The organism is Photobacterium frigidiphilum (assembly GCF_003025615.1).
GTDB lineage: Bacteria > Pseudomonadota > Gammaproteobacteria > Enterobacterales > Vibrionaceae > Photobacterium > Photobacterium frigidiphilum.
Genome location: NZ_PYMJ01000021.1, coordinates 1 through 99,972, shown reverse-complemented (window position 1 = coordinate 99,972; position 99,972 = coordinate 1). Strand labels below are relative to the sequence as shown.

The window sequence follows — 99,972 nt, the reverse complement described above, 5'->3', positions numbered from 1 at the left end:
CATCTTGCTTAACAGACCGCCTGCATGCGCTTTACGCCCAGTAATTCCGATTAACGCTCGCACCCTCCGTATTACCGCGGCTGCTGGCACGGAGTTAGCCGGTGCTTCTTCTGTCGCTAACGTCAAGGTATGCAGCTATTAACTACATACCCTTCCTCACGACTGAAAGTACTTTACAACCCGAAGGCCTTCTTCATACACGCGGCATGGCTGCATCAGGGTTTCCCCCATTGTGCAATATTCCCCACTGCTGCCTCCCGTAGGAGTCTGGACCGTGTCTCAGTTCCAGTGTGGCTGATCATCCTCTCAGACCAGCTAGGGATCGTTGCCTTGGTGAGCCTTTACCTCACCAACTAGCTAATCCCACCTGGGCTAATCTTAGCGCGAGAGGCCCGAAGGTCCCCCTCTTTGGTCCGAAGACATTATGCGGTATTAGCTATCGTTTCCAATAGTTATCCCCCACACTAAGGCATATTCCCAGGCATTACTCACCCGTCCGCCGCTCGTCAGCGAATTAGCAAGCTAATTCCTGTTACCGCTCGACTTGCATGTGTTAGGCCTGCCGCCAGCGTTCAATCTGAGCCATGATCAAACTCTTCAATTAAAGTTCTGTTGGCCGCACTTATAAAAGGCGACCGGCTCAATGATTTTTACTGATATTCTTGTTTCATTCTTCTTGCGAAGAAATGAAGCATAAATTGACTGTGTCATCTTGCGATGATTAAGGTCACTCAGTTCATTGATAAATCTTTCGACTTAAAATTTCACGAGTGCCCACACAGATTGCATGGTCAAATTGTTAAAGAACGTTGACTTTCAATGCCTTGGCGTTAAACGCTTCAGCAAGTCAGGAGGCGTATAATACACCTGCAAATCATGAAGTCAAGAAGAAATTCTAATTAGTTAAAACATCTTTTTGACTCTCTTTAATTATCCAATTAATGGAATAGTAAAGATATGAGCTAACTTTGTCTTACATAATTCGGTTTAAAACTCATTTACTTTTACTCGGCTAAAACCTATTTTTGATTCTGCTTCGTGTCAGTGAAGCGGAATTATAGAGACTTCGATCACTCTGACAAGTATTTTTTATAAAAAACACTTTATTTGATGGTTATTTCATCTAATGTGAACATATGGCTTGTAATCTCAACATTAGAGGGTCGTCACATTCACCTTCTAGTAATTACAAGTCAATAAAAGTAATATCATTGTGACTTTGTTGTTAAAATAACCAATGACGCATTCTCTCCTACTAATTATGACGATGTAATTATTATATGAAATCATCTAACCAAACTACGATAACAGTAATTGCGATTACCATTATCGGCTCTTTAATCTTTAGCTTTGTTTCAGTTCCACCAGCGATAGCTTTTGCTGTTGGTGCTGTTATTACTGGTCTAGCAATACGCTTCATGCAAGATTCTAAACCATCTCCTGAGCAACCTATTGATCCATCACAAAGCAGCAAAACGATCTATGTCGGTAACCTTCCTTACCGTGCAAATGAAAGTGATGTGAAAAACCTTTTTTCCGAACATGGTGAAGTGTTTGCTGTACGTTTAATGAAAGATAAGCGCACAGGGAAACGTCGAGGCTTTGGATTTGTTGTAATGAATAGCTCGGATGCTGATACAGCAATTCAGAACTTAAACAATAAAGAATATGGCCAGCGAACTTTAAAAATTCGTGAAGCTAATGATCCTAAAAATCTAGAAGGTGAAGAGGTTGCATAGCATTTAGCTGTATTTTCTCTAAACTACTATTCAGTGCCGCTTCATTATTTGTTGCGGCACTGTTGTATGTAAGGTTTAAATGCTTTTTATGACTTAATGGTAAATCTCCCAATAAACCTTTCACGCGATTTGCTATCGCTTTTCCTGAATCAACAATGACAATTGCTTTATCTAATGCTTGCCTTATTTCATCTTTAATTAAAGGGAAATGTGTACAACCTAGAATGATGCAATCAACGTCTTTTTGCCAAGGCTTAATAATCTCAGCAATTTCATCGATAGAAACGGGCAAACCACGAAGCTTCTCTTCTGCTATTTCAACTAAGCGTGTTGAACCTATCATTCTAACTTCGCAATCATTTGCAAATGATGAAATCAATTCGTGGGTATAAGAACGGTGGATCGTCGCTGGCGTTGCTAATAGCCCAATGACTTTTGTTTGACTAAGGGTTGCTGCAGGTTTTATCGCAGGAACAACACCAACCACTGGAATCGATAAACTTTCCCGTAATGTCGGTAGTACGATCGTGCTTGCTGTATTGCATGCAATAACGACAAGATCAACGTTATGCTGTTCAGCTAATGAACAAACAATATGCTGAGTTCTTTGAAGCAATACATCTTCTTCTAATTCACCATACGGAAATGCAGCATTATCAAAAGCATAAATGTACTGCACTTGCGGTATAAGAGCTTGTAGTTCCTGATATACCGATAAACCACCAACACCAGAATCAAAGATAAGTACCGTTTTCACTATTCACCACGCTTCTTACATATTCACAAAGCACTAATAATACTGCGATACCGTATAAATCCGAACCTTTCTTATCGTATCCACTTATTCTTTGACTAAATGATAACGTTGATAATGAAATCGCCCTTCTCGATCACATTCATCTAACTCTATTTTTAACTCACCATCGAAACATGGCGCTTTTACGACCAACGTATGAAATTCGCCATCCTCACCACAGGGATCGGTATGCATAGGTAAGCTTGAGATAAATTGATGGCTATACCACTCACCGCAAAATTTACCGTCAAGTTGGCTGGTATCGACCGTTACAACTAACGTTTCAATTCCACACTCAATAATTTCTTGGGCTAGTCGTTGACTGTCTTGCCCTAACAAAGGGAAGATACACTCCCAACCTGCAGGCTCTATATAGCTACGGCGGTAATCTGCAATACCATTGCAAAACATATCACCGAATGCGACGGCATCAATATCTAAACCACTATTACGTAACCCATTCACCACTAAAGATTGATAAATATCGTTAGGCGGAAAGACTTCTGGTAATTCTATGGTTACCAAAGGCAGCCCTGCTAATGCCGCTTGTTTTTTTACAACTTCGATTGGTGTTGCTTGAAAAGGTACTTCATCGATAAGGTATGTCGTATATAAGCCAACCACTTTGTAGTTTGGATCATTCAGTAATTTAATAAGGGTCAGTGTTGAATCTTTACCCGATGACCAGCTGACGATAACGCTGATTGGTTTCATTATACCTCCGTTAAAAAAACCACCCGAAGGTGGTTTCTTTTTATTAGCTTAAAATTTATACGTTGCTGTCGCGTAATAACTGCGCTCTTGAACGTTATAAGTCTCTTTCGCTACATAGTCTTTATCGAAGAGGTTCGCAATTCTTCCTCTAACAGATAAATTGTCAGTTACAAAATAACTAGCAGCAACATCTACTAAGGTATAAGCATCTAACTTCTTGGTATTTGCAGCATCGTCATAGCTTGTGCCTTTATAAATAGCACTCACATCCAATTGCCATTGGTCAGCAAGATACGAGACATTCCATTTAGCACTATCTCTCGAACGACGAATAAGCTGTTTATCTAAGCCTTTATCTTTCGCATCCAAGTAATCATAGCTAACATCATGGTAAAGCATACCCGTTGCAAAACCTGCGGTTAACTCAATCCCTTGTATTTCAGCTTCGTCAACATTCATAGGAATCCAATCACCTGATGGATTACTCGCATCTTTGGGAGCCCAAGCAATAAGCTGATCAATCTCTGACTGGTATCCTGTTATGCTCCAATCAAGCAACTGATGAGTGCCAGATAATGAAATTTCATAGTTTTTTGATTCTTCAGGCTTCAAGTTAGGATTACCGGAATCAGGCCAATATAAATCATTAAATGTTGGCGCTTTAAAGCCAGTGCCTGCATTGGCTGATACTTTGAGTTCAGAGGTAATATTATAAGCTGTCGCTAATTGCCAAGTATTGTTCGTACCATAACTATCATTATCATCAGTACGTACACTACCTTCAAACTGCCAATCACTAATACGATAGATAGAGGTTAAGTAGACAGCTGTATTATCACGCTCATCTTCAGCATACTGCATGCCAGTATTTGATACCGAGTCACGATACCACTCAAGGCCCCCACCCAGTTCTAGTCCATCAGTTAATTGGTAATGATTTTGCCAATTAACAACGGTTCGCTCAGTTTTTATCTTGCTACCATTGCTAACATCATTGAAATTGCGGTTCTCATCTTGGTTTTGAGCAACAGTAAATTGGCTATCTAACTTGTTATCCGAGTACCCAGCTTTTGCGGCGATATTAAAAAGAGAGCTTTCACTTTGTGCATTAGGTGCACCATATGAATCATCATAATCACTTTCACCGTCATGATAATAACCTTGTAGACTCAATTTCCAATGATCACCTACATGAGTACCCACCTCTGCCACAACATTGCTATTTTTGAAGCCGTCATCATCTTGTTCGAAAGGTTCTTTTCGGGCAGAAAAGCCATCAGCACCTTCTTTTTTTAAGGCAATTTTCCCCCAACCAGATTCACCCAGACCACCAGCCACCGAACCACCAAGCTGATAAAAACCATCACTACCACCACCAGCAGTCACTTCCGCAACAGATTCTCCCGGTTGATAAGCAGTAATAATATTTAATACACCACCGATTGCATCTGAGCCATAGAGTGCAGCACGAGAACCTCTTATTAATTCAATTCGCTCAATGCCTGTAAGTGGGATCTGGCTAAAATCAGCACTACCTAACGTTGCACTACCAATACGAACACCATTAATCATCACAAGTAAATGACGAGATGTTGTCCCTCGAACATACACTTCTGTTGCTTGGCCATAGCCACCAGAAACGACTTGCACACCCGGTAAACGACGCAATACTTCCGCGATAGACTTTGCTTGAATCGCATCAATTTCTTCTTTGGTGACAACAGAAATAGGAGCAATTACATTTTTAATGGGCTGTTCGAAACGGTTGGCGGTAACTACCATGACATCATTTGATGATTCATCGGCAGCAAAAACTTGGGATGGAAGGCACAACGGCGCCAACGCCACTGCTAAAAGCGTTTTTTTCATTATATGGATACCTTAAGTCGCGTTTAATACTAAGCAACGATTTGCTTCGTACACTGGTCGGTCTTCGGACTTAAGAGCATGATTGGGTAACCACCTAGGCAACAACTTCCCGCTTCATACCGATTGCATTGCGCAATTGTCTGAAACAGTGTTTGGAACTTACGTCCGTGTGCTTTCGTTCTCTATCACCGCTGCGCGTCAGTCACGGAATTTCACCGTATTCCCTAGCCATATTTGGCAAACCAGCGCACTGCGATGCTAGTTATCATTAGCTTTGTTGTCTAGCTTTGTTTGCTCTTTGCTATTATTAATTAGCCAAAACTGCACTTTTATCTCGGACAACACTGGACATCGGTCAGTAATGCAATAAAATCTGCGCTCTTATTTTGAGCAGTTTGAGGCACACTAATGACATCCACGGCACTTAATACCGCTGGTTACCAACAGCAATTGGATGAAAAAGCAGAGCGTATTCAAAACATCTTTGAAGATTTTGAGACACCCGAGCTTGAGGTGTTTGCCTCTCCTGCAGAGCATTACCGCATGCGTGCTGAATTTAGAATGTGGCATGAAGGCGAAGATCTTTACTATGTCATGTTCAATCAAGAGACTCGCGAAAAGTACCGCGTAGATCAATTCCCTGCGGCGAGTCGCTTAATTAACGATTTAATGCCATTGCTAGTAGAAGCGCTAAAGCCAAGCCAAACGCTTCGCCACAAATTATTTCAAGTTGATTTCTTATCAACATTGAGCGGTGAAATCTTAGTGTCACTGTTGTACCACCGTCAATTGGATGAAGAGTGGGAAGTTGAAATTAAGAAACTGAAGCAATGCTTAAATGATGAAGGGTTTAACCTGAACATCATTGGTCGCGCTCGAAAAATGAAAATTGTGGCAGATCGTGATTACGTTATCGAAAAACTCAATGTATTCGATCAAACCTTAACCTATAAGCAAGTTGAGAATAGCTTTACCCAGCCTAATGGTGAAGTCGCACAAAAGATGCTGGAGTGGGCGGTCGATTGCACGCAAGACAGTGAAGGTGACCTGTTAGAGCTATATTGTGGTAACGGTAATTTCTCATTAGCACTGGCTAAGAATTTCGAACGCGTTCTTGCAACAGAGCTAGCTAAACCTTCAGTAGAGTCAGCACAATACAATATTGCGGTTAATAATATTGATAACGTACAGATTGTACGTATGTCTGCTGAAGATTTTACTGATGCAATGGCGGGCAAGCGTGAGTTTCGCCGCCTAAAAGCCCAAAACGTCGATCTACAGAGCTACAATTGCAATACTATCTTCGTTGATCCGCCACGCTCAGGTATGGATGAAGGTACATGTCACATGGTGCAAGGCTATGAACGTATTATGTATATCTCTTGCAACCCTGACACATTAAAAGAAAATCTTGAGATGCTAAGCCAAACACACAAAATTACTCGCTTTGCATTATTTGATCAGTTCCCATATACCCACCATATGGAAGCGGGTGTCTTGTTGGAACGCAAATAAACAATATTTATAATCGACCAAAAGATAAATTATAGATAACAAAAAAGGCGCTGATTAGCGCCTTTTTTATACCTATCTTTCCAGCTTAAGCTTCAGCTGATTTTGCAGGTGTCTTCATAATACCCATCTTATAAGCTACCCAGAATAGTAGGCCTAAAGAAATCATAAGAGGTAAGAAGTTTGATCCCATCTCTGGTAATTGTGCACGTAAGAATGCGGAATACCCGAATGCACCAACAAGGAAGCATGAGAACGCGATCGCAGGGGTACCTTCCGTCATCGGCTTGCTTAAGTACTCTTGGTATAAGCAGTACAATGCCATACCGAATGCAATTACAGGGAAAATCGAAAACGTGACATAGCTTGATGTCAATACAGCCAACGTTGCATTACCGCATAAGCCCGCGAGTAGCGATAGCACCAATGTTTTACGTTCAGCTTTAACTTGCTCTTTTTCCATATCTTTCACCAACAGAAATAAGGTTATAGTTTATGCCTGAGCTCACGACGCTCACGCTCTTTACGGTACCAATAGGCACCTTTTGCAATTGTTCTTAATTGCATGATAAGTTTTTCTTCATGCTCTTCACGAGCCTGAGGATCAAGATCTAGCGCATCTGCACCAGAGCTAAATACCAAGGTGACCGATGCTTCTGCCTGAATATAGGCTTCTTCATTCGTCACACCTGTTTTTGCCTCAAGGTACTCAGTAAGTTCAGCAACAAAGTGTTGAATTTCACGAGCAACTGCGGCACGAAACGCTGCTGATGTTCCTGAGCGTTCACGTAAAAGTAGTCTAAATACGTTTGGACTACTTTCAATAAATTCCATAAATGTTTCAACGGATGTACGAATTACACTGCCTTCTTCGGCAATACGTTGTCTAGCCTGTCTCATTAGTTGACGAAGAATTAAACCACCTTCATCAACCATTGTTAAACCAAGCTCATCCATATCTTTAAAATGACGATAAAAAGACGTCGGAGCAATACCGGCTTCTCTAGCTACCTCACGTAGGCTGAGGCTGGAAAAACTACGGTCTGCACTTAACTGGCTAAACGCAGCATCGATAAGTGAGCGGCGCGTTTTTTCTTTTTGTTGAGCCCTAATCCCCATGAATCTATAGCTTCTCTATGAACTTTTTTGCAACTATACGCTGTTTTATCTATCACTTCAGCGTGAATGGTAATTACACCTGCATCTGAACATACTAAATCCTGATGGACGCTGAATCAAAGCAGTAATTATGAGTTTTAATGTTTCATCACAAATTCATCACGCGATGATTAAAACAATAATCATCATTTTAAAGTAGCGAAATACACATTTTTATCATATTTCGTTAGAACAACGTGATCACTACCCACCTATCGACTACCGCCGATTCTACCACACGCCATAAAAAGTTAAACTATCGCTATGCCAATGTTGCACAGATGATAATGAAGGCCAAATAATGACAAAAAACAAAAAGCCCACTCACTTTGATGCCATTATTATTGGCAGCGGTCCTGGTGGAGAAGGGGCTGCAATGGGGCTAACCAAAGCTGGATTAAATGTCGCGGTAATCGAGAGAGAAAATAGCGTAGGAGGAGGATGTACTCACTGGGGAACCATTCCATCTAAAGCACTCAGACATGCCGTCAGTCGTATTATTGAGTACAATCAAAACCCCCTTTATTGCAAAAACAATTCCAGCCTACACAGTACCTTTAGCCAAATTTTAGGTCACGCTCAAGATGTTGTGAATAAACAAACTCGAATGCGCCAAGGCTTTTACGATCGTAATAAATGTAGCCTCATTTTTGGCGAAGCCAGCTTTATTGATGCTCATACCGTTCGAGTAAAAAATGCCGATAACAGCACCGATTTGTATAGTGCCGATAAATTTGTAATCGCAACAGGCTCACGCCCTTATCATCCTGAAGGCGTTGATTTTGATCATTCTCGTGTCTATGACAGTGATTCAATTCTGCAGCTAGAGCACGACCCTCGCCATATCATCATTTATGGTGCTGGTGTTATTGGTAGCGAATATGCGTCTATTTTTAGAGGGTTAGGCGTAAAAGTCGATCTCATCAATACTCGTCATCGTTTATTAGAATTTTTAGATAACGAGATCTCTGACTCACTGTCTTACCACCTATGGAATAGTGGTGCAATGATACGAAACGGTGAAACATTTGAGAAAATAGAAGGCACTGATGACAGCATTATCCTGCACTTAGAATCAGGCAAGAAAATGCGTGCAGATTGCTTGTTATATGCCAATGGACGTACAGGCAACACCGACAAACTCAATTTAAGCAAGGTAGGCTTAACGCCCGATTCTCGTGGGCAACTTGTCGTTAACCAAAATTACTGTACCGATGTGGATCATGTGTACGCTGTTGGGGATGTCATCGGCTACCCAAGCCTTGCAAGCGCCGCTTATGATCAAGGTCGCTTTGTCGCACAAGCAATAACAACGGGAGAAGCACAAGGTAGCTTGATTGATCATATCCCAACAGGTATCTACACCATTCCTGAAATCAGCTCTGTGGGTAAAACAGAACAGCAACTAACTGCAGACAAAGTACCTTATGAAGTGGGTCGCTCTCAGTTTAAACACCTCGCTCGTGCTCAAATTGCAGGGACAGAAGTGGGAAGCTTGAAGATCCTCTTTCATCGAGAAACCAAAGAGATCTTAGGGATCCACTGCTTTGGTGAGCGTGCGGCTGAGATTATTCATATTGGCCAAGCGATCATGGAGCAAAAAGGAGAAGGTAATACGATCGATTATTTCGTCAATACCACCTTCAACTACCCAACAATGGCAGAGGCTTATCGCGTCGCAGCATTAAACGGCCTAAATCGTTTATTTTAAGGCGAGCTCAAAATACAGCTTAAACAATAAAAACGGAGCCATTTAGCTCCGTTTTTATTTAATTCGAATTTACGAGGGCATGTTGACGCTTACTGGACATCAATCAAGCGATTATCTGGCGTTAGAATATCTGCCCATGGCAAAGATTCATCACCAAGTGTAATGAAATTCGGATTTTCTAACGTATCACGCTCGTTATAAGACAGCGGCTTAAGATGCGTATTCAATATGCGTCCACCAGCCTCTTCAACAATACATTGCGTCGCAGCGGTATCCCACTCACCAGTCGGACCAAGACGTAAATAACAATCGACAGCTCCTTCAGCAACTAAGCAAGCTTTTAATGCCGCAGAGCCAAGTGGTACCAATTCATAGTTCAATGCTGGATCTAGGCGATTAGTAATCGCACTGATATCTTGACGACGGCTAATCGCAACGGCTATCGATTGAGTCGGCAATTCATGCTTATGCGTCGAAATACGAACGGTTTCCCCTTCAGGCGTGATCTTCCATGCCCCTTTTCCGCTATATGCATAATACACAACCCCAGAAACGGGCGCATAGACTACCCCCATAATAGGCTTATTACCTTCAACCAAAGCAATAATCGTCGCAAAATCACCACTACCAGCAATAAACTCTTGCGTACCATCCAATGGGTCAACCAACCAATAGCGATCCCATTTACTACGCTCTTTTAGCGGTACAGTGGCATCTTCTTCAGACAATACTGGAATATTAGGAGTAAGTTCTGTGAGCCGCTCAACGACTAATTTATGAGCAGCTAAGTCAGCACTCGTTACTGGCGTATTATCTTCTTTGATGTATTTTTCAAACTGACCACGTTGGTAAATATCTAAAATAACTTGCCCAGATGCGCGAGCGATATCGACCACCGAGGGAATGAGGTGAGATAATTCCATAACTCACTCCTATTGTGAGAGTTGTTTTAATGCAAGAAAAAGGGCGGTAATACTTCTCGCTTCAGCAAAATCGAGATGATTGATCAACTCTTCCCCTTGGCTAACGGGCCAACGAACAATCTCTAACGGCTCAGGCTCATCACCTTCTAATTGTTCAGGGTATAAATCTTGGGCAAGGAAAAGCGTCATACGGCTAGAAAAATACGAAGGGGCTAATATCACTTCTTTCAATGGTTGTAGCAAATTAGATCCGAAGCCTATTTCTTCTTTCAACTCACGATTCGCCGCTTGCTCGGCGCTTTCACCCGCATCGATTAATCCTTTAGGGAACCCTAGCTCGTAACTATCGGTGCCGGCAGAGTATTCGCGAATAAGTAACAAATCACCATCAGCGGTAACGGGTACGATCAAAACAGCATGACGACCACTAGGCATCATTCGTTCATAGGTTCGTTCTACGCCATTCGAAAAACGAAGATCTAGAGATTCAATTTTAAATAGTCGAGATTGTGCCACAACCTCTGTTGATAATATTTCAGGTTTATTCTTATCAGCAGCCATGCCATATTCCTGTATCACTCTTTCATTCAATTAAAGTTAACCCACCTATTGATTGAAAGTAAACTTAAAATCGTTCCGCTAAAAAAACGGTACCTAGATACGACCTTTATAGTTGATTTTGTACTGCCCTTTCGTATCTGGCGTGCCTAACCATTTTAACTGTTTACCAAGTTGAGGTGGAAATTCGGCCCCAGGCTTAAACCAGCCATCAAGACGATAGTTATAGGTTTTATCTAAAGACGCTTTCCAATTACTCGATACATCCGCTGAAGATTGATCAATTTGTGCCGCTAGTCCCCCTTGTTCACAGCTAAGATCTGCAATCACGGGACCTGGATTAATCGTTCCAAGGGGAGAACTTACATTGCCTGATATCCAAGCAAGTGAGCCATCTAAAACATCACAGTACGGCGCTTGATAACGGTAGTCTCGCAATGTCAGCTCGAGGTTTCCCGTCACTGTCGCTGGAATAGGCGCTCGGGCATATTTCAAAACATTTTGAGCTGGAACTGAAACTAATAAATTTTCAGCAAAAGGTCCGGATGCGCGATAACCAATAACGCCTCGCCCATTAAACCCTAACTCACTGCCTTTACCAAAACGAACGTTAAATGCAGCTTCACCAGACAATAACGCACCTAATTTCATGTTCCATTGTATGCGTCCAAAACGTTGGTTTTGCCACTGCACCTGAGATGCACTGCCTTGCCAAGGCGTGCCACTAACACCTGAAATAGTTAGCCCTTTAACGACAGGGGCCTGTTGCAAAAGCCAAGCTGCAGGAATGTGAGCAACAAGACTACCGATTAATACCGCCCCAAAAGAGACGCCAACTGCTAATTTAAACTTCACTGTTACCCTCGGCCAAGCTGTAAACGGTTCACTTCGACCATACCATTACTCTTCGTTCTTGAGACATCCAGAAACTGGGCTTCAATGCCATATTCTTCGTGTAAAAATGCCAACCAATTCACAAGTGTATTGAACGGTACTGGTTTAACCCATACTTGGACCGACTCATTGCGAGGCTGCATCCGAATTAGCTCAATACGAAAACGGTTTGTCGTTTCATTGATGACTTGATTAAGCCCTTTATTGCTCACCGCCGCACTTGCACCAGATGAGCCTTTTAAACTGGCAATCTGATTCGCTTTATCTTCAACCCAACTCAATAGTTGACGTTCAGATTGAATGCGATTTTGAGCCAGATCGGCACGGTTAGCCAAAGGCTGCCATATACCCCAATAGATTATCGCCAATATTAACGCGGCTGAGCCACCTAACATTAAGCGTTGCTCTCGCTGACTTAAGGCTTTCCACCATGCTTTCATGATTTTCTCCTTAGTACGACAGTACCATTAACCCGCTCACCATCTTTATTCAACTGACCTTGCTCTACGATGAACTGTTCAGCCAGAAGCGTGCGAATTTGTTCAAAATGCTGAAACTCTGTAGAGCTTGCTTGAAGACGTAATTCGCCCCGATTTTCATCGTACTTAACATTTTGAATCGTCATTTGAGGCACTTCACTCAACACGGGCTTTAATTGGACTAACCAAGGTAATAACCCTTGATCGTTCCCTGCGCCTCCTAATCGACTGATGGCATTTTTCATCTGGTTTTTCAGATAACTTTGAGAAGGTATGCGTTTAAATTCAGGTAAAACCTCACGAAATATACGTTCGCTTTCAGCACGGTAAACTTGTGCCTGCTGCTCCATTTTTTGAACTGATACTACATGCTCAATAATGACGGTGGTTAATACCAGCCCTGCTGCAATGGCCACTTTTCGCCAAGGCTTAAGATGTTTACGCCATGCCGATTGAATTTTATAAGAGCCTGATAACAAGTTGGCTTTACTGTTGGCAGCGCCTTCAGCCAGTAGCTGCATCACCAATTCAGGGGCTTCTGGTTTCCATATACCTGGCATGCCATTGGGGGCTGGGCTGTAATTATGAATTACAACGTTTGTCGACTGCTGCAACTCTGTATGAATGGGTTCAACATTCGAGGTATCTGTTTCTGTTTCTGTATCTGTATCTGTATCTGTATCTGTATCTGTAGAGAGTACTATTGGGGCTTTCTGCGCCAATAGCCAACTACCAAGCCATGATGGTTCAGCACAAATACCTTGCGCTTTTGATTGACGCACTAACCATTGTTGCCCCAATTCAACGGCGCTATAACCATCATTGAATAACGGTAAACATAAGCAATCTGGAACCAGCTTAGTGACCTCAATACCAGCATCAGATAATGCTTCTAACCACTGTTGGATGAGCTTATGCTCTACTATGGCAACACTGGCAATGTCTCCTTCGCGATTAAGCAAATGTACATGAAGAGAATCGACATCTTGTGCTAATTCCTCTTCTAATAGATAAGGTAATACCGCCGTAAGTTGACGCCCACTACCAGCAGGAATCGCAACGTCGGTGAGTAATAGTTCACTTGTTGGTGCCAAGGCGATAACTGGACGCTGTGCTGCATACTCTGCAAGTTCACTTAATTGCGTCATATCGGCTAATTGACCCGACGCAATCACTTCTTTTTGCTGTGGCGACCAAACCAGCCATTGCACCGGCTGTGCAGGCCGGCTACTTAGCCTTATTGTCAGAAATTCGCTCACTGATCCCTCCATAACGGCGACGAACAACCGTCACCTCTTTCTCATCACGTTTAAGTAATGCCACTAACCGTATTCTGGCTCGATCAACCAGTACTTCTGTATCTATTTGAAAATAGTTACTGCTTACACCAAGGTGAGTTTTCGCTTTGTCTTTAACATCACCACTAATAGACGCAATAGCCGATTCAGCAGTAAAGTCATCAACACTATCCCAGCCATCAAAACGACGACCAGAAATAATTCGTTCTGCATCTGACAGCGACAAGGCAGGGCTATATAAAGCAGCCAATAATGCAGCTTGTCTTTCCTTTAGTGTATTAACATTCAGCACCATATCGTCGCTCGGCAAGGCGCACAGTAAGTGTTTTACCTTTTCATAAATCGGTGCTGTAACACCGTTTATTGCTCGAAACTCACTGACATCTGCAATCCAATCATTAGGCGGTAAATAAGGCGGACTAAAACCTTCATATGTGCTGTCTTCCGCACCATAAGCAGATTGAACAACATCATCAGTATCAATATATTCCCAACTGGAATCAGCAATTACCTCCGCGTTATAGCTCTCAACACCCACCTCTTCTAGCAACGCTTGTAAATATGCGACTAAGAAAGGTTTTTTGTTTGACCCCGCTTCTTGCTTGACGTTCTTCAGCGCATTAAGGTTAAAGCATGCCTGACGGTCGAGAATATTACCGATGGCTTCGCCTCCTTCTAAAGGATAGCGCTGCCCTTCTGTTGCCCATGCCTGATTCAAATTAATGGTGTCACTATCATCGGTACTTTGCTGAATCGCGACTTTGGCAAGCTCTTCCATTCCTTGGGCATACCAATAGGCTTGCTGATTAAGTACTTGGTTTTCTACACGGTAAAAATTGTGATGTAGCCGCTCAGTCATTTGTGCAGCCAGTAATGTCATCAGCGCTAACAGTAATAATACAACGATTAATGCCACGCCTTGTTGCGATTTCATTCTTGTCGGTGCTGTGATTCGGCTTAAATGATTCATTAAGCTGGATCCTCATTACTTTCAGCACTCAAGGCAGATGTTGGCAGCATATACACACGTTCAATATCACCAAAGTCAGCCAGCGTCATCTTTACCATAATACCTTCTGGTAAAACGGCATCTTTCGACCATTCTTCCGTCCATTTATTGTCACTGTAAAAGCGAAACGACAAGTCGGTTACATCCGACAGTATCTCTCTCACTAAAGGCTCTACGCCAACCACAGTATCGGGATAACGGAACCATACTCGCTCTAATGTATCGTCAATAATACGGTAGCCAACGCGTACATTTTCACCACGGGGAAACATCTGTTGAGGGTTTTGCCAGCCTGCACGCGTAAACGTTATTCCATGACTCGATGAACCTAATAGATACTCACTCGCCAACAACAACTTATCACTGGGCTTTTCACCTTGCGTACGAACTCGACGCGCTACTATCTGACGAAAATCGTTATCCATCATGACAACGGCACGTTGAATCGACTGTAAGCGATCATTGTGTTCTATCGATTGTTGATTACTGAGTTGAACATTATTTAGCACTTGGTAAGCAGATAAGCTCAACATGGCAAAAACAGCAATCGCGACCAGTACTTCTAACAACGTAAAACCTTGCTGCGAAGAATGGAGCCGATGAGAAGAGCAAGGATGATTAATTCGCAACATAAGTTCTTACCGAGACAACGGATTTCTTTCGTTCTGAATCTGTGGCAACCGTGACATCAACAGCACGCAAATACCCATCAGCCGTTTTTGTACTTTTTACCGACCAATACCATTCCTGACCGGCGAGTTTCGATTTACCACGCTTTTCTGTTGTGGGAATTTTTCCCGAAAGCCGTACCGTGGCGAGCGTATTATCGGCCACCATAATGGCAAAGGTTTTTTGCTCTAAATATCCTAAGGTATTCAAATGTTGGCTGACCGCTTTCATCACACTCAGTGCTGCGATAGCAAATATCGCGAGAGCCACCAGCACCTCTAATAACGTCATTCCACGATTTTTCTTCATCGTTTCTTCTCAACATCTAGCTCTTCACCGGGATGAAGAAGGAATAGCTGTCCGAGTTCATCTGCTTGTACATGCCAAAATTGATTTTGCCCATCAATCTCAAAATCTAACGTAAAGGGGGTGTACTCACCGCTTGCCATCACAACAACCTGTGGGGGCTTAATTTTATTTTTATCAGTTTGTTCTGCAAACATGTCTTCATCAAATAATGAACCCGGCTTAAACAGGCGATCTTTGTCTTGCCATGAATAACCTCCGATTTCGACCCTTAGGTTAATGTCTTCACCAACATCGACCTCAGTAAAAAATTTCGATTCTTTTATGGGTTGCCAATCATTGCGGGTTAGCTCAAGAAACTGATAACGATGGCGTTCAATCCGAATACCGTAATCAACGCCATTAAGTAATGCATCCTCGCCCAATAATTGAACGAGCTGATAAAAACGTGCAGCTTCGTCTTTTACCTTGTCGTCTTTGCTCTCTGGCAATGAAATAATCACAGCTACAGCACTGGTTGCTAGCAGTACTAACACCAACATCATTTCAATTAAGGTAAAACCCGCCGCACGTTTATTCATATCATTAAACGCTAGACTTAAAAGTCCAACATGTTCCAGTTGCCAATATCAGTATTATTACCCTCACCGCCTTCTTGACCGTCAGCACCTAAGCTAAAGATATCAATAGGACCATGTTCACCCGGCATCACGTATTGGTACTCGTAGCCCCAAGGATCGTTAGGTAAACGGCGAATGTAGCCACCATCACGGTAATTACGAGGCTCAGGTGACGACGAAGGTTTAGAGACTAATGCTTCTAGACCTTGATCGGTTGTTGGATAAACACTGTTATCCAATTTATACATATCTAACGATTGCTCTAACGCACTGATATCGGTAACGGCTTTTTGTTGATCCGCTTTCTCTTTATTACCTAATAGGTTCGGTACCACTAAACTGGCTAATACGCCAAGAATAACGATAACGACCATAACTTCTAACAGCGTAAAGCCGCGTTGTTTGCGTTGCATGAAAAAACCTCCAAAGGAAAAACTACATACCAACCATATTATTCAATTCAATAATTGGCATTAGCGTGGCAATAACGATAAACATCACAATGCCAGCCATTGCGACAATCAATAATGGTTCAAAAACACCCAGCGCCATATTCACCAAAGATTCAAAATCACGATCTTGGTTATCTGCGGCACGAGTCAACATTTGCTCCAGTTCACCACTTCGTTCACCACTGGCTATCATGTGTAGCATCATAGGTGGGAACAGTTTGGTTTGTTCAAGCGAGATACGCAGGCTAGCACCTTCACGTACTTTTTCTGATGCCTCAATAATTTGCTTATTTACCCATGTATTGGTCATTACATCTGAAGCGACTTTCATCCCATCAAGCAGCGGAATAGCGCTCGATGTACATATTGAAAGAGTACGCGCAAAACGGGATGTATTCAGACCACGAGCAACCTTGCCGATCACCGGAATTTGTAATACCCAGCGATCCCACTTCAATCTAAATGCTGGTTTCTTTAGTGCACTTTTGATCAACGCAATAATCGACATAATCACGATAACCACAACGATGCCCCAATTTTGAACAAAGTTACTGGCTGCTAATAATACTTCGGTAATGGTTGGTAACTTTTGCCCCATCTGGACAAACTGATCAACAATTTTAGGGACAACCGTTGCCAGCAAAAATGCGACAACGGCAACCGCCACCAGCGTTAGCATGGTCGGATAAATCATTGCTTGCTGAAGTTTGCTGCGCATTTTTTGACGATTTTCAGTGTAATCAGCTAGGCGATTTAAGACGGTATCTAAGTGACCCGACTTCTCACCAGCTGCCACCATGGCACGAAAGAGCTGATCAAAAATATGAGGATATTCTGCCATACTGTCTGACAAGGTATACCCTTCAACAACCCGAGAACGTACGGCTAATAGCATATTACGTAATCGTGGCTGTTCGTTTTGTTCACCAACCGCTTTTAAACATTCTTCAAGCGGCATACCCGCTTGAACCAATGTGGCTAATTGGCGTGTGACAAGCGATAACTCATTGGTGCTGATCCCACGACGAAATTGAAATTTAGTACTACTCGCCCCCATCTTTTTGGCTGAACTACGCGTTTCTGTTTGCACAACTTCAACCGGCATCAATCCTTTTTCGCGTAGCTGCTGCCTAACCTGACGAGCATGATCGCCTTCAAGCACACCTTTTTTCTGGCGACCTTTTGCGTCTAGCGCCTTATATTCAAATGCAGCCATTAGCCCTCCTTGGTTACACGCATCACTTCTTCAAGTGTCGTGATACCGCGTTTAACTTTGGCTAGACCGTCGTCTCGAATACTTGGCGTATACTCTCGAATAACTTTCTCAATCGACTGCTCACCCGCTTCAGAGTGGATAAGCTCTTGAACATTATCATCAATCAATAACAGCTCGTGGATACCAGTACGACCACGATAGCCTTTGTTATTACAGTGCTCACAACCTACAGCATGATATAGCGTTAATGGCTCATCGGTACTGATATTAAAGAGTTTCTTCTGCTCGAGATTTGCCTCATAGGGTTCTCGGCACTGAACACATAAAGTACGCACTAAACGTTGAGCCAATACCCCTAACAATGACGATGAAACCAAGAAAGGCTCGATACCCATATCGCGTAATCGAGTAACCGCACCAATCGCGGTATTAGTGTGTAAGGTTGATAACACCATATGACCAGTTAGAGAAGCTTGAACAGCAATCGATGCCGTTTCAAAATCTCGTATTTCACCAATCATAACGACATCAGGATCCTGACGTAAGATGGCCCTCAAACCACGAGCAAACGTCATATCAACTTTAGTATTAACCTGTGTTTGCCCTATCCCATCGATATCAAATTCAATCGGGTCTTCAACGGTAAGAATATTACTTTCTTGGCTATTCAGCTCTTGTAAACCAGCGTACAAGGTAGTGGATTTACCCGAACCTGTCGGACCAGTTACAAGAATAATGCCGTGTGGACGCTGGATAATATGACGGAAAGTTTTATGGTTCTCAGCAGTCATACCCAAGCTATGCAAATCAAGTCGGGTGGCGTTTTTATCAAGCAAACGCAATACAACCCGCTCGCCATGTGATGACGGCATCGTCGATACGCGGACATCTACTGCACGGCCCCCGATTCGCAGCGAAATACGCCCATCTTGAGGAACACGTTTTTCTGCAATATCAAGACGTGCCATGACCTTAATACGCGAAACCAGCAACGGTGCCAATTTACGGCTAGGCTGCAATACTTCACGTAATACACCATCAACACGAAAACGGATTGATAAGGCTTTCTCAAAGGTTTCAATATGGATGTCTGACGCCGCCTCTTTGATAGCTTCTGCTAACATGGCATTAATCAATTTAATGATTGGTGCGTCATCCTCCGATTCCAATAAGTCTTCGGTTTCAGGCAAATCTTCGGCAAGTGAGAAAAAATCATCATCAGCGCCTAAATCTTCCATTAACTGCCGAGCTTCAGATGAACCACGTTGATATGCTTCGGTGAGTTTTAATTCAAACTCTTTACTGGTCAATTCTATTGGCGTAAAGCCACTTCCCACAACACGCCGAACTTCCGCTAAGACGACCGCAGAAAGTTGTCCGCTATAGGATAACGTCCAACCACTTTCACTGGCTTCAAGCACAACACTGTGACGCTTCGCAAATGAAAATGGCAGACGGAACAACGATATTGCCGTGTCTTCCATGCTACCTATATCCATTACTGATTCTCCAGCTGTGCAACAAAGGCACGCACTTCTGGCGGCAGCTCAATATTCTCACCAAACTTAGGCAATACTGGCATTTTAGTATTTGGCATTAAGTTTAAGCCCTGATCCGCTTTATATAATTGCTCTGCGCGAATGTAGTTATATTTACGCTGAGTAATGCCATCGGCAGTCACACCATCGCGAATAATGGTTGGCTTAATGAATACCATTAAGTTCGTTTTTGCAGTAGTCGTGTTGGTCGATTTAAACAAGAAACCCAAGAATGGAATATCACCTAGGATCGGGATTTTAGACTCACTCTCTTTGGTCTCTTCGCTAATCAAACCGCCTAAAGCAATCATCTGTCCATCTTGAACCAACACAGTAGTATTGATCTGACGCTTAGCAAAACGCACATCAACAGCGCCACTCGCGCCTAATACACTTGAGACTTCTTGCTCAATTTTAAGCTGAACAGAGTCACCTTCATTAATCTGCGGGGTGACATTTAGCTTGATACCGACTTCTTTACGTTCCACCGTTTGGAAGGGATTATCATTAGTTGAGCTTGAAGTCGAACCTGTTACCACTGGCACTTCTTCACCGACAATAAACGATGCTTCACCGTTATCCATCACCGTAATACTTGGTGATGACAGTATGTTCGAGTTACTGTCTGTTGCGACAGCATTCACCAACATCGTCCAGTCACCCAGCACGATACCCATTGCTGCACCGTTAACGCCGCCAAGCACACTTGCTAACGTAGAGAAATCACCTTGAGTTGATTCATTAACCGTCACATTACTGTTAACGTCAGTTACTGTAGATCCTGGTACATCTTGCGCTTCTTGCAAACCAATTGCGTATTGAGATATGGGTACACCCGAGTTACCAAATTGAATAACGCCACCATCTTCTGAACCATACTGCACCCCGAAATTGATGCCATCGCCTTCAGACAATTCAACAATCATGGCTTCAATCAGTACCTGCGCACGGCGAATATCTAGCTGAGCAATAATACTTTCTAATGCACGCATAATATCTGGCGGCGCGGTCACGATAAGGGAATTTGTTCCAGTATGGGAAGAAATCATAACGGCGCCCTTACTGCTTCCAACTGGGGTCTTACTTCCGCCTTGTTTTTCAGCTTGGAGGTTATCAGATACACCTTTGAGTACATCGACCATATCTTCAGCATTGGCATACTTCAGATAAATAACCCGATTATTACCAGACGTCGCCATCTCTCTATCCAGCTGATTAATCAGCTTTTTAAGGCGTTTCCTTACCTGAGGGTCACCCGATAACAGCACGGCATTGGTACGCTCATCAGCAACCACTTTAGGCTGTAAAAAACCTGGCGTTGTTTTAGCACTGGCACTTTTATTTAACGCATCAACAATGCGCACCATTTCAGCGGCAGAGGCATTACGCAACTCAACAACATCCACTTCTTTATCACCAGCACGATCAACACGTTCAATGATTTCAGCCAAACGGTTCACCACCGCAGCACGCCCCGTAATCATAATGATATTCGCCGGGTCGTAATGCACAACGTTACCTGCGCCCGCATTATCATTCAATTGACGCAGCAACGGCGAGAGTTCACGCACCGACACATTACGAACGGCAATAACACGGGTGACGACTTCATCACCAGAGACTTTATCGTTACCATCTATCACTGGTATCGCAGATGTTTTGGCATCTTTATCACGAATTACTTTTAGTACGCCGTTATCCATTTCAACAACAGCAAAGCCATACACTTCTAAAACATTTAAAAAGAATTGATAATATTGTTCGTCATTTAAAAGGTCATAGCTACGTACATTGACTTGACCGCGCACCGCAGGGTCGACAATGATCGTTTTTTGTAGATTTCGCCCTACAATATTAATGAATTCTTGAATATCAGTTCCTTTAAAACTGGCACTAAATTCACTGGCCATCACTGAGCTACATAGCAAACTACCTGCTAAAAACAGGGCGCTTTTACTCATCCATTTTTTCACAAAAAACTCCTGCGCTTAATCGCGTGTTCCGCTGTTGAAACACTATTGCAATTCAATATAAATATCGTGTAATTGACCTTCTCGCTCTACCGTTAATGTAAAGTCGGTCGCTTCAGATAACTCGGTCCATAATTTTGCCATTACCGTAGGGTCTGTTAAGTCATTACCATTTAAACTAACCGCTAAATCATTAGCCTTTAGACCAACAGCATCAAATAACACCCTATCTTTACCGGGATTAACACGATACCCCACAAGCTCATTATCCCTTTTCACCTGAGACAGGCGAATATAAGTAAAGAGGTTTTGGGGCTTCTCAAGAATATCCTTTTTAATTTGATCTAATTCTGATGAAGGCGCAGCCTTTACCGATTCAACGGGTTTCGATTTGCTTCGAGCTGGCTGCTGAGATTGTGATTGACCAAACTTAACGCCATCCAGCATCAATGTTTCATCACGACCGCTATTTCGAATAATAACGCGATCAACATACACTGCCTGTAATGTTGCACGAGTGCCATCAATCGCTTCATTTAAACCATAGGTATTTTGCTTACCACGGTTAGTGATTACCGCTAACGTCGTTTCAGCGCGATTACTCGCCACCACGCCCACTAACGTTAAATTCAAACTGGTTTGTGGCGCATCTTGTTTAACGGGTTGTTGCTTAATGACAGGGGCGTTTTGTTGATATTGACCAAATAAGTTCATTGCTAGCACATCGGAGACTTGAAATGATGATGTGTTACCCCCTGACACTGAAGCCACTTTCATTTGCCAAGGTGCTAGATTGTCTACAGGTTGAATGAATGACCATATCAATCGTCCTAATATCCATGCCAGCATCACGATTAATAACCATGTCGTTATTTGTGTTAATGTTTTCGCTGACAATGGGCGCTTTGTATAAAGCGTTTCTAACCACTTTGTTGCAACCATTCTTAAGTCCATTTTACTAAAAGCTGTACATAAGCCTGACCTGATAGGATACCTGTTCAGCTCGCATTAAGGCAGAGCTGCATTAATAAAATCATGAAATATATCCACCGAGATCACGAAAAAAAAGTAATAACGATCAATAGACTAACTGTAGCAGAGAATTAATTGTCTATTTAACATTGAAATATCCCGTCAATATCTCCATTTACTAAACTTAATATGCTATTTTTAGCGCCCTTTTTGGGGCAAGGAGCTCGTTGTGAGTCATAAATCATCAAACTCAGACCCTCTTCAAGTGCGTCTTGATAAATGGTTATGGGCTGCACGGTTTTACAAAACACGCTCAATCGCTCGTAACATGATCGATGGCGGAAAAGTGCATTACAACGGTCAACGCTCTAAACCCAGCAAAATCGTTGAAGTGGGTGCAGAGGTTCGTATAAGGCAGGGCAACGAAGAAAAAACCATTACGATTGAGAAATTATCAGCCGTTCGTCGTGGTGCCCCAGAAGCACAAACCTTATACGAAGAAACCACCGAAAGTTTAAAGCTGCGGAATCAGAATGCTGAAATGCGCAAGCTAAATGCTTTTGGTAGCCCTAGCCCTGAAAAACGTCCAGATAAAAAGCAACGACGCGATATCATTAAATTCAAGAACATCAATGAGTAATCTATTAGGTCTCTATTACAGTAAAAGTTTCATGACATGGCTGTAATAGTAAAAATAAAATCCTAAATACATTGTTCTAACTATTTTACCGGCTGGAGAATACACGCTAATGACAAACGATAATCTGTACCGTTACCTATTTGAAGGTGTATCTGTACGTGGTGAGCTCGTACAACTGGGCAACACTTATCAGCAAATCATTGCTAGTAAGGAATATCCTGCGCCGGTACAAAAATTATTAGGCGAATTACTGGTGGCGACTAGTCTGCTAACAGCCACATTAAAATTTGAAGGTTCTATTACTGTTCAACTTCAAGGTGATGGCCCTGTTCGTCTTGCTGTTATCAATGGTGATCATGAGCAGAAAATGCGCGGTGTTGCACGTTGGGAAGGCGAAGTGCCTACTGACGGAACAATTCACGATGTCATTGGTAAAGGCCACTTGGTTATTACTATTACGCCAACAAAAGGCGAACGTTACCAAGGTGTGGTTGGATTAGAAGGGGATACTCTTGCTGAATCACTTGAAGGTTACTTCGCAAATTCAGAGCAACTAAAAACCCGTATCATTTTACGTACTGGTGAATTTGAAGGTAATGCAAAAGCGGCAGGTATGTTGCTGCAAATTCTGCCTGATGGCCAAGGCCAAGAAGGTGATTTTGAACACCTTGAGCAATTAACTGAAACAGTGAAAGACGAAGAGCTGTTTGGTTTAGATGCGCAAGATGTACTTTACCGCCTTTATCACCAAGAAGAAGTGAAATTATTTGACCCTCAATCTGTCGAATTTCACTGTGGTTGTTCACGCGAACGCAGCGCATCAGCAATCTGCTCAATTGAACGTATTGAAGTAGAAAAAATCATCGCTGATGAAGGTAAAGTTTCACTGCATTGTGACTACTGTGGTACCAGTTATGACTTTGATAGCATTGATGTAGCAGCACTTCACGAGAATGCCGCGAAGAATGATAGCGATCAGGTACACTGATAATTATCATCACGCAAAAACATCGATAAATCAGAAGAATAGCCGAATGTAATTCGGCTATTTTTTTAACTGAAGCACACTTTCACTCCTCTATTACATCTTCTTACACGTTTTTTTCCCTGCTTTTTTTAACAAAAATATTAATTTCAGCCTCTAGCGCAAACGCTTCACATCATTGTAAACTTAACCGCCATTGAGACCTGTAATTTTTACTTATTATTAACATCTTAGTGGTTGTTTTTTGATGGATCTCCCTGAATTACCCCTTTAGGGTTGTTAGCATGGTCAACAGATAAACTACATCTTACCCAGGAGCACCTATGACTGTTACGAATGTCGAAAAAAAGGTTGCAAAAAACGTGGATCTGTCTGAATACGGTATCAACAATGTTACGGATGTTATACGTAACCCATCTTTCGAAGTTCTATTCGAAGAAGAGACTAAGCCAGGCCTAGAAGGATACGAAAAAGGTATCGTTACTGAGCTTGGTGCTGTATCTGTTGATACGGGTATTTTTACAGGTCGTTCGCCTAAAGATAAGTTCATCGTTAAAGATGACACTACCCGCGATACCCTATGGTGGGCAGACCAAGGCAAGAACGACAATAAAGCGATTGATCAAAAAGTCTGGAATGAGTTAAAAGTATTAGTCACTAAGCAACTATCTGGCAAGCGTCTGTTTGTTGTCGATGGTTACTGTGGCGCAAACCCTGATACCCGCCTATGTATCCGTGTTATTACGGAAGTTGCATGGCAAGCACACTTCGTGAAAAATATGTTTATTCGCCCAACAGAAGAAGAGCTCGCAAGCTTTAAACCTGATTTCGTGGTAATGAACGGCGCGAAGTGCACCAATGAGAAGTGGGAAGAGCAAGGTCTGAACTCTGAAAACTTCACAGTCTTCAACCTAACAGAAAAAATGCAGCTTATCGGTGGTACTTGGTACGGCGGTGAGATGAAGAAAGGTATGTTCGCAATGATGAACTACTTCCTTCCGCTTAAAGACATAGCGTCTATGCACTGTTCAGCGAATATGGGCGAAAACGGTGACGTAGCAGTATTCTTTGGTCTTTCTGGTACAGGTAAAACAACGTTATCAACTGACCCTAAACGTGCGCTTATCGGTGATGATGAGCACGGTTGGGATGACAACGGTGTATTCAACTTTGAAGGCGGTTGCTACGCAAAAACCATTAACCTTTCAAAAGAAGCAGAACCTGACATCTACAATGCCATCCGTCGTGATGCACTGCTAGAAAACGTAACAGTTCGTGCTGACGGCGCTATTGATTTCGACGACAACTCGAAAACAGAAAATACCCGAGTGTCTTACCCAATCTACCACATTGAAAACATTGTTAAACCAGTGTCTAAAGGTGGCCATGCAAACAAGGTTATCTTCTTGTCTGCTGATGCATTTGGTGTACTTCCTCCGGTATCAAAATTAACGCCAGAACAAACTAAATACCACTTCCTATCTGGTTTCACAGCAAAACTAGCAGGTACTGAACGCGGTATTACAGAACCAACACCAACGTTCTCAGCATGTTTTGGTAATGCATTCCTAACACTTCACCCTACACAGTATGCAGAAGTACTGGTTAAACGTATGGAAGCGGCTGGAGCAGAAGCTTACCTTGTTAACACAGGTTGGAATGGCACAGGCAAACGAATTTCAATTCAAGATACTCGCGGTATCATCGATGCAATCCTAGATGGCTCTATTGATAATGCAGAAACAAAAGAGATGCCAATCTTTAATCTTGAAGTACCGACATCGCTACCAGGTGTTAACCCTGAAATTCTAGACCCACGTGATACGTATACTGACCCGCTACAGTGGGAAAGCAAAGCACAAGATCTAGCGAATCGCTTCATCAATAACTTTGAAAAGTACACAGATACAACAGAAGGTGCTGAACTGGTTGCTGCTGGTCCACAGCTCGATTAATCATCACTTTTATAACTAATTGACTAAAAGCCCTTCCCGAAAAGAAGGGCTTTTTTTGTTTATTGCGAACTGGCGGCAATATCGACCAACATTTAGCCGCAACGCAAAATTGACTAACTGATCAATAAAATCAAAAACATCCACTTGCAGCTCTACGCTTTTTACGCCAATCTGAAGGTAGACCTTTGGAGGCTATATGCGTGTAGTGGGAAAATTATTCGGTACCCTTATCATTTTGATGCTGCTTAGCATCACGATCATCCTGACATTACTGCATACCCAATACGCCTCTAAACTCGTCATCAACACCATTGATGCTACGACAGATTATCAACTGAAAGCAGCAAACATCAGCTACCACATTAGTGACCCATGGCATATACAGCTCGAACAACCACAGATAATGTATCAACGGCAGCCCTTGCTATCTGCCAATAACATTCAATTGTGGCTAACCCCCACCAAATTACTGAATACTGGCTGGTCTTTTGATAGTATTTTAATTGATACCATCACGCTAAATCAGCCCCTCGATTTAGCCACGCTACCCGCTTTACATGTTCAACGTTTAGCCCTAAATAACCTGACACTGCATACCCCTGAAATCAGCATCGAACAAGCCCGTCTACAGATCGATAATTGGCAGAGCCGTTCGCAATCATGGGGAATATTCAGAGGTGACTTTCAACTGTCTGCACCCAATATTCAATGGCAAGGTACAACATTAAAAGACGTTTTAATTGATGGTGATTATCAAGATCAAAACTGGAAGATCTACGGGTTATCCTTTGAATGGCAGCACGCTACCTTTAGTGGTCAAGCTGAATATAAGCAATCGGCAACACAACCTGATTTACTCACATTGCACCAATTAACGGTCACTGGCTTACAATTACAAGACCAGAACCAACTCACCCTATTTCGCTCTTATATTGATCAAGTGAAAACCTCCGCTCTCACCATCGAGATTAAACGCCTTGATGTACTTGAAAGTAATATAGAGATGCCTAATTACACGCTTAATAACATTAATCTTTCGGTACAAAATTGGCAGTGGCCTGCCACTCATTGGCAGCAACATGAAGCGTTGGTTTCTCTAAATGCCAGCAGTATTCAATGGTTAAATACTGTCTTTGAAGATCCACTTGTCAACAGCACCTTTTCACCGCAACAAATAACAGTAAATGGGCTATCAACAAAAGTTCTCGAAGGGTATGTTCAACTTGATGGCACATTAACCCCTGATGTATTGGCGCTTAATCAAGTAACGGTAAATGGAATTAAATGGGTATTACCCAACAATTGGCCAACACATTTACGCACACTGAATTCACTGTATTCTGATATCAGCATTACTCAATTAGATATTGGCTACGCCCAGCTGACGGACACCAACCCAGCAAACCCTTTTCAAATCGCAGGCTTAAACATTAACGGGGAAAACCTCATCCTGAAAAGGCATGGACAAGTTGGATTATGGCAAGGCACATTAACCGCAAATTCAGGAGCGGCAAGCGTCAATAAAGTCAGTATGATAGGTCCGTATACCACAATGAATAGTCAGGCAGGTAATTGGCAATTAAAGCAGTTAATCCTGCCTTTTAAAGATGGATTATTAGAAGCGTCTGGTAATGTAGATTTAAATCGTTCAGGTCAGCCTTGGAAGCTATCACTACAAGGTGACAACATACCAGCGACAACTCTATCCCAATGGTTAGCAATACCTTTTCCCGTTACTGGTGCTATGGATGTCAGCTTTAATGGAACAGGCTTAGCCCAGCACCAAACAAGCCTTGCTTATAGCTTTACCGGTGATTTAATCGCGACATTTAGGCAGCTACAGCTCAGTAAACTAACCCCGCAACAGTTGCTTCAATACTGGGGTACTTCACAACAGCCTCAACCGACGAGCAATCAGAGCCAAAACGTTGATTCGCTTTCACTGTCTTTATCACCTTTATCTATTTCCGCAGATAGAGGGCGTATGGCAATCAACAAGATAGAGTTAAGAAGCAAAGGGCTAAAAGCAAATTTAAAAGGGAGATGGGATTTAGCAGATACAACTAAACAAACAATAGAGCTGCAAGCAAAACAAGGTTGCCAGCAGCTCACACGATCTTGGGGTACTGTTCAGCAGCTGCTATCAGCATCAACTTGTAAAGGAAATAACATATAAGTACCAGTAAACGTAGAAGCTAACGTCTCGCCACTGTAAACATTCACTTCAACAATCACTCGACCCTTGCGCCCTTTGGCAAGGCGATCAAAGTCACCACTGAGTGTTTCAATTGATACAACGGCACGTGGCCGCTCTTTCACCGGAGACACGTAACGGATATGACTATCAACTAATACAATATCAGCTTCTAGTTTACGTTCTTTTATCAGCATCCAAATAAATCCCCAGCCCGCTAACGTTGCCATAGTAAAAATACTACCTGCAAACATAAACTCACTCGGATTCAGATTCGCATTAATTAATGCGCTCACTTCAAAACGATACCCCGTGTATTGACTTATCTTGACCCCCATCTTGTCACTGATTGGAATCTGGTATTGCCATAATTCTTGCAGTTCTTGGCACCATTCAGGATGACGGACAACATCGGTTAATGGATCGAGGTGTTTTAGCATTTGCTGGTGACGTACCGGACCACGCTCATCACTCAACTCGCCTTGGCTAGTAAAGGCATTTTTCAGATAAAAAGGAATCGCATCTTCTCGGGCATTACACACTAACCGCTTTGCACCATCTTGGCGCGCCAGCGATTCCAGCGCCATGAGCACGATGGCTCCCATTCCTTTGTGACGATAATTAGGGTGCACAGCCATAAAACGAATCTGACCATCATTGTCTGGTGTCATATACAGCCGACCAATGGCAATAGTTTCGCCGTTATCTGTCACGATCATACGGTGCGCACTTAGTTCATCGTAGGCATCCCGCTCCGATCCCACAGGCATACGCCATGCTTCACGCAACATTCGCCAGCGAAAATCATAATAACGTGCTAATTCGTCGGCCGTTTTTGGTGTGATCAGTCGAAACATGCATCCCTCTCTCTGGCGTTTCCGCTAATTAATCGTCTATCCATTGCGATTCTAGTTATCTATATAACCAGTGGTTTACCACTACACCTGAAGCCAAAACGTCACAGGTCCATCGTTCAATAAAGCCACTTTCATATCTGCTGCAAAAACACCCGTTTCAGTCTGGATATCTTTATCCTTACAACATTCGACAAAATAATCATACAAGCGTTCCGCATCAGCAGGTGCTGCTCCAACAGAAAAACTTGGGCGCATACCACTTTTCGTGTCTGCCGCTAACGTAAACTGTGAAACAACTAAGACACTGCCCCCCGCTTGCTGAACATTTAAATTCATTTTCCCCGCATCGTCTTCAAATATACGATAGCCTAAAACTTTATCACGCAGACGTTTCGTTTTTGATTCATCGTCTTCTTTCTCTACCCCAAGCAGAACCAGTAAGCCTTTACCAATAGTTCCTGTTACTTGGCCATCAACCGTTACACTGGCTTCACTTACTCGTTGAATTAACGCAATCATTTACTTTGTTCCTTCATTATTTTCAGCTTCTGAGCTTTTTTCTTGCTCATTTTTTGCCATTCTTTTTACATCGCAGTCTTTAGATGCCATCGGCTCACAAGAAGACAGTTGCCACTGCTTTCGCTCACCAAGACTTGCTGTAATTTCTGCACCAAGTAACACGATACACCAGCACAAGTACACCCAAACAAATAAAATAGGGATCACAGCTAATGCGCCATATATCACCTGATAAGACGGGAAGTTTGAAATATAAAGTGCAAACCCTTTTTTACTCAACTCAAATAATGTGCTTGCCACTAAAGCACCGAATAATGCATGGCTGAACTTCACCTTTAAATTGGGTACCAGCAGATATAAACCTAAGAAAGCACAGCTCGACATGATGACAGGCAAAGCGCGTAATGTTTGCTGAAAAAGACCATTCACCGCTTCGCTATTAAGCAAGTTTAATGAACCCAAATAAGAGCTCACTGCAATACTTGAACCCACAAGAATAGGGCCTAACGTCAACACCATCCAATAAATAGAGAATGAAATCACAGGCCGGCGTTTTTCATGCACTCGCCAAATGTAATTTAATGCCTGATCGATGGAAGACATTAACATCATCGCCACCACAAATAATGCCCCAACCCCAACAGCAGTCATCTTTCCGGCATTCGCGACAAACTCATTCAAGTACGTTTTTACGACTTCACCAGCGGCTGGTACAAAATTTTCAATCACAAAATTTTGTAGTAACTCCCCCAACCCCGCGAACACAGGAAAAGCAGATAACGCAGAAAGAACAACAGTAATCATGGGGACCAATGACAGTAACGTCACATACGCCATCGAACCAGCTGCAATAGTTAAACGATCATGTTTAACTCGCCGATGAAGGTAGGTTAAATATGCAAAAGTCTGTTTTAGACATTGAAGAAAATGTACCTTGCCAGTTATCTTATTCTCAGCCATATTCATCTAATTAATTTTTATACTATTTTAATTCTAATACGAATTTATCGCTACGAAAGGAAAGCGTACGATTCAGATACCATACATCAATAAGGAATTTACGATGCCCTATCTACTCACCATTCTGTTAAGTGTCACGCTACTATCAGGGTGTCAAAGCGCTTATTATTCAGCGATGGAAAAAGTCGGCGTACATAAACGCGATATTATGGTCGACCGCGTCGAAGATACAAATAAAGCACAACAAGATGCTCAAGAGCAATTCACTAGCGCACTAGATGCACTAAAAGCCCTAAATCAATTTGATGGCGGTGATTTAGAAACAGCCTACAACGATATTAACGATCAATATGAAGCCAGTTCTGATGCGGCCGAAAAAGTCAGTGAACGCATTGCTGCTACCGAAGACGTTGCCGATGCTTTATTTGATGAGTGGGAAAACGAGCTTTCACTTTATACCAGCACAACATTGAAGCGCGATAGTGAAAAGAAACTGCGTGCTACCCAAACATCCTACAAAAAAATGTTAACCGCCATGCATAAAGCCGAAAGCAAAATGACACCAGTACTCAATACATTACGAGATAATACGCTGTACCTAAAGCACAATTTGAATGCGGCAGCCATCGGTTCGCTACAAGGTGAATTTACATCCCTACAAAAAGATATTCAACGAGCTATCAATGATATGCAAATCGCCATTGATGAATCTGAACGCTTTATCTCTCATTTGAAAAAGGCCTAAGTACTTTTAAAGCTCAGCCTACCATTATAAGCGAGCCAGAACCCAACAGGCTCGCTCTTCTACACTTCCCCATGGCACTTGCATCACTTCATAATTAAGCGCCTTATAGGTCATTATCAGTTGCTCATGAATCGCTTGAGCTTCAATAAAACTGTGAGGGCGTTCATCATCTTGTTGATAGATCGCTTCATGAGGCGCACAAAAATACACCCGAGAAGCATAGCCGACAGCAGCATCAAGGTAATGCTGGCTTACCGTTTCTCCGCCCACGGTTAGGTAGGCACAAATATCTGGAATTGCACGATCAACAAAAGCTGGCATTGCCCCTTTCTGAGCTAATTGACGCTGCTCATTCATCATCACTAAACAAAGCTCAGCAAAAGCGGGAAGATTGGTCCACGGTAATACCCCATTATCTAAATTTGCTTGTTGCTGAATTAAGGTACGAGACACTTCAGGAAATGTTAAATACCCTTTATGGCTTAATGCCTTCAATAGCGTTGTTTTACCAGCACCTGGTCCACCAGTAATAATGATTGGCTGCATGTTGTCGTACTCTGAATCGATGAGGTAGGCAGTATACTGGAAAGGACATTAGCATGGGGAAATCAGCAGTGAATCTTTATACTCATTTCTCGGTGGGATTATCTTGATTACAGATACAAAAAATCCCGCCATGGCATAACCAATGGCGGGATTTTTTTAGCTAGCTATTACAGCCGAATTACTTCGGTGCACGGCCTGCACGCTTACGATCGTTTTCAGTAAGAAGTTTCTTACGGATACGAACGCTTACTGGTGTAACTTCTACTAGTTCATCATCATCAATGAATTCTAGAGCTTGCTCAAGCGTGTGCTTGATAGCAGGAGATAGCGTTTGTGCTTCATCAGTACCAGATGCACGAACGTTAGTCAGCTGCTTACCACGAAGACAGTTGATAGTCAGATCGTTAGCACGGTTGTGAATACCGATAATCTGACCTTCATAAACTTCATCACCGTGCTCAGAGAACAGACGACCACGTTCTTGAAGGTTAAACAGTGAGTATGTTACTGCTTTACCAGTACCGTTAGAGATCAATACGCCGTTTGAACGTTGACCGATAACGCCACCTTTGTGTGGACCGTAGTGATCGTAAGAGTGGTAGATAAGGCCAGAACCAGAGGTCATTGTTAAGAACTCTGTTTGGAAACCGATAAGACCACGAGAAGGCATCATAAAGTCCATGCGAACACGGCCCTTACCATCTGGTGCCATATCTTTCAGCTCACCTTTACGGATACCAATGCTTTCCATGACACTACCTTGGTTCTCTTCAACCACATCGATAGTTACCATTTCAAACGGTTCCATTAGCACACCATCAACAGTTTTGATGATTACTTCTGGACGAGATACTGCTAGCTCGAAACCTTCACGACGCATGTTTTCGATCAGGATAGATAGGTGAAGTTCACCACGACCTGAAACACGGAAGCGATCTGGGCTGTCAGTTTCTTCAACGCGCAATGCTACGTTATGAACAAGTTCTTTCTGCAGACGCTCAAGAATGTTACGTGAAGTAACGAACTTACCTTCTTTACCAGCAAACGGAGATGTGTTCACCTGGAAAGTCATGGTTACTGTTGGTTCATCAACAGAAAGAGCAGGAAGTGCTTCAACTTCGTTTACGTCACAGATAGTGTCTGAAATTTTCAGCTCACCAAGACCAGTGATAGCGACGATATCGCCCGCTGTAGCTACTTCGACTTCGTTACGCTCAAGACCAAGGTAACCAAGAACTGTACCGATTTTACCGTTACGCTTCTTGCCTTCAGCATTAATGATAGTCACTTGCTGGTTTGGTTTAACAGAACCACGAGCGATACGAGCAACACCGATAACACCTACGTAAGAGCTGTAATCAAGTTGAGACACTTGCATCTGAAGTGGAGCGTCAACGTCAACAAATGGTGCTGCAACGTTATCAACAACCGCTTGGAACAATGGTTCCATATCGTCGCCAACAACGCCATCTTCCATTGTTGCCCAACCGTTTAGTGCAGAAGCATAAACAGTTGTGAAATCTAGTTGCTCATCAGTCGCGCCTAGGTTGTCAAACAAATCAAAGATTTGATCCATAACCCACTCAGGACGTGCGCCAGGACGGTCAATCTTGTTGATTACAACGATTGGCTTAAGACCGTATGCGAATGCTTTTTGCGTTACAAAACGCGTTTGTGGCATAGGGCCATCAACTGCATCAACGATAAGCAATACTGAGTCAACCATCGACATGATACGCTCAACTTCACCACCGAAATCGGCGTGTCCTGGGGTATCAACGATGTTGATGCGGTAGTCATTCCAGTTAATTGCTGTGTTCTTAGCAAGAATGGTAATGCCACGCTCTTTCTCGATATCGTTAGAATCCATAACTCGTTCTTCGGCTTCGCCGCGGTTTTCTAACGTGCCAGATTGCTGTAGTAGTTTATCAACCAGGGTAGTTTTACCGTGGTCAACGTGAGCAATAATTGCAATATTTCTTAATTTATCGATCAGTTGATTAGACATGGATTTCACATTCACTCAGAACATGCAGCGACCAACGGAGGGTAGCTACTTGGTTAAAAAAACGGCTCATAATCTAACAGATTTTACGCTAAAACCCACGTAATATGTGATTTATATCACCGGTTTTTTGAAAATAGTTCATGAAGCCTTATTAAACCTCACTTTTAATGCATTTTTTTCGCTTAAAAAATGGAAAAAAAGTACTTCATTTTTAATGATACTTTATCTTTTTATGTATATTTAGCATAACTTTCGACTACGATTTGCTCAAAAAAGTCAAAGATGAAAAACAGCGTAATTATGCAATAGTGAGATTGACAATATAAACACATAAGCTAATAGTAGTTGTCATATCGTGGTATCACTCAACACGAACGCACCATAATAGGGCGTCACATCACCACTATGGTGCAGAAAAGGATTCGCATAGCACCCAAAACGCCATAACAGTGCGGTTTTAGGGCTTTTAAAAGTTGGCACGGTTTTCGCTTTATTTATTTTAGATAGCTCAACAACGAGCATTGATAAGTTTTTGCGGCCAGTTGCCCAATCTTAACACCGGAGGTTACTCAAGATGTCAGTAGAAAATGTACTAGCGCTGATCCAGGAAAATGAAGTTAAGTTTATTGACCTACGTTTTACCGATACCAAAGGTAAAGAGCAGCACATCACTATTCCTTCTCATCAAATCGATAGCGATTTTTTTGAAGATGGTAAAATGTTTGACGGTTCATCCGTTGCTGGTTGGAAAGGTATCAATGAATCAGACATGGTGATGATGCCTGACGCTTCAAGCGCGGTACTTGACCCATTCACGGAAGACTCAACACTTAATATTCGTTGTGACATTCTTGAGCCTGCAACTATGCAAGGCTACGATCGCGACCCACGTTCAATCGCAAAACGCGCTGAAGAATTTATGCGTGCGACTGGTCTAGCAGACACAGTACTTGTTGGTCCTGAACCTGAATTCTTCCTATTTGACGATGTTAAGTTCAACACTGACATGTCAGGCTCTTTCTTCAAAATTGATGATGTAGAAGCAGCTTGGAACACCGGTTCTGATTTCGAAGGCGGTAACAAAGGGCACCGTCCTGGCGTTAAAGGCGGTTACTTCCCAGTAGCACCTGTTGATTCATCTCAAGACATCCGTTCTGCTATGTGTCTAATCATGGAAGAAATGGGCCTTGTTGTTGAAGCACACCACCACGAAGTAGCGACAGCGGGTCAGAATGAAATCGCGACTCGCTTCAACACGCTAACAACGAAAGCCGATGAAATCCAAATCTATAAGTACGTTGTACACAACGTTGCACATGCATTTGGTAAAACAGCAACCTTCATGCCGAAGCCACTTGTAGGTGATAACGGTTCAGGTATGCACGTTCATATGTCTTTGAATAAAGACGGACAGAACTTATTTGCTGGTGATAAGTACGGCGGCCTTTCAGAAATGGCTATCTACTACATCGGCGGTATCATTAAGCACGCACGCGCAATCAATGCTTTTGCTAACCCAGCAACGAACTCGTACAAGCGCCTTGTACCGGGTTACGAAGCACCAGTAATGCTTGCATACTCTGCACGTAACCGCTCTGCTTCTATTCGTATCCCTGTGGTACCAAGCCCGAAAGCACGTCGTATCGAAGTACGTTTCGGCGATCCAGCAGCTAACCCATATCTAGCATTCGCAGCAATGCTAATGGCTGGTCTTGACGGTATTCAAAACAAGATCCACCCAGGCGAAGCAATGGATAAAGATCTGTACGATCTTCCTGCTGAAGAAGCCGCTGAAATTCCACAAGTAGCAGAATCACTAGAAATCGCTCTTAAGAACCTAGATGAAGATCGTGAGTTCCTAACCGCTGGCGGTGTATTCTCTGATGACTTTATTGATTCTTACATCAAACTGAAGTCTGCAGATGTAGAGAAAATTAACATGACAACTCACCCACTTGAGTTTGAACTTTACTACTCTGTATAAGTAATTGATTCATTGCTAAAGAATAAGATTTAGGCCTACTTCACAAGTAGGCCTTTTTGATCTTGTTGCGCTCTTCAAAGCTGAAAAGATAATGAATCAGCTATGGAGAACACTCAATGCACTTACCTCTTTTTATACCGATTGCCGTCAGTCTTTTGTTCTTTACTCTCACAGTACAAGCGACAACAATTTACTCTTGGGTAGATAGCAATGGCACCGTCCACTTTACTGATCAGCCTAATGCCGCTCATACGAAAGTGTATGAATTAGCAACCCCACCCAGTACACCGTTAAACCCCATTATTGATGAGATAGAAGATCCTGAAGAATATACAGAGCTTACATTGCCATCAGTACCTGAAGCGCTTCCACCCGCCACAATCCGCTTTATCACCCCTTATCATAAACAGACACTGCGCAGTAATGCAGGACATATCGATATTACGGCAAGCAGTAATCGTGAAATAACCAAAAACTATAAGGTACAAGTCGTACTGAATGGGAACAGTCACCTTGCACCACAAAACAGCTTAACATTCAGCTTGTTCGATATTGATCGTGGCAGTCATCAATTGCAGCTCCAGCTATTAAAAGACGGCAAGGTAATTGCATTATCTAACAGTATTACCGTCTATCTACATCGCGCATCTACGACCCAAATCAGACCACCAGCTGCGAGGCCTAAGTTATAACGGTTTCTATGGTTTCATTCTGAAATGGAGATTGATGCATGATTTTTTAATGCACTATTGTAGACAGGCAGGTTACACTTGAATGCACCAATATGGTGCGTCATATCAATCCCTTCACTATACTGTTTTATACAGACAGTACATGTCGGTTGATATTAACAAGGATGATAATCGTGACGACTGCCTTCACCCCTATAATTCTCGATAACTTAGTCACCGCTGTGATCTTGCTTGATGAACAGCTCATCATGCGTTACGTCAACCCAGCAGCAGAACAATTACTGTCGTACAGTAAACGTCGCTTACTGGGAGTCTGTCTTCCTAATTTATTGCAACATTCTTCGCTTGATATTGGTTTAATCCAAGCAACCTTGCAAAGCGGTCAGGGCTTAGCAGACAGTGATGTCACCTTTGTTATCGATGGTAAACGCTATACCTTAGAGTTAAATGCCAGCCCTATCTCTTGGCAGAAAGAGTTATTAATTCTGCTAGAACTCAAACCTATCGATCAGCAACGTCGTATTAGTCAAGAGCTGAGCCAACATGCTCAGCAGCAAGCCGCCAAAGAATTAGTGCGCGGCTTAGCACACGAAATTAAAAATCCGCTGGGTGGATTACGCGGTGCGGCTCAATTACTCGAAAAAACCCTTCCAGACCCTTGTTACACTGAATATACCCAGATGATCATCGAGCAAGCCGATCGCCTACGAAACCTGGTCGACCGACTTTTGGGCCCGCAACGACCCGGGTTACAAAAAATCGATAATATTCATATCGTCCTTGAAAAAGTGCGCCAGCTAGTCAGCCTCGATTGCGGTGAAAAAATTAAACTGCATCGCGATTACGACCCAAGCTTGCCCGACTTCAGAATGGATTCCGAGCAACTAGAACAAGCCATCTTGAATATTGTGAGTAATGCAGCCCTTGAATTACAACAAATAAGCGGGGGAAATATCACCTTAAAAACGCGCACTGCACACCAAGCGTTGATTCAAGGTAAAAGATATCGAATAGCAGCAAAAATAGACATTATTGATGACGGCCCGGGGATCCCTAATGAGATTCAAGACACTCTTTTTTACCCAATGGTAACGGCCCGAGAAGGTGGCACAGGGTTAGGATTATCTATTGCACGTAATTTGGTCGATCAACATCACGGAAAAATAGAAGTGATTAGTTGGCCAGGACATACAAAATTCACGATTTATTTACCCATAAAGTAACGTAAAGACGATATTTATACACAATATCCCTCGTCATGAAGGCAGGGAAAATAACAATAATAGAGGACGTCAGTATGAGCAAAGGATTGATATGGGTTGTTGATGATGACAGCTCGATTCGTTGGGTATTAGAACGCACACTCAATGCGGCCGGATTACAATGTGAAACCTTTGCCAGTGCCGATAGTGTCATTGAAGCACTAGAGCGTAATATTCCTGATGTCTTGGTTTCCGATCTCCGGATGCCTGGTACTGATGGATTAACGCTGCTCCGTTCATTGCAAAAAGATTACCCAGCATTGCCCGTTATCATCATGACGGCACACTCTGACCTTGATGCAGCAGTCAACGCCTATCAAGAAGGAGCATTCGAATACTTACCGAAACCTTTTGATATTGATGAAGCCGTCAACCTTGTTGAGCGAGCGGTAACCCATAGCCAAGAGCAAAAACGCCAACAGCAGCCAGAAAGTGACACTAAAGTTGTACCTGAAATTATCGGTGAAGCCCCGGCAATGCAGGAAGTATTCCGTGCAATAGGTCGTTTATCTCGCTCATCGATTTCGGTATTAATTAACGGCGAATCAGGTACAGGTAAAGAGTTAGTCGCCCACGCCCTGCACCGTCATAGCCCACGTAGCAAGCAAGCTTTTATTGCTTTGAATATGGCCGCAATACCTAAAGATTTAATTGAATCTGAATTGTTTGGCCATGAAAAAGGGGCATTTACTGGCGCGAATAGCGTACGACAAGGGCGCTTTGAACAAGCGAATGGTGGCACACTGTTTCTCGATGAAATCGGCGATATGCCATTAGATATTCAAACCCGATTATTACGTGTATTGGCTGACGGACAATTTTATCGTGTTGGCGGGCACTCTGCGGTTAATGTCGATGTTCGCATTATCGCGGCAACGCACCAGAACCTTGAACAACTGGTTGCCAGTGGCGGATTCCGAGAAGATTTATTCCACCGTTTAAATGTTATTCGGGTGCATATCCCTTCATTAAAAGATCGCCGCCAAGACATACCACAATTGACACGACACTTTTTACAACGGGCGTCAGATGAACTCGCCGTTGAAGTGAAAACATTGCATCCAGATACTGTTGATGTGATCACGAATCTCAATTGGCCGGGTAATGTTAGGCAATTAGAAAATACCTGTCGTTGGTTAACAGTGATGGCAAGTGGTAATGAAATACTGCCTTCCGATCTCCCTCCCGAGCTACTAGAAGCCCCTACGCTCATCAATGGTGAACCAACTGATTCACACTGGCATCATTCTTTGCAATGCTGGGCAAGAACAGCACTTCAACAAGGCAACGATAATTTACTTGGCGAAGCGTTACCAGAATTTGAAAAAATCTTGCTCGAAACGGCACTGGAACACACCCATGGCCATAAACAAGAAGCCGCCAAGCTACTTGGCTGGGGCAGAAACACCTTAACCCGAAAACTCAAAGAGCTGAATATATCATCAGATTAATCGTAGGTCGTAATCTACGCCATCACGCTTAGCTTCAGTCTGCATTCCCGTTTAAAAAGCCTATTTGAGCAATCAGATAGGTTTTTTATTAGCGTTTACGCATTGCCTGCAATCATTGATGAAAATAATAATAAATCAACAGATACAGTAAACATCAACACAATTTCTACTCACATCAACGAATATTCACTCAGACTATAATGATAGTCATTTGTTCTTTGCGTATACTTACGCACCAGTTTTTATCGGGATACCAATAATTATGATTACGAAGCAGCTTCCCCTTACCGACCTTCACCGCCATTTGGACGGTAATATCCGCATTCAAACGATTTTAGACTTAGGTCAAAAATTTGGAATGGCCTTGCCTGCAACGGATCTAGAAGGGTTACGCCCTCATGTGCAGATCGTTGAAGCAGAGCCAAGCTTAGTGGCTTTCCTCTCTAAGCTCGATTGGGGTGTAGCTGTTCTTGGTGACCTTGAAGCATGTCGACGTGTTGCCTACGAAAACGTTGAAGATGCGCTGAATGCACAGATTGATTACGCCGAGCTACGTTTTTCGCCGTATTACATGGCAATGAAACATAACCTACCGATCGCTGGTGTTGTGGAAGCCGTCGTTGATGGTGTAGCGGCAGGCTGTCGAGATTTCGGTATTCAAGCTAACTTAATCGGTATCCTTAGCCGAACTTTTGGTCAAGAAGCTTGTCAGCAAGAGCTTGACGGATTGCTTACGCAAAAAGATAAGTTAGTCGCAATTGATTTGGCTGGTGATGAATTAGGTCAGCCTGGCGATCGCTTTATCAAACACTTCACTCAAGTACGTGATGCCGGTCTACGCGTTACGGTTCATGCAGGTGAAGCAGCAGGACCTGAAAGTATGTGGCAAGCTATTCAAGAGCTTGGTGCAGTGCGTATCGGTCACGGAGTTAAAGCGGTACATGATCCAAAACTGATGGATTATCTAGCAGCGAACAAGATTGGTATTGAATCTTGCCTAACATCAAATATTCAAACAAGTACCGTTGAATCATTTGCCTCTCACCCTGTTAAGCAGTTTTTAGAACATGGTATTTTGGCATGTCTAAATACCGATGATCCTGCGGTCGAAGGTATCGAGCTTCCTCACGAATATGAAGTAGCAGCACCGAAAGTGGGTCTGACTCAAGAGCAAATTCGTCAGGCGCAGATTAACGGCCTAGAACTGGCTTTCTTATCTGATGCTGAAAAACAACAGCTAAAAGATAAAGCCACTCAACGCTAATCATTAAAAAAGCCCTCATACTCAAAATTAATGCTGATCATTAACTTTGAGTATGAGGGCTTTTTTTAGCGTTAAGTTATATTAGATAACGCGAGAGAATTGCTGCTGACGTGCTCGGTCACGCAAGTACTTATCAAAGCACATACAAATATTACGGATCAGTAAACGCCCTTTAAGCTCAACATGAATAAATTGGCCATCAATGGTAACCAATTCATCATTGATAAAGGTTTTAAGCAAACCGAGATCTTCAGCAAAGTATTCATTAAAAGTTAAATTGAATCGCTGCTCAATATCTTTCATATCAAGCTGGAAGTTACAAATTAACGCTTTAATCACTTCACGACGCAACAAATCATCGGCATCAAGAGATACCCCTTTCCACAATGCTTGGCGCTTTTCTTGTACATCTGAATAGTAGGTTTTCAGCTCTTTCTGGTTTTGCGCATAACAGTCACCAATCATTGAGATTGCTGAAACACCCATACCTAATAAATCACAATCGCCTTGTGTCGCATAACCTTGGAAATTGCGGTGAAGAACACCATTACGCTGAGCAACAGCTAACTCATCATCAGGTAAAGCAAAGTGATCCATACCAATAAACTGATAACCAGCCCCGGTTAACGTGGCAATGGTATCTTGTAGAATACCTAACTTCTCATTCGCTGATGGCAGCTGGTCATCTTTAATTTTACGTTGAGCAGCAAATAAACTTGGCATGTGCGCGTAATTAAACACCGATAAACGCCCAGGCTTCATCTTCAGTACTTGCTGTAATGTCTCGGCAAATAGTTCACGGTTCTGTTTTGGCAAACCATAAATCAAATCAAGATTCGTCGAACGAAAACCTAACTCTTTAGCGCGCTGTACCATGGCAACAATGAAGTCTTCATCTTGCTCGCGGTTAACCAGCTTTTGCACTTCTTTATTAAAATCTTGAACACCAATGCTTAAACGGTTGAAACCTTCGCCACGCAAGTGATCAAGCATATCCAATTCAATTTCACGCGGGTCAACTTCAATACTAATTTCAGCATCAGTATCAAATGAAAACTGGTCGCGTAACAGTGCCATCAAACGGCTAGCTTGCTTCTTAGTTAAGAACGTTGGTGTTCCGCCGCCCCAATGTAATTGGCTTACTTGGCGATCACCTAACAAAGAGGCGCGTTGACGAATCTCTTGCTCTAAAGCATCAAGGTATTGATCTGCCTTATGTTGATGGCGGGTAATAATCTTATTACAGCCACAGTAATAACAAAGCTTATGACAGAACGGAATATGGATATAAAGCGAAAGCTTGCGATCTGGATATTGCGCACAAGCCATATCAAATTCTGCAGGAGTAAAGGCTTCATGAAATTCAAGAGCGGTTGGATAAGAAGTATAACGAGGACCTGAATAGTTATACTTTTCTATCAGTGCTTGATCCCAAATAATCTGCTCATTTGACATGACGTACTTCCACTATTTGTAAGGGGGAATAAATTCGATGTTCAGTGTGCCACACTCAAGAAAGATGTAGAACACTTACTAGTTCTTGGTCGAGGAAAATACCACCTAGATCAAATGACCTAGATGGTGAGTACTCAATAATAGGTAGACTGGCTACCCATTATGGTTTCATTAACAGGATATCGTCGAGCTCTAACTTAATTGTATCTTGTAGTCGCACTTCTGCTTTCATACGTTCTAGATCGAGCTTCATTCGCTCTTTCTTTTGAATCATATTACGGGCATCACCACGTGGCATGTCTCTTACAACATGATAAAGCTCAAACATCGCTGGGAACTTGCTAGCAAAATCAATGTGTTGTTCAGCTTGTAATACTTCCATCAGTTTATATAAACGAATGGTTACTTCTGACATGTCACATTGTTCTTGTTTTCCGGCATCAGCAATAATAAACACGCTATCCATAATATTGGTATTACGCGTTTTTATTTGCTCTGCTTGCTGAAGCGCAGCACGCTTCAAGAAAGCTTTATGGTGTTGATGTTGCTGATATACCTTAAACAACAAATAGCCAGCATATATAGCGAGTGCGACAATAATACTGCCGCCCAAGCCTAACCAAAGCGTCATATCCTGCAACGGTTACTCCTTACCGAAAGAATCTAGATCCATATTTTCAAACTGATCAAGTAAATCTTCATCGGTTTTAGCGCCTTTACGTACAGGTGCTTCTTCAATGACTTCTTCTGGCTCTTCAACTTCAAGTAAGCCTAAACGACCCATTAGATGCTCGATACGGTCTAGTTTTTGATCCACTTGCTTCTGTAAACCAGCACCTAGTTTCTCGCCCGCTTCAATACGATCTAATAACACCATTAATTGTGCATCATTTTCCAACATATCCAATTCTTGCTCGGCGCTTAAGCGACGCTCTTTCTTGGTTGTTGGTTTTTTCTCAACCACTAATGGGATCAGTTTCTTACTGCCTAAACGTGGGTCTTTCTTTTGACCGTTCGCGTAATGCTTTGGATCCAAAGCATCTGCGTTACGGTTACCAGACTTCAAACCTTTACGTTTTTTATCTTTCTGGCTTTTGCGTGCTTCAACATCAACCTGTGTTGTTGATTTCTCGCGGAACACTGCAGGGCCTTCTGATCCTACACCGCGACTTCTTTTTTTACGGGTCATTACTGGGTCTTCCTCAGCAAAATCACATCATTACCAACAAAATCAACTTCCGAGCCATTACTGTTTACTGAAGAATAAACGGTATTTTGGCTAAAAAAGCGCATCTGTGTTGGATCGTATTTGTAATGCTATTGCGCAAAGGCATCTGCATCTATTGCCAGCTTAGTCATTCATTCTAGCTTTCTGCTAGTGTGTATTATGCTAAGCAGCAGCCCCCATTCCTTTGCAGGCGTATAAAATGTTCAATCGCTGCCGTACCAATAGTAAAGCTTGATGCCTTACTAATACTTTAGGTTCATGAGCAAAATATGAGTCATATATCGCCACATTATACCCTATATCAACCAACATTATGAAGAATGTAAGATCGAGGGCATAACCGAATACCAATCTATCGGCTTCTGGCTTTATCAGTACGTCGAAAAAGAAGCACTACGCACTAATAACAATAAGAATAGCCGTCATTGTTTAGACAGTTTCATGTTGATTATAAATGATTTTTAATTTCACTGACCGAGAGGTCATTACATAGCAGAAATGTCTGCATTGCTTAGCCATCGAAAAATGAAGGCGAAACATAACAGAAAGCTAATGAAGAAAAAAGCGACAGGTATAAACCTGTCGCTCTATAAGGTTGCCATAATATGGCTAAATCCTGTCTAGTCTGCCCATAACCAGCTATAAAAATCTGGTTAGACAATAATCCGTTTGTTATTTGTGCTTTCCTTGCAAGACGTTGTTGTTCTTCATCATCCTGATGAATTTTCGTCTTCCTTGCGACAATCCATGTTAAAACAGTTCGTCCTGAACTGGCTATCCATTAAGCGCGTTATCATCCTGATAACCAATGTCACCATCCATGTGGGCACACAATCCTTTATGTACCTATTTTCTATTGTGTATCAATAGAAACCTTTTCCGTAAGTGTCAACCATGACAATCCTACGCATCTTGCGAATTACCCGGCTTCCTCGCCAGACATCCGATGTATCCTTCGAGCATCTTGCTCATGCCATCCTGGCGCTTCCCAATCCTTCGTCGTATTCCCTGTCGACAAGGCATACTTTACGCCCATTCAGGATTCATTCAACAAGGCAGCTCTTAGCATTTTTTTGTAATATTATTTCAATAGAACTAACTGCCTGATACTTTTGAAATAGTCATTCAAATCCACCTTCTTTATCATCTAGATGGGCTATCACGAATAGCGGATCTCGCACACGCCTCTCAGTGTTCTACGATTTAAGCACTAAAAATAGTGAATTTTCGTTACTAACTTGCAGTTTCTGCATATGTGGTCTACGTACTTAGCTTTAATAAAGAAGACATAAAGAAAAAGGCAGCCTAAGCTGCCTTTTCATTGACCAATACTGGAATACGAGTACTTAGTGTAAACCACCAACATATTGAGATAATGAGGTGATTTCATCATCTGATAGTTTTGCCGCTACTGATTGCATCATTGAGTTCATGTCGTTGTTACGCTGAGCAGAGCGGAACTTCTCTAACTGTAACTTAATGTACTCAGCATTTTGACCAGAGATTTTAGGGAATCCTGATAAGCTAGTACCGTTACCTCGAGGACCATGACAAGCAGTACATGAAGCAATACCGCGCTCAGCATCACCCACGTTATACAACTGCTTACCCACTTTAATTGAAGATTCTGGCGTAGCGTTTTCAGAGATAGGTAATGAAGAAAAATAAGCTGCAAGGTCAGACATATCTTCTTCAGACAATGCCATTACCATGCCTCCCATAACAGGATCATTACGTCCTTGTGTGCCACCAGTGGTCATCGCTAACTTAAATTCTTTAAGTTGTTTTTCAATATAACCAGGGTGTTGTCCTGCAATTTTAGGATATTGCGCCATAATGCTATTACCATCGGCGCCGTGGCAAGCTGCGCATGTTGCAGCTTTTGCTTTTCCAGCTTCTGCGTCTCCTTGAGCCCAGACTGAGCAACTGGCAAGAAGAGCCAATATAAGTGCTAATTTCTTCATGACATTCCGTTTATAATTATAGAGCTTCCAGTACCACAAGTAATGCTCAGTTACATGGTATACAATGCGACCACAAACCAAGCACGGTTTTGGTACATTTTACACAATTTTACATAAAAGTAATCAGTCGACTACATGAAGACTTGACGGAGTTAACAGTGAATCAACCTCTCAACTACAGAAACACCGGATTCATCACAAGTGCACCTGATATTCGCCACTTGCCACAAGACACAGGCGTTGAGATCGCATTTGCTGGCCGCTCCAATGCAGGTAAGTCAAGTGCACTTAACCGCATTACAGATCAAAAAGGTCTAGCGCGTACCTCTAAAACACCAGGTCGTACACAATTAATTAACATGTTCGAAGTGACTACGGGTTGTAACCTAATCGATTTACCAGGTTATGGTTTTGCTCAAGTACCACTAGAATTGAAGATTAAATGGCAGAAAGCGCTAGGTGAATACCTGCAAAAGCGTGAGTGCCTAAAAGGCTTGGTGGTATTGATGGATATCCGCCACCCAATGAAAGATCTCGACCAGCAAATGATTTTCTGGGCGATCGAAAGCCGCCTTCCAGTATTGGTGCTCTTAACGAAAGCCGACAAAATGAAAAGCGGCGCACGTAAAGCGCAATTACTAAAAGTACGTGAATCATCAAAGTCTTTTGGTGGTGATGTACAAATTGAGCTGTTTTCTTCATTGAAGGGAATTGGACTTGATCAAGTTCGTCGTAAACTAGATACATGGTTTGGACCAGAACTAGAGCGCCAACTAATGCTTGCCGCGGCTGAAAATGGCGAGACATACACTGGTGAAACGCTATCAGACAAAAGCGATGATTAATCGAGTAAATATTACTCGTTAATAGAGAACGACGTCTGTTTATGGCTCTAAGGAAGGGGCCATAAAAATTCCCCACCTTCTGGTGGGGCAACGGGAGAGAAATAGGAGTTTTTTTATATTTATCCAGAAAGCATCAATGATTTCCTAACTCAACGCAAGTTCTTTATCCACATTTTGTGCGTTTTTTCACCACTGATATAAACGTAATAACTGACACCAGTAACGTCCTTTCCCCGTACTCTCTCTTTTTATAGATTTCACTTAATCATTATTCTCAATGAGAATTAAGTTCTATTAATATCGCTTAAACATATTAATTTCGGAATTTAATTACAACACGAACAAACAGGCAAAAAAAAACCACCCTCAATGAAAAGGATGGTTATTTCATGAATGTGCAAGTTCATAGGCATAAAGCCCGTAAACAATAACAAATATGAACAAGAAGCTGTGCTCATTATACCTGCTCTAAATCTTTTTTAAAGTATTTACTCTAAATTGTGCGTACTACAAATTCTAAAAATAAAAGCAGCTTTTGCCCACTAATTTTAACGCTTTAATTTAAAAGATAATTTTAACAGTTAGTGTAAATAATAGCTCACTTTAGATCATTCGATTATTTTTAGTACAGCCGATGAATGTAAAAAAAGAAACAATAGTCAGAGAATAATAATATGGGGGTATTTGAAAATATGAGAAACAAGGTATGAGGGTTTATAGTAGCTTAGAAGAAAAAACGCCCTGGTCAATCGACCAGGGCGGCTGAATCAGCCAAATCCAATAACGTGAAACAAAAGGTCTGAAAGATAGAACATCTTACCTCTGTACCCTACGTCATTAACTGTATATCAATTGAGCAGATAAGAAAAGTGAAAACTGTAGTTTTTTTTCATAATTTGGTAACTAAATTTTAATAATGATTTTTAATAACGTCTAATTACTCATAAAAAAAAAAGTCAGCACTAGGCTGACTCTCATCGTTGTATCATGATTAAAAGGGATTAAAAACGCTAGTGCGCCTCATCCCAGTTGTTACCAGCTCCAGTATCTGCAATCAGAGGTACATCTAATTCAGCCGCTAGTTCCATTAAGCGACGTACATCAGCAGAGACCGCGTCCAACTCAGACTCTTGTACTTCAAAGACAAGTTCGTCATGTACTTGCATTAATAGACGAACACGCCCAGTTTCTTGCTGTTCAACCCACTCATCAACCAATACCATGGCACGTTTGATAATATCAGCCGCGGTTCCTTGCATCGGAGCATTGATTGCTGCACGTTCTGCCGCTTTACGTCGAATACCATTACGAGATTTAATATCAGGTAAATACAGACGTCGTCCAAACAAGGTTTCAACATATCCTTGCTCACTAGCATGAACTCGGGTGCTTTCCATATATTCCAACACGCCAGGGTAACGTTCAAAATACACATTCATATAGTCTTGTGCTTCATTACGGCCCATACCCAATTGCTTAGCAAGACCAAACGCACTCATGCCATAAATCAAACCAAAGTTAATCGCTTTAGCACGGCGACGTTGTTCAGTGGTGACTGATTCAATCGGTAAACCTAAGATCTCTGCTGCGGTTGCTGCGTGAATATCTTTACCTTCTTTAAAGGCTTCTAATAACGCTTTATCACCCGATAAATGCGCCATAATACGTAACTCGATTTGCGAGTAATCGACAGCAAGGATCTTATAGCCTGTAGGGGCAATAAATGCCTGACGAATACGACGCCCTTCAGCATTACGGACCGGAATATTCTGTAAGTTAGGATCGCTAGAAGATAAACGTCCCGTTACTGTTACCGCTTGATGGTATGAAGTATGTACTCGCCCAGTCGACGGGTTCACCATTTTAGGTAACTTATCAGTATAGGTGGATTTCAGCTTAGCCAAACCGCGGTATTCTAAAAGTATCTTCGGTAATGGGTAATCTAACGCCAGTTCTTGAAGTACTTCTTCATTGGTCGAAGGCGCACCAGACGGGGTCTTCTTCAAAATCGGTAGGCCCATCTTTTCAAATAGGATCGCTTGCAGCTGCTTCGGCGAACTTAAGTTAAACTCTTGTTCTGCAATCTCGTACGCTTTGGTTTCTAATTCATCAAGGCGCGCAGCGATTTCTGTCGATTGGGCACTTAATAGCATGCTATCGATTAATACACCAGTACGCTCAATACGAGATAGTACGGGCACCAGCGGCATTTCAATATCTTCAAAGACAGACTTTAGCTGCTCATCAGATTCAACTTTTTCGATCAATAAATTATGTAAGCGCAGCGTAATATCAGCATCTTCAGCGGCATAAGGCCCAGCAACATCTAAATCAATTTGATTAAACGTTAATTGCTTTTTACCTTTACCGGCAACTTCTTCAAAACTGATATTTTTATGTTCTAGGTAACGTAGTGCTAGGCTATCCATATCATGGCGGCCAACCACACTATTGAATACGTATGACTCAAGCATGGTGTCATATTTGATACCCTGCATATTAATGTCGTAACGTGCCAAGATGCTCATATCAAATTTTAGGTTTTGACCGACTTTATTTTGAGCTGGATCTTCAAGTAGCGGTTTTAGTTGAGCAAGTACCCAATCACGATCAAGCTGTTCAGGCGCATCAAGATAATCATGCGCAACGGGAACATAAGCCGCTTTCCCTTCTTCGACAGCAAATGATACACCGACTAAGTTAGCCGTCATGTAATCAAGGCCGTCAGTTTCTGTATCAAAAGCAACAACGTCTGCTGCAGTTAACGTATCGAGCCACGTTTTAAAGCTTACTTCATCGAGAATAGTTTCGTAACCGCTACGATCAATCGTCGGTGCGACCACTTTCTTTTCTACAGGCTCTGACGCTTTCTCGTCAGCCACGATTTTACCGTCGCTACCGTCTAGCATTTCAGATAACCAACGACGGAACTGTAATTTACCAAATAAACTGGTTAATTCATCAGTGTCAGGTTCAGTCTTCAACAGTTCATGCGGTGCACTGTCTAGCTCTACATCCAATTTGATGGTTGCAAGCTCATACGACATATAAGCCGCTTCTTTATTATCTGCCAGCTTTTTAGGCATCGTTTTAGAGCCACGAAAGCCAAGAGCAGGAATCGCGTCTAAATTGTCATAAATAGCATCAAGACCACCAACACCTGTTAACAATGCTTTTGCTGTTTTTTCTCCGACCCCCGGCACTCCAGGAATATTATCAACTTTATCCCCCATCAGGGCGAGATAATCGATAATCAACTCAGGGCCGATCCCAAATTTCTCTACGACCCCAGCAGGACCCATAACCACATCAGTCATGGTATTGATCAGCGTGACATTTTCATCAACCAGCTGTGCCATATCTTTATCACCAGTACTAATCAGTACTGGCATACCCGCTTTTGATGCCTGCGTTGCCAATGTTCCGATCACATCATCCGCTTCAACGCCTGAGATCGCGATCAGCGGTAAGCCCATTGCTTTGATCACAGCATGTAATGGCTCAATCTGACCTCGAAGATCATCAGGCATAGGCGGACGATTTGCCTTATATTCCGGATAAATATCATCTCGGAATGTCTTGCCTTTAGCATCGAAGATCACTGCAATATGTTCAGTCGAAAATTGACGTAATAAACTGCGTAGCATATTCACCACACCATATACTGCGCCTGTTGGTTCACCATCTGAATTAGTGAAATTAGGCGCGGCATGATAAGCGCGATAAAGATAAGACGATCCATCAATCAGGATGAGTGGATTTTCTGGGATAGTTGCCATAGAGATATTCTTATATCCGGGAGATGAAAGATTAAAAAGTGCCACATCGCACAGATTTTGGCATGCTCAACACTGAAAAATCAAAAACTGTGGTGTAAGACACTAGAATGCCATGAGAGACGACAAGTGTTAACTGATGTTTTCCACTTACACACCACAATCTGTGGATAACTTTGTTAGTATCTAATTTTACAAATCTGATCAATCTTTTTCAACAATCAAAACAACGCCACAAAGCCACGTAAAATCAACAAGTTAATCTCAACTGCAAAAAACGATCCCAGATCTTAAAATGATCATTAATTGTGGAAAAAGTTAACAGATCGCTCGAAAATAACCATATGCTAAAGTAAAAACAGTCTATTTTGTCTAGGAAGGAAGCCAAAATGAAGAAAATTGCAGTTATTTTAAGCGGCTCTGGCGTATTTGATGGCGCTGAAATACATGAAACCGTTTTAGCCTTGTTGGCAATTGAGCAAGAAGGGGCGAGTTGGCATTGTTTTGCCCCCAATATTGATCAATACCATGTGATTAACCACCTAACAGGTGAAGAAACAACAGAAACACGTAATGTGTTGATCGAAGCTGCCCGTATTGCTCGCGGTAACATTGAAGACCTCGTGAACCTAAAGCCTATTGAGTATGATGCGCTATTGATCCCTGGTGGCTTTGGAGCGGCAAAAAACTTGTCCAATTTTGCTATCAAAGGGGCTAAGTGCGAGATCAACCCTGATGTTAAAAAAGCTTGCCAAGCTTTTGCCCAAGAAGAAAAACCTGCGGCGTATTTATGTATCGCACCAACCATGATCCCTGCGATCTATGGGCCAGGAGCAAAAGGAACAATTGGAACCGATCCTGAAACCGCCAAAGCATTTAATGCGATGGGTGGTGAGCATATTGATTGCCCTGTGGATGATTTTGTATTAGATCAAAAGCGCCGTCTACTGACAACACCAGCTTACATGTTAGCGGGAAGTATTTCTGAGGCTGCAAGTGGGATCAATAAGCTGGTTAAGCATTTAGTACAGCTGGCTTAACGCCAGAAAAGAAAAAGCGACGCTACCTTTTCTCTTAAAGTTAAGAAAACCTGATAATCAGGAGGTAGTCGCCGCTCAGCAGAAGTGTTGCATGTTTTTAGCCCTACACTAAAAACACTCAACCGTCGCCGAAGTACACTGGAAGCAATGTGAGCAATGTCGTGCCTTCAACTAAGAGGTTATTTGTTTCCCCTCTCACCTGAGAGCCTGCTAATAATAACCATTCTCACTTGAGTTGCAAGCACTTATTGAGAATTATTTTCATTTAGACTATTTTTTATTAGTTAGCAACTTTGAAAAATAGATTCGGTAATCAGCAACCCTGCCTTTTTTTTCAATATTTTCAATTGTGTAGGCATTTTTCAGAAGTAACATCAGCATAGACGGAAAGCAATTTCGCGATTTAACTTTAATTTCCTGATAACCCTGCTCAATCGCCCATGTTTCTTGTGCATCTAACAAGGCTTGAGCAATCCCCATTCGACGACCAGCAGGGGCAACCCCACCCAACCAGCTATAGAAGGTAGAATCAGAGAAGCGGTAACCAATTTTCACTCCAACCAAACGACCTTCATGCTCTGCAACGAGTATTAAGCTTGCATGCCCAGCAAGACGCTGCATCAAACTGTCTTTTGTTTCAGGGTGGTCAAACTCACTGATCTGATTCAACACTATTATGGCTTCTGCCAATGAGGCTTGTCGTACTTGCATTGAATTCATTTCCTTGCTCAGAAAAATGGTATAAAAAAAGCCGACTCAAAGTCGGCTTTTATATTCTATATTATCGGTTAGTGTGTTTTAAGCTTTGGATTCGCTAATCTACTATCCGTTACATTAACCGTTGTTAGACGTTTAATTAAATAGTTCAGCAATACGCCATAAACAGGTACAAATAACCCAAGGCTAATAATCAGCTTAAAGGTGTAATCCACCAGCGCAATTTCAGTCCAGTTAGCAGCCATAAATGCATCTGGGCTGTTATAAAATGCAATAGCAAAAAACGCCAATGTATCTAATGCATTACCAAAAATAGTGGAACACGTTGGTGCTATCCACCATTGCTTCATTTGACGTAAGCGATTAAAAACAGAAACATCCAAAATCTGCCCAAGCAAATACGCCATAAAACTCGCAATCGCGATACGTGCAACAAATAGATTAAATTCACCTAGATGTGCCACCCCTTGATATTCGCCTTGATAAAACAACACCGATAGCACATAAGAAACCGCCAAAGAGGGTGCCATTACCCGAAAGATAATTTTCCGTGCCATAGGGGCACCAAAAACACGAACAGTCAGATCCGTCGCAAGAAAAATAAAGGGAAAAGTAAACGCTCCCCAAGTGGTATGAAAGCCAAAAATAGTAAACGGTAACTGCACCAGATAATTGCTCGACGCAATGATCACAAGGTGAAATAGCACCAGAAAAGAAAGGGCTTTACGTTGTTGTGGCAGGGTAAACGATGGTACTGAAGATAATTGAGATATAGTCATAGTAGACCTTTTTGTCATTGGGGGAGAGGGAACCCAAAATTTCACTGTCAGCAGGTTCTCATACCATGCAGCAGTGACCGAAGGCGGCGATTATACATTAACCAATATTCTTGCCTACCCTCGAAGTATTGAATTACACCAAGCAATCGTTTGCCTGTGTTATTCGTATTACTTTACCGATTTTAGTGGATAAATTAGCACAGCTGCCCTGATTGACGCGGTAAGAGTGTTGCTATAAATGCTAAGGCCTCATTGTCTGCCGATGACAATGCTTCGATCCACAGTGCGCTGGCGTAATGCTCTCCTTTTAACAATAGACGACTACCTTCAAAATCAATGATCCACACGTGTAAATCCGCATTCAGCTCTTTCTCTATCACTCGTGCATCAATACACACCAGTAATTGCTCTGCGATGTCAGAGAAAGAATCAAAATCGAAATCAGGACCAGAAAGTAAAAGGTGACCATGGGCTAAATCTAGCTCACGTACCGCAAAGAGGTGTTCTGATAAGGGCGTTGAATCCGTCATAATTATTCCTTTAACTTCATTTTGAGGTAACTTGGGTATATATATACGCAGAGAGTAAGTTTCCTGTAACCAACTGTGTCTTTGCGTATCAAACCATAATCAGGCTATAGCTACCGATGTAGATTCATGGTTTTATAGGTGTGTTGCCTAACACTGCTGAAGAACGCGTCCCGTCGATTTTCAGTGATCTGGCAACAGGTGAAAATATATATTCTCACCAAATACGCAAGCTGTTTTGTAGCGAACAATACATAAACCATTTATGTTTTTTGAACGCATTTTTACCGGACTCGGATAGTCCGGTATTTTTTTATCTGTTATTAGGACGTGTTTATCGCTCACTGATCCCAGCCATCAAATGCTCTTCAATCACCCCTAAAAAAACACTGCCGTATTTTTCTAACTTGCGATGCCCAACGCCATTAATCGCTAACATTTCACCTTGAGATGTTGGTAAAATTTCAGCCATTTCCATTAAGCTTGCATCATTGAACACGACATAAGGTGGTAAATCTTCTTCATCGGCAATGGCTTTACGTAACTTACGTAATTTAGCAAACAGCTTCTTATCATAGTGACGATTTGCCATCTTATCGCTTTTCGCACTACGAGCTGCCACATCAAGCCGAGGAACCGCAAGCTCTAGCTCAATTTCAGCACGTAATACTGAGCGCGCTTTTTCGGTTAATTGTAGGGTTGAACTGCGCAAAATATTCTGGGTTAAAAATCCACGGTGGATCAGCTGACGTAAAATACTTACCCAATATTCATGGCTATGTTCACGTCCAATCCCATACGTTGTGAGCTTGTCGTGCCCATGTTCGCGTATCCGTTGGTTTTGCATACCACGCAGCACCTCCACTACGTAACCCACACCAAAGCTTTGATTAACACGGTATACGCACGACAAAGCTTTCTGTGCCACTTCAATCGCATTAAAACGCTTAGGCGGGTCTAAACAAATGTCACAGTTACCGCATGGTTCTTCACGGTATTCGCCAAAGTAATTCAGCAAAACCTGACGGCGGCATGTTTGCGCTTCGGCAAATGCCCCCATTGCATTTAACTTATGACTCTCAACTTGCTTTTGTGCTCCGTCTTCTTTTTCATCAAGGCAGCGACGTAACCAAGCTAAGTCTGATGGGTCATAAAACATAACTGCTTCTGCAGGTAAACCATCACGACCCGCCCGCCCAGTTTCTTGATAATACGACTCGATATTGCGCGGAATATCGTAGTGCACAACAAAGCGAACGTTAGGTTTATTGATCCCCATGCCAAAGGCCACGGTGGCAACCACAATATGAATATCATCACGCTGAAAACTTTCTTGTACTCGCCCTCGTTCATCATGATCGAGCCCTGCGTGATATGCCGCTGCTCGTACTCCACTATCACGCAATTTTTCCGCTATTTGCTCTACTCGTTTGCGACTATTGCAATACACGATCCCGCATTGACCACGTACCCCGGTTAAATAACGGGTGAGCTGAGTCATCGGTTTATGCTTTTCAAGTAAGGTATAACGGATATTAGGACGATCAAAACTACCGAGATAGTCATGAGGATTGGTAAGACCAAGACGACTGGTAATATCGTTACGGGTGGTATCATCGGCAGTTGCCGTCAATGCCATGATCGGCAAGTTTTCAAAGTGTTGTTTCAAAGTGCCTAATGCAGCATATTCAGGACGGAAATCATGCCCCCATTGAGAAACGCAGTGCGCTTCATCAACGGCTACCATGCTTAACGGGATTTCATACAATCGCTCGATAAAATCACGCATCAACACCCGTTCAGGCGATACGTATACTAACTTCAAATCCCCCTCTCGCATTGCCAAGAAAGTCTCCATCACTTCTTCACGCGACATGGTTGAGTTGATATACGCCGCTGCCACCCCATTGGCATTCAGCTGATCGACTTGATCTTTCATTAATGAGATGAGCGGTGAAATAACCACGGTAATACCGGGCATAATTAATGCGGGGATCTGGTAACACAATGACTTACCGCCACCCGTAGGCATAATGACCAAGCAATCTTGGCCTTCTATAACGGCTTCTATGACTTCTTGCTGACCAATACGGAAAGATTGATAGCCAAACACATCCTGTAAGATTTTCTCACTTGGCGCTAAGGGCGTTGGCTCACAAACCGCGGTACTGCTGGAAGACATAGACCTACTCTTAAAATGTTGGGGGCGGGCTATTCTATACTAAATGGGCTTATTAAGTGAACGACTCAACACGCTGTCAGTCGCAGAAGGCACGACGAAAAGAAATACGAAACAGAGTAAGAAGATGAACGGTTAAGCTTGCGATACATTGTTTATCATTTAATCTATTGATAAAGATGTAGCCATTTCAAAGAATCTCGATTTATACTGCTTCCGCATACTTTTTGAGAAAACCTCATTGATTTTATAAAATAACCATTTGGATTCCCATGGAAGAACAAGCCCAAAAAACACAACGCGGGGTTATTCTTGCCCTCGCTGCTTATACGATGTGGGGCATTGCTCCTATCTACTTTAAAGCATTGCAGAATGTTAGCCCGTTAGAAATTCTAAGCCATCGTGTTATTTGGTCGTTCTTCTTTTTAGCGGCATTAATTTTTGTCAGTAAGGGTTGGGGGAAAATCCGCGCGGTGATCGCCAAACCAAAAATGATGCTAATGCTAACGGTAACCGCGCTATTGGTGGGAACTAACTGGATGATTTTCATTTGGGCGGTGAATAACAATTACATGTTGGATGCCAGCCTAGGGTATTTTATTAACCCCTTATTCAATGTCATTCTCGGCATGGTTTTTCTTGGTGAACGACTACGGGCCTTACAATGGGTCGCGGTGGCATTAGCCGCATGTGGTGTCGCGGCACAGTTAATCCAATTTGGCTCATTACCTTGGATTGCGTTGGCATTAGCTGGTAGCTTCGGTTGCTATGGCTTGTTACGTAAGAAAATTAACTTGGATGCTCAAACAGGGTTATTCCTCGAAACCTGTGTACTGCTACCGCTGGCAATCATTTATATTTTCTTTATTACCGATAGCCCAACCGCCAACCTTGCTGACAACCCATTGCAACTTAATCTACTGCTTGTTGCAGCGGGTATTGTAACGACATTGCCTTTGCTGTGCTTTACCGGGGCAGCCACCAAGCTCAAGTTATCTACACTGGGTTTCTTTCAGTATATCGGACCGAGCTTAATGTTCTTATTGGCAGTATTGGTATATGGCGAACCCTTCACTGTCGATAACGGTATGACGTTTATCTTCATCTGGTCAGCCCTGATTTTATTCAGTTTGGACGGAATCAAACGCCATCGCGATAGTAAAAAAGTGGCACCTTCCATCTAATCTGTTTAATTCGTTATGCAGCTTGTGAATTTTTTACAAGCTGCATACCCTTCATTTATGGTGTACTTATAATAGAAAAGCACGATCTTCCGATCCTTACTGGGCAAGCACATGAATAAAGTCAGTCATCGTAAAAGCAATATTGATGACATCAACTTGATTGATGCCCATTACCAAAGCTTTTCTTTCAAACGCCATTACCACCTCGATTACCATTTGGGTTTAATCACCCAAGGGCAGCAGCAGTATTTCTTCAATGGCGCTAAACATGTCGCAGGACCGGGTCAAATGGTGATCATGCCCCCCGATGAAATCCACGATGGACAGCCCAAAGAAAGCGCTGGCTACCGCGTTAAAGTTTTTAGCATTAGCCCTGATTGGTTAACTCAACAGGCTGAAGCCGTATCGGGCAAAGATCTCTTTTGTTTCCCACAACATAAAATTGCCGATCATCAGTTTTTTCAGCAACTAACCCAATTACATACCCAGTTAGATAATCCTTTGGCGTCTCAATTAGCCAAAGATAGCTTGCCGATCGAATACTTTTCTTATCTATTAACCCACTATGGAAAAGTAACAGAACACACAGTCACGAAACTGGGTACCAAAAATTTACGTCAGTTACGCGATTATTTCATGGCGCATCTTGATCAAAAAATCAGCCTGAATGACTTGGCAACACTGTGTGATCTCAGCCCATCGCAACTGTTACGTCAATTCAAGAAAACCACTGGTATTACACCTTATGCTTGGTTAGCTCGCTTACGCTTAGAACACGCGATGGCTTTGCTGCGGGCTGGCTTTAACAGTACAGAAGTGGCTTATCATGTCGGTTTTTATGATCAGGCGCACTTTACCAATACCTTCAAACAAACGTTCGGTATTGCACCCTCACACATCAAATAACTATATCCAATTTATAGCCATTACTATTCTTCTTTTCCGCTGTACTGTCTTTTCGCTGTCACTTTTTTACAAGCGCATTCAAACACGCCCCGTCATACTACGAAACTGACCGATCCAATCGAATAAAAACGGCGAACTACCATGAACGAAGTCACCACATTACTGACCTTAGTCACTGTCCACATTATCGCGTTAATGAGCCCAGGGCCTGATTTTGCCTTAGTGGTACAAAATGCCGGACGTTACGGGCGTCAAACGGGCATTGCGATCGCATTGGGTTTGTCTCTGGGCATTTTACTGCATTCAATTTTAAGCCTGACAGGTGCTAGCTTATTGATCCACCAGCAACCCACCCTATTTGCCTTACTGCAAGCCGCTGGCGGTTCATACTTACTGTGGTTGGGAGTTGGTGCTGTTAGAAGCGTACTAATGCCCATTTTTCGTCCCACAGCGCACACTGAAACAGTTACAGCCCCACAGAGCATTATTTCAAATCGTAAACAAGCACTCGTTAAAGGGTTTACAACCAATATATTAAACCCTAAAGCGTTAGTATTTTTCATCAGCCTACTCTCGACCATAGTGCCGGTTGATATGTCGATATCCGGAAAAATAACCGCAATTGCGATTTTATGGATCACATCATTTCTATGGTTCGCCATGCTGGCGTGGTTACTAACAGGGAAACGTCTACAACAAAAAATTCAGCAATGGACACCTTATATCGACGGTATTTGTGGCGTACTGTTTGTGACTATCGGCAGTATGATTTTGTTGAATATCATAGTTACATTGTAAAAATATAATAGTTACGCTGTAAAAACACCTTGGTAATTAAGCACGAAAATTATTGAGAATGAGCACAAAAAAGTGCTCAACAATTAGACACTAGCGCTTTGCACTGTCACTCTCTACGCTACGAAGTTCATTGACCGGACTTCTATCAAGAGAGACGACATAAGGAGCTCATATGCAGTGGAAAGCATCTTGCCTAGCGTTGTTAATAACCGCTAGCCTCACCGTCACACCCGCGATCGCCAAACAAAGCGCAGACAATATTGCCCCCGAAGCCGCGACAGGGTTAAAAACGCAAACCTTGGTGCAAGGGTCTGACTGGATGATTGCGTCTGCGAATCCTTATGCCAGTGAAGCCGGAGCTGCAATGCTACGCCAAGGGGGCAATGCCATTGATGCCATGGTCGCTACCCAGTTAGTGTTGGGATTGGTTGAACCACAGTCATCAGGAATTGGTGGTGGTGCATTTTTAATGTATTGGGATGCAAAAAAAGAGGCTTTAACATCATTTGATGGTCGAGAAACTGCACCTTATGGCGTTACACCGCGGTTATTTCAGGATGATAAAGGCGAACCACTACAGTTCTTTGACGCCGTTGTCGGTGGGCGTTCAGTGGGTACACCAGGTACTGTTAAATTACTGCAGCATACCCACCAGCGTTTAGGTAAATTACCGTGGAAAACCCTCTTTGAACCCGCTATAAATCTGGCTAAAAAAGGTTTTGTTGTTAGCCCACGCTTAGCTAAATTAGTGGCCAACGATAAAGACTATCTACAACGTTCAGCTGAAGCTAAAGCTTACTTCTTTAATCAAGATGGCTCACCAATCAAAGCAGGACAAAACCTTAAAAATCCCGCTTATGCCGATACATTAATGTTAATCGCCGACCAAGGTGCCAGTGCGTTTTACCACGGTAAGATTGCTAACGATATTGTTAAAACCGTACGTGGTGCAAAAGCTAACCCCGGTGTATTAAACACGATGGATTTAGCTACCTACCAAGTCAAAGAGCGTGAACCCGTCTGCGCGCCTTATCGTCAATATTCGATATGTGGCATGGGGCCACCCAGCTCAGGGGCATTAACCTTAGGGCAAATAATGGGCATGCTAAGCCATTATCCCATCGCTAAAATGGGCCCAGAAAACATTCAAAGTTGGCGCTTACTCGGTGACGCTTCTCGTTTAGCCTTTGCCGATCGTGGTAAATACATGGCAGACAGCGATTATGTGCCTATGCCTACCGAGGGCTTATTAGCCGCTGATTATATCGAACAACGCGCAACGTTACTGAAAGGGGATACCGCTCTAACAACGACGGCGGCAGGTAAGCCTCCTTGGTCACATGCAATGAATTACGCGTTAGATGAAGCGATTGAGTTACCGTCTACCAGCCATTTTTCTATTGTCGATAAAGACCGCAACATGGTATCGATCACCACCACCATTGAAAATGGCTTTGGCTCGCGCTTAATGGTACGTGGATTCTTACTCAATAATGAATTAACGGATTTCTCATTCCGTAGCCATGCCGATGGTGTGCCGATTGCCAATCGTATTGAGCCTGGAAAACGTCCACGCTCATCCATGGCTCCGACCATAGTGATGAAAGAAGGTGAACCGTATATGGCAGTAGGCTCACCCGGTGGTAGCCAAATCATTGGCTATGTTGCCAAGACTTTAGTGGCACACCTTGACTGGGGACTAAACCTTCAGCAAGCCATCAACTTACCTAATATGAATAACCGCTTTGGCGCATTTGAATTAGAACAAGGCACGACCGCCGAACAATGGGCACCGAAACTGGAACAGCTCGGCTTTAAGGTGAAAGTGAAAGAGTTGAATTCTGGTGTTCAGGCGATTCGTGTTGACGGCAAATCGCTCATAGGTGCGGCTGATCCACGTCGCGAAGGTAAGGTTATTGCTCAGTAAGCGCCTTGGTTAATCAGTAAGATCCTTAGCTAATAAAGCACAGACCTAAAACAAAAAGCCCGCCTTATCAGTTCTTATGACAAGAAACTGGCAAGGCGGGCTTTTTATTTTTTATGTCGGTCAGTATTACATCGGATCGAGCTTAGCGTATTGAGTCACTAGCCACTTAATACCTTCACCATTGAAAGCGACTTGAACACGACTTTGCGCACCACTGCCTTCAAAGTTAATGATGGTTCCTTCACCAAATTTAGGATGCTTAACACGCTGCCCTAAATTAAAACCGGTTTGATTAAAGTTATCATTCACTTGAGTTTGGCTAAAGCGCCCACTGCTTGCGGGACGAGAGACTTGCGCCTTCATCCGTACTTCTTCCACAAATTCCGTTGGAATCTCACGAATAAAGCGTGATGGCTTATGGAAGTTATCTTTACCGTATAAACGGCGCATTTCAGCATAAGTAATGTACAACTTCTTCATTGCACGGGTCATACCGACGTAACACAAGCGACGTTCTTCTTCTAAGCGTCCGACTTCTTCCGTGGTGCGTGAACTAGGGAACATACCCTCTTCAACCCCCACCATGAAGACAATAGGGAACTCTAGCCCTTTTGCACTGTGCATGGTCATTAGCTGCACCGCGTCTTCAAAGTCATCGGCCTGACCTTCGCCAGCTTCTAGTGCAGCATGAGACAGAAACGCTGCTAATGGCGTCATCTCTTCCGCTTCTTCTGGCACCACAAATTGACGGGTTGCCGTGACTAATTCTTCCAAGTTTTCGATACGAGCTTGGGCTTTTTCGCCTTTTTCTTGCTCGTACATTGCTCGTAAACCTGAATTACGGATCACATCATCCGTTTGCTGGAACAAAGGCAAGTCTCGCGTATCGTCTTCCAGAGCATTAACCAACTCAATAAAACGACGTAACGAGTTCGCGGCACGACCTGCCAACACTTGCTCTTCAAGCAGTAATACACTAGCTTGCCACATAGTGACACTGCGATCACGGGCAGCTAAACGAATGGTTTCTAAGGTACGATCGCCCAAGCCACGCGTAGGGGTATTCACCACTCGCTCAAAAGAGGCATCATCATTTCGGTTGGCCATCAAGCGTAGATACGCCAATGAATCTTTCACTTCCTGACGTTCGAAGAAACGCATACCACCATAAATTCGGTACGGTAAACCCGCTTGAATTAGGGCTTCTTCCAGTACACGAGATTGCGCATTGCTACGGTATAAAAAGGCAGTATCGTTCAGCGAACCGCCTTTTTCATTACGCCATTCTTTGATTTTACCCACCGCAAAACGGGCTTCATCCAATTCATTAAAAGCAGAATACAATGAGATCAACTCACCGTCTTCACCATCCGTCCATAACTTCTTGCCCATACGCTCATTGTTATTGGCAATTAATTCGTTGGCAGCATTTAGAATGTTGCCGGTAGAACGGTAGTTTTGTTCAAGAAAAATAGACGATGCATTGGTAAAATCACGCAAGAAGCGTTGAATATTTTCAACCTGAGCACCACGCCAGCCATAGATAGACTGATCATCATCACCCACGATCATCACATTACAATTTACACCCGCCATTAAGCGCAGCCATGCAAATTGGATGTTGTTGGTATCTTGAAATTCGTCAACCAAGATGTGCTTGAAACGCGCTTGGTAATGCTCACGAATATGTTTATTGTCACGAACCAACTCAAAAGCGCGTAACAACAATTCAGCAAAATCGACTAACCCAGCGCGATCACACGCCTCTTGGTATGCGGTATAAATACGCAACCATGTTTTTTCAACCGGATCGTTAAAAGCATCGATATTGGCAGGGCGCAAACCTTCGTCTTTTTTACCGTTGATGTACCACGCAGCTTGACGTGCTGGCCAGTGTTTCTCATCAAGATTTTGCGCTTTAATCAAACGGCGTAACAAACGCATTTGATCATCAGAATCAAGAATATTGAAATCATCAGGTAAACGCGCATCAAGATAATGCGCACGTAGCATGCGATGGCATAAACCGTGGAACGTACCATTCCACATACCCGCCGATGAGCCTTGCATTAACTCATTAATTCGACCACGCATTTCAGCAGCCGCTTTATTGGTAAACGTCACAGACATGACCGAGTACGACGACGCTTGTTCTATCTGCATTAACCACGCAATACGATGAACTAGCACTCGGGTTTTACCACTGCCCGCTCCCGCTAGTACAAGGTGGTTTCCTAACGGTGCTGCCACCGCTTCTCTTTGTTTGTCATTGAGCCCATCTAACAGGAGTGAAACGTCCATCGCTATCTACTGGTTATTTATACAATGGTGAGGATTATACCAGCTCATTTTCAGAATGCTTTGATAACTTTTGATTGCACAAGACCTTGCCTATTAATTTTTGTTCTATGCTTTTTCTTAGCGGAATTGTTAATGAATCTTTAAAAAAGATAAAAAAAGGTGAAATTAATTCTGTGTTTACCCTTTCTTATATTTCGAGAGCGCTTAAAGCGCCATTGCAAAGTAAGTTAAATCAAAGGAAACGTTGCAACTTACAGCAACAGCCAACGTATTAAAGAGGATTTATTATGAAAAAGACAAACATTGCCCTAGCCACTGCTGTTTCAGGTCTTATTGCTCTAGCCGGAACAGTCGCTTCAACATCTGCGGTTGCAGCTGATGAAAAAGAAAAGTGCTACGGCGTTGCTGAAGCAGGTAAAAATGACTGTGCAACGAAAACAGGATCTTGTGCTGGCACAGCAAAAGTTGATGGTCAGAAAGATGCTTTCATCATGGTTCCCAAAGGTCTATGTGACCGTTTAGCGGGTGGTTCTGCCGAATCAGCATAATCTTTTAACTGACTAAATATCTTGCTGTGCAATTGCGCAGCAATACGTGAATTTTGAGGAACCATCATGAAAAAAACCAATATTGCTTTAGCGACTGCTGTCTCAGGTCTTATTGCCCTTGCGGGTACAGTGGCTTCAACATCTGCCGTTGCAGCTGATGAAAAAGAAAAGTGCTACGGCGTAGCTAAAGCAGGTAAAAATGACTGCGCAACGAAAACAGGATCTTGTGCTGGTACATCAAAAACTGATGGTCAAAAAGATGCATTCATGATGGTACCTAAAGGATTATGCGACCGCCTAGCGGGTGGTTCTACAGAGGGCTAAGTAATTGAGCGTATTGTCTCAACAACAGATGGTTGGGGTGGGCTTACGCTCTCCTCACGTATCTCAAGTCATCACTCAACAGCCAGACATTGGCTGGTTTGAGATTCACAGTGAAAACTATTTTAATCCGGCTTCTATGGCGCGAAAACAATTACGCCAAATAGCTGAGCATTACCCTATCAGTTGTCATGGTATTGGGTTATCACTGGGGTCAGCAGATCCATTAAGCCGCGATCATCTTGTCCAACTAAAACAGTTAGTCGATGAGGTAAACCCGATTGCAGTTTCAGACCATCTCAGTTGGAGTTCAGTCGACGGACAGTTTTTTAATGATTTACTGCCACTCCCTTATACCGAAGAAGCCCTGAACAACTTTTGCAAAAAAGTAGAACAGGTGCAAGATTTTCTCGGTCGCCAATTGCTGGTTGAAAACCCATCCAGCTATTTGAGCTTCCAGCATTCGGTGATTCCAGAATGGGAGTTTCTAAATCACGTACAACAACGTACTGGGTGTGGGTTATTGCTCGACTTCAATAACATTTATGTCAGCGCCTTTAATCATGGCTTTGACAGCAACGAATACATTGCGGCATTAGACCCATTATCGGTAAAAGAAATTCACCTTGCTGGCTTTATGGTAAAGACGTTTGATGATGGCGAAATTTGGATCGATACCCATAGCAAACCCGTCAGTGAACCCGTATGGCAAATGTACCGCCACTGGATACAGCAACACGGTGCGACCCCCACGCTGATTGAATGGGATTTGGATATCCCTGCACTCTCGGTGTTATTAGGGGAAGCTGATAAAGCCAATACAATCTTAATGCAGGAGGCGCAATATGGACAAATCACAACCCCCTAGCCGCTCTCTGCATGATCTGCAAAAAGCATTTTCTGATGCACTCCACTATCAAGAGAGTGATGTGGCAAATCAAATTGCTCGAGGGCAATTTCCTGCGGATCAGTTAATTCAGATTTACCGTAATAACTTCATTATTAGTTTATCTGAAATATTAGAAGCGACTTACCCCGCGGTAAAAGCCGTCGTAGGCGATGAATGCTTTAGCCAATTAGCACGTCAATATGTACTGTCTCATCCCCTTGAGCAAGGGGATGTAAGCCATTATGGTGCAGGGCTAGATGACGCAATTACTCATACCACCGAATTACATCAAGCCGTTCCATACCTTGCTGATTTAGCAGCGTTAGAATGGTGCGTTGATCGCGCAAATCATCAGCCAGCGATCCATTCATCGTTTCCACTCCACAAACTTCAAGGGTTAGCAGAGAGCGATTTCTCATCCTTACAATTTGAAGTGCCACATCTCACGTTATGCTTTGATTCGTCTTACGCCGTGGTCACCTTATGGCAAATGGTAACGAATAATAACTTCGAAGAGTTCGATATTAATCAACCGGAATCAGCCATTATCCAGCACCGCACTAAACAGATTTTGGTGATGAATACCAATCGTGCCGCTACCGCACTTGTTAACTTAAGCCAACAACAGAAAACGCTGGATAATGCTGATGACACTATGCTCGCGATGCTCAGTGAATTAGTACAGCAACACATTTTTTCAGATGTTCACTGTCAACCAAAGGGAATAAATGATGCTGAATTTCATTCGAGGTATCGATAATATCGGTCAGAAAATCGCTGAGCCATTAACGCCATTCTTACTGTTATTTACGCGTTTATGGGTGGCTTGGGTCTTCTTTAAATCAGGCATGGTGAAGTTTTCAAGTTGGGACAGTACATTATATTTATTCGAATATGAGTATAAAGTACCCGTTATTCCATGGCAGCTCGCGGCATATTCCGGTACGGCAGCAGAGCTTATTTTACCAGTATTTTTAGCGCTCGGTTTATTTACTCGCCCAATGGCATTGATTTTATTTGTCTTTAATATCATTGCAGTGGCCTCTTATCCGCTACTGTGGGAAAAAGGCTTCTATGACCACCAGCTATGGGGAATGATGATCTTAGTGAATGTCTTTTGGGGAGCTGGGCTATTTTCACTTGATCGCTTAATCAGTAACGACCAACCTAAACGCAGCTTGATTAAATAGCCAAATTATTTAAGTTCCAAAAACCATAAAAGGCGATCATTGATCGCCTTTTTGTTACTTATTTTATGACTTATACCATTCTGGATAAGTAAATGGTCAGATAATTGCGCAGGATAAATTGATAATAACAAGGCAGAAATTGAAGTAACTAGTGGTTCTAATTATCAAATTTCCACATCAAGACACGAGAGTAAGCAAAGGCGCTAACTGAGAGATTTCGATATCAGGGAGCAGTCGGCTTCTTGGTTCAGAATGCAATTGACGCAATTGATCGTTATACCAGCACGCCTGAAAACCATTCTTTTTTGCCCCGCCGACATCAGTCACTAGATGATCGCCAACATGTAAAATATGCTCTGCAGGTAGCCCAAGTAATGCCGCAGCTTGGGCAAACAAATCTGGCGCAGGTTTAGCTAAGCCATCACGACCTGCCACTAATACCCGTGAAAAGTATTGCCCTAGCCCTATTTTATCCGCATCAACATTGCCATTCGTTATCGCCAATAAAGGCACGCGTTGCGCAAGCTCGCTCAGTACTCGATGCGTTTCTGCCGGTACATTGACTTGATTTCGTACAGCAAGTACCACCTCGAGCCCATGGTGAGCGGCTTTTTCAGCATCAGCTAGACGATAGCCTAATTGCATTAAACCAATCTTTATTAGCTCATAGCGCCACAAAGTTACATCGTGTTTAAGCATTGGATCAGCCATGGCAATATGTTGCTTTAATGCCATCCAATCTTGCCTGGTGAGGGTGTGGCTACAAGGATGATACTCTGCCAGCCAATCATACATAGCTTGTTCTGCGCGCACGATAACCGGACGATTATCATAAAGCGTATCGTCTAAATCAAACGTCAGGGCTTTGATCGGCTGAAGGTTTCGATAAAACTGCATCTGCTTCCTCAAAAAACTAAAACGATAAGGGCAGAACACAACTGCCCTGTAATCAAGGTGGGGAACTACACGTTAGCGACGACCACGTTTGGCTCGAGGATGTGCCTCATCGTACACTTTAGCCAGATGCTGAAAGTCTAGATGGGTATAAATTTGCGTAGTTGATAAATTTGCATGGCCAAGAAGTTCTTGCACCGCACGCAAATCACCGCTGGATTCCAGCATATGGGTCGCAAAACTATGCCGTAATTTGTGCGGATTGATGTGGCTCGCAACGGCTTGTTTCTGCCCCCACTCTGCCATTCTTTTCTGCACATTACGCGTCGAGATACGTGTGCCTAATTTTGAGACAAATAAACCCGGTTCATCACCAGAAGCCAGTGCTCCACGCACTTTTAACCAGTTGGCAACCCATTCACGGGCAAGCCCAGCAAAAGGAACAATGCGTTCTTTGTCCCCTTTACCGATTACGCGAATATCACCTTTACTCAAGCTAATATCACGCACATTCAAGCTGACCAGCTCTGCTAAACGTAACCCTGCACCATACATCAATTCCATCATGGCACGATCACGAATAGATAATGGGTCATCTTCATTCACGCTAAGCAGCTGATCCATTTCATCAACATCGAGATTTTTAGGTAATGGCCGCGCTTTGCGTGGTGCTGCCACCCCTTTAGCTGGGTTGGCTTTTAATATGTCTTTTTGCACTAAAAAATCAAAAAAGCTGCGCAATGCTGATAGTCGCATCGAAATACTGCTCGCTTTCAGCCCATCACGCATACCTTTACTGGCAATTTGACGTACCCAGCCAGCATCAACCATGGTCCAATCGGTTACTTCAAACGACACAAGTTGCTCAGCGATTGTAGAGAGTTGGCGCTTATAATTCTGTTGGGTATGTAAACTCAATTCACGCTCGCTACGAATATATTCGTAGAAAAGTTGAAGGGGTTTTTCTAAAGCGGTTGGCAAGCTACTCAATCGATAACCTCTCGGCTGTATTCCCAATGATGAATCAAACGGGTTAATACTGACGCCAATTGTTCAACAAACATGGTATCCATTTCAGGCTGGAAATGACCGCCATCAGGGCTTGAAAAGCTCAGCGCTCCAATCAGACGATCGACACCTAACGGCAACACCACAAACGATCCTAACTGTGGTGGTTGCTCAAATAACAACTCAGCTTCCGCTTTACGTAACCGCCCTAAATAGACAGGGCGAGCCACTAAACGTGATTTACGGAAGTTATCAAATAATCGACGTTCTAAGAATAATTGCTCATCAAGACTATCAAACAAACGCAAACTGAATTCCAACCCAAGCTGAGTACTTAAATCACTCAATATAATTAACGCTTGGTAAATATTATGGGTTTGAAACAGTTTTTGCTGTGCCAGTGAAAAAACCGAAAATAGTTCGCTATTTTTCGCCGCCAAAGAAACTAGATTCTCAATATTACCTTCAAGTTCTTGTACGCGGTTACGTAACCGTTCAAGCTGTATCTCAACCAACGAGACCGCACCACGTTCAGAGTGAGGAATACGTAAGTGCGTCAGCAACTCAGGGTTAAGACCAAAGAAATCAGGGTGGCTAAGTAAATATTCCGCCACCTTTTTATCATCCAATGGCGCATCGGTAAGTAGCGCTGCATCATTCTGTAGTGAGGCATCGGTCATAATACTATTTGTCCATCAAAAACATGTGCCACTGGCCCAGTCATATACAATGATTTGCCTTCACCAGCCCAGCTAATGTGTAAATCGCCACCTGGTAAACTGACTTTGACATTTTCATCCAGTAAACCTTGAAGGTAACCCACTGCAACGGCAGCACAAGCGCCACTACCACAAGCCTGCGTTTCACCCGCTCCGCGTTCATATACCCGTAATTTAACTTCATTGCGCGATACCACTTGCATGAAACCGGCATTAACACGCTCAGGGAAGCGCTCATGAGATTCTATCAATGGTCCAAGGGTATCAACGTCAGTCAAATCTAAGTCATCGACCACGGTGACACAGTGTGGATTTCCCATGCTCACGGTGCCACAAAATATGGTGCGCTCACCCACTCGCATGATGTAGGTTTTTTCTGTCTGCTTAGCGCGAAACGGGATCTTACTTGGTTCAAACTCAGGCACGCCCATATTGACAGTTACCTGATTATCATTTTCTAACTTCAATAACATCTTGCCGGCTTTGGTACTTACCGCCACTTGATATTTATTGGTTAACCCTTTCATCCAAACAAAGCGGGCAAAACAGCGGGCACCGTTGCCACACTGTTCAACTTCACTGCCATCAGCGTTAAAAATACGATAATGGAAATCAGTTTCAGGATCATAAGGTGGCTCAACCACCAATAGCTGGTCAAACCCAATGCCACGGTGACGATCAGCTAAGCGCCTTATTGCATCAGGCGAAAAAAATACATTCTGCGTGACACAATCCACCACCATGAAGTCATTTCCCAGCCCATGCATTTTGGAAAAATTAATCTGCATGATGTTCCTTCTCGTTATGATTCATTAGTACAACAGTTACGGCAATAGATGTTCAGATTGCCATAGTTCTGCAAGCTTTTCACGTTCACGTACCACATGAGCAGTATTACCATCGACCATGATTTCTGCAGCACGAGTACGAGTATTGTAGTTAGACGACATAACAAAACCGTAAGCACCCGCAGAGCGCACCGCTAATAAGTCACCAGGGGCAAGACATAGCTCGCGATCTTTACCAATGAAATCGCCCGTTTCACAGATAGGGCCTACCAAATCATACGTTTTGACTTCACCTTCACGTGGTACCACTGGCACAATATTTTGCCATGCTTGGTACAAGGTCGGGCGAATCAAATCATTCATTGCCGCATCGACAATCGCGAAGTTCTTGTAGTCGGTGTGTTTTAAAAACTCCACACGGGTCAATAATACACCTGCATTCGCCGCAATGGCGCGACCCGGCTCAAAGATCAACTCCAGCTCAGAATGCTCACCTAAACGTGCTAGCAATGCAGAGGCATACTCAGACGGCAACGGCGGTTGCTCTTCATTGTATGTGACGCCTAAGCCACCACCAACATCAAGGTGCTTAATCACAATACCTTCTGCTTTCAAGGTATCGATCAGGGCCAATAGGCGATCTGTCGCATCAATAAAAGGGTCGAGATTAGTTAACTGAGAACCAATATGGCAATCCATACCCACCACGTTCAGATTGGGTAGGCTATGTGCCAATCGGTAGACTTCAACCGCACGCTCAAAGAAGATACCGAATTTATTATCACGCAAACCCGTAGATATGTATGGGTGCGTTTGTGCATCAACATCAGGATTAATACGCAATGAAATCGGTGCAACTAGCCCCAGATCACTCGCCACTTGATTCAAGCGTTCAAGTTCAGGTTCAGATTCAACATTGAAACATTTTATCCCCAACTCTAACGCACGCTTCATTTCTACTGCAGTCTTACCTACACCAGAGAACACCACTTTAGCAGGATCACCACCCGCGGTAATAACACGCTCAAGCTCACCTTGAGAGACGATATCGAAACCTGAACCTAATCGCGCTAACACGTTCAGTACACCAATATTCGAGTTGGCTTTTACTGCGTAGCAAATCAGATGAGGATGATCGGTTACCGCTTGATCGAATGCATTCCAGTGGCGCTCAAGCGTGGCACGAGAATATACGTATAATGGGGTGCCATGCAGATCAGCAAGCTCGGTTAATGCGATGTCTTCGGCCCACAATTGGCCATTCGGTTGGTAGTTAAAGTAATCCAAAGTTGTTTCTTCCCTGTCTGGTCGCGTTGTTATTTTATCAATGAGCCATAATTACAATTGCACTTGCTGCTCTTGTGATTGTTGCTGCTGAGATTCTTGCTGTGTCTGTGTCTGTGTTTGTTGTTGCTCTTTTTGCTGTGGCGTAGCTTCAGGCATATACAGCCCACCGCTTTGCCCACAGCCAGCCAAAACTAAAACACTCACAACTAAACTTACTAATAAACCTTTGTGCATTTTTGAAAGCCAGTGATTATCATTTCAATGCCCTCTATAATCGCACCAAGAATATGAAAAGCAATAGGACGCAATGTGATGAATGACACTGAATTTCATAAGTTAGTCGATCATGCACTTATGATCATCGAAGAAGGCATCGATGAATCAGGTGCAGATATCGAATCTGAGACGACAGGGAACGTACTTACACTGGAATTTGAGAACCGTAGCCAGATAGTAATTAACCGCCAAGAACCACTACACGAACTATGGTTAGCCTCTAAATCAGGTGGGTATCACTTCAAATACAATAACGGGGAATGGCACTGTACTCGCAGTGGTGAAGAGTTCTTCGCACTCGTTAAACGTGAATGCTCTGTTCACGCAGGCGAGGCTGTTGATTGGTCATAGCCAACAATTTTACCTATAAAAAAAGCCTTCATCACTGAAGGCTTTTTTATAAATACTTATTATTTCAATCTACTACAAACAACAATCAAGATTGGCGTGATAATAAAGATATCTTTGACGCTTGCGGGTTAACACCAGTAGGGCTACGCGGAGCTTGCTGTCCACTCTTGAATGGCATGACTCGTAACTCGCCACTATCGGTATGCACAATCTCATAAAATTGTGGCAAATTAAAATTAATAAAATTCGCACTATAGCTAAAGCGATCTTGTGATGAGGTATAAAAGCGATTCACCCCATGCACCATTTCATCTTTATCACCACTGCACTGGCGATACATCTCGATACGATTCGTCTCATCAAGAATATAAATATTGTAACCGTCTTCGCAATCTTCAAAGAAAAATTGGATTAAACCTTCACTCGCATACGCATCAACAATTTCAGGCGGATGCGGTTCATCCATTTTACCCATAACAACATTGGGCGTACCTGTTAGCTTGTTGGTCGATATACAGCTATAGAAATCAACCGAGTTTTCCAATTTCTGTACTGATACACCACGGCGTTCAAAAAACAGCCCGTGAGTTTGGTCACCAATACAAATTGCTTTAAAGCGACGCCGTTTTTCTTGTTCTATCGGCTTTAAACGCATTTCAATACACTCGGCGATCAACTGATAAACCAAGTTGCGAATTAAACCGCGCATATGCTTGCTATAACAGAACACATCGACCGACTCTGGTGGAATAGCATCTTGATGCATTTTCCCCAATACGGTTTTCAATGCATCTAACATCGAGTTTTCGCCACTGAAATTCAGCGTACGCACTTCATTCCACGAATTACGATAAACTAAATCAACACTGCCCACTAAGCATCTCTGCTCTGCGCCGTAACTGAAAATATCGGTATTTTTAAAATCAAAACGAACTGAACGGTTTTTCAGCTCTGTCGTTGGGTCATTTTCCAAATTAATGAATAACCCTAACTGACGAATTTCACATGGACTCGATAGCGCCTGTAACCCAGGATTTGGACGACGAATTGGAAAGGTATTTCGAATGTCACTTACAAGCTGATACAGCTTATCAATGTCCATATCCGTACCGTTCGCCACACTGTGTAAACAGGTCGACTCTGTTAGCAAACCATTAAAATATGACCATGCCACCAGCTTACTGAGGTAACGGTTATGTTCTAACGATGGCTGCCCTAAAATCGCAAACGGATCGAGCGGCTGTTTATACAAATACCACCCTGCAGTATTCGTACGACCAGCAGGCACCTGAATCAACGTAAGATCGGGTTCATGTAAGTCTGGTGAAATCTGTGGGTTGAGTAGCGTAACCTTTCCTGGCAGCACCTCAAAAGCAGCATATAATTTACGAGCTAAGATACTGATATCTTCAGGGCTAATTGCCGAAGTAATATTATTGCGACGAGCAAAACGAATCAAATTTCGATAACTGAGCATCAAAGCATCAAGTAATTCATTATGCGCACGCTTTACTTGTCCGACTTTCCAATCACGACGATTATCGAGCTCTTCCAATACCTCTTGCGACCAATGCCAATCAGTCGTGAGCTGCTGAAGCACCTTGCGACGCCAAGGCACCGAACCAGATGAAGGTGCACGTGTCAGTTTTTCATGAGTCTTCAAGTAAAAACAGCGACGCACCAAATCTAAACGGCGATGATCGTTAATACGCTCAAGGTAACGGGTCACTTTTTCTAGCATCAGATAATACGCATCCATACAGAAATCTGTACGATCTTCTGAGAAGAAACGACGTTTACCATCGACACTCAATAATTGAGTATGCGGATACTCCCAAGAATAGGCTTCCAGTAAAATGGCTTTTAAGACCGATTTGTACGGTGAATCGATACTTTTATAAAGCTGCCATAAACTAGAACCAAAATACTCTTCAGCAGGAATGCGCGTCAGCCCACCAAAATCAATCCACTCATCACGACGAATATACCCAGCAGAGTCTAAATACTCGATATATTCATCGTAACACTCTTCCATTTCTGGTGGCACCATAAACCACAACAAAGGCTGACCAGCAAGGCAAACAGCTGAACGATAAAACTCATCAAGTAACAATAAATGTTGGCTTGATCCACAGTTTTCACCGGTCATTTTTTCGGAAAAGTTATCGCGAAAACGATTTTCATCAATCAGGAAGAAATTAGCTTCTACGCCTTGGGTCATTGCCCATTCAGAAACTAATGAACATTTCGCGTCTAATTTTTCACGGCAGCTAGCTGAAAGTGTCGTGCGAATGCAGACCCAAATATCAAGATCACTTGTTAAGCTTTGACCAATAGATGACGTACTACCCATGGCGTATAAGCCAGTGATTGAGCATTCTGAATCATCTATTTGTGTGGTAGGGATAAGGCTTTGCGCGCCCAAACCACAATCATCAATAAATTGCTGCTGAAACGCAGAAACGGCAAAGTTAGCAATACCAAATGGTACCTTTTGCTCAAGGTATCCTGGTACCGCAGGATGATTATAGTGAAGCAGTATAGATAACAGGTCAAAAACCTGTTCAGATTGCACATTCATCGCTGCTCGTGCACGTTCAATGCGCAGCTGATTATGTCCGTCTAATCTATTTTTTAGCGTCTGGATATAGTTATGCAAATTACTCTTCCAAGAGCTGCTAGCGTGAAAGCGACTCAAATCTTGTCACTATTAGTGTAGTTTTCGTTCGAAACAGAAGCAAAAACGTGATCAATGTAACACTTTTCACTATGGTCGTAAAGTTAGTGACGATTTGTGACAGGTTATTAATGGCTAGCAATAAAACTAAATGGTCTATCCTTTGTTTCTTCAAGCTAGTATATACGACTTAAGCCACAAGTAATGGCACTGTAATACTTTTTTAACTTGAACATTATGTGAGAAATATCACATTATTTACAGCACATATCAAGACAATACTGCGTGAACGCACTGAGCACAATAAGTGAATTATCATCCAGCCCCTTGAATGGTACGATTAGTGTGATTAACGCGAACTTTATGGACCCTATTTTTATGACCGATAAACCGATCCGCATTGCTACTCGTAAAAGCCCACTTGCAATGTGGCAAGCTGAATTTGTACAGGCAGAACTGGAAAAAGCACATCCAGGCTTAGTGGTTGAATTGGTACCTATGGTAACCAAAGGCGACATTATTCTGGATACTCCACTTGCCAAGGTTGGCGGTAAAGGTCTATTCGTTAAAGAACTCGAAGTTGCTATGTTGGAAGGGCGTGCAGATATCGCTGTACACTCAATGAAAGATGTTCCTGTTGAATTTCCGGAAGGCCTTGGTCTTGTGACGATCTGCGAACGCGAAGACCCACGCGATGCATTCGTCTCGAACACCTACAACAGTATTGCAGAATTGCCTGCGGGCTCCATTGTGGGCACATCTAGCCTTCGTCGACAGTGCCAACTTCGCGCACAGCGCCCAGATTTAATCATTAATGATTTACGCGGCAACGTAAATACACGTCTGCGTAAGCTCGACGAAGGTCAGTATGATGCAATCATTCTTGCATGCGCAGGGCTAATGCGCTTGGAAATGCATGATCGTATTCGCTCTGCTATTGAGCCAGAAGAAAGTCTACCTGCAGTAGGCCAAGGTGCGGTCGGCATTGAGTGTCGCTTGGATGATCAGCGTGTTAGAGCACTATTAGCGACCCTGAATCACCATGAAACAGCAACACGTATTTTCTGTGAACGCGCAATGAATAACCGCCTACAAGGTGGCTGCCAAGTACCTATTGGCAGTTACTCTGAACTGCAAGGTGATCAAATTTGGTTACGTGCCTTAGTCGGTGAACCTGATGGCAGCAAAATGGTTCGTGGTGAGATAACAGGACCTGCCATTGACGGTGAAGCATTGGGCACCCAACTTGCCGAACAACTACTGGCTGACGGTGCAAAAGAAATTTTAGACGAGCTTTACGGCAACGCATAATGAGTATATTGATCACCCGTCCAGAACCGGATTGCCACGAACTCACCCAGCAACTCAATGCTGCGGGGATCAATGCTATTGCTCAACCGTTACTCACAATCAAGGCTGGTAATGACCTACCAGACTTGATTAATCAGTTAAAAAAGTTGAAAACTGATGATTTTCTGATTGTTATCAGTGTTCATGCAGTAAATTTGGCCCACAATTATTTGATGTCACAGGATGTCTGCTGGCCAAAAAACGTGCATTATATAGCCGTTGGACATAAAACAGCCACAACGTTACAGAGAGTGACAGGTCAAAAGGTCATCTCTCCACAAACGCGTTGCGATAGCGAAGGGTTACTCGCGCTGCCTGAATTGGCTAATGTAACTGATCGCCAAATCCTTATTTTACGAGGAAATGGCGGGCGAGAACTGATCCATCAAACGCTAACAGAACGCAATGCAAAAGTAAGTTACTGTGAAACTTACCAGCGCACTTGGCTAGCATTAAATGGAGAGGCACTTTGCCGCACTTGGCAGGCACAGAATGTGTCAACTTTAGTGGTGACGAGCGGTGAACAACTCGCGTATTTAACACATTTAGTTCCAAAACAATATCTGACTTGGTTTTTTCAATGTCACCTTTTCGTACCAAGCCAGCGTATTGCTAACCAAGCCAAAAACCTTGGTTATAAAAATTTTTCCACCGTGGGTAGTGCTTCAAATAAAGCACTCTTCACGTTCCTAAGTAAGATAGGCTCGATGGGATAATCGGATGACTGATAAAAAAACCAATAATGATAACGCTGCAACTAACAACCAAGCTGCAGGGTCAAAAACAACCAATAAGCAGGGCCAATCAAGTGCGAAAGCACAGGCACCGCAAACCTCTACACAACGTGAAGCCGCTAAAGCTGAAGCAAATAAAACGGCTTCAACGGTAAGTTCTTCAGCAGCATCTAAAGCTACTGAAGCCAAAAAAGCGACTGAAGCAAAAGCTGAGACCAATACCACAGAGAAAAAAGCAGCAGCTAAACCAGCAACGCCACCAGCAGAAAAGAAAAGTGGCAGTAAAACCGGTGCTATCGCCATTGCTCTTGTTATCGCACTTGGCGCCGGTTTGTATTACCACGGTCACCAGCAAGGTCTTGCACAAGAAGCTCAAATTGCTGCGCTACAACAGCAAATAGCCAATATCACCAACCAAGTGCAAACCAGCCAAAAAGAAACCATTGGACAGGTTGATCAAAGCCTACAACGCACACAAGTTGTTATTGAGCAGCAAGATAAATCTATTTCTAGTTTACAACTTGCCTTATCTGAAATGGAAGGTCGCCGTCCTAACGATTGGCTACTTGCAGAAGCAGATTATTTAATCAAAATGGCAGGTCGTAAATTATGGCTTGAACATGATGTGATAAGTTCAACCACACTGCTTGAATCTGCCGATCATCGCATTGCAGAATTAAACGACCCAAGCCTACGTAATGTGCGTAAAGCCATGAGCAACGATATTACTTCGTTGAAGGCGGTTGCTCGTATTGATCGCGATGGTTTAGTACTACGCTTAACAAGTTTACAAGAACAAGTCGCAACCCTACCGCTAGCCAATGCAATTATTCCAGAAGCTGAAGCCGTTGAAGAGAATGCCGTTTCAACCTCTGTTGATGATTGGCAGACTAACCTTAAAACATCACTGAAAAACTTCAGCGAGCACTTTGTCACCTACCGCCAACGCGATGGCAGCGTTATTCCTCTACTTTCGCCTAAGCAAGACTTCTACTTGCAAGAAAATATTAAGTCGAAGCTAGAAACAGCCATTCGCTCAGTATATCGCGAGCAAGGTGAGGTTTATGCAACGTCGTTAACTATGGCTAAAGAATGGGCAGAACAGTTCTATAATCTTGACAATCCTGCCACGCAAAGCTTTATCAATACGCTTGATCAGCTTGCTAAAGAAAACATTGAAGCCAGCTACCCAGACAGATTACAGTCACAACCAATTATCTCTGATCTAATCAACGAACGCTTACGCGGTAAAGTCAAACCACTCAGCTCAGAGGAGAATCCAGCATGATTAAACTTTTACTGCTGGTAGCTGCTCTGATTGCAGGTATTGTCGTCGGTCCTATGCTTGCAGGTAATCAAGGCTATGTCTTGATCTCTGCCGCTAACCAGACCATCGAAATGAGCCTCACCACGCTCATTTTATTAGTGGTTGTACTATTTGGTGTGTTCTTCTTAGTAGAAACCATTCTTAAGCGCTTATTATCAGCTGGCAGCTCAACACGCGGTTGGTTTAGTGGTCGTAAAGTGCGTAAAGCTCGAATACAAACATCAAATGGTTTAATGAAAGTCATTGAAGGTGACTGGAAGCAAGCAGAAAAGCTTGTTGTTAAATCAGCAAAACACAGTGACACACCATTACTAAACTACCTTGCAGCAGCACAAGCAGCACAAGGTCAAGGTAATGCCACACTACGTGATGAATACCTTCAACAGGCAGCAGAGCTTGATGATAACAGCCTAGCCGTTGCATTAACTCGCGCTAAACTGCAGTACCGTCAAGCGCAATACGAACAAGCATTAGCAACACTGCAAGATATCAAACAAAATAACAATCGCAACCCTATTTTGTTAGCACTGCTAAAAGACTGCTATATCCAACTAGAAGACTGGCAACCGCTATTAAGCTTATTGCCACAACTAGAAAAGACGGGTGTATTAACCGCACAACAGGCGACTGAGTTAGAGCTACAGGCAGAATGTGGCTTAATGGCACATATCGGTCAACACAGCGGTAGTGATGGATTAATGGGTCACTGGAATGCACTGAGTCGTAAAGCCAAGCAACGACCTGAACTGATTTGTTGTTTTGTCAAAGAGATGATTAAACGCAAAGCTGATTCTGAAGCTTACACGGTATTATGCGATTCACTGAAAAAGCAGACCGATCCTCGGCTTATTTCATTAGTCGCTGAACTCAACTTACCAGATGTACACCCTGCGATTGTACGCCTGCAAGACCTACTGCGTTTTGATAGCAGCAACCCAGCAACTCACAGTGCCTTGGGTCAACTATTTATCCGAGAGCAGAAATGGGAAGAAGCAAAAACGCATTTCGAACAAGCGATAAAACTGGGTCCAACAGTGTCAGATTATGCTTACCTTGTAGAGGTACTTGATAAATTAAATGATAACCAAGGTGCTGCAGATGTTTCACGTCAGGCATTAACCTTAGCGCTGCCAGCCAAAAGCTAACATTTAATTAACATGGCATTCTTTATCAAAAAGCACTCGTTAGGGTGCTTTTTTATACCCTAAGGTCATCAAACATACGCTATAAATGGATAATTGTTACCAAGTGTTAATAGTTATTTCAGCTTATATCTGCCCCATTGCTAGCAGTATGTAAACGTTATTCAATAGAGCCTCTAGTCGCTACTTATTGGATAACGCACTATGGATATGCTTCCGTGGATGATTGTTTCAGGTATTGTTGTTTCTGTGATCACTTGTTTGATGACAGCGGTTCTAATTAAAGAATCTTAAAACTACAATCTATGAAATACAAAAAAGCCTCCCTGATTGGAGGCTTTTTTGTGGGTGATATTCATGCTCAACACGTTACAGATTTAAGGCTTTTTTCGCCTTTTTTAAGGCTTTGTTATATTGCTTTACCGCTTTGGCTGCTTGCTTTAATTGCTTGTTCTTTTTCTTAGCTAGCTTTTTCAATTTCTTCGCCTGCTTATTGGTAAAAACAACATCAGGTTTTGCCTGTTCTTGCTCAATAATCACCATCGCTTGAAGCTGCGCTTGCGCCCCCATAGAAAGTGCAGGCAATGAATGTACAGTGGTTTGAGAGATTGCATTCGTAACGGGTAAGGTCTGGGTCAACACAGGCGCAATGTTTGAAGTTGTAACCGCAACAGGCGTACTATTATTCACACATTTATTTTTAACTGGTTTGCCTAGCGCACTAGGCTTACATAAATAGGCTTTATCGTTTGCTGAACGTGCACAACTGCTACACACATATTTAGGCTGACTAATAATACTCGTGATCGTCGAAAATTTATCTGCAATCTCAATACGACGAAACTTACACAAGGTTTTGGTCATGTTCACCCCCCTCAGCAAACGCTAATCATTATCAGTTAGATTACCTAATAATTTACGTCATTGCAGCCTTTACATACACATCAAATCGATTTTTCTTCGTTTCAATTGCCGTAGAAGGCTTAGCATTAGCTAAAAACTCTGCATAATCAGGGCGTTTTACCACAACACGTTTCGTTGCTAATGCCATAGCCGGTGCAAATAAACTGTCGGCATCGTTATCTGCACCCACTAACGTTTGAAATACGCGCATTTCTTTTTTAACTAAAGCCGATTTTTTCTTATGTGGGTACATAGGGTCAAGATACACCACATCAGGAGCAATAAAATCGGGGTCTTCTAACAACTTAACTAATGCATCCTGGCTTGAAGCATGCAATAACGATAAGCGTTCGGTAATCCACCCTCCAATCTCAGGATCTTGTTTTGCTCGCGCTAACCCGTCATCCAATAGAGCTGCGACCACAGGATGACGCTCAACCATTTGCACAGTACAACCTAGCGACGCCAATACAAAGGCATCACGCCCCAAGCCTGCGGTACCATCCAGCACTCGCGGCATTACCCCTTTCTTCAAACCAACCGCTTTGGCTATCGCCTGACCACGACCGCCACCAAACTTACGTCGATGCGCCGCCGCACCACTGACAAGATCGACAAATACCGCCCCCAATTTCGCTTCGTCTAATTTACGTAACTCAAGTTGGGTGTCTGTCAGCACTAACGCAAAAATACTGTTTTCATCATGGCTCAGACCCCAGCGTTGTGCTAATTCATCCAGTTCATTCTGACGCTCTGGGTTTTCACAAATTAAAGCTAATTGCACAACTCGCTCCGGTTCTAAAATTGTCTTAGCATTGCTCTTCACAATCACATCGTGATAGAGGTTTAAAGCTGGTTCAACTGAATATAATGCTAATAAGGCGCAAGATTATAGCACCGAGATTTCATCTTGGCTTAATTCTGCGACTAATTCCGCTAAAGGCTTCGGCTTACCAAATAAATAACCTTGCGCGTAATCTACCCCAAGGCTTTGTAAGCGCATTAAAATAGCTTCATTTTCAACAAACTCGGCAACCGTTCGTTTGCCCATTTTCTTTGCAAGTTCATTAATCGCTTTCACCATCGCAAAATCCATTTCATCTTCAGCAATATCACGCACAAACATGCCGTCAATTTTAATAATATCGACAGGCATCCGTTTCAAGTAACCAAATGAGGATAATCCCGATCCAAAATCATCCAAGGCAATAAGACAGCCAAGGTTCTTAAGTTGAGTAAACAATTGAATGGCTTCACTCATATTACCGATTGCCGCCGTTTCCGTAATTTCTAAACACAGCTTTGAGGGGGGTAGACCAGAATCACGAATCTGCTCGATCAAGAAACCAACAAAGTCTCGATTTCCCATCGATTGCCCCGATAAGTTAATCGAACATAATTCTAGCTTTTCAACTGCCTCGTTGTTGGCTTGCAGCCACTCAATAACCCCTTTTACGACATAACGATCAATCAGGTGAGCGATATTGTAACGCTCAGCAGCGGGCATAAAGAGCCCTGGAGATACCATGCTGCCATCACTGTTACGCATTCTTACCAATATTTCATAATGCTGCTTCGTCGAGCCAGATGCCACAGGTGCAATTTGCTGGGCATGTAATTCAAATCGCTGTTCAGCTAATGCTTTGTGAATATGGTTCACATATTCCATTTCCAACTCACGACGTTTGAGCTCTTCATCATCAGGGTGATAGAGGTGCAGACGATTACGCCCTTCGTCTTTAGCGGCATAACAAGCGGTATCAGCTTGTGCATGAACCTGTTGAGGAGAGTCCTGCAGTCTCATCAATTAAACGAATACCTAACGAGCAACTAAAACTGAAACGGGTGCTTTGCCAAAAAAACTCAGCCCCTTCTAACAAGTGTAGAATTTCATCACCAAATGTCACAGCTTCATATTGCGTGCAATGTCGTAAAATAATAGCAAATTCATCCCCACCTAAGCGCGACAATGTCGCGTGTTCAGGGGTTATCTCTTGTAGCAGTAATGCAACCTGCTTTAATGCTTCATCACCGGCTTCATGTCCAGCCGTATCATTGATCACTTTAAATTGATCTAAATCGATATAAAACATCGCATGGCGAGTTTCATTTTCTCTGGCTTCGACTAAAACATTTTCTAACTGAGTTTCAAAGTAATTGCGATTGAGTAATCCGGTAAGGTAATCATGGCAAGCCTGATATTCCAATTTTTCTTCCAGTTCTCGTGTTGAGGTTATATCTTCCCCCACCAATAAAAGCTGCAATTTCGATTGGGTTGAACGAATGGTTTCACGCACCCATACCGCTTTACCTTCTGCGCATTTATATCTAAGTTGTCGACGCCAAACAATTTGATCGTCATTCAATCTAGAGCTCGACATAAATTGCTGCGGTAAGACGTCATCGTCTAAATAAAAGTCAGTCACTTTATGCCCCAACATATCGCGTTTTTTATAACCCAATAAATCGGCAGCAAACTGATTAACCGACTGAATGCGCGCTTGGCTGTCGATGGCTAAAAGAATAACGGGCTGTTGTTCGTAGAGTAAGCGATAGCTCACTTCACGTTCACGTAATTTATCTTCCATCTGATGACGTGAGGTAACATCACGCGCCTCAATCAACACTTGATCACTATTACCTTGAGCCGTTGGCATATTTTTGATCGAAATATCTAATACCCGTATTCCATCATCAACGCTTTGCACTGCCGCTTCAAAACGAAGAAGCTGTCCTTGCTGGGCTGAGATAAATGTCTGATTGAGCTTAACGGCTGTTTCCTGTTGCCAGCAATGCCAGCGCCATAACGGACGATCATATTTAATGACCTTATGCCCTAATAAATTCTGTAAGGCTAGGTTACCGGAGATCAATGCGCCGCTGGAATCTAGAATACCGATATATTGAAAACTTTGATCAAACACCCCCTCAAATAGGGCTTGGCTTTGTTGTAATTCGTGTTCACTCTTTCGTAATTGGCGAATCATCAGTACCAATAAAATAATAACAACACCCATCAATGCAACCGAGAAACTGAGTGCTTTCAGTTCTTTATTATAATATTCATACCAGGTAATTGGTTTATTGATTAACAATGCATACTGCTCGGTAACCGTTAACCCCCACCGCTTAAGCTGTGGGTAGTTAAACGCAATTTGAGTTGAGTTATCAATAAATTCAGGAAGCTCACCCTTTTTACCATTAAGGACTTTCACCAATATTGAGCCCATTTTGCGGCCTTGTTCAACCCCACTAGTCACAACCCCGCCAGTCGCGCCAAGATCCAACATATAACGATAAGACACATACACAGGTGCAGAAACCCGTTCAGTGAACTGCTGTAAAAAAACATCACTCGCCATATAATGCCCTGTACTATCTTTAAAATAGCTCAGAAAAATCACAGCAGAATCGGGAGGAAGCTTACTCGCATGATCAAATAACGCTGAGAACTCCTCAATGGGAAGTCGTGTAAATTGAACACCGTTAATGGGGGCTTGTGCCAAATAATTTTCAACTTTTGACCAAAAAGTTCGCCCGGTATATGTGTCATCAGCCAGAAAATAGATATGTTTTAGGTTTGGCTGTAATGAGCGCACCAGTTGAATATTATCAGCCACACTATCAACTTCTAATACTCCTGTTACAAACTTCAGCTGCTCATGCTTCGTCGGCGTGTAATCATTAATTCCACCCAAAATTATCGGCGTATTACCTACTTCATCGGCCAATTGATTAACTAACCACAAGGCATAATCATCCGTCACCACAATCGCATCATATTTCTCATTGGTTAACTTATCGCGATAAATCTCTAATCGCTTGGCAAGATCGAATTCAGATTGATAACGCTTGGTATCCATATAACTGACATTCAATGGAATATTATAAGGCCGTGTTGCTGCCTCTAATCCCGCTTGCAAGGCGTCGGTCCACAACAACCCCTGATGGTAAGAGTGAATAACGAGGGTGTTTTTTGCCGGCTCAGCAAAAGATGGGAGTGTAAGAAAGCCCATCAAACATAAAATGATAAAACGCATAAACGACAACAAGATCTTGGTTACCTGGAATGAGGTGAATCAGCCACTGGGCACTGTCATTCCTTTACAGTGCTTATAACTCTATTTTATTGTTAGGTATGAACCTGAAATGCAAAACAGTATAAGATATGAGCTGTTACGTATAAACAATGGATTGGCTAAAATAATGACCCAGCACCCTCGGATTGATGACTTAGATCGCGATATTTTAAAAGCATTAATGCATGATGCGAGAATACCTTACGCCGAAATGGCAAAGCGTTTTAATGTAAGCCCAGCTACCGTGCATGTTCGGGTAGAAAAAATGCGAACATCAGAAATCATCACAGGAACTGAAGTGGTGGTGAATCCTAAATTATTGGGCTATGACGTATGTTGTTTCATTGGTATTAATTTAAATGCTGCACGCGATTACCATTCCGCCATAGAAAAGCTCAAAGAGTTGGATGAAGTCGTTGAGGCGTATTACACCACTGGCGCTTATAACATTTTCGTTAAACTGATGTGCCATTCGATTGAAGAACTGCAATATGTACTCATTGATAAGCTTCAAGCTATCGATGAAGTACAATCGACTGAAACATTAATTTCGCTGCAAAATCCAATTAGTCGTAACGTAAAACCTTAATATCAGCTCAATACCCGTGCTGCTTTTTTGGCAATATAGCTGAAAATAATACGGCTCAAATAGAAAAGGCGAGATCGATAATCTCGCCTTTCAATATTAATCGTTAAACTAACGCAGTTTTGGAATCAGCGACTAACCTCAGATAGTCACACGCTACTCATCGTATTCTTAATTAGATAAATGCAAATGCATCAGCAAACATACGCTCGCGATCTGCACCTTTTTCTGCCGTGAATTGCTCACGAGCCGCGCCTGCCATTTCAAAGCGACCACACAAATAAATGTCGTACGCTGATAGGCTAACAAAATCATTGCTAACGGCTTCTAGTACATTCCCTGTTTTACCAACCCACTCTTTCGGTGCATCTTCAACGACAGGTATATAGGTAAGGTTACTGTGCTGTTTCGCTAATGCTTGCAGTTCATCGTGCGCATAAAGCTGACAAGCATCACGCCCCCCCCAATAGACAAAGATAGGTTGAGTAACACCACGGCTTAAGCAGTTATCTAAGATACTACGTACATAAGAAAAGCCCGTACCACCAGCAATCATCAATAACGGCTTGTCGCTATCATCACGAACCCAAGCGTCACCATGTGGGGCTTCAATTTCAACGGTTGTACCATTTGCTAACGCTGTCTTCATGGCTTCAACAACTTCAATCGCATAAGGGTTATGCTCTGCAGCGCCGATATGTAATTCAAGCTCACCATCACGGCAAGGGCTGCTTGCAATCGAAAATGGGCGCTTATCTTTCTCGCCCATTACCGCGAGTAGATACTGACCGGCTTTATAATCAACATTCTGTTCTGGTTTTAGCAGAATACGAAATGTATTACAGGCGAGTGGCTCTACTGACGTCACTTCACATTTGATGGGCATTGCTGTTATCGCTGACATTATATTCCTCTAATCTAACTGTAAAACCACATCGCTCTGCGCGACGGCCTGACAGGTAAACACCCAACCTTGCGCCTGCTCTTTCTCTGTAAGCATAGGCTCTAGTTGGTAGCTTATCTCGCCAGAAACTTTTTGGCACATACACATCGCACATGCTCCAACCTGACAACGGTTAGGGAAAGCAACACCTGCGTTGAGCGCAGCCTCTAAGATCGTTTCTTGCTCGCTGGCAATAAAAACAAGATCATGAGGCAATAGGTGTATTTGATGCTTCGTTTCAGTTTCTGACATCGTGAATTAACCTAAATAGTTAATCTAAAATACCCAGTTCGTTCCAGATGGTATCCACCTTTGCAACGATTTCTGGATCTTTGGTAATAGGTGTACCCCATTCGCGAGCCGTTTCACCTTGCCATTTATTGGTCGCATCTAGTCCCATTTTAGAGCCTAAACCGACAACAGGCGAAGTAAGATCCAATGAATCTATCGGTGTATTGGCGATCAGTAATGTATCGCGGCTTGGATCCATTCGGGTGGTTATCGCCCAAATAACATCATTCCAATCGCGTACATTGACATCATCGTCACATACAATCACAAATTTCGCATCCGTAAACTGGCTCAGAAACAACCAGACTCCGTCCATCACACGAGTCGCATGACCTGCGGCATCTTTTTTGATACTCACGATGGCCATACTATTTTTATCCGCTTCTTGCGGTAAATAGAAATCGACAATCTCTGAAAATTGCATGAGTAAGGTACGAATGCCCGTTTCAATATCGAAATCCGGCTTTGCCTGACTGGTTCCACGGGGTGTACTCGCGGTTTCAGCTTCCCACTTCACAGTGGCATCCAGCCCCATCTTTGAGCCAAGACCACACACAGGAGATGCAAAGTCGAGTGAATCAATCGGTGTATTTTCTATCAGCAGAGCATCACGAACCGGATCCATCCTTGTTGTTATAGCCTGAATAACACTATTCCAGTCACGTGCGTTCACGTCATCATCAAGGACAATTACAAATTTTGTGTACATAAACTGACGTAAAAAAGACCACACCCCCATCATCACGCGTTTCGCATGACCCGGATATTGTTTTTTCATTGTTACGACGGCCATGCGGTACGAACACCCTTCAGGCGGTAAGTAAAAATCCACAATTTCGGGGAACTGCTTTTGCAAAATAGGCACAAAGACTTCGTTGAGTGCCAACCCTAATACTGCTGGTTCATCAGGCGGACGTCCTGTATACGTGCTGTGATAAATAGGATCTTTACGCATCGTTATATGCGTAATGGTAAACACATGATGACGTTCAACTTCGTTGTAGTAACCCGTGTGGTCACCATACGGACCTTCATCTGCAAATTCATTAGGATCGATATAGCCTTCAAGCACAATTTCAGCACTTGCTGGTATATCTAAGTCGTTACTAAGGCTTTTTACTACTTCCGTTTTACTACCACGTAGCAAGCCTGCAAATGCATACTCCGATAAGGTGTCTGGCACAGGGGTAACCGCACCCAGAATTGTCGCTGGATCAGCACCAAAAGCCACAGAAATAGGAAACGGTTCGCCAGGATGAGTTTCCATCCAGTCACGCAGATCTAACGCACCACCACGGTGAGCCAACCAACGCATAATGATCTTATTTTTTGCAATTTTTTGTTGGCGATAAATACCCAAGTTCTGACGAGGTTTATTCGGCCCTTTGGTAATCGTTAAACCCCATGTTAACAGTGGTGCAACATCATCAGGCCAACAGCTCATTACGGGGATTTTATCTAAATCAACATCGTCACCTTCCCAGATCACTTGCTGACAAGGCGCTTTTCGCAGACGTTTCGTTGGCATGTTCAATACTTGTTTGAACACGGGAAGCTTATCCATGGCATCCCGAAACCCGCGAGGGGGCTCAGGTTCTTTTAAGTAAGCAAGCAATTTCCCGACTTCACGTAACTCTTTAACGTCTTGGCGACCCATGCCCATCGCTACGCGTTCAGGGGTGCCAAAAAGGTTCGCGAGTATCGGAATATCATAACCAATAGGGTTTTCAAACAGTAATGCTGGACCACCCGCACGTAAAGTACGGTCACAGATTTCAGTGATTTCCTGATTTGGATCGATAGGCTGCTTAATGCGCTTTAATTGACCTTCTTGTTCGAGGTAATCAATAAAGTCTCGCAGATCCTTAAATTTCATAGGGGCTACCCGTTGCCAATAAAAGATTAAATAGCGTTGATGCCATGTAAAACATGACGACTATTTTCCATCAAATTAGCGACATTATAACGATTTGTTAACTTGAACACACGGTTCTTACCTCTGAATACCAGAATAAGCACCAACCGTTTGCGGTAACAAAACATGTAATCTGCTCATACAAGGTACTACGGTAAATTAGCCAATGCCGATTGTAAGTTTTTTTGTAATACCTTGTTACCACTGGATTCAGCCAATTGTTCTAGCCAACTGCTATAACCCTGCTGAGCCAACTGCACGGCAACAACTTTGCCATCATCCACTTCATTGAGTTTTCCTTGTAGGAATTCACGAGTCTGTGGTGGCATAGGTTTTAATAACACTAACGAACGGTAGGCTTGTTGCTTTAATGATGGGTTACTGGTGGCTGCCATTAATTGCTCAATTGCTTGAGGATCGGGGGCCTTATTCACTAAGCGAGTAAGCTCTGCTTGGCTGTATTGATCCGTACGACGTCGCCATAATAAGCGGTACATTGACTCATCACCGGTTTGCTTAGCTAGGCTGGCAATAATCGCGTTATCAGGCAGCCACATCAATTGGGGATCAGAAGAAAATTGAGCCACTAGTTTATTAAGTGCCATAGATGAAAGATCTGGCAATTTTTCGAGGAAGATATCACGTTGTTCTTTTTGATGAAAAATATCACCAGCGAGCCATTTTGACAGTATGAGTGAACCCTCTTCGGCTTGGATCACCATTTTGTCGGCTAACAATGTCTGTTGCCAATGAAGTACTAACTTTCGAGCTTGGGTTCCGTATGGAAATGCTGCTTTCGTCACAAGGTAGCCATCACCCTGCTCTATAATCGTAAAGTTCGATTGACGCTCAGCCTGAACCTGTAACCAAGTCGCTTTATCTTGATCAAGCTGGCCATAACTCACAGCATGTTGAATAAGCTGACTACGAACGGATTCTTGTTTTAATGGGGAGATTTGAGAAAGGTTGAATTCGAGGGCTCGAAAATCACTCTTCTCGTACAATTTAATTAATGCCACAACACGATTGACCACTTGAGGCGACATCGCAACCTCATGCACCTTTTTTTCAGTGATCTCAACCGCTAAAGCAGATTGAATACATCCTGCAAGTAGCAAGACGACCATGCACATTCCTTGTCGCATGTTGCCTCCTAAATAGAAAGGACAACCTTTTAACGTATTCATACGATGACCATCCTGATGCTTTCATATGTCGTAAGGTTGTATTGATTCAATGAAATTGAGCATATTGTAAATAAAAATCAGAGACAAATTTCAATCCTATGAAATGTACTCGCGATTAAAATGCGCAACCAATTGAATACTGTTTAATTTTTGATATTCCAGCTGCAGTATGCCGGAATTTTATCCAATAAAAAACGCCACATAAGGTGGCGTTTTATCAAACTGTGACGTAAACAGTTTCGATTATTATTTCTGACGACGCATTGCGTCAAAGAACTCATTATTCGTCTTCGTCATCGACAGTTTGTCGATCAGGAATTCCATGCTGTCTGTCTCGCCCATTGGGTGAACAATCTTGCGCAGGATCCACATTTTCTGTAATTCGTCAGGCTTAGCCAATAACTCTTCACGACGAGTACCAGAACGGTTGAAGTCAATCGCAGGGAATACACGTTTCTCAGCAATCTTACGAGATAGGTGCAATTCCATGTTACCTGTACCTTTAAACTCTTCGTAGATAACTTCATCCATCTTAGAGCCGGTATCAACCAATGCTGTCGCGATGATTGTTAAGCTACCACCCTCTTCAACATTACGTGCCGCACCGAAGAAACGCTTAGGACGGTGAAGGGCATTAGCATCAACACCACCTGTAAGTACCTTACCAGATGAAGGAACAACAGTGTTGTATGCACGCGCTAGACGTGTGATTGAGTCAAGCAGGATAACAACATCTTTCTTGTGTTCAACAAGACGTTTTGCTTTCTCGATAACCATTTCTGCCACTTGTACGTGACGTGATGCTGGCTCGTCAAACGTTGATGCAATAACTTCACCTTTAACGAGGCGTTGCATCTCAGTTACTTCTTCCGGACGTTCGTCGATAAGTAAAACCATCAACAAACACTCAGGGTGGTTGTGGGCAATACTTTGTGCAATGTTTTGAAGCAAAATGGTTTTACCCGCTTTAGGCGGAGCAACAATCAGACCACGCTGACCTTTACCAATCGGAGATGCTAAATCAAGAACACGTGCAGTGATATCTTCCGTCGAGCCGTTACCACGCTCCATACGCATACGATCGTTCGCGTGCAGTGGAGTCAGATTTTCAAATAAGATCTTATTACGTGCGTTGTCTGGTTTGTCGTAGTTAACTGCATTTACTTTAAGTAGTGCAAAATAACGTTCGCCATCTTTCGGTGGACGAATCTTTCCGGCAACGGTATCACCAGTACGAAGGTTGAAACGACGAATCTGGCTTGGAGATACATAAATATCATCAGGGCCAGCAAGGTAAGAACTATCTGAAGAGCGAAGGAAGCCGAAGCCGTCTTGAAGGATTTCTAGAACACCATCGCCAAAAATATCCTCACCACCTTTCGCGTGTTGTTTGAGAATAGAGAAGATAATGTCTTGTTTTCTCAAGCGCGCTAGATTCTCTAGGCCCAAGCTTTCGCTAAGTGCAACCAACTTTGGAATTGGTTGGCTCTTCAGTTCTGTAAGATTCATAGTGGTGGGTTTCTTGTCTGTCAAAATCGGGGTTCTATTTTGGTTTAAGATAGAGTTGACCAAGGGGCTGGTCAAGAAATGAACGGAATAGCAATTTATGTGCATTACGTTAGCACTAAAGATTCCTACCGTCTAGCATAGACGGAAGACAAACTATGTACAACTTAGAAATTGCACATAGTTCACACAAAGCTGCTTATAAGTTCGCGTCAAGGAACTCTTTTAGCTGGGTCTTAGAAAGAGCCCCTACTTTCGTTGCAGCCACACTACCATCTTTAAAGAGCAATAATGTTGGGATGCCACGAATGCCAAATTTTGGCGGTGTTGCTGCGTTTTGATCAATATTTAATTTACCGATCGTCACTTTGCCTTCGTACTCGTTGGCGATTTCGTCAAGAATTGGGGCAATCATCTTACAAGGACCACACCATTCAGCCCAAAAATCGACCAATACCGGACCAGCAGCATTCACTACATCGCTGTCAAAAGTTGCGTCTGTTAGCTGCACAATCTTGTCGTTCATCTTCCACTCCAATGGTTGATTTTTAGCTGATTTTATTTTTAACCAGCAAATCGTTGCCCTATTTGAATGGAATACGTTTCGTATTGCAACCCTAAGCTGATATTCTATACGAATGAAGACGACTCACATCACAGAGCAGAAATTTGCTGACCTAGGTTTAGAGCCTACGGTTTTAGAAGGACTGGACGCACAAGGGTTTCATTATTGTACCCCGATCCAAGCTTTAGCATTGCCGGTTGTGCTCACCGGCCAAGACATCGCAGGTCAGGCTCAAACAGGTACAGGGAAAACCCTGGCTTTTTTGACCGCGACTTTTAATTATTTGCTTCTTAATCCCGCATCGGATGAGCGCAAAACTAACCAGCCTCGCGCTATTATCATGGCACCAACCCGTGAACTGGCTATCCAGATTTACAATGATGCCGCGCCACTACTTGCAAGTACCGGTCTAAAAGCTGGTCTAGCATACGGTGGTGAAGCGTATGAAAAGCAACAGAAAGTATTTGCTGAAGGCGTTGATATCCTTATCGGTACTTGTGGTCGTATTATCGACTTCTACAAGCAGCGTGTTATCGACTTAGCCTCTATTCAGGTGGTTGTACTTGATGAAGCCGATCGTATGTTCGATTTAGGTTTTATTAAAGACATTCGCTTTTTGTTCCGTCGCATGCCAGCACCTAAAGCACGTTTGAACATGTTGTTCTCTGCAACATTGTCTTACCGTGTAAAAGAACTAGCATTCGAACACATGAACAGCCCTGAAAGTGTGGTTGTTGAACCGGATCAAAAAACGGGACATCGTATTCAAGAAGAGCTTTTCTATCCTTCTAATCAGGAAAAAATGCGCCTTCTACAGACTCTAATCGAAGAAGAGTGGCCAGATCGCGCCATTATCTTTGCTAATACAAAGCACCGTTGTGAAGACATCTGGGGCCACCTAGCTGCCGATAACCACCGTGTTGGTCTATTGAATGGCGATGTACCGCAGAAAAAACGTGTTCGTATTCTAGAACAGTTCACCCAAGGTGATATCGATATTCTAGTGGCAACCGATGTAGCTGCTCGTGGTTTACATATTCCACAAGTAACACACGTTTATAATTACGACCTACCTGATGATGCTGAAGATTACGTACACCGTATCGGCCGTACTGGTCGTGCAGGCGAAAGCGGTTGTTCAATCAGTTTTGCATGTGAAGAATACGCAATTAACCTTCCTGCTATCGAAACTTACATTGAACACCCAATTCCATTATCAAAGTATAACTCTGAAGCATTGTTAGACGAGCTACCAGCACCGCTTCGCCTTCAGCGAACGCCGCGTCAAGGTGGAAACCGTCGTCCTAATGGAAACCGTCAGGGTCAAGGACAGTCACGTCCTCGTAATAATAACCGACGTCATCCACAATCACAGAAGCAACAATAAGAACATATGCCTATGGAAAGGAATTCAATATCATCTTTATATGCCGCAATTGATTTAGGCTCTAATAGCTTTCATATGTGGATTGTTCGTGAAGTCGCTGGCAGTGTGCAAACTCTGGCTAAAATTAAACGTAAAGTACGTTTAGCGGCAGGGCTGAATAGCCAAAACGAATTGAGTGAAGAAGCAATGCAACGCGGATGGGACTGCCTCAGTCTATTTGCAGAACGTTTACAGGATATACCTGCTGAGCGTGTTCGCATTATTGGTACTGCGGCACTTCGTACTGCAGTCAATGCTGATATATTTCTTTCCAAAGCAAAAGATATCCTTGGTAGCAAGGTCGATGTGATTCCCGGAGAAGAAGAAGCCCGGATTATCTATCAAGGTGTAGCCCACACCTCTGGTGGCAGTGACAAGCGTTTAGTGGTCGATATTGGTGGTGCGAGTACCGAAGTCATTATTGGCGAGGGCTTTGATGCCAGCGCATTAACCAGCCTGAAAATTGGCTGTGTGACTTGGTTAGAACGCTACTTCAAAGATCGCTACTTAACGGCTGAAAATTTTGACGCTGCCATTAATGCTGCAAAAAATGCGATTGAGCCAATCGTTGAGCAGTATACCCAGCTAGGCTGGGAAACTTGTGTGGGTGCCAGTGGTACCGTACAAGCCCTGCAGGAAATCATGCTGGCCCAAGGAATGGATGAAATCATCACCCTTTCGAAGCTAAAGCGCATGCAGCGCCAAGCAATGCAGTATGAACGCTTAGAAGACTTAGATATTGAAGGTCTGACTCTGGAACGCGCGCTGGTCTTTCCGAGCGGCTTATCCATTTTAATCGCTGTGTTTGAATCATTGAACATCGAATCAATGACTCTGGCTGGCGGCGCCCTACGTGAAGGTATGGTGTATGAAATGATGAGCAAAATGCGTCACCATGATGTACGTGAACGTACACTTACCAGCGTTCAAGAGCGTTTTCAGCTCGATACCAGTCACGCAAGTGCGGTGACTAATACTGCGATGGCGTTACTATCTCGTTGCGATGAAGAATGGCAATTAGAACCTCAGGCACAATATCTGCTTCATGCAAGCGTATGTTTACATGAAATCGGTACCAGTATTGAGTTCAAGAAAAGCGGTGAACATGCCGCTTACCTGATCAATCACATTGATTTACCAGGTTTTACTCGCGCACAGAAACATTTGATAGCAGAATTACTGCGTCGCTTCCGCGAGCAGTTAACGAGTCTACCGGAACAGCATGCACTGTCAGCTCAAAGTGCTGCCCGTATTTTACGTCTGTTACGTTTAGCCGTTATTCTCTGTCATCGTCGTGATCACAACCAGCAGCCGCCATTTAGTTTATCGGTCGCTGAGAACAAACTGGTTCTGACATTACCAGCGGCTTGGCTATTAGCTAACCCGTTAAGTCGCGTTGAGTTACAACAAGAAGCCACCCGTCAAACTGACATGGGTTGGCCTTTGGTTCTTGAAGAAAGCGAATAACGCTAATATTCACAACCTGTTCGATTAAAAAAGGCTCCCTCGGGAGCCTTTTTTATTACATCTTAGTTTTACATCTCAATGATGCTAGTTAGCCTGTAATACCACAGTGACGTAGCATCGCATCCAGTTGAGGCTCACGCCCGCGGAAACGTTTAAAAAGGTCCATAGGCTCTTCACTACCGCCACGCTCTAGAATGCAATGTAGGAAGTCAGCACCTGTTGCTTGGTTAAAAATACCTTCATCCTCAAAACGAGAAAATGCATCGGCAGATAATAGCTCTGCCCATAGGTAGCTGTAATAACCCGCACTGTAACCACCGGCAAAAATATGGCTAAAGCTATGCGGGAAACGTCCCCATTCAGGGCTAGGTACGACAGATACTCGCGATTTCACATCAAATAATGTTTCTAATACCTGCGCACCCACTTCTGGATCATAGTTGGTGTATAGGCTGAAATCGAACAGACCAAACTCCAACTGACGTAAAATACCCATCGCGGATTGAAAGTTTTTTGCCGCCAACATTTTATCTAGCATTTCTTTCGGTAAAGGCTCACCCGTTTCAAAGTGACCAGAAATAAATGCCAACGCTTCCTCTTCCCAGCACCAGTTTTCGAGGAACTGACTCGGTAATTCAACCGCATCCCACGGCACACCATTGATACCAGAAACAGATGGCGCATCAACTTGCGTCAACATATGGTGAATACCATGGCCAGTTTCATGGAATAAAGTGACCAATTCATCATGGGTAAACAATGCAGGCTTATCGCCAATGGGTTTATTAAAGTTACACGTTAGGTATGCGACAGGGGTTTGTAAGCTACCATCGGCGCATATACGACGTACGGCACATTCATCCATCCATGCACCGCCACGCTTGTGTTCACGGGCATACAAATCAAGATAAAAACTGCCACGGAGCTCGCCAGTTGCATCAAAAATATCGTAGAAGGTAACAGTGTCATCCCATACCTCGATACCCTCGCGCTGCTTCACATCCATCCCAAAGACACGCTTAAGTACTTCAAACAAACCTGCGACGGCTTTTTTCTCTGGGAAATACGGGCGAAGCTGTTCATCTGAAATGCTATAACGGTGTTGTTTCAATTTCTCGGAATAAAAAGACAAATCCCACGGTTCTAGATCTTCTGCACCAAATTCAGTTTTCGCATAGTCACGAAGCTCTGACACTTCACGTTCAGCTTGTGGTTTTGCGCGTACAGCAAGATTATTAAGAAAACCCAATACTTGCTCTGGAGATTCCGCCATTTTCGTCGCAAGTGATTTTTCACTGTAAGTGTTAAAACCTAATAAACGTGCAATTTCATGGCTCAGCTTTAATTTTTCAGCAATGATTTCGCTGTTATCCCACTCACCAGCATTTGGACCACGATCTGAAGCACGAGTAACAAATGCTTGATACATTTCCTGACGTAATTCACGATTAGCACAATAAGTCATAACCGGTAAATAAGAGGGAATTTCAAGCGTAAATAAGTAGCCTTCTTTATCTTTGGCTTCTGCATTCGCTTTTGCTGCTTGTATTGCAGATTCAGGCAAGCCTTCCAATGCCGATTCATCTGTAATCAGTTTGCTCCATCCCATCGTTGCATCTAACACGTTATTGCTAAACGTTGATGCTAATTCTGAAAGTCGCTTACTAATTTCACCATAACGATGTTGCTCTTTGGCAGGTAAACCAATGCCTGACAATTCGAAATCTTTGAGTGCATCGGTTATCGTTTTTTGCTGTGCTTGAGACAACGTAGCAAACTCATCACTCGCTTTAATGGCTTTATATGCTTCATATAAACCTTTGTGCTGACCCACCCACGTACCGTAATCAGATAAAATAGGTAAGCAGCTTTCATACGCTTCACGTAATTCAGCGCTATTTTTAACACCATTAAGATGCCCAACAGGAGACCAAATACGGCTAAGTCGATCATCCGTCTCTGCGAGTGGAACGCAAATCGTTTCCCAACTTACCAAATCGCTATTGGTAAGTACTTCTTCTACTTTCGCACGGCAATCGGCAATCGCCTGTTCAACTGCTGGCTTTATATGCTCAGGCTTTATCAGAGAAAACGGTGGCAAAGCCGTCATGGACAATAATGGGTTAGACATGCGCGTATCCTTAATTCTTTTATTATTGTTTAGATGTGTGTGCGGGCGTGTTAATTCAATCCCTTATTTACTCATTATGGTCGAACTGCTTGTAATATCTTTCGATTAAATAAAACAAAACTGAATATTGCCTACAAGCTTTTACATACAGTACGCATAGCTAGCAACTAAAGTTCGCCACTCATCTGGATATTCATGGCTAATCCGCCATAATAGCCACTCATAAATACTTTCAAATTAGCACAGAGACCAATTCATGCTGAGTTATCGCCACAGCTTCCACGCAGGCAACCATGCCGATGTGGTTAAACATATTGTCCAAAGTTTGATCCTAGATGCACTCAAGCAAAAAGATAAGCCTTTCGTCTACCACGATACGCACTCTGGTGTGGGTCGTTATGATCTGCAAGATGAGCGCAGCGAAAAAACGGGTGAATTCAAACAAGGTATTGCACGCCTTTGGTCTCGTGATGATATTCCAGCTGAAATCACCTCTTATATCGAAGCAATAAAAGCGCTGAATGAAACGGAAGAACTGCGGTATTACCCTGGTTCACCGAGTGTTGCTCGCGCTCAGATACGTGAACAAGACCGTATGGTGCTAACTGAACTTCACCCGGCCGATTTTCCTTTATTATTGCAAGAGTTCCGAGGCGATCGCCAAGTACGCATGTATAAAGAAGATGCATTCTTACGATTAAAGGGCAGTTTACCCCCTAAAGAGCGACGTGGTGTGGTACTTATCGACCCGCCTTATGAGCTTAAGCATGAATATATGGATGTCGTAAGCGCTATAGCTGATAGCCATAAGCGTTGGGCAACGGGGACCTATGCAATTTGGTACCCTGTTGTTTACCGCGAAAACATCGATAAAATGCTTAAAGGTCTTGAGAAGTGTGGTATCCGTAATATCTTACAAATTGAATTAGGCGTTGAGCCAGATACGACCGAGCGTGGTATGACGGCTTCAGGCATGATTGTTATCAACCCACCGTGGAAATTAGAGAGTCAAATGCAGACTATTCTTCCTTGGTTACAACAAGCTATTGCACCTAATCATGGTCACCATTCAATTACATGGGTAGTACCTGAATAAGAGTTAATACGATTATACCCCCCTTCAGTAAGGCGATGTTTCAATCGCCTTCTTTCTATCTTCGATTAATGATCTAAGCTGAATCAGCTTTCTCGATTCACACCTCTCGTAACTCTTCTATTTCTTGATTACACTAGGTTCAGCTCATAAATCATAAAATTAAGCGGAGAAAGTCATGGCGAAGCATTTTGATTACATTTGTATTGGTGGCGGAAGTGGCGGCATTGCATCAGCTAACCGTGCTGCAATGCACGGCGCAAAAGTTGCCCTTATAGAAGCAAAAGCACTGGGTGGTACCTGTGTAAACGTCGGATGTGTACCGAAAAAAGTAATGTGGCATGGTGCTCAAATTGCTGAAGCGATCCACCTTTACTCAAAAGACTATGGCTTTGATGTTGATGTGAAAAGCTTCAATTGGAGCACACTAGTTAAAAACCGTGAAGCATACATCGGTCGTATTCACCAAGCATATGACAACGTTCTTGGTAAGAATAAGATCGAAGTGATTAATGGCTTTGCTAAATTTGTTAATGAAAAAACAATTGAAGTAAATGGTGAGCATTTAACAGCAGACCACATCTTAATTGCTGTGGGTGGTGAGCCAACAATCCCGAATATTCCTGGTGCTGAACATGGCATCGACTCAAACGGCTTCTTTGACTTGAACGAACAGCCTAAGCGTACAGCTGTCATTGGTGCAGGTTATATTGCTGTTGAAATTGCAGGTGTTTTAAGTGCATTAGGTACAGATACTCACCTGTTCGTTCGTAAAGAATCACCACTGCGTAGCTTTGATCCATTGATCGTTGAAACATTAGTGGAAGTCATGAATGCAGAAGGTCCAACCCTTCATACGCATTCAATTCCTAAAGAAATCATCAAAGAAGCTGATGGTTCAACAACATTACACTTCGAAAATGGTGAGTCGCACAATACCGACCTACTGATCTGGGCTATTGGTCGTAATCCAACGACAGACAAAATAAACCTAGCATCAACAGGCGTTGAAACTAATTCACGTGGCTATATCAAGGTTGATGAATACCAACAAACAAATGTTGCTGGTATTTATTGTGTTGGCGACATTATGGAAGGTGGTATTGAACTGACTCCTGTAGCTGTTAAAGCAGGACGCCAGCTATCTGAACGTCTATTTAACGGTAAAACTGAAGCCAAGATGGATTACAAACTAATCCCTACTGTTGTATTTAGCCACCCACCGATCGGTACCATTGGTTTAACAGAGCCTGAAGCTATTGCACAGTATGGCGAAGATAACGTCAAAGTGTATACGTCCGGTTTTACCGCAATGTACACTGCAGTTACATCTCATCGTCAGCCTTGTAAAATGAAGTTAGTTTGTGCTGGCCCTGAAGAAACAGTGGTTGGCTTACACGGCATTGGCTTTACAGTTGATGAGATGATTCAAGGCTTCGGTGTTGCAATCAAGATGGGTGCGACCAAAGCAGATTTCGATAGCGTTGTAGCCATTCACCCTACAGGTTCTGAAGAATTTGTTACTATGCGCTAAGTCGTAATAGGTAAAATATAAAGGGAGGCTAGTTAGCCTCCCTTTTTATTATCAGGTAAAAATAGAACTCGATAGCCAATAACTAAAAGCCATATGCTTTTTTATAACTTATTGATTTTACCTTTACAGCTCTCATACAAAGAATAAAAACCTCACAAATAGTGCATAAATAGACAATTCTGCACTTACAGTATTCCCAAATAGTCGTAAAAAATGTAACCTTCTCCCTCCTGATTATGGATAATCAGTGAATAGTTATTCCGCAAGGATAAAAAGCAGTCATTCACACTAGTGAATTTATAAGATAAAGGTTAATCATGCAGGATCAGGTACAAGCAAAGCCAATTACAACGGCCAATTGGCTTATGTTCCTTCTTCCCTCTCTATTAGGTGTCTTTCTTTTTATGGCACCCGTCGATTATCAGGGCACTATTACCATTCCGATCGCGATTTTAGCGAAAACAATTCAAACCCTATTTGATGATAAATTAACGGCGATAGTAACCTTTATTATTAGCTTTACTGCTGTTTTGTCCTTAATAACAAAAGTAGTTAAACCTAAATTTATTTTAAATAATAGCTTTCTAAATGGTCTACTGAACCCAACGATGGCATGGTTTATAGTGCAGCAACTAGGTGCTATTTTTGCAGTAATGACTTTCCTTAATATAGGACCTGAAGCGATTCACAGTGGTGATACTGGCGGGCTGGTACTCAATGACTTACTACCAGTATTATTTTCGGTGTTTATTTTTGCTGGTATGTTATTACCGTTATTACTTAATTTTGGTCTACTTGAATTTTTCGGTACCTTATTTACGAAAATAATGCGCCCAATCTTCGGCTTGCCAGGTCGTTCATCAGTTAACTGTATTGCATCATGGCTAGGTGATGGCAGTGTTGGCGTACTTCTTACAAGTAAGCAATATGAGACTGGTTTATATACTCAGCGTGAAGCAGCTGTCATTGGTACAACTTTCTCCGCAGTTTCTATTACCTTTAGCTTAGTGGTTATCGCACAAGTTAACTTGGAGCATATGTTTGCCCCATTTTACTTAACAGTTTGTTTAGCTGGTTTTGTAGCCGCGATAATCGTTCCACGTTTACCACCACTATCGAATAAAAAGAATACCTACATTGATGGTTCAAAAGTATCGACAGACAATGAAGCAGTACCAGCTGGACACAACATATTTTCATACGGTATAGAGCAAGCCTTAAATAAAGCTCGCGAAGTAAAAAGCTTTCGAGCAATCGCGCTTGATGGTCTAAAAAATGCTGTTGATATGGTTTTCGGCGTACTGCCAGTCGTAATGGCAATAGGTACCGTAGCGTTAGTGGTTGCTGAAAATACACCAATTTTTGATTACCTAGGAATGCCATTTATTCCTTTCCTAGAGTTACTACAAATACCAGAAGCCACTGAAGCCTCTAAAACAATCGTTGTCGGTTTTGCGGATATGTTCTTACCCTCGATTCTAGCTTCAGGCATCGAAAGTGATCTGACTCGTTTTGTTATTGCAGCAATGTCGGTAACACAACTTATCTACATGTCTGAAATTGGTGCGCTGCTAATTGGTAGTAAAGTACCAGTAAAAGCATGGGAACTGTTTGTTATCTTCATTCTACGCACACTAGTAACTCTACCAGTCATCGCATTAATGGCACATATCATCTTCTAAGATACAAAAGCCTGCAGTTTTAACTGCAGGCTTCATTACCCCCCTCAGGCTTACCCTTCCCAATATCACCAATTCTATAACTTCATATCAACGCTACCATTCTTACCTCTTCAGATAATACCAACCAAAGAATAAGATTAGATAAAGACTTAGTCATAGGTATAAGCTCTCCCTCACCAACCAGACAGCTTTCAGCGCCCCCCTGCTACTAAGCGCTTACTTTTATATAGTTCATTGGCAACTAAGCATATATAGCATTCTAGTTCTCCGTATTTTAGAAACAATCAATTATCACAGGAAGAATCATGATGCCGTTATGAATATGAGTAGGTAGTGTGTGGGCTATTTGGCAAAGCAAGTATTAAGGGGGAAAGGGAGCTCTGAGTCGCTATGTCATGATCAAACTGTCCTATATGTTTCTAGAAAGGAACATCGTGATAGGTAGCTAGAATGCGACAATGCTGTTTTTAGCCAATCAAGCGTTTAAGGATTATGGTGATATTGCTGGGAGAGTTTGTACTGCTTTAGTAACAGATACTTGTTTTGATTAGTATTAGAGTCACTTGCTAGAAAATAGCTAAAAGGCGAGAAGAGTATTTCAAGGGATAGAAGACTGCTGGATCGCTAGTTTTCTAGGTTGGAGTAATAATAAATATTTTCACTGTATATACGAAAAAAGGCCATCCTTTCGGATGGCCTTCTTAAATTGGGCGCCTGGCGATGCCCTACTCTCACATGGGGAGACCCCACACTACCATCGGCGCAACTGCGTTTCACTTCTGAGTTCGGCATGGGATCAGGTGGAGCCACAGCGCTATGGTCGCCAGACAAATTCTTTATTGTCAGCATTCGCTGGCAATAGCAATCTTGGAAATCTAACTAGTTTATCTTTCGATAACAAACAATCTGTTCTCAAACACCATTCAAGTGTTCGTGGAGTCCGTAAAAAACCCCTTGGGTGTTGTATGGTTAAGCCTCACGGGCAATTAGTACAGGTTAGCTCAATGCCTCGCAGCACTTACACACCCTGCCTATCAACGTCGTAGTCTTCAACAACCCTTTAGGATACTTA

The 99,972-nt window shown here is 42.8% G+C and carries 88 protein-coding genes, 3 rRNA genes and 1 riboswitch; of the genes, 35 read left to right on the top strand and 56 right to left on the bottom strand.

What is annotated here, in order from left to right; genetic code table 11:
* Positions 1-604, bottom strand: a 16S ribosomal RNA gene (locus tag C9J12_RS18760); the annotation flags it as partial.
* A gap of 676 nt (positions 605-1,280) precedes the next feature.
* Between C9J12_RS18760 and C9J12_RS18755 the strand changes: the two genes are divergently transcribed.
* Positions 1,281-1,739 carry an RNA recognition motif domain-containing protein gene (locus tag C9J12_RS18755; RefSeq protein ID WP_011219973.1) on the top strand — a complete coding sequence of 153 codons (459 nt, stop codon included), beginning with the start codon at positions 1,281-1,283 and terminating at the stop codon, positions 1,737-1,739.
* On the opposite strand, the gene murI is transcribed toward C9J12_RS18755, so the two are convergent.
* From murI to C9J12_RS18740, 3 genes are all read right to left on the bottom strand, one after another.
* Positions 1,708-2,496 (bottom strand): glutamate racemase, encoded by a 789-nt coding sequence (gene murI / locus C9J12_RS18750; protein ID WP_227876407.1) that lies wholly within the window; start codon positions 2,494-2,496, stop codon positions 1,708-1,710. The two genes, C9J12_RS18755 and murI, sit on opposite strands and share 32 nt — an antisense overlap.
* An 84-nt stretch (positions 2,497-2,580) precedes the next feature.
* Positions 2,581-3,249, bottom strand: coding sequence for a Dph6-related ATP pyrophosphatase (locus C9J12_RS18745; RefSeq protein ID WP_107244099.1), 669 nt, complete (start codon positions 3,247-3,249; stop codon positions 2,581-2,583).
* A 48-nt stretch (positions 3,250-3,297) separates the two neighbouring features.
* On the bottom strand, positions 3,298-5,118 hold the full coding sequence (locus C9J12_RS18740) for a TonB-dependent receptor domain-containing protein (protein ID WP_107244098.1): 1,821 nt from the start codon (positions 5,116-5,118) through the stop codon (positions 3,298-3,300).
* 38 nt (positions 5,119-5,156) lie between these two features.
* Positions 5,157-5,380: riboswitch (cobalamin riboswitch) on the bottom strand.
* 146 nt (positions 5,381-5,526) lie between these two features.
* On the opposite strand from C9J12_RS18740, the gene trmA reads away from it, so the two are divergent.
* Positions 5,527-6,633, top strand: a complete 1,107-nt coding sequence (gene trmA / locus C9J12_RS18735; RefSeq protein WP_107244097.1) for a tRNA (uridine(54)-C5)-methyltransferase TrmA — start codon at positions 5,527-5,529, stop codon at positions 6,631-6,633.
* Positions 6,634-6,718: 85 nt separating this feature from the next.
* On the opposite strand, the gene C9J12_RS18730 is transcribed toward trmA, so the two are convergent.
* On the bottom strand, positions 6,719-7,093 hold the full coding sequence (locus C9J12_RS18730; protein ID WP_107244096.1) for a YijD family membrane protein: 375 nt from the start codon (positions 7,091-7,093) through the stop codon (positions 6,719-6,721).
* A 23-nt stretch (positions 7,094-7,116) separates the two neighbouring features.
* On the bottom strand, positions 7,117-7,749 hold the full coding sequence (fabR, locus tag C9J12_RS18725) for an HTH-type transcriptional repressor FabR (protein WP_107244095.1): 633 nt from the start codon (positions 7,747-7,749) through the stop codon (positions 7,117-7,119).
* 340 nt (positions 7,750-8,089) lie between these two features.
* Between fabR and sthA the strand changes: the two genes are divergently transcribed.
* The gene (sthA, locus tag C9J12_RS18720; protein WP_107244094.1) at positions 8,090-9,499 is read left to right on the top strand and encodes a Si-specific NAD(P)(+) transhydrogenase; all 1,410 of its coding nucleotides are present in this window, start codon (positions 8,090-8,092) and stop codon (positions 9,497-9,499) included.
* A gap of 89 nt (positions 9,500-9,588) precedes the next feature.
* Here sthA and cysQ read toward each other — a convergent pair whose 3' ends face one another.
* From cysQ to gspC, 14 genes are all read right to left on the bottom strand, one after another.
* Entirely contained in the window at positions 9,589-10,422 is an 834-nt protein-coding gene (gene cysQ, locus C9J12_RS18715) for a 3'(2'),5'-bisphosphate nucleotidase CysQ (RefSeq protein ID WP_107244093.1), read from the bottom strand.
* A 9-nt stretch (positions 10,423-10,431) separates the two neighbouring features.
* Positions 10,432-10,983: an ADP compounds hydrolase NudE gene (gene nudE / locus C9J12_RS18710; protein WP_107244092.1), complete on the bottom strand. Its 552-nt coding sequence runs from the start codon at positions 10,981-10,983 to the stop codon at positions 10,432-10,434.
* A 93-nt stretch (positions 10,984-11,076) separates the two neighbouring features.
* The gene (locus C9J12_RS18705; RefSeq protein ID WP_107244091.1) at positions 11,077-11,835 is read right to left on the bottom strand and encodes a type II secretion system protein N; all 759 of its coding nucleotides are present in this window, start codon (positions 11,833-11,835) and stop codon (positions 11,077-11,079) included.
* 2 nt (positions 11,836-11,837) lie between these two features.
* The gene (locus C9J12_RS18700; RefSeq protein ID WP_107244090.1) at positions 11,838-12,314 is read right to left on the bottom strand and encodes a type II secretion system protein M; all 477 of its coding nucleotides are present in this window, start codon (positions 12,312-12,314) and stop codon (positions 11,838-11,840) included.
* On the bottom strand, positions 12,311-13,612 hold the full coding sequence (gene gspL, locus C9J12_RS18695) for a type II secretion system protein GspL (protein WP_227876406.1): 1,302 nt from the start codon (positions 13,610-13,612) through the stop codon (positions 12,311-12,313). The genes C9J12_RS18700 and gspL overlap by 4 nt, the downstream gene beginning before the upstream one ends.
* Positions 13,581-14,621 (bottom strand): type II secretion system minor pseudopilin GspK, encoded by a 1,041-nt coding sequence (gene gspK / locus C9J12_RS18690; RefSeq protein ID WP_227876405.1) that lies wholly within the window; start codon positions 14,619-14,621, stop codon positions 13,581-13,583. The genes gspL and gspK overlap by 32 nt, the downstream gene beginning before the upstream one ends.
* Positions 14,621-15,292: a type II secretion system minor pseudopilin GspJ gene (gene gspJ / locus C9J12_RS18685; RefSeq protein ID WP_107244088.1), complete on the bottom strand. Its 672-nt coding sequence runs from the start codon at positions 15,290-15,292 to the stop codon at positions 14,621-14,623. The genes gspK and gspJ overlap by 1 nt, the downstream gene beginning before the upstream one ends.
* Complete coding sequence (gene gspI / locus C9J12_RS18680) at positions 15,279-15,638, bottom strand: type II secretion system minor pseudopilin GspI (protein WP_107244087.1); 360 nt, start codon at positions 15,636-15,638, stop codon at positions 15,279-15,281. Before gspI ends, gspJ begins: the two co-directional genes overlap by 14 nt.
* Entirely contained in the window at positions 15,635-16,216 is a 582-nt protein-coding gene (gene gspH, locus C9J12_RS18675; protein ID WP_107244086.1) for a type II secretion system minor pseudopilin GspH, read from the bottom strand. Before gspH ends, gspI begins: the two co-directional genes overlap by 4 nt.
* A 17-nt stretch (positions 16,217-16,233) precedes the next feature.
* Positions 16,234-16,668 carry a type II secretion system major pseudopilin GspG gene (gspG, locus tag C9J12_RS18670; RefSeq protein WP_107244085.1) on the bottom strand — a complete coding sequence of 145 codons (435 nt, stop codon included), beginning with the start codon at positions 16,666-16,668 and terminating at the stop codon, positions 16,234-16,236.
* A 22-nt stretch (positions 16,669-16,690) separates the two neighbouring features.
* Complete coding sequence (gspF, locus tag C9J12_RS18665) at positions 16,691-17,923, bottom strand: type II secretion system inner membrane protein GspF (protein ID WP_107244084.1); 1,233 nt, start codon at positions 17,921-17,923, stop codon at positions 16,691-16,693.
* Positions 17,923-19,407, bottom strand: coding sequence for a type II secretion system ATPase GspE (gene gspE / locus C9J12_RS18660; protein WP_107244103.1), 1,485 nt, complete (start codon positions 19,405-19,407; stop codon positions 17,923-17,925). The genes gspF and gspE overlap by 1 nt, the downstream gene beginning before the upstream one ends.
* Before the next feature lie 14 nt (positions 19,408-19,421).
* A complete protein-coding gene (gene gspD, locus C9J12_RS18655) occupies positions 19,422-21,434 on the bottom strand; it encodes a type II secretion system secretin GspD (protein WP_107244083.1) in 2,013 nt (670 codons plus the stop codon).
* A gap of 42 nt (positions 21,435-21,476) precedes the next feature.
* Positions 21,477-22,373: a type II secretion system protein GspC gene (gene gspC, locus C9J12_RS18650; protein ID WP_107244082.1), complete on the bottom strand. Its 897-nt coding sequence runs from the start codon at positions 22,371-22,373 to the stop codon at positions 21,477-21,479.
* Between the two features lie 259 nt (positions 22,374-22,632).
* Here gspC and hslR point away from each other — a divergent pair, with 259 nt between their 5' ends.
* The 4 genes from hslR (at position 22,633) to C9J12_RS18630 (ending at position 28,159) form a co-directional block, all read left to right on the top strand.
* The gene (gene hslR, locus C9J12_RS18645) at positions 22,633-23,043 is read left to right on the top strand and encodes a ribosome-associated heat shock protein Hsp15 (protein WP_107244081.1); all 411 of its coding nucleotides are present in this window, start codon (positions 22,633-22,635) and stop codon (positions 23,041-23,043) included.
* Positions 23,044-23,152: 109 nt separating this feature from the next.
* The gene (gene hslO, locus C9J12_RS18640) at positions 23,153-24,031 is read left to right on the top strand and encodes an Hsp33 family molecular chaperone HslO (protein WP_107244080.1); all 879 of its coding nucleotides are present in this window, start codon (positions 23,153-23,155) and stop codon (positions 24,029-24,031) included.
* A 320-nt stretch (positions 24,032-24,351) separates the two neighbouring features.
* Complete coding sequence (gene pckA, locus C9J12_RS18635) at positions 24,352-25,983, top strand: phosphoenolpyruvate carboxykinase (ATP) (RefSeq protein ID WP_107244079.1); 1,632 nt, start codon at positions 24,352-24,354, stop codon at positions 25,981-25,983.
* Between the two features lie 196 nt (positions 25,984-26,179).
* Positions 26,180-28,159 (top strand): AsmA family protein, encoded by a 1,980-nt coding sequence (locus tag C9J12_RS18630; protein ID WP_107244078.1) that lies wholly within the window; start codon positions 26,180-26,182, stop codon positions 28,157-28,159.
* Here the strand turns inward: C9J12_RS18630 and C9J12_RS18625 are convergent.
* The 3 genes from C9J12_RS18625 to C9J12_RS18615 form a co-directional block, all read right to left on the bottom strand.
* On the bottom strand, positions 28,114-29,034 hold the full coding sequence (locus C9J12_RS18625; protein WP_107244077.1) for a bifunctional GNAT family N-acetyltransferase/hotdog fold thioesterase: 921 nt from the start codon (positions 29,032-29,034) through the stop codon (positions 28,114-28,116). The two genes, C9J12_RS18630 and C9J12_RS18625, sit on opposite strands and share 46 nt — an antisense overlap.
* An 81-nt stretch (positions 29,035-29,115) precedes the next feature.
* Positions 29,116-29,553: a D-aminoacyl-tRNA deacylase gene (gene dtd / locus C9J12_RS18620; protein ID WP_107244076.1), complete on the bottom strand. Its 438-nt coding sequence runs from the start codon at positions 29,551-29,553 to the stop codon at positions 29,116-29,118.
* Positions 29,554-30,513, bottom strand: a complete 960-nt coding sequence (locus C9J12_RS18615; RefSeq protein WP_107244075.1) for a virulence factor BrkB family protein — start codon at positions 30,511-30,513, stop codon at positions 29,554-29,556.
* Between the two features lie 103 nt (positions 30,514-30,616).
* On the opposite strand from C9J12_RS18615, the gene C9J12_RS18610 reads away from it, so the two are divergent.
* Entirely contained in the window at positions 30,617-31,258 is a 642-nt protein-coding gene (locus C9J12_RS18610) for a DUF2959 domain-containing protein (RefSeq protein ID WP_107244074.1), read from the top strand.
* A 24-nt stretch (positions 31,259-31,282) separates the two neighbouring features.
* Here C9J12_RS18610 and C9J12_RS18605 read toward each other — a convergent pair whose 3' ends face one another.
* Positions 31,283-31,804, bottom strand: coding sequence for an AAA family ATPase (locus C9J12_RS18605; protein ID WP_107244073.1), 522 nt, complete (start codon positions 31,802-31,804; stop codon positions 31,283-31,285).
* A gap of 178 nt (positions 31,805-31,982) precedes the next feature.
* Complete coding sequence (gene typA / locus C9J12_RS18600) at positions 31,983-33,812, bottom strand: translational GTPase TypA (protein ID WP_107244072.1); 1,830 nt, start codon at positions 33,810-33,812, stop codon at positions 31,983-31,985.
* Between the two features lie 574 nt (positions 33,813-34,386).
* Between typA and glnA the strand changes: the two genes are divergently transcribed.
* From glnA to add, 5 genes are all read left to right on the top strand, one after another.
* Entirely contained in the window at positions 34,387-35,796 is a 1,410-nt protein-coding gene (gene glnA, locus C9J12_RS18595) for a glutamate--ammonia ligase (RefSeq protein ID WP_107244071.1), read from the top strand.
* Between the two features lie 116 nt (positions 35,797-35,912).
* On the top strand, positions 35,913-36,488 hold the full coding sequence (locus C9J12_RS18590) for a DUF4124 domain-containing protein (protein ID WP_107244070.1): 576 nt from the start codon (positions 35,913-35,915) through the stop codon (positions 36,486-36,488).
* A gap of 173 nt (positions 36,489-36,661) precedes the next feature.
* The gene (gene glnL, locus C9J12_RS18585) at positions 36,662-37,711 is read left to right on the top strand and encodes a nitrogen regulation protein NR(II) (protein WP_407675691.1); all 1,050 of its coding nucleotides are present in this window, start codon (positions 36,662-36,664) and stop codon (positions 37,709-37,711) included.
* 74 nt (positions 37,712-37,785) lie between these two features.
* Positions 37,786-39,201: a nitrogen regulation protein NR(I) gene (glnG, locus tag C9J12_RS18580; protein WP_107244068.1), complete on the top strand. Its 1,416-nt coding sequence runs from the start codon at positions 37,786-37,788 to the stop codon at positions 39,199-39,201.
* Positions 39,202-39,463: 262 nt separating this feature from the next.
* Positions 39,464-40,465: an adenosine deaminase gene (add, locus tag C9J12_RS18575; RefSeq protein ID WP_107244067.1), complete on the top strand. Its 1,002-nt coding sequence runs from the start codon at positions 39,464-39,466 to the stop codon at positions 40,463-40,465.
* 81 nt (positions 40,466-40,546) lie between these two features.
* Here add and hemN read toward each other — a convergent pair whose 3' ends face one another.
* The 4 genes from hemN to C9J12_RS18555 all read right to left on the bottom strand — a co-directional run bounded on the left by hemN (position 40,547) and on the right by C9J12_RS18555 (position 45,112).
* Positions 40,547-41,920 carry an oxygen-independent coproporphyrinogen III oxidase gene (gene hemN / locus C9J12_RS18570; protein ID WP_011220009.1) on the bottom strand — a complete coding sequence of 458 codons (1,374 nt, stop codon included), beginning with the start codon at positions 41,918-41,920 and terminating at the stop codon, positions 40,547-40,549.
* A gap of 160 nt (positions 41,921-42,080) precedes the next feature.
* Positions 42,081-42,551 carry a DUF2489 domain-containing protein gene (locus tag C9J12_RS18565; RefSeq protein ID WP_107244066.1) on the bottom strand — a complete coding sequence of 157 codons (471 nt, stop codon included), beginning with the start codon at positions 42,549-42,551 and terminating at the stop codon, positions 42,081-42,083.
* A gap of 12 nt (positions 42,552-42,563) precedes the next feature.
* On the bottom strand, positions 42,564-43,109 hold the full coding sequence (gene yihI, locus C9J12_RS18560; RefSeq protein WP_107244065.1) for a Der GTPase-activating protein YihI: 546 nt from the start codon (positions 43,107-43,109) through the stop codon (positions 42,564-42,566).
* A 1,385-nt stretch (positions 43,110-44,494) separates the two neighbouring features.
* Positions 44,495-45,112 (bottom strand): c-type cytochrome, encoded by a 618-nt coding sequence (locus C9J12_RS18555; RefSeq protein ID WP_107244064.1) that lies wholly within the window; start codon positions 45,110-45,112, stop codon positions 44,495-44,497.
* 158 nt (positions 45,113-45,270) lie between these two features.
* On the opposite strand from C9J12_RS18555, the gene yihA reads away from it, so the two are divergent.
* The gene (gene yihA / locus C9J12_RS18550) at positions 45,271-45,957 is read left to right on the top strand and encodes a ribosome biogenesis GTP-binding protein YihA/YsxC (RefSeq protein ID WP_107244063.1); all 687 of its coding nucleotides are present in this window, start codon (positions 45,271-45,273) and stop codon (positions 45,955-45,957) included.
* Between the two features lie 767 nt (positions 45,958-46,724).
* On the opposite strand, the gene C9J12_RS31725 is transcribed toward yihA, so the two are convergent.
* Both C9J12_RS31725 and polA read right to left on the bottom strand, forming a co-directional pair.
* On the bottom strand, positions 46,725-46,772 hold the full coding sequence (locus C9J12_RS31725; protein WP_438616993.1) for a hypothetical protein: 48 nt from the start codon (positions 46,770-46,772) through the stop codon (positions 46,725-46,727).
* A 195-nt stretch (positions 46,773-46,967) separates the two neighbouring features.
* On the bottom strand, positions 46,968-49,736 hold the full coding sequence (polA, locus tag C9J12_RS18545; RefSeq protein ID WP_107244062.1) for a DNA polymerase I: 2,769 nt from the start codon (positions 49,734-49,736) through the stop codon (positions 46,968-46,970).
* A 386-nt stretch (positions 49,737-50,122) separates the two neighbouring features.
* Here polA and elbB point away from each other — a divergent pair, with 386 nt between their 5' ends.
* Positions 50,123-50,773 carry an isoprenoid biosynthesis glyoxalase ElbB gene (elbB, locus tag C9J12_RS18540; protein WP_011220016.1) on the top strand — a complete coding sequence of 217 codons (651 nt, stop codon included), beginning with the start codon at positions 50,123-50,125 and terminating at the stop codon, positions 50,771-50,773.
* A gap of 270 nt (positions 50,774-51,043) precedes the next feature.
* Here elbB and C9J12_RS18535 read toward each other — a convergent pair whose 3' ends face one another.
* From C9J12_RS18535 to recQ, 4 genes are all read right to left on the bottom strand, one after another.
* A complete protein-coding gene (locus C9J12_RS18535) occupies positions 51,044-51,484 on the bottom strand; it encodes a GNAT family N-acetyltransferase (protein ID WP_107244061.1) in 441 nt (146 codons plus the stop codon).
* A 77-nt stretch (positions 51,485-51,561) separates the two neighbouring features.
* A complete protein-coding gene (locus tag C9J12_RS18530; RefSeq protein ID WP_107244060.1) occupies positions 51,562-52,269 on the bottom strand; it encodes a 7-cyano-7-deazaguanine/7-aminomethyl-7-deazaguanine transporter in 708 nt (235 codons plus the stop codon).
* A 194-nt stretch (positions 52,270-52,463) separates the two neighbouring features.
* Positions 52,464-52,799 (bottom strand): DUF3630 family protein, encoded by a 336-nt coding sequence (locus C9J12_RS18525; protein WP_107244059.1) that lies wholly within the window; start codon positions 52,797-52,799, stop codon positions 52,464-52,466.
* 331 nt (positions 52,800-53,130) lie between these two features.
* The gene (recQ, locus tag C9J12_RS18520) at positions 53,131-54,978 is read right to left on the bottom strand and encodes an ATP-dependent DNA helicase RecQ (RefSeq protein ID WP_107244058.1); all 1,848 of its coding nucleotides are present in this window, start codon (positions 54,976-54,978) and stop codon (positions 53,131-53,133) included.
* 269 nt (positions 54,979-55,247) lie between these two features.
* On the opposite strand from recQ, the gene rarD reads away from it, so the two are divergent.
* From rarD to ggt, 4 genes are all read left to right on the top strand, one after another.
* Complete coding sequence (gene rarD / locus C9J12_RS18515; protein WP_107244057.1) at positions 55,248-56,159, top strand: EamA family transporter RarD; 912 nt, start codon at positions 55,248-55,250, stop codon at positions 56,157-56,159.
* A 111-nt stretch (positions 56,160-56,270) separates the two neighbouring features.
* Positions 56,271-57,065, top strand: a complete 795-nt coding sequence (locus C9J12_RS18510) for an AraC family transcriptional regulator (protein ID WP_107244056.1) — start codon at positions 56,271-56,273, stop codon at positions 57,063-57,065.
* Positions 57,066-57,206: 141 nt separating this feature from the next.
* Positions 57,207-57,863 carry a LysE family transporter gene (locus C9J12_RS18505; protein ID WP_107244055.1) on the top strand — a complete coding sequence of 219 codons (657 nt, stop codon included), beginning with the start codon at positions 57,207-57,209 and terminating at the stop codon, positions 57,861-57,863.
* 172 nt (positions 57,864-58,035) lie between these two features.
* Positions 58,036-59,790 carry a gamma-glutamyltransferase gene (gene ggt / locus C9J12_RS18500; RefSeq protein ID WP_107244054.1) on the top strand — a complete coding sequence of 585 codons (1,755 nt, stop codon included), beginning with the start codon at positions 58,036-58,038 and terminating at the stop codon, positions 59,788-59,790.
* A 126-nt stretch (positions 59,791-59,916) separates the two neighbouring features.
* On the opposite strand, the gene uvrD is transcribed toward ggt, so the two are convergent.
* Positions 59,917-62,091: a DNA helicase II gene (gene uvrD, locus C9J12_RS18495; RefSeq protein WP_107244053.1), complete on the bottom strand. Its 2,175-nt coding sequence runs from the start codon at positions 62,089-62,091 to the stop codon at positions 59,917-59,919.
* A gap of 287 nt (positions 62,092-62,378) precedes the next feature.
* Between uvrD and C9J12_RS18490 the strand changes: the two genes are divergently transcribed.
* The 5 genes from C9J12_RS18490 (at position 62,379) to C9J12_RS18470 (ending at position 65,039) form a co-directional block, all read left to right on the top strand.
* Complete coding sequence (locus C9J12_RS18490; RefSeq protein ID WP_107244052.1) at positions 62,379-62,639, top strand: BufA1 family periplasmic bufferin-type metallophore; 261 nt, start codon at positions 62,379-62,381, stop codon at positions 62,637-62,639.
* Positions 62,640-62,705: 66 nt separating this feature from the next.
* Positions 62,706-62,963: a BufA1 family periplasmic bufferin-type metallophore gene (locus tag C9J12_RS18485; RefSeq protein ID WP_107244051.1), complete on the top strand. Its 258-nt coding sequence runs from the start codon at positions 62,706-62,708 to the stop codon at positions 62,961-62,963.
* A 28-nt stretch (positions 62,964-62,991) separates the two neighbouring features.
* Entirely contained in the window at positions 62,992-63,828 is an 837-nt protein-coding gene (bufB, locus tag C9J12_RS18480; protein WP_107244050.1) for an MNIO family bufferin maturase, read from the top strand.
* A complete protein-coding gene (locus C9J12_RS18475) occupies positions 63,806-64,609 on the top strand; it encodes an HvfC/BufC N-terminal domain-containing protein (RefSeq protein ID WP_107244049.1) in 804 nt (267 codons plus the stop codon). The genes bufB and C9J12_RS18475 overlap by 23 nt, the downstream gene beginning before the upstream one ends.
* Positions 64,581-65,039: a DoxX family protein gene (locus C9J12_RS18470; RefSeq protein ID WP_107244048.1), complete on the top strand. Its 459-nt coding sequence runs from the start codon at positions 64,581-64,583 to the stop codon at positions 65,037-65,039. The genes C9J12_RS18475 and C9J12_RS18470 overlap by 29 nt, the downstream gene beginning before the upstream one ends.
* 177 nt (positions 65,040-65,216) lie before the next feature.
* Here C9J12_RS18470 and yigB read toward each other — a convergent pair whose 3' ends face one another.
* From yigB to lptM, 6 genes are all read right to left on the bottom strand, one after another.
* Positions 65,217-65,936: a 5-amino-6-(5-phospho-D-ribitylamino)uracil phosphatase YigB gene (yigB, locus tag C9J12_RS18465; protein WP_107244047.1), complete on the bottom strand. Its 720-nt coding sequence runs from the start codon at positions 65,934-65,936 to the stop codon at positions 65,217-65,219.
* A 72-nt stretch (positions 65,937-66,008) separates the two neighbouring features.
* The gene (gene xerC, locus C9J12_RS18460) at positions 66,009-66,923 is read right to left on the bottom strand and encodes a tyrosine recombinase XerC (protein ID WP_107244046.1); all 915 of its coding nucleotides are present in this window, start codon (positions 66,921-66,923) and stop codon (positions 66,009-66,011) included.
* A complete protein-coding gene (locus C9J12_RS18455) occupies positions 66,920-67,621 on the bottom strand; it encodes a DUF484 family protein (protein ID WP_107244045.1) in 702 nt (233 codons plus the stop codon). The genes xerC and C9J12_RS18455 overlap by 4 nt, the downstream gene beginning before the upstream one ends.
* The gene (gene dapF / locus C9J12_RS18450; protein WP_107244044.1) at positions 67,618-68,448 is read right to left on the bottom strand and encodes a diaminopimelate epimerase; all 831 of its coding nucleotides are present in this window, start codon (positions 68,446-68,448) and stop codon (positions 67,618-67,620) included. Before dapF ends, C9J12_RS18455 begins: the two co-directional genes overlap by 4 nt.
* A gap of 36 nt (positions 68,449-68,484) precedes the next feature.
* Positions 68,485-69,735, bottom strand: coding sequence for a diaminopimelate decarboxylase (lysA, locus tag C9J12_RS18445; protein ID WP_107244043.1), 1,251 nt, complete (start codon positions 69,733-69,735; stop codon positions 68,485-68,487).
* Between the two features lie 51 nt (positions 69,736-69,786).
* Positions 69,787-69,969 (bottom strand): LPS translocon maturation chaperone LptM, encoded by a 183-nt coding sequence (gene lptM, locus C9J12_RS31525; RefSeq protein ID WP_107244042.1) that lies wholly within the window; start codon positions 69,967-69,969, stop codon positions 69,787-69,789.
* 78 nt (positions 69,970-70,047) lie between these two features.
* Between lptM and cyaY the strand changes: the two genes are divergently transcribed.
* Complete coding sequence (gene cyaY / locus C9J12_RS18435) at positions 70,048-70,362, top strand: iron donor protein CyaY (protein ID WP_107244041.1); 315 nt, start codon at positions 70,048-70,050, stop codon at positions 70,360-70,362.
* 85 nt (positions 70,363-70,447) lie between these two features.
* Here the strand turns inward: cyaY and C9J12_RS18430 are convergent, their stop codons facing one another.
* The gene (locus tag C9J12_RS18430) at positions 70,448-73,021 is read right to left on the bottom strand and encodes a class I adenylate cyclase (RefSeq protein ID WP_107244040.1); all 2,574 of its coding nucleotides are present in this window, start codon (positions 73,019-73,021) and stop codon (positions 70,448-70,450) included.
* A 396-nt stretch (positions 73,022-73,417) separates the two neighbouring features.
* Between C9J12_RS18430 and hemC the strand changes: the two genes are divergently transcribed.
* The 4 genes from hemC to C9J12_RS18410 are packed head-to-tail and all read left to right on the top strand — an operon-like array spanning position 73,418 to position 77,595.
* Complete coding sequence (gene hemC, locus C9J12_RS18425; protein ID WP_107244102.1) at positions 73,418-74,350, top strand: hydroxymethylbilane synthase; 933 nt, start codon at positions 73,418-73,420, stop codon at positions 74,348-74,350.
* On the top strand, positions 74,350-75,105 hold the full coding sequence (locus C9J12_RS18420) for a uroporphyrinogen-III synthase (protein WP_041394586.1): 756 nt from the start codon (positions 74,350-74,352) through the stop codon (positions 75,103-75,105). Before hemC ends, C9J12_RS18420 begins: the two co-directional genes overlap by 1 nt.
* Positions 75,106-75,109: 4 nt before the next feature.
* On the top strand, positions 75,110-76,411 hold the full coding sequence (gene hemX / locus C9J12_RS18415) for a uroporphyrinogen-III C-methyltransferase (protein ID WP_107244039.1): 1,302 nt from the start codon (positions 75,110-75,112) through the stop codon (positions 76,409-76,411).
* On the top strand, positions 76,408-77,595 hold the full coding sequence (locus tag C9J12_RS18410; protein WP_107244038.1) for a heme biosynthesis HemY N-terminal domain-containing protein: 1,188 nt from the start codon (positions 76,408-76,410) through the stop codon (positions 77,593-77,595). The genes hemX and C9J12_RS18410 overlap by 4 nt, the downstream gene beginning before the upstream one ends.
* Positions 77,596-77,961: 366 nt before the next feature.
* Here the strand turns inward: C9J12_RS18410 and C9J12_RS18405 are convergent, their stop codons facing one another.
* The 4 genes from C9J12_RS18405 to C9J12_RS18395 form a co-directional block, all read right to left on the bottom strand.
* A complete protein-coding gene (locus C9J12_RS18405) occupies positions 77,962-78,456 on the bottom strand; it encodes a hypothetical protein (RefSeq protein WP_107244037.1) in 495 nt (164 codons plus the stop codon).
* 52 nt (positions 78,457-78,508) lie between these two features.
* Positions 78,509-79,279: a class I SAM-dependent methyltransferase gene (locus C9J12_RS18400; RefSeq protein ID WP_041394588.1), complete on the bottom strand. Its 771-nt coding sequence runs from the start codon at positions 79,277-79,279 to the stop codon at positions 78,509-78,511.
* Between the two features lie 105 nt (positions 79,280-79,384).
* Positions 79,385-80,299 (bottom strand): EAL domain-containing protein, encoded by a 915-nt coding sequence (locus tag C9J12_RS31175; RefSeq protein ID WP_227876408.1) that lies wholly within the window; start codon positions 80,297-80,299, stop codon positions 79,385-79,387.
* Positions 80,256-82,535 carry an ABC transporter substrate binding protein gene (locus tag C9J12_RS18395; RefSeq protein WP_227876404.1) on the bottom strand — a complete coding sequence of 760 codons (2,280 nt, stop codon included), beginning with the start codon at positions 82,533-82,535 and terminating at the stop codon, positions 80,256-80,258. Before C9J12_RS18395 ends, C9J12_RS31175 begins: the two co-directional genes overlap by 44 nt.
* 166 nt (positions 82,536-82,701) lie before the next feature.
* On the opposite strand from C9J12_RS18395, the gene asnC reads away from it, so the two are divergent.
* Positions 82,702-83,163, top strand: coding sequence for a transcriptional regulator AsnC (gene asnC, locus C9J12_RS18390; protein ID WP_107244036.1), 462 nt, complete (start codon positions 82,702-82,704; stop codon positions 83,161-83,163).
* Positions 83,164-83,335: 172 nt separating this feature from the next.
* Here asnC and fre read toward each other — a convergent pair whose 3' ends face one another.
* From fre to trxA, 6 genes are all read right to left on the bottom strand, one after another.
* Complete coding sequence (gene fre, locus C9J12_RS18385) at positions 83,336-84,046, bottom strand: NAD(P)H-flavin reductase (RefSeq protein WP_107244101.1); 711 nt, start codon at positions 84,044-84,046, stop codon at positions 83,336-83,338.
* A 27-nt stretch (positions 84,047-84,073) separates the two neighbouring features.
* Positions 84,074-84,355, bottom strand: a complete 282-nt coding sequence (locus C9J12_RS18380) for a 2Fe-2S iron-sulfur cluster-binding protein (RefSeq protein ID WP_107244035.1) — start codon at positions 84,353-84,355, stop codon at positions 84,074-84,076.
* A 19-nt stretch (positions 84,356-84,374) separates the two neighbouring features.
* A complete protein-coding gene (gene ubiD / locus C9J12_RS18375) occupies positions 84,375-86,270 on the bottom strand; it encodes a 4-hydroxy-3-polyprenylbenzoate decarboxylase (protein WP_107244034.1) in 1,896 nt (631 codons plus the stop codon).
* A gap of 188 nt (positions 86,271-86,458) precedes the next feature.
* A complete protein-coding gene (locus C9J12_RS18370; protein ID WP_227876403.1) occupies positions 86,459-87,496 on the bottom strand; it encodes a hypothetical protein in 1,038 nt (345 codons plus the stop codon).
* Between the two features lie 246 nt (positions 87,497-87,742).
* Positions 87,743-89,005, bottom strand: a complete 1,263-nt coding sequence (gene rho / locus C9J12_RS18365; RefSeq protein ID WP_107244032.1) for a transcription termination factor Rho — start codon at positions 89,003-89,005, stop codon at positions 87,743-87,745.
* Positions 89,006-89,201: 196 nt separating this feature from the next.
* Positions 89,202-89,528, bottom strand: coding sequence for a thioredoxin TrxA (trxA, locus tag C9J12_RS18360; protein WP_006233409.1), 327 nt, complete (start codon positions 89,526-89,528; stop codon positions 89,202-89,204).
* A gap of 112 nt (positions 89,529-89,640) precedes the next feature.
* Here trxA and rhlB point away from each other — a divergent pair, with 112 nt between their 5' ends.
* Positions 89,641-90,954, top strand: a complete 1,314-nt coding sequence (rhlB, locus tag C9J12_RS18355; protein WP_107244031.1) for an ATP-dependent RNA helicase RhlB — start codon at positions 89,641-89,643, stop codon at positions 90,952-90,954.
* A 12-nt stretch (positions 90,955-90,966) separates the two neighbouring features.
* Positions 90,967-92,460: a guanosine-5'-triphosphate,3'-diphosphate diphosphatase gene (gene gppA / locus C9J12_RS18350; protein WP_107244030.1), complete on the top strand. Its 1,494-nt coding sequence runs from the start codon at positions 90,967-90,969 to the stop codon at positions 92,458-92,460.
* A gap of 88 nt (positions 92,461-92,548) precedes the next feature.
* Here gppA and prlC read toward each other — a convergent pair whose 3' ends face one another.
* On the bottom strand, positions 92,549-94,591 hold the full coding sequence (gene prlC, locus C9J12_RS18345; protein ID WP_107244029.1) for an oligopeptidase A: 2,043 nt from the start codon (positions 94,589-94,591) through the stop codon (positions 92,549-92,551).
* Positions 94,592-94,847: 256 nt separating this feature from the next.
* Between prlC and C9J12_RS18340 the strand changes: the two genes are divergently transcribed.
* The 3 genes from C9J12_RS18340 (at position 94,848) to C9J12_RS18330 (ending at position 98,900) form a co-directional block, all read left to right on the top strand.
* Positions 94,848-95,687, top strand: a complete 840-nt coding sequence (locus C9J12_RS18340) for a 23S rRNA (adenine(2030)-N(6))-methyltransferase RlmJ (protein WP_107244028.1) — start codon at positions 94,848-94,850, stop codon at positions 95,685-95,687.
* A gap of 175 nt (positions 95,688-95,862) precedes the next feature.
* Positions 95,863-97,218 carry a glutathione-disulfide reductase gene (gene gorA / locus C9J12_RS18335; RefSeq protein WP_107244027.1) on the top strand — a complete coding sequence of 452 codons (1,356 nt, stop codon included), beginning with the start codon at positions 95,863-95,865 and terminating at the stop codon, positions 97,216-97,218.
* A 317-nt stretch (positions 97,219-97,535) separates the two neighbouring features.
* Positions 97,536-98,900, top strand: a complete 1,365-nt coding sequence (locus tag C9J12_RS18330; RefSeq protein ID WP_107244026.1) for a YjiH family protein — start codon at positions 97,536-97,538, stop codon at positions 98,898-98,900.
* A gap of 712 nt (positions 98,901-99,612) precedes the next feature.
* Here the strand turns inward: C9J12_RS18330 and rrf are convergent.
* Both rrf and C9J12_RS18320 read right to left on the bottom strand, forming a co-directional pair.
* Positions 99,613-99,728 (bottom strand): 5S ribosomal RNA (gene rrf / locus C9J12_RS18325).
* A gap of 137 nt (positions 99,729-99,865) precedes the next feature.
* Positions 99,866-99,972 (bottom strand): 23S ribosomal RNA (locus C9J12_RS18320); the annotation flags it as partial.

Excerpts from the sequence above, each read along its gene's own strand:
- C9J12_RS18755 (WP_011219973.1), top strand. The coding sequence starts at position 1,281 with ATGAAATCATCTAACCAAACTACGATAACAGTAATTGCGATTACCATT.
- C9J12_RS18745 (WP_107244099.1), bottom strand. The coding sequence starts at position 3,249 with ATGAAACCAATCAGCGTTATCGTCAGCTGGTCATCGGGTAAAGATTCA.
- C9J12_RS18740 (WP_107244098.1), bottom strand. The coding sequence starts at position 5,118 with ATGAAAAAAACGCTTTTAGCAGTGGCGTTGGCGCCGTTGTGCCTTCCA.
- trmA (WP_107244097.1), top strand. The coding sequence starts at position 5,527 with ATGACATCCACGGCACTTAATACCGCTGGTTACCAACAGCAATTGGAT.
- C9J12_RS18730 (WP_107244096.1), bottom strand. The coding sequence starts at position 7,093 with ATGGAAAAAGAGCAAGTTAAAGCTGAACGTAAAACATTGGTGCTATCG.
- fabR (WP_107244095.1), bottom strand. The coding sequence starts at position 7,749 with ATGGGGATTAGGGCTCAACAAAAAGAAAAAACGCGCCGCTCACTTATC.
- sthA (WP_107244094.1), top strand. The coding sequence starts at position 8,090 with ATGACAAAAAACAAAAAGCCCACTCACTTTGATGCCATTATTATTGGC.
- cysQ (WP_107244093.1), bottom strand. The coding sequence starts at position 10,422 with ATGGAATTATCTCACCTCATTCCCTCGGTGGTCGATATCGCTCGCGCA.
- nudE (WP_107244092.1), bottom strand. The coding sequence starts at position 10,983 with ATGGCTGCTGATAAGAATAAACCTGAAATATTATCAACAGAGGTTGTG.
- C9J12_RS18700 (WP_107244090.1), bottom strand. The coding sequence starts at position 12,314 with ATGAAAGCATGGTGGAAAGCCTTAAGTCAGCGAGAGCAACGCTTAATG.
- gspK (WP_227876405.1), bottom strand. The coding sequence starts at position 14,621 with ATGAATCATTTAAGCCGAATCACAGCACCGACAAGAATGAAATCGCAA.
- gspJ (WP_107244088.1), bottom strand. The coding sequence starts at position 15,292 with ATGTTGCGAATTAATCATCCTTGCTCTTCTCATCGGCTCCATTCTTCG.
- gspI (WP_107244087.1), bottom strand. The coding sequence starts at position 15,638 with ATGAAGAAAAATCGTGGAATGACGTTATTAGAGGTGCTGGTGGCTCTC.
- gspH (WP_107244086.1), bottom strand. The coding sequence starts at position 16,216 with ATGAATAAACGTGCGGCGGGTTTTACCTTAATTGAAATGATGTTGGTG.
- gspG (WP_107244085.1), bottom strand. The coding sequence starts at position 16,668 with ATGCAACGCAAACAACGCGGCTTTACGCTGTTAGAAGTTATGGTCGTT.
- gspF (WP_107244084.1), bottom strand. The coding sequence starts at position 17,923 with ATGGCTGCATTTGAATATAAGGCGCTAGACGCAAAAGGTCGCCAGAAA.
- gspE (WP_107244103.1), bottom strand. The coding sequence starts at position 19,407 with ATGGAAGACACGGCAATATCGTTGTTCCGTCTGCCATTTTCATTTGCG.
- gspC (WP_107244082.1), bottom strand. The coding sequence starts at position 22,373 with ATGGTTGCAACAAAGTGGTTAGAAACGCTTTATACAAAGCGCCCATTG.
- hslO (WP_107244080.1), top strand. The coding sequence starts at position 23,153 with ATGACAAACGATAATCTGTACCGTTACCTATTTGAAGGTGTATCTGTA.
- pckA (WP_107244079.1), top strand. The coding sequence starts at position 24,352 with ATGACTGTTACGAATGTCGAAAAAAAGGTTGCAAAAAACGTGGATCTG.
- C9J12_RS18630 (WP_107244078.1), top strand. The coding sequence starts at position 26,180 with ATGCGTGTAGTGGGAAAATTATTCGGTACCCTTATCATTTTGATGCTG.
- C9J12_RS18625 (WP_107244077.1), bottom strand. The coding sequence starts at position 29,034 with ATGTTTCGACTGATCACACCAAAAACGGCCGACGAATTAGCACGTTAT.
- dtd (WP_107244076.1), bottom strand. The coding sequence starts at position 29,553 with ATGATTGCGTTAATTCAACGAGTAAGTGAAGCCAGTGTAACGGTTGAT.
- C9J12_RS18615 (WP_107244075.1), bottom strand. The coding sequence starts at position 30,513 with ATGGCTGAGAATAAGATAACTGGCAAGGTACATTTTCTTCAATGTCTA.
- C9J12_RS18610 (WP_107244074.1), top strand. The coding sequence starts at position 30,617 with ATGCCCTATCTACTCACCATTCTGTTAAGTGTCACGCTACTATCAGGG.
- C9J12_RS18605 (WP_107244073.1), bottom strand. The coding sequence starts at position 31,804 with ATGCAGCCAATCATTATTACTGGTGGACCAGGTGCTGGTAAAACAACG.
- typA (WP_107244072.1), bottom strand. The coding sequence starts at position 33,812 with ATGTCTAATCAACTGATCGATAAATTAAGAAATATTGCAATTATTGCT.
- glnA (WP_107244071.1), top strand. The coding sequence starts at position 34,387 with ATGTCAGTAGAAAATGTACTAGCGCTGATCCAGGAAAATGAAGTTAAG.
- C9J12_RS18590 (WP_107244070.1), top strand. The coding sequence starts at position 35,913 with ATGCACTTACCTCTTTTTATACCGATTGCCGTCAGTCTTTTGTTCTTT.
- glnG (WP_107244068.1), top strand. The coding sequence starts at position 37,786 with ATGAGCAAAGGATTGATATGGGTTGTTGATGATGACAGCTCGATTCGT.
- add (WP_107244067.1), top strand. The coding sequence starts at position 39,464 with ATGATTACGAAGCAGCTTCCCCTTACCGACCTTCACCGCCATTTGGAC.
- hemN (WP_011220009.1), bottom strand. The coding sequence starts at position 41,920 with ATGTCAAATGAGCAGATTATTTGGGATCAAGCACTGATAGAAAAGTAT.
- C9J12_RS18565 (WP_107244066.1), bottom strand. The coding sequence starts at position 42,551 with ATGACGCTTTGGTTAGGCTTGGGCGGCAGTATTATTGTCGCACTCGCT.
- yihI (WP_107244065.1), bottom strand. The coding sequence starts at position 43,109 with ATGACCCGTAAAAAAAGAAGTCGCGGTGTAGGATCAGAAGGCCCTGCA.
- C9J12_RS18555 (WP_107244064.1), bottom strand. The coding sequence starts at position 45,112 with ATGAAGAAATTAGCACTTATATTGGCTCTTCTTGCCAGTTGCTCAGTC.
- polA (WP_107244062.1), bottom strand. The coding sequence starts at position 49,736 with ATGGCAACTATCCCAGAAAATCCACTCATCCTGATTGATGGATCGTCT.
- elbB (WP_011220016.1), top strand. The coding sequence starts at position 50,123 with ATGAAGAAAATTGCAGTTATTTTAAGCGGCTCTGGCGTATTTGATGGC.
- C9J12_RS18535 (WP_107244061.1), bottom strand. The coding sequence starts at position 51,484 with ATGCAAGTACGACAAGCCTCATTGGCAGAAGCCATAATAGTGTTGAAT.
- C9J12_RS18530 (WP_107244060.1), bottom strand. The coding sequence starts at position 52,269 with ATGACTATATCTCAATTATCTTCAGTACCATCGTTTACCCTGCCACAA.
- C9J12_RS18525 (WP_107244059.1), bottom strand. The coding sequence starts at position 52,799 with ATGACGGATTCAACGCCCTTATCAGAACACCTCTTTGCGGTACGTGAG.
- recQ (WP_107244058.1), bottom strand. The coding sequence starts at position 54,978 with ATGTCTTCCAGCAGTACCGCGGTTTGTGAGCCAACGCCCTTAGCGCCA.
- rarD (WP_107244057.1), top strand. The coding sequence starts at position 55,248 with ATGGAAGAACAAGCCCAAAAAACACAACGCGGGGTTATTCTTGCCCTC.
- C9J12_RS18510 (WP_107244056.1), top strand. The coding sequence starts at position 56,271 with ATGAATAAAGTCAGTCATCGTAAAAGCAATATTGATGACATCAACTTG.
- C9J12_RS18505 (WP_107244055.1), top strand. The coding sequence starts at position 57,207 with ATGAACGAAGTCACCACATTACTGACCTTAGTCACTGTCCACATTATC.
- ggt (WP_107244054.1), top strand. The coding sequence starts at position 58,036 with ATGCAGTGGAAAGCATCTTGCCTAGCGTTGTTAATAACCGCTAGCCTC.
- uvrD (WP_107244053.1), bottom strand. The coding sequence starts at position 62,091 with ATGGACGTTTCACTCCTGTTAGATGGGCTCAATGACAAACAAAGAGAA.
- C9J12_RS18490 (WP_107244052.1), top strand. The coding sequence starts at position 62,379 with ATGAAAAAGACAAACATTGCCCTAGCCACTGCTGTTTCAGGTCTTATT.
- C9J12_RS18485 (WP_107244051.1), top strand. The coding sequence starts at position 62,706 with ATGAAAAAAACCAATATTGCTTTAGCGACTGCTGTCTCAGGTCTTATT.
- bufB (WP_107244050.1), top strand. The coding sequence starts at position 62,992 with ATGGTTGGGGTGGGCTTACGCTCTCCTCACGTATCTCAAGTCATCACT.
- C9J12_RS18475 (WP_107244049.1), top strand. The coding sequence starts at position 63,806 with ATGGACAAATCACAACCCCCTAGCCGCTCTCTGCATGATCTGCAAAAA.
- C9J12_RS18470 (WP_107244048.1), top strand. The coding sequence starts at position 64,581 with ATGCTGAATTTCATTCGAGGTATCGATAATATCGGTCAGAAAATCGCT.
- yigB (WP_107244047.1), bottom strand. The coding sequence starts at position 65,936 with ATGCAGTTTTATCGAAACCTTCAGCCGATCAAAGCCCTGACGTTTGAT.
- C9J12_RS18455 (WP_107244045.1), bottom strand. The coding sequence starts at position 67,621 with ATGACCGATGCCTCACTACAGAATGATGCAGCGCTACTTACCGATGCG.
- dapF (WP_107244044.1), bottom strand. The coding sequence starts at position 68,448 with ATGCAGATTAATTTTTCCAAAATGCATGGGCTGGGAAATGACTTCATG.
- lptM (WP_107244042.1), bottom strand. The coding sequence starts at position 69,969 with ATGCACAAAGGTTTATTAGTAAGTTTAGTTGTGAGTGTTTTAGTTTTG.
- cyaY (WP_107244041.1), top strand. The coding sequence starts at position 70,048 with ATGAATGACACTGAATTTCATAAGTTAGTCGATCATGCACTTATGATC.
- hemC (WP_107244102.1), top strand. The coding sequence starts at position 73,418 with ATGACCGATAAACCGATCCGCATTGCTACTCGTAAAAGCCCACTTGCA.
- C9J12_RS18420 (WP_041394586.1), top strand. The coding sequence starts at position 74,350 with ATGAGTATATTGATCACCCGTCCAGAACCGGATTGCCACGAACTCACC.
- hemX (WP_107244039.1), top strand. The coding sequence starts at position 75,110 with ATGACTGATAAAAAAACCAATAATGATAACGCTGCAACTAACAACCAA.
- C9J12_RS18410 (WP_107244038.1), top strand. The coding sequence starts at position 76,408 with ATGATTAAACTTTTACTGCTGGTAGCTGCTCTGATTGCAGGTATTGTC.
- C9J12_RS18405 (WP_107244037.1), bottom strand. The coding sequence starts at position 78,456 with ATGACCAAAACCTTGTGTAAGTTTCGTCGTATTGAGATTGCAGATAAA.
- C9J12_RS31175 (WP_227876408.1), bottom strand. The coding sequence starts at position 80,299 with ATGAGACTGCAGGACTCTCCTCAACAGGTTCATGCACAAGCTGATACC.
- C9J12_RS18395 (WP_227876404.1), bottom strand. The coding sequence starts at position 82,535 with ATGCGTTTTATCATTTTATGTTTGATGGGCTTTCTTACACTCCCATCT.
- asnC (WP_107244036.1), top strand. The coding sequence starts at position 82,702 with ATGACCCAGCACCCTCGGATTGATGACTTAGATCGCGATATTTTAAAA.
- fre (WP_107244101.1), bottom strand. The coding sequence starts at position 84,046 with ATGCCCATCAAATGTGAAGTGACGTCAGTAGAGCCACTCGCCTGTAAT.
- C9J12_RS18380 (WP_107244035.1), bottom strand. The coding sequence starts at position 84,355 with ATGTCAGAAACTGAAACGAAGCATCAAATACACCTATTGCCTCATGAT.
- ubiD (WP_107244034.1), bottom strand. The coding sequence starts at position 86,270 with ATGAAATTTAAGGATCTGCGAGACTTTATTGATTACCTCGAACAAGAA.
- C9J12_RS18370 (WP_227876403.1), bottom strand. The coding sequence starts at position 87,496 with ATGAATACGTTAAAAGGTTGTCCTTTCTATTTAGGAGGCAACATGCGA.
- rho (WP_107244032.1), bottom strand. The coding sequence starts at position 89,005 with ATGAATCTTACAGAACTGAAGAGCCAACCAATTCCAAAGTTGGTTGCA.
- trxA (WP_006233409.1), bottom strand. The coding sequence starts at position 89,528 with ATGAACGACAAGATTGTGCAGCTAACAGACGCAACTTTTGACAGCGAT.
- rhlB (WP_107244031.1), top strand. The coding sequence starts at position 89,641 with ATGAAGACGACTCACATCACAGAGCAGAAATTTGCTGACCTAGGTTTA.
- gppA (WP_107244030.1), top strand. The coding sequence starts at position 90,967 with ATGGAAAGGAATTCAATATCATCTTTATATGCCGCAATTGATTTAGGC.
- prlC (WP_107244029.1), bottom strand. The coding sequence starts at position 94,591 with ATGTCTAACCCATTATTGTCCATGACGGCTTTGCCACCGTTTTCTCTG.
- C9J12_RS18340 (WP_107244028.1), top strand. The coding sequence starts at position 94,848 with ATGCTGAGTTATCGCCACAGCTTCCACGCAGGCAACCATGCCGATGTG.
- gorA (WP_107244027.1), top strand. The coding sequence starts at position 95,863 with ATGGCGAAGCATTTTGATTACATTTGTATTGGTGGCGGAAGTGGCGGC.
- C9J12_RS18330 (WP_107244026.1), top strand. The coding sequence starts at position 97,536 with ATGCAGGATCAGGTACAAGCAAAGCCAATTACAACGGCCAATTGGCTT.